Source organism: Nocardia sp. NPDC059228 (assembly GCF_042754245.1).
Lineage (GTDB): Bacteria > Actinomycetota > Actinomycetes > Mycobacteriales > Mycobacteriaceae > Nocardia.
Map to the genome: position 1 here is coordinate 113099 of NZ_JBHZAL010000010.1, position 115343 is coordinate 228441.

Genomic DNA, 115343 nt, shown 5'->3' on the forward strand with positions numbered 1-115343 from the left:
CGGGTCAAGAAGGAGGACGGCACCAATAACGACGTGGGCGCCGATTTCGCGCGAATCTTCAACGGCTACCTGGACACCAAGGGCTACCGCTCACTGTTCTGGCTGGAGAATCGCTTCCCCGCGCTGGGTGAGGCCCGCGGCCGCATCGTCCTCATCGCCCAGTTCGCCAATTCCCTCGGCTGCCTGCAATGGCCCGGCGGCGACAACGGCGTCTTCACCACCGACCGGATCCATCTCCAGGACCACTACAAGGACCACGGCCTGGCCGGCCTCGACTCCGGCTCGTCGAACTTCGGCTCCTCCGGCGGCGACAAATTCGACTATGTCAAAGCCTGCCTCGACAAGGCCGCCGCCGACCCCGCCAACACCCTCGAGTACATCAACTTCACCAGCTTCGCCGACAGTGCCTGGCCCAAGGACAACGCGGCGGCGATCATGCCCAAACTCGCCGACTACCTGACCGCCCACACCACCCAGTCCGCCCACTACGGAATCGTTCCCATGGACTTCCCCGACCAATACACCCGGGTCCTCGACCTCCTGCTCGCCAAGAACGTCGGCTAGCCCCTACCGCGGACTTCGAATGACCCGGGCGCACCGGCTCTGGAATCGAGCAGGGATCGTCCACCCGCTCGAGGAGACACGGCCGGCGACCCCGCCGGGGCGAGTCTGCCGCTGCGCACCACCTCGTTGCCGTTCCTGTCCGGTCTCGATGTCCGAGCGCCCGGAGCGGTGAGCACCATTGTCGCCCTGGGTGATTCGATCAGCGACGGCTATGTCGCCTCGAACTTCCTGGGCCTCCCGCAGGATCCCGGCGTGTCGACCGTGCCCAGCGCTACCCCGACTTCCTCCAGCGGCGGCTCGATCAGGCCGGGCTGCCGTACAGCGTCGTCAATGCCGGCATCTCCGGAAACCGGGTCACCAGAGACGGATTCATCCCCCAGTTCGGTCCCGTCGCCACCGCCCGGCTCCAGCACGATGTGCTCGACCAGCCCGGCGTCACCGACGTCATCATCCTCGAGGGCATCAACGACCTGGGCATCCCGATCGGCGCCGACTACCACCAGCTGGTTCGCCGGCAACTGAATTCCTGGATTCGCGGGCAGCAGCTCGCCGACAGCGTCATCGGCTTCGACGCCGCCCTCCGCGACCCGGTCGACCCCTCCGTCCTGGCCCCGCGCTATGCGGGTCCGGACAACCTCCACCCGAACGCGACCGGATACCAGGCCGTGGCCGATGCCATCGATCTCACCACCTTCGGCGGCCAGGGCTGATAATTCGCCGCAGTGCGTCGAGAGACAATCGCATTCGGAAATGCCACCCCGTGGATTCGTGCCCGCCAGTTCGATTGCCGCACAAATGGTCTCGGTTAGATTACGATGATCTTGTGAGTTATCCGATTCCGTCGGCGAAGGTGCTGTTGGAGAGCCGCCTGCGGATGGTGCTCGACGGCAGCCCCTACACCGTGCGCTCGGTCCACGACGGCCTGCGGGTCGAACGTCCCTACGACAAGGACCGCACCCGGACCCCCTACAGCTATTCCCTGCGGCTCAATGAAAAGCACAGCCGCGCACAGTTCTTCCGATACTACTGGCCCAACAGCGAGGGCGAGGCCCCGCACCACTGGAACCGCGATCCCGACCGGATCGGGGAATCCATCAAATCGGAACTGGCCACGATGGGCTGGCGACTCGGCCGCAGCCCCGCGGAATGGTTGTCCGCCATCCTCGGCACGGTCGTCTGGCTGGCGGTCCCGGGCACCATTGCCGCGTTCTCCGGCCAGACCTGGTTCCTCGCGGTCTTCGGTTCGGTCCTCCTCGCGGTCGGCATCGTCATCGTCGTCGGGGCAGTCGTTCTGCTGCGCCGATCACGTACCCGAGTGTGATCCCCGGGCCGGGCTGCGCCTGGCCGTCCAGAACATCCAGGATCCTGCCCCCAGCGTGAGTGCGATGAAGGTCGCCATCCCGATCAGCGCCGCGATTGCTCCCGGCCCGGTGGCCCCGCCCCCGCTGGCCTCGATCAGGAAACCCGCGGCTACCGGTCCGATAAGTACCAGACCGAGGGCCGTCAGCAGGAATGCGACATATGTCAGCACTCCCGCGGGCAATCGTGTTCGCGCTGCCGAACGCGCATGTCCTCCGCCATCAACCTGCTGCTGTAACCGCCGAGCATTCGTCATATGCCCTCGAATCCATGTCTCGTGAGATGCATTCGAACAGGGAATTACGCCAACACCGTGAACTTCTCAGCGGCCGCACCGCAATCGAACGGTCATCGCCACCTCGAATGGGTTCACGGCGTAATCCTGCCAGCAAGAGCCGCGCCGACGGATCAAGCCGCACAGGCATTTCGAAATGTCGGGTACTAACGGAGCAGGTTCACGAGTTGACGGTAGGCGGCGCGGGTGGGTGGCGCCAGGCGACGCCAGCTGATGGGGCCTCCGGAACCCAGGTGGGCGTCATAGGGGATTTCGGCGACCGCCCGGACCACGTCGCCGAGATATGTGCGGACGTGTTCGGTGACCAGCGGCCCGTCTTTCGGGTGCTGACGCGTGACGACGATGACGGCTTCGGCCAGGTGGTACTGGCTGTAGTTGTCGTCGAGCCAGATCAGGGCGGGTTTGAGCCGATTCACGGCGTCGGGACGGGCGGCGAGGGTGATCACCAGCGAGATCCGGGAGTCCGACAGCAGCGGGGCGACCATGCGGTTGGTGACGGGCGCGCCGCCGTCGTAGACGGGCAGGCAACCGGCTTCCACCAGATCGCGATGCACCGAGGAGTAGGTCTCGCGGCGGGGCAGCGCCTCGGGGCCACGGGGCAATACGCCTACGCCGGAGCTGTTTTCGCCGCAACTGTCGATCACGGTGGACGGCAGGCTGCGGTGGGTCATGCTCAGCCAGGATTGGACGGTCCCCGCGGCGTCGATGGTGTCGCAGCCGCGGGCGGCCAGGTCGCCGCCGGTGGTCGTGGCATCGACGACGATCGGCGAGTGTTCGCCGTAGTCGTAGGCGGCCGCGCCCGCGACGCCCAGGGCGGTGGTGGTCGCGCCAGAGCCGCCGGAGCTGCCCAGGACGAGGACGGGTGGCAGGTCGGCCCAGAGCAGGTAGCCGTTGCGCGGCTGCATGCGCACCATGTCGGTGGGCGCTCCGGGCGGGGCCGGACGCAACAGCAGGGAAAGGTCTGTGGGAGTGGAAGAAAGAGCGGCGGGATGATCCGGGAAATTTTCGGACACTCTAGATTCCTTTGATGCGAGCGGCAGACGATGCTGCGGAATCTTCTGGTCACCACGTCGCGGAGGACGGCTACGCCGGCGTCATCCATCGCGTGCACGATCGGTGGCGCAGCCCCCGTCATTTCGCCGTCAACACCCACACCGCGTCGACGAGCGGCCCCTGCGCCTCGACAACTTCGCTGAAGCCTCGAGCTCTGTCCCCCGGATACCCCCTACCCGCCTAGCTGTCGATCAAGAGTGCAAAAGGGTTGCCGTGCAGCCCCTTTCGATGTGGCCAGATATTACCTGATCTTGGCATGCAAGCAGCAATATCCATAGCCCCACCGAAACTCCGGCACCGAATGTCAGCGCACCGCCGACGGGTTCCGGCCGTGGTGCGGCCGGAACCCGTTGCGGTCGAGGCGATCAGCCGATGTCGGCGGTGAGGGGGAGGGCAGTCACCGAGGTGCCGACGTGCAGGGTGAAGGTCCCGGGTTCGATGGCCCAGCCCCGATCGGTCCAGTGCTCGAAGGACCGCTTGGGCACGTCGATGGTGGCGGTGACGGATTCACCCGCGTTCGCCTCCACCACCGCGAATCCGGCCAGCCAGCGCACCGGCCGGTCGACGTCGCTGTGCTCGCGCGACAGATACGCCTGCACGACCTGACGGCCCCGGCGGTCACCGGTATTGCGGACGGTGACGGTCGCCGTCCGGCCGGACACCGTCAGCTCGTCGAGCTCCCACGTGGTGTAGCCGAGGCCGTGGCCGAACGGATAGGCCGGGGCCACACCCGATTTCAGCCAGGCGCGGTAGCCGATGTGAATGCCCTCGCCGTAGGGCAGCGCATTGTCGGGTGCGGGCTTGGTGTCGAGGACGGGCACGTCGGCCATCGTTTCGGGCCAGGTGGTGGGCAGGCGGCCGCCGGGTTCGGCGGCGCCGGTGAGCACGTCGGCGAGGGCCGCGCCGAATTCCTGCCCGGGGAACCAGGCGAGCAGCACGGCCGCGACGTCGTCGCGCCACGGCATCTCCACCGGCGAACCGGAGTTCACCACCACGATGGTGCGCGGGTTCACCGCGGCGACCGCGGCGACCAGATCGTCCTGCCTGCCGGGCAGCCGCAGCGTGGTGCGGTCGAAGCCTTCGGATTCGATCCGCTCGGTCGTGCCGACGACCACCACCGCCACCTCGGATGCCCGCGCCAATTCGACTGCGGCAGCGAACTCTTCGTCATCCGATCGGCGCGGACGGCCGACCGCGCAGGTGATGCCCAGGGCGGGGAAGCCATTGTCCGGCATCATGCGCACCAGCACGTCGACCTCCTGCCCGTCGGCGAGGGTGCGGGTTACGAACCGCTGCGGCGGATTCAGCAGCATCTCGACCGGATCGGCGCCAGCGGGCACCACGGTCTCCGCGAGCACCTGCTCGCCGTCCAGCGTCAGGGTCAGCGTGCCCACACCGGCGAACCCGATGCGCCACTCCCCTGCCACATCGGCCCGCAGTCGTCCGCGCAGCTCGATAGCCTTGGCCTGCAGGGCATTCGGGTTGCCGAAGAGCATGAGGCTGCCCGCCCGCCGATGCTCGGTATCCAGCACGGCCTCGCCGTCGAGGTACCGCAGCGACAGTCCCGGCTCACCGGACTCGGGGTCGGTGACCAGGTCCAGCGGAACCGGAATCATGTTCTCGCTCAGGTGCACACCCGGTGTGTGGACCACCGGCAGCACCTCCGACAGCCCCTGCAGCGGGGAGGTGGTGTGCGCCGGAATCACGGTCGCACTGCCGCCGCCCATGAAACGCGGTTCGGCGGCGGCGGACCCGAGCAGCGCGACCTGCGCTGGCTTACCGAGCGGCAGGGTGCCGTCGTTGGCGGCGAGCACCATGGCCTTGGCCGCGGCCTCGCGCACCAGACGCTGCGACGCCTCGTCGCTGAAGGCCGGAACGGGCTTGGGCGTTCCGTTCAACGCGCCGACCCGGACGGCGAATCGCAGGATGCGCCGCACCTTCTCGTCGATCGCGGACTCGGGCACCTCGCCCTCGCGGACGGCCGCTTCCAGCGGCGCGCCCCACAGCTCCCACGGACCGGGCATGGCCAGGTCGTTGCCCTTCGCCGCGCCGAGGGTGGAGCGCACGGCGGTCCAGTCCGACACCACCACGCCGTCGAAGCCCCACTCCCCCTTCAACGGTTCGTCGAGCAGGTCGTTCTCGGTCATGGTGACGCCGTTGACCGAGTTGTAGGCGGCCATGATCATCCACGCGCCCGCCTCGACGGACCGCTCGAACGGGTACAGGTACAGCTCCCGCAGGGTCCGCTCGTCCGCGACCACATTCGCGGTGAACCGCTCGGTCTCGGAGTCATTGGCGACGTAGTGCTTCGGGCACGCGCTCACCCCGTGCGCCTGCACCGCCCGCACGTAGGCGTCGGCGATCTCGGCGGTCAGCATCGGATCCTCGGAGAAGCATTCGAAATGCCTTCCGCCCAGCGGGGATCGGTGCAGGTTGATGGTCGGCCCCAGCACCGCGTACACGTCCTTGCGGCGGGCCTCGGCGGCGATGAGCGCGCCGACCTCGGTGAGCAGGTCGCGATCCCAGGTGGCGGCCAGGGCGGTGCCCGAGGGCAGGCTGACCGAGGGGTCGCGCTCGTCCCACTGCTCGCCGCGCACGCCGGACGGGCCGTCGGAGACCGGCATCTCGGCCAGCCCGATGCCCGGTTCGCCCGCGAAGCGGAAGAAGCCCGCGCCCGAGATCAGGCGAATCTTGGCGGGAAGATCCAGTTTCCCGAGGAGGTCGTCGACGACGTCGGTCATTGCTGCTCCTTCCAGAAGGTCACCAGGTCTGTGCTGACCTGCGCGGGCACATCCTCGTTCGGCACATGGCCGGAGCCGGGATAGACGGCGGTCTTCGCGTTCAGCTGCTTCGCGAACCGCTCGTGCACCTCGGGCGCCCACAGGTCATTGGTGTCGCCGTAGGCGACCAGCAGCGGCACACCCGAATCCCGCAGCACCGCCGGATCTTTCACCGGCGGCTCGGCCATGCAGGTCAGGATGCCGATGATATTGGCCTTCTTGGTGCGCAGGATCCGCTCCCGCAGGAACTCCCGGCGCTGCGGCGCGGGCTGCTGGTCGGCCTGGGCCATGACCGCGTTCATCTGCTCCCAGATGACCGCCTGCCCACCGGCTTCCACCGCCTGCGCGACCAGCAGCGGCGGCGGGAAATTGATGTCGGCGACCGAGGACGGGCCCGACGCCAGCAGGGTGAAGCTGCGGAACCGCTGCGGCCGCTCGATCACCGCGACGCGGGCGACGTAGCCGCCGAAGGAATGCCCGACCAGGTGGATGGGCTCGGCCGGCGAAATCTGGTCGACCACGCCCTGCAGGTCGCCGACGAAATCGGCCAGGGTGTACCCCGAAACCTCCTCGGGCCCTTCGGACTCCCACTGCCCGCGCTGGTCGTAGGCGACCGCCCGGTACCCGGCCGCCGCGAGCAGCGGCAGCATCTCCTCGAAGTCCTCCTTGGAGCCGGTGAAGCCCGGCACCAGCAGCGCGGTGCCGCGACGCTCGATCCCGGCGGGCGGCTCGGCCTCCCATGCGGCCAGCTTCCCGGCCGCTCCGCGCAGCGTGATCGGCGTGATGATCGGGGCCTGACTCATCGGCAATCCCTTCCCTCGTACTGCCCTGTACGGCTGGCACGAGTGTGCCAGTGGAGATCCAGTTTACCGAGTGGTCACTAGGTACTGTTATCATTTCGTAACCGTGGTCCGGTTTTGCCTGATCAACCCGCTTGACTAGTGTCCCACCTCATGACGCCCCACCCCCGACGCCGCAGACGGGGCGACGACCGCCGCGAGCAGATCATCGACGAGGCACTGAAAGCCTTCGCCGACAACGGCTATCGCAGTGCCTCCATCGCCGAGATCGCCGACCGCTGCGGCCTGTCCCAGCCCGGGCTGCTGCACTACTTCCCGAACAAGGCCGCGCTGCTGTCGGCGGTCCTCGACTACCGCGACCGCCTCGACTACGACCGCCTCGGGTTCGACCAGCAGCTGCGCGGCAAGGACGCCCTGGTCCGCCTGACCCAGCTGGTCGAGCACAATATGCACGTGCCCGGACTGGTCCGGCTGTTCACCGTGCTCACCAGCGAGGCGGTCACCGCCGACCATCCGGCCCACGAGTGGGCGTTGAACCGCTACCGCCTGCTCCAGGACTACCTGGCCGGAGCGCTCCAGGCGGGCATCGACGACGGCAGCATCCGCAAGGACATCGACCCCGCGGCCATCGCCCGCCAGGTCTTCGCCATGATGGACGGCCTGCAGCTGCAGTGGCTGGTGGATCCCGACACGGTGGACATGGCCACCCTCTTCCGCGCCTACGTCGACGAACTCATCGCCTACATCTCCTAGCGCGTCATCCGGCATCTCGCAGCGGCTCGTCCGGCATTTCCCATCGCTTCATCCGGCCACCGCGTCGCGGAAGTGCTCGGCGAGATCGAGCCCGGCAGCCTGCTCCGCCGTGACCCAGGCATGGTCGTCATGCTCGTCCGGGTTGAGAATCACCGCGCCACTGCCGTTTTCGCGCACATCGAAGACGCGCGCGTGAATCCGCAGCGGACGTCCGGCCACATCCATCCACTCGTGCGCCGAGCGCTCACCGAGGACCTCGATGGCCAGACCCGTCTCCTCCGCGACCTCGCGCACCGCGGCCTGTTCGGGTCGCTCCCCCGGCTCGACGCCACCGCCCGGCAGCTCCCACCGTCCGGCCAGGAAAACCCCGGCGGCCCTGCGGATCAGCAGGATCGTGCCGGCGCGTTCGATCCGGCAGTACACCAAATGCTTTTCTTTCACCCGTCGATCATGCGCGAACCGACGGGGACGGATTACGCGGAGTCCACCGCGTACTGATACTTCCCGCGATCGAGTTTGCGGACATTGCTGTTGTCGCGCTGCGCCATTCGCCCCAGCGCGACCGCGACGTGGTGGCGGGCGCTGATCGGCAGCTCCACGCCGCGACTCTGGAGCGCGGCGATCACCTCCGCCGGGGTCCAGGTCTGTTCGGGGTGTTCGGCGAGGAAATCGGCCACCACCCGGGGCAGCGAGCGTCCCTGCGACGGCCCGGCCGACTCGGCGGACTCCGACACATCGGTCAGCTGCTCGTCACGGGCGGTGTCCAGCCAATTCGCGACCGTGAGCAGCTTCGAGCAGGCCGCACGCAATTCGGCTCCGGGCGAACGGATGTCACCGAGGTTGTACATGGCCTGGTAGTAGCGACCGATATTGGTCAGCAGATCGATGGCTTGCTTCTCGGTGTCGGCGACGATGGCTTCGCTGCTGCGACCCGACTGCGCGGCCGCCGCCACTGCTCCCACGTCCACGTCCGACAATCCCCTTCTCTGTTGATCGACAGATGCACGGCTCACCCGACACTAGCCAAGCCGGGTGGCCGAATTGTGAAAGACTACAAGGTCATTGCCGCCCGCGCGCCCCCAACGGCGTTTCGCGTGACCGGAATGCCGGGTTCACGCTGAAAGAAGCGCAGGTGGCCGCGGTCCCGCCCGATCGTCGCGGGTTCGCCCACCCGCACCCGACACGCTGAACGTTTCGGTGCGGGCGCGTGGCGATCTTCGCCGGTTTCACCTCCCGCCGGCCCCCAGCCCCGGAATCGCTATGTCAGTGCACCTTTCGCACCCGGGTCGTCGCGGCGGTGACCGGTGCGCCCTTCCGGTTCTCGGGACGCAGTTCGGCGATCGGGTTGTCGTCGAGGTCGCGCAGGGTGGAGTGGGGTTCGCCGGCGGCGAAGGCATGCCGCTCACCCCACTGCCGCAGCGCCAGGATGGCGGTGAACAGATCCTGTCCGGCCGCGGTGAGTTCGTAGCTGTGCCGCTTGCCGCCGGGCGCGGTGCTGGTGGTGAGGATGCCGTGGTCGACGAGCCGGCGCAGCCGATCGGTGAGGATATTGCGGGCGATGCCGAGCCGCTGCTGGAACTCGGTGAACGTCGCGGCGCCGTCCATGGCGTCGCGCACGATGAGCAGGCTCCAGCGGTCACCGACGAGGTCGACGGTGCGGGCGACAGGGCAGGCGGGGTCGGTCCAGGGGCGGCCCGAGCCGAGCGTCGCGGTCATGACACATCCTCCCTATCGGTTGCGATTCGAAACCATTATTACCTACGCTGCGATTAGTTTCATTTTGCTACTGATTCTGGGAGGCGGAATGGCCCACGGGATTTCGAGGGGGCAGCGCTGGCTGCTGGCCCTGGTCTGCGCGGTGGCGGTGTCGACGATCTATGCGATCCAGCCGGTGCTGGCCGAGGCGGGCACGGACCTGGGGCTTTCCCCCGGCGCGGTGGGCTGGCTGGTGGCCGCCGGCCAGTTCGGCTATTTCGCCGGGCTGGTCCTGCTGGTCCCGCTCGGGGATGTACTGAATCGCCGTCGCCTCATCGGTGCGCAGCTCGCGCTGACCGCGGTGGGGACCGCGCTGGTGGCCGCCGCGCCGAACGGTGCCGTCGCGGTGGCGGGGCTGGTCGTGTCTGGGGTGTTCGCGGTCGTGGTACAGGTGACGGTCGGCTATGCCGCCGCCGTGTCCGCGCCGGACGAACGCGGTCGGACCATCGGTGCGATCACCTCGGGTGTGGTGGTGGGCATCCTCGGTGTCCGGGTGCTCGCGGGTGTCCTCGGCGATGCGGCCGGCTGGCGCGCGGTCTACGCGGTGCTCGCCGTGCTCTGCGCCGGGCTCGCCGTGACCGTCGGCCAGCGGCTGCATCCGGATACCCGAACGGCCACAACCCGATACACGCGGGTGCTGGCGTCGATCGGACGCCTCGTGTCCACGGATCGGCTGTTCCTGAGCCGGGGACTGATCGCCTTCTTCCTGTTCGCGTCCTTCGGAACCCTGTGGAGCGGACTCGCGCTCCCGCTCGGCGCGGATCCCTGGAACCTCGACACGACCCGGATCGGCCTGTTCGGGCTGGCGGGCCTGGCCGGGGCGCTCGGGGCCGCCCGCGCGGGGCGGTGGGCCGATTCCGGTCGCGCACAGGCGATCACGGGCTGGTCACTGGCCCTGCTCACGGCGTCCTGGCTGCTCATCGCCCAGACCGGTACCGCGCTGTGGCTGCTCGTCGCGGGAATCGTCCTGCTGGACTTCGCTGTTCAAGCGGTGCATGTCAGCAGCCAGCATCTGCTGACGACCGCCCACCCGGCCCGGGCGAGCAGTGTCATCGGCGCGTACATGGCGTTCTACTCGCTGGGATCCGCGCTCGGAGCGGTGACGACCGCCTGGGCCTACCACCGGTGGGGATGGCAGGCGTCCTGCGCTGCGGGAGCGGCTTATTCGCTGTCCGCCCTCGTGGTCTGGGCACTGACGACTCGACGGCGACCGGCGATGCGTGATGGGCTAGGCGGACGCTCGGCCGAGATACCAGGACAGCAGGCCGGGGTCGTCGACCGCGGCAGGGTCGACGACGCGACCGGGATCTGCGCCCTGTAGCAGGCGTTTGAGCGGGACTTCGAGTTTCTTGCCGGTACGGGTGTGCGGGATGCCGGGGGCTGCGATGATCACGTCGGGGACGTGGCGGGGCGACAGCGCAGTCCGGATGCTGGCGTTGATCTGCTGCCGCAGCTCATCGGTGAGCTCGCGTCCCGGAGCGAGCACCACGAACAGGGGCATCCAATAGCCGCCGTCGGGCTGTTCGATACCCAGCACCAGGGATTCGGCGATCTCCGGCAGCGCCTCCACGACCTCGTAGATGTCAGCGCTGCCCATGCGAATACCGTTGCGGTTCAGGGTGGAATCGGACCGCCCGTGCACGATGACGCTGCCGTGCGGTGTGCGGGTGATCCAGTCGCCGTGCCGCCAGACACCGGGGTACATGTCGAAATAGGCGTCGCGGTAGCGGGCGCCGTCGGGGTCGTTCCAGAACGCGACGGGCATGGAGGGCATCGGCTGAGTGACGATCAGCTCGCCCACCGCATCGTGGACGGGGTGACCGGATTCGTCCCAGGCTTCCAGGGCCACTCCCAGATACGGGGCGGACAGCTCGCCGGGCCAGACGGGGACGGTCGGTGTGCCGCCCATGAAGGCCGAGACCACATCGGTGCCGCCGCTGATCGAGGAGACCGGAATGGCACCGACATTGTCGCGCAACCACATCGACGAGGATGCCGGAAAAGCCGCACCGGTGACGCCGATCTGCCGCAGCGCACGCAGATCGTGGGCGAGCGCCGGACAGGTGCCTGCCTTCTCACACGCCAGCACGTACCCGGGGCTGGTGCCCAGGACCGTGGCGCGGGTGCGGGCGGCCAACGCCCACAGCGCATCCGGCGCGGGATGGCCCGGGCTGCCGTCGTAACAGACGATGGTCGCGCCGGTCAGCAGTCCGGAGACCTGGAAGTTCCACATCATCCAGCTGGGGCTGGTGTACCAGAAGAAGATGTCGTCCGGCCCGATATCGGAGTGCAGGGCAAGGGCTTTCAGATGCTCCAGCAGCACGCCGCCGTGGCCGTGCACGATGCCCTTGGGCTTGCCGGTGGTGCCGGAGGAGTAGAGCACCCAGAGCGGATGCTCGAAATCGACGGGCTCGGTGGCGAGCGCGAGCGGTTGCGGCGCGAACAGATCCTCGGTGACGTGGTTCCAGTCCAGGACGTCGGGCAGGGTTCGGCCGAGCCGCGACACCAGCACGGTGCTCCGCAACGAGGGCAAACCATCACGGAGAGCGGCTATTTCGGCGATCTTGTCGTGCGCCTTGCCGCCGTAGCGGTAGCCATCGGCGGTGATGAGCACGACCGGCTCGAGCTGGCCGAGGCGGTCGAGCGCCGCCGCGGCCGTATAGTCCTGTCCGCACGCGCTCCAGACGGCGCCGATACTCGCGGTGGCCAGGAAGGCGATCACGGCTTCGGGAATGTTCGGCAGGTAGCCCGCCACCCGGTCACCGCGACCGACACCCAGTTCGCGCAGTGAGCGAGCCAGAACCGCTGTGCGCGAGAGCATTTCCGTCCAGGCGAGTTCCCGCGGTGGGCTGTCCTCGCTGAGCGCGATCATCGCGGGCCGGTCGGTGCGGGCGTGCCGGACGATCTGGTCGACGTAGTTGACCCTCGTGCCGGGGAACCACCGCGCCCCCGGCATGTCACTGGAAGCCAGGACCTCGGCGGGCTCCTCGCCGACCTCGAAGTACTCCCACACCGCCCGCCAGAATCCGGCGATGTCGTCCACCGACCAGCGCCACAGCTCCGCGTAGTTCTCGGTGTGAATCCCATAGCGCCGCTCGACGAACCGGCCGAAGTCGGTGATCCGCGCTGCCGCCATGGCGCCCTCGTCCGGCACCCACTGGGGCACCGCCGCGACCGCTGCGATCTCGGTCATCGGGCGCTCCACCCGCCGTCCATGGTGTAGGAGGCCCCGGTCACCATCCGCGCGGCATCCGATGCGAGCCAGCCCACCAGCGAGGCCACCTCCTCCGGCTCCACCAGCCGCTTGATCGCGCTGTCGGTCAGCATGATCCGCTCCACCACCTGCTGCTCGGGGATGCCGTGCGCTACGGCCTGATCAGCGATCTGCTTGTCCACCAGCGGGGTTCGCACGTAGCCCGGATTCACGCAGTTACTGGTCACCCCGTGCGGCCCGCCCTCGAGAGCCGTCACCTTCGACAGCCCCTCCAGCGCGTGCTTGGCGGTCACATAGGCCGATTTGAACGCCGAGGCCCGCAGCCCGTGCACCGACGAGAGATTGATGATCCGGCCGTACCCCTGGGCGTACATGTGCGGCAGGGCCGCGCGGGTGAGCAGGAACGGGGCCTCGACCATGAGCCTCAGCATCATGCGGAACCGTTCCGGCGGGAAGTCGGTGATCGGACTGACGGTCTGGACTCCGGCATTGTTCACCAGGATGTCGGCCTCCAGCCGGAGGTCCTCCAGCGCGGTCACATCCGACAGATCCACCTGCCATGTCCGCCCGCCGAATTCGGCGGCCACCTTTTCCGCGCCCTCACCGTCGATATCGGCGACGGTCACCTGCGCGCCGCGGGCGGCCAGCTCGCGGGCGCAGGCCGCGCCGATCCCGCTCGCCCCGCCCGTCACCAGTGCGCTGCGCCCCGCCAGTTCACCCAGGGGTCCGGTCGTCTCGGTCATGCCACCTTCACCTCTGCACTGTCGTGCGTCGAATTACGCTGCGCTGCCAGGCTTTCCGCGTCGGCCCGGTCGATGGCCGCCAGGTCCGCGCCCTTGGTCTCGCGGGCGAAGAGCACCGCCACCACGGTCACCGCCGCCGAGGCCGCCAGGTACCAGGCGATCGGCACCGAGGATTTGTAGGAATCCAGCAGCCGCACCGCGATGATCGGCGCGAGCGACCCCGCCACCAGCGAGGTCACCTGATAGCCCAGGGACACACCGGAATACCGCATGCGGGTGGGGAACATCTCGGCCATGATCGCCGGCTGTGCGGAGTACATGAAGGCGTGGAACACCAGGCCGATGATGACGGCGCACAGGATGACCGCGTTGTGCTTGCTGTCCATCATCGGGAAGGCGAAGAAACCCCAGGTCGCCGCGGCGAGCGCACCGACCAGGTAGACCGGCCGCCGCCCGATGCGATCACTGAGCCGTCCGACCAGCGGGATGACCAGGAAATGCACGGTGTGCGCCGCGAGCAGCCACCACAGGATCACCTTGGTGTTCGCTCCCACATGGACTTTCAGATACGTGATACTGAAAGTGACGACGAGATAATAGAAAACGTTCTCGCCGAACCGAAGTCCCATGGCGGTGAACACACCTCGCGGGTACCGCTTCAGCACCTCGAGCGCACTGAACGAGTTCGCCTTCTCCTGCTCGGCCAGCTGTTGCGCGGTCACGAAGATCGGCGCATCGGTGATCTTGGTGCGTACGTAGTAGCCGATCAGCACCACCACCGCCGACAGCCAGAAGGCCACCCGCCAGCCCCAGGACAAGAACGCCGCGTCCGACAGTGTCGAGGTCAGCACCAGCAGCACGATGGTGGCGAGCATATTGCCCACCGGCACCGCCGCCTGCGGCCACGACGCCCAGAACGCGCGGCTGCGGCTCGGACTGTGCTCGGCGACGAGCAGCACCGCGCCGCCCCATTCACCGCCGACCGCGAAGCCCTGGATGAACCGCAGCACCACCAGCAGCACCGGGGCCAGATAGCCGACCTGCCCGAAGGTCGGCAGGCAGCCCATCAGGAAGGTGGCCGCGCCGACCAGGATCAGGCTCAGCTGCAACAGCTTCTTGCGCCCGTACTTGTCGCCGAAGTGCCCGAAGACGATGCCACCCAAGGGCCGTGCCGCGAAGCCGACCGCGTAGGTGATGAAGGCCGCCAGGATGGCGTCCAGGTCGCTGGTGCCCTTGGCGAAGAACACCTTGTTGAACACCAGCGTCGCCGCGGTGCCGTAGAGGAAGAATTCGTACCACTCGACCACGGTCCCCGCCATGGACGCGGCGACCACACGCCGTAATCCGGCCAGGCCGCCGGCTTGCGGTTCGGTATCCGGGAGGCTCATCGCGCAACTCCTTCACGCTCGGGCCGCTTCACCCCTCATCTGTGATGCGGCCCACATACTTCGATGCCAAGGAGTATTCGTGCACATTCGGCGCGCCCGCAATAACCAGATCCGCAGCCACAATCTGCAAGAATGCAGAAATGAGCGTGACCTCCACCACAACCCGCCTCAGCCCCGATGATCTGCTGGTGCTGCTCGCGGTGGGCCGCACCGGCCGCTACGTCTCGGCGGCGGAGGAACTGGGCATCAACCACACGACCATCTCGCGGCGCATCGCGGCGCTGGAGCAGGCGCTCGGCGGCCGGGTGCTGATTCGCGGTGCGAGCGGATGGGAGCTCACCGATCTGGGCCGGGAGGCGCTCACCGCGGCCGAGGCCATCGAATCCGCGGTCCGCTCGCTGACCTCCGACACCCCGGAACTCGAAGGCGTGGTGCGCATGTCGGCCACCGACGGGTTCAGCGCCTACGTGGCCGCGCCCGCCATCGCGAGGATGCAGCGCCGTCATCCCGGGCTGTCGGTCGAGATCGTCACCGCCACCCGGCTGGCGTCGTTGCAGCGATCCGGCTTCGATATCGAAGTGGTGGTGGGCAAACCACAACTGCGCCGCGCCCGCGCCATCGCCCTGGGCGACTACACGCTCGGGCTCTACGCCTCCCACGGCTATCTCGCCGACCACCCGGCTCCGGAGGCTCTCGAAGACCTGTCCCGCCACCCGCTGGTCTACTTCATCGACTCCATGCTCCAGGTCGACGACCTCGACCTGGCCCCCACCTTCGCGCCCGCCATGCGCGAATCCATCTCCTCCACCAATGTTTTCGTGCACGTGGAGGCGACCCGGGCGGCCGCCGGCCTGGGCCTGCTCCCCTGCTTCATGGCCGACCGGCACGCCGACCTGGCCCGCGTGCTGCCGGAAATCTCTGTGCGCCTGACCTATTGGCTCGTCGCGCGCCCGGAAACCCTGCGCCGCCCCGAAGTCGCCGCCCTCGTCGAGGCGCTGCGCGAGCAGGTGGACACCCACCACGACATGCTCATGGGTTCAGCCACCTCACCGGATCACTGACGGCGAGCCGGTATCCGAACCACCGGGGCTGTTATGTTCTGCCGATGGGTGGGCAAGTCCCGGTGTGGGTACCGATAGTCGTTGCGGCGCCGGGGTTCATCGGTGTGCTCGGAGCCCAGTTGATCGCCGCGTGGCGTGAGGCCCAGATCGCCTACCGGACCTTGCGGGCACCGGCGCTCGACACGGCGGCCGATTCTCGCCAGCATGGGCGGTGAGCGTCGGTGACCATCGTGAGCATGACAGCGGAAGCGATGACCACCCTGCGGGCCTTCTATGCGGCCGAGGCCGCCTACCTCACCGAGGGGGCCGAGTTCGAGGAGATGGCTCGGCATCTGGCGCCGGATGTCGTGATGCACCAGGCCGCGAGCCTGCCCTACGGCGGGCAGTGGACCGGGCACGAGGGCATACGCGAATTCCTCGCCGCCATGGGAGACAGCTGGGACGGCCTGTGGTTCGACGAGCAGCACTTCCTCAGCGAAGGGGAACGGGTCGTCGCCTACAGCCGAGGCCGGCTGCGTGCCCGGCGCACCGGACGGGTACTGGAAACCTCTCTGCTGCAATGGATCAGCTTCCAGGACGGTCTGATCACCGAATTCCGGCCCTACTATCACGACACCTCGGCGGTCCTGGCCGCTCTGGCCGAGAACGCCTGATCACCGGGGCACAGGCCCACGATCGCGACGGCGCAGCCCGGGTCGAAGGGGGGCGACACGGCCTGGGCCGAAGGCGAAACTGGGACCGACCGGTTGGCCTCGGCGCGGCGGTGGCACAGTGGACCGGGCACGGACCCGACCGAGGAGGAGCCATCCATGAGCGGACGTACCCCCAGCCGTTGGGAGGAGCTCACCGCTGCCGACCCGGCGCATTCGAAGTGGTACGTGGAGCGGTTCCGGAGATTGGCGGCCGAGGGCGCGGATATCGTCGGGGAGGCGCGGCTGATCGACGCGATGCTCGACCGCGGTAGCCGGGTCCTGGATGCGGGGTGTGGTCCGGGGCGTGTGGGTGGCTATCTGCACGACGCGGGTCACGTCGTGGTCGGGGTCGACGTCGATCCGGTCTTGATCGCTGCCGCAGAGCACGACCATCCCGGCCCGACCTGGATTGTCGGTGATCTCGCCGAACTGGACCTGCCGGCCCGCAACATCACCGCCGACTTCGATGTCATCGTGTGCGCGGGGAACGTCATGACATTTCTGGCGCCCTCCACGCGAGAGGCGGTGCTGGCGGGTTTCGCCCGCAACCTCGCCCCGCGCGGCCGGGTGGTCACGGGTTTCGGAGCCGACCGCGGCTACGAGTTCCCGCAGTTCCTGACCGACGCCGAGAACGCCGGACTCGCAGTGGATTTGCTGCTCTCGACGTGGGACCTACGCCCATTCACCGACCAGTCCGACTTTCTGGTGGCGGTGTTCTCGCGCGCAGACTGAAACCTGCTCTGCCCCAGGAAACCCCGACCAGGCGACCGGTGGAATTCGGTCCGCTGCAACACCGAACACCCTGCAATTCGGGTCCAGGCATCCGTCTCCGGTGCAGCGGCGCGCGGACTTACGGTCGGAGATGCGGGGCATCCGAGATGGTGGCGGTGGGCGAATCCCATTCGCCCACCGCAACATTCAGCTACGCCCACTGCCCGGGCCGAAGCACGTCCAGCCAGTGAGTCGGCCATGTCGCGAGGGCCACGATCACCATGATCGCCAGGTGCACGGGTGCCGCGAAACTCTCCTTGGGTCCGTGGTGGTTGATGATGTGCGTGACCACGGCGCCGGTCAGTACCAGGATCAGCACCGCGGCGCCGAGGAATCGTGCCTCGTGGAACGGGATCACCAAGAGCAGCGCGCACACCCCCTCGATCCCGCCGACCACAAACCGGAACCAGGCGGGCCAGCCCCACTCCGCGAATTTGATCGAGTACGCAGGCCCGAAAAACGTCGGCCCGGGCCAGAACTTGGTCACCGCCCCCATCATGAACTCGAAGGCGAGGAACCACAGGAAACCGGTCGCGACCCATCCGGGCCAGGTGTGAGCGATAGTCATACCGCCATGACCACCCGCACGGCTGAAATGTGACACGCGCAGTGTGCAGGCGAGATGGGTTCGCCACCTACGCTCGAATACTCGCCGCCCACTGCGTATTTCGCCCCGATGCGGCCACCGCCCGCACGAACGGCTCTGTGCCATCAGCGACCTCGACTGCCGCGACGAACATGCCGTACGAGCGGTATTCCTCCGCACTGGAGTCGACGATCTCCTCGATGGTCGTGGCGGCCGCCGCGGAGATCCGGAACTCTTGTCCGGTCGCGGTGGCCACGTCCCACCCGTGCAGAGCGAGCTCGGCGAGCAGCATTCCCGCGACGTCGGATGCGGGCGTCGAGGCCCAGCCAAGGTCGATCTCACCCTCCCACACGGCGGGCTCGGACCAGGCCTGCACTGCTCGATCCAACTGCGCCGCATACTCTTCGGCCCAATCCGCTGTCGCCGTGAAGTCACGCGCACTCAGATCGTCGGGGATCGCCCGCCGCCGCGCCCGGCACTCCAGCCCGTAGGCCGAGTAGAGCACCCAGTGGTTGATCAGCGTCCGCACATCGAATTCGGTACACGGCGTCGGCGCCGACAACTGCTCCGGTCGAACTCCCCGAGCCACCCGCCCAGCCTCAGCGGCACACTCGGTCATCGCTGAAAGGATCTTGTTCATGCCGAGGACGCTATGCCGAGGGCGGCCGTGTGGTCTTGGAAAAATACGTCACGGCGACCGCACCCAGTGGCACAGGCGAATATCCGCAATGGCTGCACCTGCGGTCCGCGATGCCACGCGATTCGTCACCGCTTCCAGTCGCGGCGTGTCGAGGATGCCGTCGGGCACCGCGGAGAAGGACGATCGGCCGGCGCTCGACTCGTACGAGTGGAGCGAGACGATTGTGCTGGGCCGGGTAATGAACGTGGCGTGATGGCGACGGCGGGACGGTGCCGGGCATCTCGGGTTGGAACCACCATCACCGCAGATTCTGGATCTAAGGCAGGCGCACATGAGCGACGTCTTCGGAATTGCAGATAGGACAGCATTGGTCACGGGCTCGGGGCGGAATATCGGGCGGGCGATCGTGCTCGAGCCGGCCGGCTGCGGCGCGAACGTCATTGTCAACACCCGCAGCGATCAGGCGGAAGCCGACTCGGTGGCGAAGGAGGCCGCGGATCTCGGCGTCGGCTCCCTGGTGGTGATAGGTAACGCCGCCGACAAGGGACCGTGGAGCGGATGCGGACCCAGGCCGAGGCGACATTCGGCGGCGTGGATATCTACGTCAGCAACGCTGCCCGACGGCTTTACAAGGACTTCTTCGAGATCACCGATGAGGAATGGCACTACCGGCCGGCGAGGATGGCTGGCTGGACGGCTGGAACCGGGTCCCCCGCTCGGTCGGCAAGGGCGGCCTGCGCACCCTGACCAAGTCGCTGGCCTCCGGGTTGGGCCAGTACGGCATCACCGTCAACGACGTCTCTCCCGGATTCATCGACACCGCCCGCGACATGCAGACCCACCCCGAGGTCACCCCCGAAAGAACGGAGACTTTCCTCCCGACCATCCCCGTCCGACGACAGCCGACGCCCGAGGAGCTGGCATGCGCCTTCCTGGCTCGACGCGTTCCGCCGCCATCACCGGTGCGGTTATCCACGTCAATGGCGGTCAATGGATGTTCGGATAACAACGGCAATAGCGATGGTCGCGGTGGAGGGCCTCGGTGCTGGTGTTCCGCTGGTCGGGGGGTCTTACGGAACACCAGCCGAGGGCGATGCATCAGATGGGGCATTCGTCCATCCGATGCAAGCGTCGAATGCGTTGTTCTTCTCTCTTCTTACGTATCAGGTCGGCCGGAGGTTCACTCGAAGCCTGCGCGTCCGACTCGCGTATCCAGGTGTCGGCGGTAGCATCCCGTGCCGTGAGTGGCGATCCGAGGCCGGGTTCGTGACCACGGCCGGACGCGGGGACGCGTCCTTCACCGGGTCGATCGCCGAGATTTACCACAGCCTGCTGGTTCCGATGATCTTCGCGGAACCGGCTCGGCTCCTTGCGGAATCGGTGGCCACGGCGGACGCTGTCGACATTCTCGAAACGGCTGCCGGGACCGGGGCGCTGACGAGGGAACTCGTCCGGCTGGGTGGGCACAACATCGTGTCAACCGATCTGAACGAACCCATGGTGGCAGCGGCCGCAGCCAGGCTCGTTTCCGAGCGGGTGCATTGGCAGGTGGCGGACGCCCAGAGTCTGCCTTTCTCCGACCGCTCCTTCGATGTGGTCGCATGCCAATTCGGCGCAATGTTCCTGCCCGACAAGGTACGCGGATACGCCGAGGCGCTCCGGGTGCTGCGCCCGAATGGCATGTTCGCCTTCAACGTCTGGGACCGGATCGAGAACAACGCCGTACCCTTTGTCATCACCGGGGCACTGTGCGCGGCGGCACCCGACGAGCCGCTCGAATTCTTCCGCCGCACGCCCTACGGATACTTCGACATCGACCGAATCCGCGGCGAACTCGAAACGGCCGGATTCGACCGGATCACCGGTGAATACATCGAGGGCTCCAGTCACTCGACGCCGGAGAGCGGTGCGGAGGCGTTCTGCCAGGGAACCCCGCTGCGTGGCGAAATCGAACGCCACTCGTCCCTCGACGTCGAATCCGCAACCGCGATCGCAACCACGGAATTACGCCGGCGATATGGGCCAGGCGAGTTCGACGCGCCAATCCGATGGCTGCAGATCACAGCCCGGCGGCCAGCCGATTGAGCGGTATTCCGCCGCAACTTGCCCTATGCCGAAACCGACACGCCCACAGCTTCGTCACCGGCACCGCCGAGCACCATTCGCTCTGCCGCATGTCTCACCCGGCACCGAATCGATCTGATGCCCCTGTCCGACGAATTGGCCTCAGCGACAACGAAACTCGGCATCCAGGGAGCCAGGGCATACGCGATCAGCGCCGACTCGAACGACCCTGCTCACACCGTCGAGCGGGCGGGCACAAGCGAGAATTGCAGCGCCGAAGCATATCGATAGCTATCTATTCGCCACAGCTCAAGTCTTGTGACAATCCCGGCAATGAAATCCCCGAGATCGAGGTAATTGAAGGCAGAATGTCGCCATGCCGACATTTGCTCGATTGTTGCACACTGCCGTCGCAGGGGCGCTGATTGTGGCAGTCAGTCATAACGTCGCGGCCGCTCCCGCCGCGAGTGCTCCGAATGGCCTGTTGCCCTGGCCTCGTTCCGAGCCGGACGGAATACAGGCGCCGGGGGCTGAACTGGCAGACGGAATTACCGGCACGATGCTGTGGTCACGAGAGCCGGACACATCGGTCCCGATAGCCAGCATCGCAAAGGTGATGACGGCACTGGTCGTGATCAATACCGGCGACCTCGACCGGACTGTCACCGTGCCGCAGGAGGCCATGCCCTATTGCGCCCGGAACGACGGGAGCAGCGCAGGGCTGGTCCCCGGCGAAGTGTTCACCACACGACAGGCCCTGTACGCGATGATGCTGCCTTCCGGCTGCGACGCCGCTTATACCCTGGCCGATGCCTACGGGCCCGGCCAAGACGGCTTCATCGCCAGAATGAACGACACCGCAGGTCAAATGGGCCTGACGGGAACACATTTCGCCGATCCCAGCGGACTGCCCTCCCCCGACGACTACTCCACGTATTCCACACCGGCGAACCTGGTGGCCCTCGGCCTGCGCGCGATGGGCCTGCCGGCGTTCCGCGAGATCGCGGGGTCGGAGAGCTATCACCTGCCCGCCGGCCCGGCCAATCGCGAGCACCACTGGCAGACCACGAATCTGCTGCTGCACGAGTATCCCGGCACCATCGGCATCAAGACAGGATCCACCGACGCCGCGGGAGCCTGCCTGCTGTTCGAGACGGTGCGGGCTGGAATACCGCTGATCGGTGTAGTCCTGCACAGCTCACCCGGCAGCGGCCGCGCCGCGAAGGAAGACGCCGAACGCATGCTGAACTGGGCCTACCAACCCATCTTCAGCGCGCTGCCGATCCGTTAGCTCCGACTACCGCAGGCCACCCGCGAATCCCGGCCCACGAACGCCAACGGCCCGAAATCAATTCGGACCGTTGGCGTTCCACGGCATCGGGAGACACATTCGCACCGCCAGGTCACGGCAGCCCATCACCCGCGGCAAACATTCTTCAGAGGACCTCCGATACCCGGTAGGCGACTCCGTCGTCGACCAGATATCCCGATCCCGCGGCAACAATGTCGTTGAGCGCGGGAGAAGGGCTGCGCGCATCAGCGGCTGGTGCTCTGTGGGTGCTCGGGCTTGCCTTGACGCCGAGGTCAATGTTTACGGTCGAGGCATGAGGATCGGCGAGTTGGCGAAGCAGGCGGGGACAACGACACGGGCGTTGCGGTTCTACGAATCGCAGGGATTGATCACGGCAGGGCGTGAGGCCAACGGATACCGGGAGTACAGCGATGCCGATGCCCGGATGGTCGAAGAAATTCTGGCCCTGCAGGCTGTCGGATTCAGCCTGGAGGACACGCGGCCGTTCGTGGAGTGTCTGCGGGCAGGCCACGAGGCCGGAGACGCGTGTTCCGATTCGATCGACGTATACCGCCGCCGTCTCGCCGAAGTCGACGCTCTGATGGATCAGCTCACCGCCTTGCGCGCGGCCTTGACGGACAAACTCGTGGCGGCTCAGGCCAGGCAGGCCGATTCATGCTGTGGCGGTGTCGAATTGATATCGGATCTGTGTGAAGCGAAGGAATCGTGATGTTGTCGAACGATGTTGGGTCCGAGCTGAAGGTCGTGACCGACGAGACCTTCGAGCGCGAGGTACTCGAACACCCGCGACCGGTGCTGGTCGAGTTCGGGGCCGAATGGTGCCCACCCTGCCGGATGGTCGCACCCGTCGTGGCCGCCATTGCTCGTGAGCGCGCTGACCTGCTCACCATATACAAGGTCGACACTGATGAAAATCCTTCCGTCACTGCCACTTACCGGGTCATGTCGGCGCCGACCTTCATCCTCTTCCGGGGCGGTCGGCCGATCCTCACCGTGGTCGGCGCGCGCTCCAAGGCCAAGCTTCTGTCCGAGCTCGACCATGCGCTCGCTTCTGCCCCTCGGAATCCTGACGGCTGGTGAGCGCAGGCGTCCGGCACGGATTTCGACGCGCCGGACGGGTTGACTCCGCGCCGCGGCCGGGCGCACCATCAGCGCACTGCTGCCCAGGGCGGGAAGGGGTTTGCCGTGACCGACAGCCATCAGGAGTTCTTCGATCATCTCGACTGGTTCGATGAGGACCACTGCGCGCGGCTGGACGATCAGCTCACCTGGGCGCGCGGGCAATGTCCGGTCGTGCATTCGGGATTCGGTGGTGGAATGCATGTGGTGACGCGGTATCAAGACCTCGTCACCGTGGCCGCGCATCCGGATATTTTCAGTTCATCCATGCCCGGATTGACTTCTGTGCCAGTCGCTTTGCCGCCCATCGACGTGGATCCGCCGCTGCATCACGACTTCCGGGCGTTCCTCGACGGGCCGTTCTCGCGGTCGGCGTTGCGACGATACGCGCCGGTGGTGCAGCAGCTCGCCGACGAACTCATCGACCAGTTCGCCGACCACGGGGAGGTCGAGTTCGTCAGCGAGTTCGCGATCCCGTTCACCGCGGGTGCGCTGGCGAAGATCGTGCTGGACGACGACAACCAGGAGCGGCTGGCGCGCGCGGTCGATGCCGTCACCCAGGTGTCGGTGCAGAACACGCCCGAAAGTTTCGCCGCCGTCGCGGCATTGGCCGCCGAGCTCATGGCCGAACGCGAGGCCGCGCCGCGCGCGGATCTGCTGCAGTCCATCGTCGATGCCACCGTCGCCGGCGGCCGACCGCTCACCATGGAGGAACGGCTCGGCGTCGTCACCGTGCTACTGCTGGGCGGGCTCGACACCACCCGCGGCGCACTCGCCTACATCGCCGAGTTCCTGACCGAGATACCCGGCCTCGAAGCGCGCCTGCGTGAACCGGATTGGGCCGCTCGCGATCTGGACGAGCTGCTGCGCTACACCTCGACCGTGAGCGTCATGGGCAGACTCGTCATGGAGGACAACGACCTGCTCGGCGTCCCGATCGCCAAGGGCGACCGCGTCGCAGTGCACTGGCGCTCGGGCAACCGCGACAGCAACCGCTTCGACAACCCCGGCCAACTCGACTTCGACCGTAACCGCAACCCGCACTTGGCCTTCGGCATCGGCATCCATCGGTGCGTCGGCCGCCACTTCGCGCGCATGCAGCTCGACATCGGCATCACCCGCCTCCTGAACCGCCTCACCGGCTTCCGCCTCGCCCCCGGCACCGAAGTGCGCCGGTCGGTCGGCATCAGCGTCGGAGCACCTCGCGAACTACGCCTCCGCTTCGACCCCGTCACGCCCTGACCTGCCCGGAGTCTCGCCTAGGCGCGGCCGAACACCTCGTAGGTCCCGACCTCGTGGGTGACCTCTTGCCGCCAGGCCACGATCCGCCACCCGTCCGAGGTGTAGGCAGCCTCGGCGTGGTACCAGCCGAACACTTCGAACACGAGATCGGGTCGATTCGCACCGATATGGTGGACCCGCATCTTCGCCGACATCGTGGCACGTTCGCCGTCAACAGTCGCTTGCTCGTGCCCCATCAAATGCTGTGTGGGACCACACTTGTCGAGATATCCACGAATCATCCTGACGAGATTGTCTCGGCCGTCGACGATTTCAGACCCCGCGTAATCCGCCTTCACATCCGGGGCGAACACGCTGTCGAGGCCCGCCCAGTCACGCCGGTCGAGCGCATCGGCATACCTGTGGAGTAGAGCGATAACTGCATACCGTTCGCTGGTCATTGCGGGACCGTAGCGGCCAAACCCACGTCCCGACCGGTGATCGTCTCGCTGATCGGGACAATTACCTTGACCCATGACAGCACAGAAGAATCTGTATTCAGAAAATCATGAATCGCGAGAAGGCGGAACCAACGCAAGCTCATGCCGCGAGCCGCCCGGCGCGGTACGGCGATGAATGCCCAAAGATCAACGGCAGGAGCCATTTTGGGTCTATTCGTGGACCGAGTCGCATTCACCGCCGAGATGGGGGATCGAGGTATGCGGCCGTTGCCGTTTGCACGAACGATCGGATCAACGGGTTGGCGTCGCCCTCGTTCCAGACCACCACCACCCTGCTCGGCGCCATATCGATCAGCGGGACCACAGCCAGTCCCTCGGGCACGTTGTGCCCGAGCGGAGTTATGCCGACGGTGCCGTTCCACAGCACGGCTTGCACACATTCTTGAACAACCCGCACGACCGGGCCCTCCCGCGGTTCGCCACCGTTCCAGTACGTCTGCCAGAGGGGGTCGGTGCCGGCGGGAAACTGGAACCAGCGACGGTCGGCCAAGTCGGTCAGTTTCAGGTGGTCGCGGTGAGCCAGCGGGTCGTCTGCGCGCAGTACGGCTCCGACGGGGTCGGCGCGCAGTTCACGGACGGTCAGGGCGGTGTCGTTGAACGGTGCACGGGTCACGGCGACGTCGACCAGTCCGGCCTTCAGCCCGCAGGTGGGGTCGCTGAGGTCGGTGTCGCGGATACGGATGTCCACCTCGGGGTGCCTGTGGCGGTAAGCGGCAGCCAGTCTGGTGATGCCGGGGTCGGTGGCGTCACCCAGGATGCCGATGGTGAGGTTCGCGTTTCCGGCCGCAGCCGCCAGCCGCACGCTGAGCCGGTCGGCCTGCTCGAGCAGAGCACGCGCCTCGTCGAGTAGCACCGCCCCGACCTGGGTGAGACCGACACCGGTGGGCGACCGATCGAACAGGGCGGCACCGACTTCCGCCTCCAGTTGCCGGATAGCGCGGCTCAGCGGCGGTTGGCTCATGTACAGCCGGGTGGCGGCACGCCCGAAGTGGCGTTCCTCGGCGACGGCTACGAAGTAGCGCAGCGTACGTAGCTCCACGCTGGCACGATACCCGTCCGGTATCGGCATCGCGGAACGGGTCTTGGACACCTCCGGTGTCCCGGCGGTGCAATCGAAATATGACCGACGAAGCACACAGCGACGAAACGAACTCCGCCACAACGGTTTCGATAGTGCGGCCGGGCGAGGGAGAGGTGAACATGTTGGGCGCCACGCGAATGCGCGTCCTCGAGGACGGCAGCAATACCGGCCACCGTCTCGGACTCGCCGAATCCGTCGTGGCTCCCTACACCCCGGGGCCGACCCTTCGCCAACATCACCGGCCAACCGGCCGTCATGCTCAGCACCTTCACCCCCGACCTGTATGTGCAGTACTTCCGCGACCTGCAGGACATGATCGCCGACGGCGGGGAACTGACACCACAGGTGAACATCGACGTGATGAGCCACTACGCCACCGAGCCCGCCACCGACTTCACCTGAACCCCCCAGCGGACCGAGGCGCTTTCGTCACGGTCACTGATGTCACCACTGGATAGGAATTGTGAACATCGCATTCTGGATCGCCGCCGGCCTGCTCGCTCTCTTCTACCTGTATGCAGGCGCACTGAAGATCACCCGAAGCCGGGATCGACTCCGGCCCATGATGGCCTGGGTGGACCGCACACCCCTACCCGCTGTCCGCGCCATCGGCGTGCTCGAAGTACTCGGCGCGCTCGGGCTGATCCTTCCACCCCTGACCGGCGTCGCGCCCTGGCTCGCTGTGATCGCGGCCGTTGGGTTCGTACTCCTGCAATTCGGTGCGATCCCGGTCCATCTGACCGGCGGAGATCGAAAAGTCGCCCTCAACATCACCCTTCTGCTCACAGCAGCCGTGACCGTTTTGTTCGCGACCACCTGGGTGTGACTCTCGGATCCCCAAAAGAATCCGGAAGTTCTCGGGTCGTGGATGTCGAGAACGCCCGGGCGGCTCCGTCCCAGGGGTACGGAGGCGAACGGGCCTCTAGGACACCGACGAAGAGGAACGAGCATCATGCAAGCGAACGAGATCACCGCGATCCTGGACCTCCCGATCAGTCAGGAGCTGCTGGCTCGCGATCTGCTGCGGATGGCGTATGTCGCCAAGGACGGCACGCCTCGCAACATCCCGATCGCATTCACCTGGAACGGCTCGGAGATCGTCGTCTGCACCACGAAGAATGCCCCGAAGCTGCCCTTCCTGCGGCACAATCCGGAGGTCGCGCTGACGATCGATACCGAGGTGCATCCGCCGAAGATCCTGCTCATCCGCGGGCGAGCGGAAATGGATGTGGTGGATGGCATCCCGGAGGAGTACCTGCGGATGAATGGCAGCTACGAGATGACCCCGGAGCAGCGGGTCGAGTGGGAGGCCGAGGTTCGCTCGCTGTACGACGGCATGGTCCGGATTGTCATCACCCCGACGTGGGTCAAACTCATCGACTTCGAAACCACCCTCCCGACCGCGGTCGAAGAACTGATCCGGCAACGGGCCGAGCGTCAGAGCGCCTGAACCGATCGACCCGGCCAGAATGGGCCCTAGGAACCGAGGAGAACATCATGCCGAAATACCTGCTGCTCAAGCACTACCGGGGCGCGCCGGCCCCGGTCAACGACGTGCCGATGGACCAGTGGACGCCGGACGAGATCTCGGCCCACGTGCAGTACATGGAGGACTTCGCCGCGCGACTCGAGACCACCGGCGAGTACGTCGACAGTCAGGCGCTCTCGCCGAAGGGCACGTTCGTCCGCTCCGACGGCGAGGGTCGCCCGCCGGTCACCGACGGCCCGTTCGCGGAGACCAAGGATCTGATCGCCGGGTGGATGATCATCGACGTCGAGACCTACGAACGGGCGCTCGAGCTGGCCGGCGAGCTGTCCGCGGCGCCGGGCGCGGGCGGGAAGCCGATCCAGGAGTGGCTCGAGCTGCGACCGTTTCTCACCGCGTCACCCACGGTCACCGAGTGAACGAGTCGCTGCTACGCGAACTCGTGCCCGCGGTGATCGGCGTCCTCGTGCGCCGCGGAGCCGACTTCGCCGCGGCCGAGGATGCGGTGCAGGAGGCGCTGATCCGGGCACTGGAAACGTGGCCGGACGATCCACCGCGCGATGCCAAGGCGTGGCTCATCGCGGCCGCCTGGCGAAAGTTCCTCGATGCCGCCCGCGCCGAAACATCGCGGCGGGGACGGGAATTCGCCATGGAGGTCGAGCCTCCGGCAGGTCCGTTGCCCGCCACGGACGACACACTGTGGCTGTATTTCTTGTGCGCGCACCCCTCCCTGTCCCCCGGGTCGGCCGTCGCATTGACCTTGCGCGCTGTCGGCGGCCTGACGACCCGGCAGATAGCCACGGCCTATCTGGTCCCCGAAGCGACTATGGCGCAACGGATCAGCCGCGCCAAACGGCGGATCACGGGACTGACACTCGACCGGCCCGGTGACCTCACGACGGTGCTGCGCGTGCTCTACCTGGTCTTCAACGAGGGCTACAGCGGGGATATCGATCTGGCGGCCGAATCCATCCGCCTCACCCGTCAGCTCGCCGCCTCGACCGATGAACCCGAGGTCGCGGGGCTGCTCGCGCTGATGCTGCTGCATCATGCTCGCCGCGCGTCTCGCACCGGCCCGGGTGGTCGCCTGGTGCCGCTCGCAGCACAGGACCGATCGCATTGGGACACCGGCCTTATCGCCGAGGGGGTGGGGATGTTGCAGACCGCGCTGGCCCGCGACCGGCTGGGCGAATACCAGGCCCAGGCCGCGATCGCCGCCCTGCACGCCGATGCCCCGAGTACCGCCGAAACGGACTGGGTACAGATCGTGGAGTGGTACGACGAACTGCTACTCCTCACCGACAGCCCGGTAGTGCGGCTGAACCGCGCAGTGGCAGTCGGCGAGGCCGACGGACCCCGCGCCGGACTGGCCGCACTGGCCGCACTGGACCCAGAACTCCCCCGCCACACCGCAGTCCGCGCCTACCTCCACGAACGCGCCGGCAACCTCGAGCAGGCCGCCACCCTCTACGCCGAGGCATCCCGCGCAGCCACCACCGTGCCCGAGCGCGATCACCTCACCCGCGAGGCAGCCCGGATACGGCAGCTACTGCGCTCCTGAGCCCGGTTGCGGCACAACCACACTCGACCTCCCGCGTGGAAGCCAGCTACCAGCCCGGGTAGGCCGACGTACGGACCCGACTTTGGTCGAGAACGTCCTCTACTGCCGATCGTGTGATCGGGCAGGTGTCAGAATCGCTCATTGAAGATTGCGCGACGTCACACCTCGAATCTGCTGGCCATGCGGGCATTCGAAGCCACCGGTCGGGCACGACGAACACACGGCGATACGCGCTGGTGCAAATGAACTCCCGGCACAGCACTTGATTTCAGCAACACTGCTCGACCGGGAGTTCACTCGAATCTCGACCGTCACGCACCCAACACCGGAGTTCTGGACGCTTACTCAGATGCACCAGACGACACTGCCGAGGGGGATACACCACGTAGCTGATCCGAACGATCCGTCGACCGGAGTGGCGGAGGACGACGGAGGCGCCGCGGCAGTCGAAGCGGCAGTGGCCGCGGGCGCGGCGAGGACGAGCAGGGGCGCGGCAATAATAGTCGCGGCAAGGGCTTTCATGATCTTGCTAGACATTTTGCTTCCTAACAACGAGCTGTATGACGTCCGGGTACTAGGCCGAGCTACCGGACTGGGTCTGCGAGTGCGTCACGTGCCGAATCGACTTTGCGACACCCGATATCGCTCCTTGGTGAAGTTCATGTGCGTTCCGACAGGAACGCGCATTCCAGCCGGCCGACAGCTGCAGCATCGACCACACCGGACAAGACGTCATTTGGTACCGAGGAAGACGTCACTAGCAGCTTACCGCTGGCTACCAAAACACTGAAGCAGGTCACCGCTGCGACGAAAACGACGGTAATCCGGTTTGCCGTCGAACTTCTCGACCTGCACCTCCGATGAGCGGACATCATCGTCGGCTGATTTCCATGCACGCATCATTGGCGCAGCCGGTGCTCGGTGGACGGCCTTCCGATGAGTGCCTCTACTTATGGTCGATGCGGCCGATCGGATCGGTGGCCTGTGCGAGATCGGTCTGCGCCTGCTTCCATGCCATGTCATCGATTCCGAGGGCGCTGCGGAGGTAGGCCCACGAAGCCTCGCGGATCAGCGCGACGCGGTCGGGGCTTTCATCGGTGGTGTCCTTGGCGTTGTAGCCATGGATTCCGCCGAGTGAATGATCGCCTCCGAAGATGGTGAGCAAGCCTTGGGCGCCAGGGCTGTAGGCGTAGACGTCGGTGAACCAGTCGGGGCCGCGGGTCGAGAGATGGGATTGATCGTGATCGCCCGCGACCACCAGGGTCGGTGTGGTCAGGTTGCCGAAGTCGGGGTTCATGAAGGAGAAGTTCTCCGCGGCGAACGGGGTCAGGGTGTCGCCGCCGAGGCCGGTAGTAGCAAGCAGGACACCGGCTTTCACTCGCGCATCGCTCAGATCGGGTCCAGGCTGCCCGTTCGTGCCGATGACGCGTGCGCCGAGCAGCATGCCGGCGGTCTGCCCGCCCCAGGAATGCCCCGCGACGGCAATACGGTCGCGGTCGATGCGTTCGTCGAGCCCTGGAATCGCGGCAACGATCCGGTCGAGCTGGTCGAGAACCTGCGTGACGTCGCGGAGCCGGACGCGCCAGATGTCCGGGTACCGGGGATCGGCCGGAGTGAGGCCGAGGGTTCGTGAATCGAGAAATGTGGGCTGCACGACGACGAAACCGTTGCCGGCCCAGAAGTCGACCAGCGGGTCGTAGGAGGACATCGACTCGCCGTAACCGTGGGCGAGCACGACGATGGGCAGACCGGCGCCGACGGTGGGTGCGGATATGCGCACCTGCAGGTCGTCGCCGCGTTCGGGCGCCGGCAGGACGACCGGTTTGACGCTGATGATCGGGGTGGTCAGGGCGGGTACAGCGCTGCGGGCGGCAGTGTCCGGTCCGGGCATGGGGTTTCCCTTCGATAGCGATGCGCGCTGCGCCGTGGGGATCGAGAATCCACGCGAACCGCGGATATACTCAAGCGGAGCACTGTTCCGAATATACGGAGCAGTGTTCCGATTGACAACTGTCGCCGTGAAAGAAGGGAAGTCACGTGGACGCACGCGACGAGCGAGCCGCTGCCAGTTCGGCCAAACGCGCCGACGCGCGACGGAACGAGCGGGCCCTGCTCGATGCCGCGGCATCGGTGTTCGTCACCCAGGGCGTGGATGCGCCGGTCCGCCAGATCGCCGCCGCGGCCGGCGTCGGCATGGGCACGATCTACCGGCACTTCCCCGCGCGAGCAGATCTCGTCGCGGCCGTCTACCGGCATCAGATCGACGCCTGCGCCGAGGCCGGGCCCGCCCTGCTCGCGGAGGAGTCCTCACCGTTCGCCGCACTGCGTCGATGGGTGGATCTGTTCGTGGACTTCCTGGTGACCAAGCATGGACTCGCCGCCGCGATGCGCAGCGACCCCGACAGCTTCACCGCCTTGCACACACTGTTCCTGGACCGACTCGTGCCGGTGTTCGACAGTCTCCTCACCGCCGGCCGCAACGCCGGCGAGATCACCGCCGACGTCTCCGCCTATCAATTGCTGCGCGCGATCGGCGACATCTGCGCGGGCGCAGAAATGGTCGACCCGAATTACGAGGTGCATCTCACCATCGGCCTGCTGCTCGACGGGTGCCGGCGGTAACGACCGCGAAATTCGAAGGCGCACAGCCATATCCGGCCACGCATCGCCACTGCCACCCCGCCGGGACGCAACCACTCGATATGCGCGAAACCCTCTCGCCCCAAGCAATTCTGGTCTACCGGATATCCAGCACCATCGTCATGGGAACCCTGCCTTGCCGCATACCGCGCCGACCGAACCGGCCACGCGGACCGGTCGACGACGAGACCGACTGCGGCGCAGGAACATCCGCTTCTGTCGACGTGCGCGCTCGGTACGCATCAGATCGCCGAGCGCCCCGTCATAGAATGACCGTCTAACCAAGGCGAACGTCTATGGTGGCCAGACCGAAGATCTTGCGCCCAGCGGACTTCGCGGTGAGAACGACTGTGGCGGTTCTGGTTTCCGGGTCGATCGACTTGATCCGGCCGCTGAACTCCACATCCCCGGCCGAGACGGCTCCGACGACGGTGTAGTTCGACAGCCGGGCTCCGTACCGGATGATGGCACCGGGGTCGCCGAGCCAGTCGGTGACAAACCCCGCCCCGAGGCCCATGGTCAGCATGCCGTGTGCGATCACATCGGGAAGGCCGGCCAATGAAGCGACTTCCTCGTTCCAGTGGATCGGATTCACATCACCGGCGACTCCCGCATAGTTCACCAGGTCGCCCCGCGTCAGTCGGACAGTCCGGGCCGGTAGCTCGTCACCCACGGCGATGTCCTCGAAACGGATTGCCGTGTGCGGCACACGGGTTCGCGATACGTGCGAATGGCGGGAGGCTGCCTGTGCAGGCTGATCGGCCAGTGGATGTCCGGCGGGTGGCGCCGAGGCTGCGGGCGAGGGCGCGGGTTCCAAACCGCTCATGATCACACCTTCGATGGCATCGCTGATGTCGGCATCGACGTCATCGCCGGTGATGCCGACGATCGTGGTGTGCATGATCTGCACGATCTGGCCGGACTGGTCGGTAAATGTATTGGTGACGGTGAGCAGGTCCTTGCCGGCGACACGGCGAACCGAGGACAGTTCGACATCACTGATCAATCGGTCACCGGCCAGGACAGGCTTGTACATCTCGAAGACCTGGTCGGTGTGCACGAACATGTCGTAGCCGGCCAGCACGTTCTCGAGCAGAGCACGATTGGCCCGCATCGCCACGATCGAAGCGAACGTCGCCGGCGCGACCAGCCCGGCGAACCCGAGCTCGTTGGCAGCGGAATCGCTCCAGTGTGCCGGATGGGAGTCCTGGACAGCCCGCGCGTATTCGCGGATCTTCTCCCGACCAACTTCGTAGTAGTCATCGACGCGATAGCGATAACCGATCAGCGCGGCCACATCGAATGCTGCTTCCATCAAGCCTCCCCTACATCGTTCGACCAACCTCAGACCCGGATCCGCAGAGCCGAATTCATGAGCGGACACCACTCTTCCACAGGACAGCACGCTTGCTGAGGAGAACAAACGGTCTTGCCGACGAGTCGGCCGATGCCTCAGCGCAAAGTCTGAAGCACATCCGCTCATGGCGCATCCCGCGCGGTTTGATCAGCTAGAACGAGCGCGGCCGACAGCGAGAACGACTGCGGCCCAGGACATCCTCCTCTGCGGAGATTCGGGCAACCGGTGCAATCCCGACAATCCGCTGTAGAACAGCAATTTCGCACCGATTCCTCAGCTGTAGTCCACGTCCAGAACGGTCGGGTTGGCGGTTCATGCCCGGACAGCAGCGCGCTCTTCGGGCCGGGACCCGGCCCTGACACCAGTCTCGAGTAGCCGCATAGCGCGCTGACCGAACCGGCCGGCAAGGGCATCGGAAAATCAATGGGCAGAGGGCCATACGGCTGCAGGCAGTGCACGCACATGCCGAGTTGCGGGCGGCTTTCGACGTGTTTCACACGTTATCCGGTGGCACGGCAGTGGGATTGTCAGTGTTCGGAGACGGCTTCCTCGTAGGCGCGAAGCGTCGCTATCACGAGGGCGCGCTGCTCGGCCGTCAGCGGGCCCAGGGCTGCACGCCAGCCGCGGCCCGCGCCACCGAGCCATGCCGCGACCGACGTTCGATGGGAATCGGCGATGGTGACAAGGGTTCGTCTGCGGTCATTGTCGTCGGTCCGTCGATCCACGACGCCCTGGCGGCTGAGGTCCGCGACCATCAGGCTCACGGTCGTGGGCGCCACCTCCAGCCGCTGCGCCAGCTCGTTCACCGTCAGCGGCCCGTCGAACAGCACGTAGGTCAGCATCGAGAGATGGCGAGGCGCCAGATCGAATGATCGCAAGGCCGCCGGGACCGGCAGGCGTTTCGCGCGCCCGATCAGCCGTGGCATGAGCAGCACCATGGCGCGAACGCTGTCGTCCAAGGACAGACCAGGCTCCGTTGACATACCTCTCTCTCCAAAATATCTTTGCATACAAAGCAATCTTGGTGAACCGGACCTTCATCGTCCCATGCGAACACGCCGGTCCTGCACTCCACAGAGGAGAACCAATGTCCGAACCGATTGCGCGGCCCAGGGCACTGACCATCGGTCTGCACCCCCGAGCCATGGACTACAACCGCATCCCCGATCTGGACGAGGCACAGCTGACCGCCAGGGTCGACGCCGCCAACGACGCCCTGCGCGACACCGAATTCGATGTCACCCCATACCTTGTCGGCGCATCACCCGAGGAAGCCGAAACCGAAATACGAACCCTGCTCGCCCACCAGCGGTTCGACCTCGTCATGATCGGCGGTGCGATACGAGCCTTCCCCGACCACACCCCGCTGTTCGAGCGCATCATCAACACCCTGGCCGAGGCCGCCCCGGGAATTCGATTCTGCTTCAACACTTCCCCCGAAACCACCCTCGACGCCCTCCGCCGAGCATCCACAGCCATCTGAACCCCGACACGCACCAATCGCACCGGCCAACGGGGCCACCAGAGAGATCAACCGGCAGAGCGCCGTAAGGGCCTGCGACGATGGTGAGTGTCGTTACGATCGCGGCATGGAGAATCGCAGAGCCGATCGAACGTCCGGTGAGGCCGTTCGGCGTTCGGTGGTTTTGGGTGGGGGCGGCGTCGCCGGGTCGGCGTGGATGGCGGGTTTGGCCGCTGAATTGCGCCGCCGTGGAATCGATTTGGGTTCGGCCGACTCGATAGTCGGCACGTCCGCAGGCGCGGTCGTCGGGGCGGCACTGGTAGCGGGGCGGGATCTGGACTCGTTTGCCAACGATCCACGTCCCCCAGGCAGCACGGAACCACCGTCGGTGGTGAAGCGCGAGTTGGTTGCCACCGTTTTCTCGGTGTTGTTCGACCGGACGTTGGATCGTGATACGGCGCGGCGCAAGGTGGGTCGAATGGCGATGGCCGAGGAGCCGGCGCAACCGGCCCATATCGCACCGATGGAGTGGCTGGTCGGCGGCAACGACTGGCCGGATCGCAGGTTGCGGATCGTCGTCGTGGACGCCGCCAGTGGTGAGCGCCAGGTCTGGGACAGCGGCAGCGGTGTACCCCTGGCTACCGCTGTCGCCGCGAGCCGTTCCTTTCCGGGACTCCGCCCGCCTGTTGTGGTCGGAGACCGCTACTACATTGATGGCGGGGTTTGGTCGCCCACCAACGCGGACCTCGCCGCGGACTCGGACGTCGTTCTGGTGGTTGAGCCATTGGCGCACATGTTCCCGCCCGAACAAGTTCAAGCCGAACTCGCGACGACGGCAGCCGATACCGTCGTGCGGTTCCGCCCCGACGCGGCCACGATCGACGTGTTCAACGCGTTCGCGACCGACTCGGATGTGCTCGCGAGCTGGCCGGTAGCGTTCCAAGCGGGCATTCGCCAAGCAGACAGCCTGGCACAGCAGTTGATCGACGCGGGCTGGTTGTCGCTGGAGCGATGATACGCACCCAGGCCGCGCATGCGACGGATAACCGCGGGGCGCGCTGACCGAACCGGCCAGCGGGGATCGGCCGGAACCCGGTGCGGCGCAGAGCATCCGCTATCGCCAAGTTTCGGGCGACCGGTGCAATCCCGCACAATCCGCTGTAGAACAGCGATTTCGCGCCAATTCCTCAGCTGTAGTCCACGTTTAAAACGGCTGGGTTGGCCGTTCATGCCCGGACAGCAGCGCGCTCTTCTGCCGCATCGTGCGCGGGTCCGAAACGGCCGCGGCTGGAATTGGCAAGTTGGGTTTGTGGGCGTCGGTTTCGATGCTTCGGAGGAGATGGGCCGGGTGCGCGAAGCCCGGCGCGGGCCGCCCGCAAGTCCTAAGCTGACCGCGGCCAAAAGCACCCAATGACATCAGGAGTCAGACAATGGCTACACCTCGCGACGCCCTCCTGGACCTGCGCCGGGCCGCCTCGGCGGGACTGCTCGATCTCGACGGGTCCGGCCCCGCCTCGCGCGAGGCGGTGCGGGTGCGAGAAACCCTCCTGGCGCCGCACTTCGGTACCGTCGCCTGGTCGGTTCCGCCGAGCTACCGGGAGCTGCTGGCGGAGCACAATCGGCTGCGCTGCCATCGGGAGGAGGACGATCGCGAGCGCGAGTTCGTTCTCGTCGACGAGCGGGAACTCGTCGGGTTGAACGCCGAGCTGGTGCACATGCCCGAGGGGGTCAGTCGCGAGCCGGGGCGGTACCTGTCGACCAATCACCTGGTCGGGTTCGCCGAAGCCGGTTACGAGGCGGTGTGGTGTTTCGATGTCGCGCAGCCGGGCGGAGACGGCGAGTACCCGGTCTACTACCACCATCAAGACGAGCCGCGGGCACGCTACCTCGCGGACGGTGCATGGGAAGAGCAGGCCGACGCCGTGCCCGACTTCCCGTCGTTCGCAGCCTGGTTCGAGGCGATGGCCGCGGCCTTCACCTCCGCGCAGCCCCCGGCCTGGTTCGACGAGATGGGCTCCCCGGCCCTGGTGTGGCTCGCCCGTGACGGGATCTTCCAGGCCGGTGTCCGGTACTGATCGGGTGCGGCTGGCGGGGCCCGCCGCGGACGGGGTGCGGATCTCGGCGGGAGTGCGGGTGTTCCGGATCCGTCCGCGTGTCCCGGGCGATTGGTGGCTGTATGTGACGTCTGGGTGTCGCGCTGATCGAATCGTCGAGTGGCGAGCAGGCAAAGATCAGCTGGCCGTGGCGATCTGAGGCCGAATGGAACGCACGCTCTCACTAGCCGATGCCGCCCTGGCCGAAACGGCCAGCGCGAGCGCTCCGAAGATCAACGGGCTGAGATCATCTCACCCGACTGTGCCCGCCAGCAGTGCACGAAAATGCCGAATTTCGTGTGCTTGGCTAGAGCCGAATGATCTTCTGGGAGTCCATGAAACGTGTTCTAATCGATGCGTTTTGACGAGTCGGAACAGAGGGGGTCGATCTCGGTGGTTTCGTTCTTCGTGGCGCGGGACGGGCGGTACCAAGCGCATGGATACGGGGTCAGCCAGTGGTCGTCGAAGCAGGTGAACGGGCCGGCGGTGTGTGGACTGTTGGCACGTCAGGTTGAAACGCATTGCCCCGCGGAGGGCTTCATACCTGCGCGGCTGACAGTCGATTTGCTGCGGCCGGTACTCAATGAACCGATCGCGGTGCACAGCGTCGTCGTCCGTGAGGGTGCGCGGGTGATCGTGGCCGATGCCTCCATCGTGCAGGAGGGCGAGGTTCGCGCACGGGCGAGTGCGGTCTTCCTCGCTTCAGCTTCGGCGGCACCGGGTGAGATGTGGCAGCCGCGGGCGTCATTGCCCGCTCCGCAGGTTCTGCTGACATCGCCGGATGGTGAGCCGCCGTTGCTCAAGTGTGGCGAGTCCGAGTGGACCGACAACTTGGCCGCAGGCCGGAACGCCGACCGTAAAGTGCTGTGGCAGAACCTCATTCCCTTGATCGAGGGCGAAGCGATCTCCCCGTTTCAGCGAGCAGCTGCCATGGGGGACGCCACGAACTTCGTCTGCCATTGGGGATCTGCGGGGATCGGCTACATCAATACCGACATGACGTTGACGCTGTCGCGGTTGCCCGAAGGTCCCGAGCTCGGGCTTCAGGCTCAGGATCAGGTCACCGGCGACGGTATCGCGGTGGGAACCGCAACGCTCTACGATCGCGTCGGCCGGTTGGGCACCTGTGTGGTGACTGCCGTCGCGGACGCCCGGCGGCCAGTGCCGGCAGCACGCCACGCGGCGGCCGCACGCTGATCAAACCTCCTCATCTGCCGCTTCCCGCGCTGACCGAACCGGCCACGGGTGAGCTGACATTGCGACGGCGCTGACACAGCGCGGAACCGGCTGCCCTACGAAAGTTCGGAATCCGCCACTGCCGGAGCATCGGTGTGGACCAGGTCGTAAACGTACGACCGATCGCCCTTGAAGCTCACCCACACTCCTTCGGGCGGGAGGTCACCCCGCCCGGCATCGTCGAACGGACGACTCGACACCGCAGCCTCCGCAGTGCACACCACCCACCCGAAATCGGGAAGCCGCCGACACCAGATGTCGAGGTCGACCCGCTTGTACGACGGAAAACCGTGCGCGTCCCCGTCGCGGACGAACTCGTAGGTCAACCCGTCCAGCCGCCGCACGAAGCGCATACCCGGCATCAAGCCATCCTCGACGACGAACTTTGCCAAGATCAACCGGATATCGGGAGCGGACGTAACCCCCCGAACGCACTCATCTGCCGCATCGAGCGCGGTTCGAAACGGCCACACCGCGACCGAACACGTCGGCACGGGAAAGGTTCAAAGGCCGTCGGTGGCGCTCGGCCGGATGCTGACGACGGCGCCGGAGGCGCGAAGGGAGCGCGCCAAGAGTTCTATTTCCACGAGAGTTCCTCGAAGCCCGGCGCGCAGGAGTTCGTTGGCCATGGGCCGGGCCTGCGATAGCGGCAGCGGTCGGAGCCGAACCTAGACCGGGAACCGATCTACGCCAACCATCCGGAAATGCCGCGACCCGCGGGCTCCGAAGCGGCCGACGCGGACCTGGAAGATCAACCGGCAGAAGGCCTCACGGCCGAGAGCGGTGTGCGCTCACGCCGAATGTCGCGTGTTTCGGGGGCAGTTGATCGGTGTCGGTCAGTCTGTCAGCAGGAGGGTGAGCAGGGTGCGGAGTTGGTGTTGCTGCTCGGTGGTCAGCCGGGCCAAGGGTCGGCTGGCGAAGGGCATGCGGGCTTGTAGGTCCTCGGCGACGCGTCTGCCCTGATCGGTTGCCGCGACCAGGCGCACTCGACGGTCGTTCGGATTCTCCCGGCGCTCGATCAGGCCACGGGTCTGCAATTTGTCGACGAGGGCGGTGACATTCGACGGCTCGGCGTGCAGATGCTCGGCGATCCGCCGGGTCACGACCGGTTCCTGTGCCGCCAGCAGCGCTTTGGCCTGCATGGGCGTCAACTCATGGGCGTCGGCGGCCGCCTCCGCCTCGGAGGCGTAGCGGCGATTGATCGCTGCGAAAAGCCCTACCACCTCGGCTGTCAGTTCCCGCTGCTCCTGCTCGCTCGACATGCCCCCACTATAGCGATACCCCATCATAATTATGATGTATGATAATTATTGTTCATAACCAATAGCCAGGAGGAAACCCATGAGCCCGTCCATCGACCGGAAAACCGTCCTGATCACCGGCACCTCGACCGGCATCGGACTGCACACGGCCCTCCACGCCGCCCGCTCCGGCTGGCAAGTCATCGCCACCATGCGCGACACCGCCCGCTCGACCGCACTCGTCGAGCTCGCCCGCCACGACGGCGTCGCCGACCACGTCGAGGTCCGACAGCTCGACGTCACCGATCCGGCCTCCGTCCATCGCTGCGTCTCCGGCGTCGTCGACGATCACGGCCACCTCGACGCGCTGATCAACAACGCGGGGGCCGGCCACCTGGGCACCCTCGAACTGGAGGACATCGGCGAGATCCGCGCCGTCATGGAGGTCAACTTCTTCGGCGTCCTCGAAGTCACCCGCGCCGCGCTCCCGCAACTGCGCGCCGCACACGGACGAGTTCTGACCGTCAGCAGCGTCGGCGGGGTCATCGGACAGCCGTTCAACGAGGCATACTGCGCCGCGAAGTTCGCCGTCGAGGGCTTCATGGAAGCGTTGGCCCCGGTAGCCGCGCAGACCGGCGTCGCGGTCAGCGTCATCGAACCTGGCGCCGTCGCAAGCGAATTCGTCGCCAACGTCGGCGGACGTGAAATGCTGGCCACGAATGCGACCGGACCGTACGCTTCCGCGCTGGCCGCCTACCGCAAGCGCACCGAGGGCGCCTTCGCCAACGCCCAATCGCCCGAATCCGCCGCCCAGGCCATCGTCGAAGCGCTCGACGCCACCGACCTCCCGTTCCGAGTCCAGACTTCGGACACCGCCCGAAACTTCGTCGCCGTCAAACTCTCCGACCTCGACGGCGCGAAAGTGCAGGACATGACCAGCGCCTGGATCGGGTGAACCACCCGACCACAACCAGGTGATGGCGCGCTCACTGAACTCCCCCGCTGACGCTCACCGAAATTCCCCATTTGTCCCGTGTAGCTCCGCTGTGAAGGGCGGGCCCCTCCGATGCTGGCGTTACCACACCTGACCAGCACTTTCATTCGGAGGGGGCCCGCTTTTCCATGTCGATACGTGAGGAAGACGTGGAAATCAGTGCCCGCCTCGTTTGTCTGACGAAAGTGCCCAATCTTCTACTGTCCGCTTTGCGCGCGTTCATTGCCCGGCCACTTTCAGCAGGATCTTGCCGCCCCGGAGGAGATGCTGCACCGCGTCCTGGATGTGCTCCAGGGGGTACACGCCCGCCACGGGGACAACGAGGGTGCCGTCGGCCACCAGCGGTGCCGCCTCACGAATGACAGGCACCACCTTGTCGCGGTAGTCGAAGTCGCCGACAAAGAATCCGCGGACGGTGAGGTGCTTGCCGACCAGTGTCGAGGTATCGACCCACATGGGCTCGTCCCTGGCCCAGGCATAGCTGACCAACCATCCACCGTCGGACAGTAATTCGAGCAGCCGCCCCACCACTGGACCACCGACGGCTTCCACTGCCAGCGCCACTCGCGCGTCGCCGATCACTGCTCGAACATCGCCGACCGCATCGGGGTCGTCGACGTGGACCACGTCGGCCCCGGCTGCTGTGAGCTCGGCGAACGTTGAGTCGTCACGGACCAGGTTGATCGTCTTCAGCCCACGTAGTTTGGCTAACGCAATCAATGACCGTCCCACACCGGAATTCGCGGCGTTCTGAACCACCCAGTCACCGGGCTGCAGGGGGGTGCATTCGCTGAGCATCAACCCTGCCGCCGGGGGGTTGCTGCCCAGCATCGAGTACTGCTCGATGTTGCCGCCGGCGGGGAGTGCGAACAGGCCGTCGGCGGGCACGACGAGCCGCTCACGCCACGCACCGGCATACAGGGGTAGCACGACCAGATCGCCGGCTTGAAGTCCATCGACCTCGGCGCCAGTGGCAAGAACGCGTGCGACGCCCTCTGCGCCTGGTATGTGGGGCAGGGGTGGTCGCGCCAGCATGCCGGTGACAACCAGTAGGTCGTGCTTGTTCAACGGCGAGACCTCGACGCTCAACAGAACCTCGTGCGGACCCGGTGGCGGCGGCTCCTCGATGTCGACGACGCGGAGCACCTGCGCGGGGTCGCCGAACTGCTCAATCTGGATGGCGCGCATATCAATCCCTCTCCATCGAAGTACTGAGTGGTCCGGGTGCGGCTCTACGCACAGCCTCAGGCCCCGGAAGCCGGCAGCCCCGATAATCGGAGCCGCCCACGGGCGGAGAATTTCCGCGAGCACAGGCGGGGAACTTCGGCGAGCGCCGTCACAGTGGCGCCGGTCGGCGCAGGTGCTGTAGATCAGTCCTTACTTGGCCGGTAACTGAGTAGGGATCTGCGTAGACCGCTGAATGCATAGCCGGCCGCCCACACTGAAATCACAATGAGGACAACGAACATCGGTAGCCAGCTGCTCTTCTGGTGATCGACGCTCCACCAGACCGCCGTGAACAGAATCGCGCAGATGAACAGCAGGATGTCGCGCAAGCTGCCGCGATAGGAGGCGGCCGCTCTGCGCAGCAGCTGGTATCGGTTGACGGTCGCGACCAGGTCGTCGATGCGACTGTCGATGCTCCCTTGGAGTTCGGCTCGCCGCTCCACCTCCTGCGCAGGTAAGCGTTCCAGCAGTTCCATATCCTGCTTGATCGTCTTGCGGACATCCGGGCCCTTCAGATATCCCGCCGCTGCGCCCAGAGCCAATCCACCTGCAATGGGCGCGATCCCCACGGCAAGGTCAACCAAAGCGGCCATGCTTTCGTCTCCTCGGCCAACCCATCAATATCGCGGCGAAAGTACCGCCCAGATCATATGCCCGGTCGTGTACCGCTGTGTCGATCGAAACGCCGACCTCGAGGCCTCTGGTCATGCTCGACTGACCAGAGGTTTGCTCGGCATTGCGACCAGAACAGCGAAAGTACCGGTATCGGGGTGAGGGGATCGTCGTCCTGACAGCGCTCGTACGAATCGCGGCATCCTGTGTCCGCTGCCGACGTCGATTCAGCGGCGGACGCCGCAGAGGTTGGCTGTGATACGGAATAATCGGAGGCTTTCCGATGGGCAATTCTGTTGATCGCCTGGAGGAAAGTCACCGACCCTACGGCAACCCCACTGTCTCGACGGACTCACTGACAATGCTCACCACCCGTGGCGGTCCGAATTCATCGGGCCGCTACCGAGTGCGAAGGCGCGGCGGTACCTGCCGCACGGATGATGAAGGCAATCGCGGGAATCCGGGATGAGCGATGCCGAGCTGGTGCGAACGGGATTGCGAAGTGAAGACCGTCCCGGCCACACCGGCCCGGCGATCACCAGATGTTCCAGGTTCCCCTGAGCTGCTTGGCCTCCCGGTCTGCGCGCTCCAGATTCGGAACCAGGTCGGTGAAGTAACGCCGGGCGTCGCAGTTGTCGTCGCAGTTCTGATGCTGTTTCAGACCATGCTGTGCCGCTTGCAGATTCATGACCGGATAGTCCGGTGCGTCGTGCGAGATGATGGTCATGGCCTGCTCCCTGTCGTCCGGTCGCCCGCACGGATCACGGCGATGGCCTGACGCTTCTTGCCGCACACGGACATCGGGCACGACTCGTGGACTCGGAGGACATCGCGCGCGTAACCGATCGACATCGTGCTGATCGCCTCGTGGTTTTCGATGGGTATGCCGTACATGGCTGGCGCTCCGTTTGTCGGCGTTGATGTTTGGTGGCCCCGACCGCCGGTACGACCTGGACGTGCGACCCGCTCTCGAAGGGCACATGATCGGAACTTGTTGACCAGGATCGCTGTTCAGGTTCCCGGCGGCCAGGGCCAACTACTGGTCTACGCCGTTCGGTCACTCCATGGAACGTTCCAGAGAGCAATGTGCTTGAAAATGTTTCCGCCATCCAAAGTTGGCGGGAGAATCATTCCAAAATTGCATGAGACCGGTAGAGAGGCTAAGCGTATGGCTGTTGGCTCCACCGTTCCGCGCCGCCTGATCGGGCGGACACTGAAGCAGCTGCGCGAGCAATCGGGCGTCCCGGCGGTGAAGGCGTACAGGCTGATAGATGTTTCGCCCCAAACACTCTGGAGACTCGAAACGGGACAACCGGGCACGAAGGTCCGGGAAGTGGACGTGCACGCCCTCTGCCGTCTCTATGGCGCCGACGACGACACGACTGCCGCCCTCATCGGTCTGATTGCCGAAACGAAGAGTCCGGGGTGGTGGCACGACTACGGGTCCGCGGTGCCGTCGTATTTCGATTTGTACCTGGGCATGGAGGAATCCGCCCGGCAACTCACCACGCTCCACCTGAATCTCCTGCCCGGACTGCTCCAGACACCGAGCTATCGGCGCGCGGTGATCTGGGCCGCCTACCCAGGTATGCCGACAGCGGAAGTCGAACAGCGCATCGAGATTTCGGCGAAACGCCAGCAGCGGTTGAACGAGCCCCCAGTCGACTTCAGCGTCGTCATGTACATCTGTGAATCCGCCCTGCGCTGGTCGGTCGGCAGTCCGGCCGTCATGGCCGAGCAGCTTCGGCACATCGTGAGCGTGTCGAAGCTGCCCACAGTGTCGATCCGGGTGGTGCCGCTCGGCGTGGCAACTCCATTGCCGCTGATCGTTGGTACGTTCACACTGATGGAGTTCCCCGCGTACGCGGACTCCCGCCTGACGGAACCACCCTTGGTATACGTGGAGGGCTTCACGGGCGCGCTGTACCTGGACAAGCCTGGAGAGCTGGACCTCTACAAGGCGGCGGTGAGAACCCTCCGCACGGTAGCGAAAAGCGAGCAGGACACCAGGGAACTGGTACTGAACATTGCAAAGGAGTGCGAGTGAACGCCGACCTGTCCAAGGCGGATTGGTACAAGAGCAGCCGAAGCGGCCCGAACCAGGACTGCGTCGAGGTTGCGCATCTGGACGGGGGCACCGTGGGCGTACGGGACTCGAAGGACGTAGCCGGCCCGGCACTGGTCTTCGCTCCGGGCGATTGGGACGCCTTCAACGCGGCCGTGAAGGACGGAAAGTTCGACCGGTCCTGACCGACCATGACGACTGTGGGAGTCTGGGCGTGGTGTCCGGGCTCCCCTTCTTCATGCGTGACAAGATCTCCCACCAGCCTCGACACGTATACGACATGATCCGTTGAACATCCATCAAAGGAGATGTGCGATGCAGGTTAGGTCAGCAGTGGTCACCGGCGGCGCAGTGGTCGCTGGGTTGTTCGCAAGCCTGGTTCCGGGTGTGGCCCACGCCGATTTCATCGATCCGGCGCCCTACGTGGACGCCAATGGGGTGGCGTGGTTCAGCATGGCGGGAAACAACTGTTCGATCACTCCGAATGGTGTTGTGGGATGCGATCTTCCGACTCCGGCGTCGATCATGTCGATGACGATCGCGGGTATGACGATCCCGGTGCCCTACGTGCCGGCCGTTGCCATCGACACGGCGTACTTTCCCTCGCACCCGCAGTGGAGCTCCAATGGCAGCCACACTCAGCAGGGCGGCAATCCCGCGATCGTGCCGGGGGTCGATCAGTACACGACGTCGGTCTACTACGCCGGAGCCACGTGCACGGTTTCGGTCCGCAACGACGTGGTGTGCTCGGGGATGAGTCACGAATTCCGCGTCGCGGGGTTGCAGGCGTACGGAAACTGAACCAGGGAAATCGGATCGGTCGCCCGCCTCACTGATAGGAAGTGTCTCGAAGTGTGTGATGGGGTGGCATCGCGGTGCGGTGCCACCCCATCAGCATTTTGGTGAAAGCTGTTGCCCACGTTCGCATATTCACGGATGTGTCGGGGAAGAACGCCTGACCGGAGCGTTCGTCACACCCTCAGTGATCGTGTGGAGCAGCCGTTCCGCCGGACCGCGACGGAACCGGCTGCGCCACAGAGTCGCCAGCACCAGGGAACCGATGGCGAGTAGTGCCAGTAGTTCCCAGCCCGGGCCGTGGATGCCGCCCGGCGGTGCGCTCGCGTTCTCGTCGGGTATCGGCACCAGGACGCTGACCGCCACCACCTGCAGGATGTAGAGGCTCAACGCGCAGGAGCCCGCGGCGATCAAGGGCCGCAAGGCGAGACCGGCACGCGGGACCAGTGCCATCAGGACACCGATCACCAGGAAGGCGACACCGATCGCGCCGAACACCTCGAACGGGGTGCCGCTGTGCGGGGTGGCGACGGTCAGCCACCACCAGCTCGTTGTCGCCACCGCGCCGAAACCCGTCATGTCGATGATCCGGCCCGGATCGAAGTCGGTGACCCCGGCCTGAGTCAAACCCGCGGTGAGCAGGTCGACCAGGTGCGCGCGTCCGCCCAGCGGGCGCTGCGCCAGCCACGAACCGCCGTATCCGAGCAGCACCAGCAGCACACCGACACCGATCACCGGCAGCGGCCGGAGTGCGCGAATCCCCCAGCGGCCCAGGGCCATACCGGCGAAGACGAACGGCATCCAGGTGAGCGCCGGGTACCCGCCGGTGAGCACCAGCAGCCGGCCAACCTGCCGCAGACCCGACCACGAGGTGAACATCTCGAAGACGGGGTCGCCGCCGGAAGCGTTCTGGTGCATGTGGCTTCGGATGACGAAGGACAGGATCGGTCCGGCGATCGCCCACACCGCCGCGAGTATCGCGAGCGACCGGGCATCCAGCCGCAGGGCGGGCAGGGCCAGCAGGAAGAACAGGCCGTAGTAGGTCAGGATGATCATGATTCCGATGCCGGAATGCAGTTGCGCCAGCGCCAGACCCAGCAGCGCGACCAGCACGGCTCGGGAGCCGATGCGAATCAGGCTGCGGCGGGCCGCGATCCCGGTGGCAGGGTGCGCCCCGCCGGACATGAGCGCCAGCGACACGCCCGCCAATACCGCGAACAGCGCGGCCGACCGGCCCTCGAAGACCGTCAGCCAGGACGCGCCCGGCTGGCGCCGCGCCGGCCCGACATGCACCGCGAACATGCCCAGCACCGCGATGCCCCGCGCCGCGTCGAGCGCGAGGACGCGCGGCAGCGAATTCAAAGCATCCGATTCTTGCGGCACGGTGACCGATGCCGGCGATCTCATAACCTTGCCCACCTCCAGGATTTCGACTGCTAGTGACAGCGAGGCTAATTCGGCACACACGAGAAATTCGAGCCCAATGCCCGCTTCGCGGAAGAAATAGCCGAAAGAGTTAGTTCCCAGCTAACCAGAAGGGTTAGGCGAGAACTCGCGAGCTACGCCTCGAGGATGGCATCCAGCTCGATGATGTCGATCAACCAATGGCTCCGGCAGTGGTGAGGGCGGGCCACGGGCTCGCCCTCACCGCTTCGAGAAAGAACCTAGTCGCGCAGGAGAAGCGCGAGGTAGAGGCGGGTGGCCACGGCGTCGAATTGTTCTGCGGCGGGATCGGAGTAGGTGCGTGCGCCGGGGATGTCGGCGGCGTACGCACGAGCGGCCTCGGCCAGCGCACCCATGATGCCTGCCGATCGCTGGATGGCGGACTTCTCGGCCCACGCCAGGGAGCGGGCCGATTCGGGCAGCAGCCGTTCGCAGGCGATGCGGACGCACAGCTTGTCGGCGGGGGCTCCATCGTGCGGGCCGAACAGTGCTGGGGGCGCGAGGGTTTGGGCGAATTCCCAGAAGCGGACGGTTTGGAAGACGTGCACGATATGGTCGGCGCGGTCACCCAGGATGCGGGAATAGAAGTCCGGGACGAGCCGGTCGACGGTGAAGTTGTGGGCGGATTCCGTGCGGGTGATGCGGTCGAGTTCCGCGGTGGCCTCGGGTGAATCGATCGGATACGCAAGGGTTTTGCCGCCCGCGAAAATGGCGTCCGCGCCGCTGCCGGTCAGGATCGGGCCGGTGACGCCGAGACGATCCAGGACCGGCTGGATGGCGAGCATCGGGACGGCGTACGAAACCTCCCACAGCTCGGGCACTTTCAGGCGCTCCAGCGATTCCCGCGCCAACGCCGCCACGGCGGGGCCGTCCAGTTCGACGAGGTCGTGCGGCAGGCCGAGGGCGGTGGCGGCGGCCGTGGCGTTGGCGCGGTCGGTGCCGTCGGGGGTCAGCACGGTGAGAGCGTGCGGGCGATGGCCCAGGGCGACGGCGGTGGCGGCCAGGAAGATCGAGTCGACGCCGCCGGACAGCAGGATGACCGGGTCGGCGGGCATGGCCTCGAACACCGCGCGCAGCCGGTCCCGGGTCTCGGCCGCCACCAGTTCGGCGGCGTGCCCGGGATCGGTGAGACGGCGTGAATCCGGGTCGGGGGTGGCGATATCGCGCAGGTCCGCGACGAATTGCATGGGTGCGCCGCTCTGGGCGGCGGGGGCGGTGTGTGCTGCGTCCGGTCGTCCCACGCGGCTCAGCCTACTGTGGCGCGGCACCGGCTCGGATTCCCAGCTGGCACATAGGTCGGACCCATGGCCCGCCCACATAGGGGCTTTTGGATAGGAGTCACGGCAGGCCGGTCGGCCCGCCGTCCCTCCGAGAAAGGTTCTGCGCGTTGAAATCCTCGTCTGTGACCCCGTCCCGCCTGCGCCGCGTGACCGCCCGCATCGCCGTGGCCGGTGCGCTCGCCGCGGTGCCGGTGGCCGCGCTGGCCATCCCCGCTTCGGCCGCCACCACCGACTCCGGGATTCCGGTGGTCAGCCAGATCGCCGACCCGGATTGGAATCACGATCGCGGCGGCGACAACCAGGACCGCCACGACCGCCCCGGCGACCAGGATCGGCACGACCGGCCCGGCGACCAGGATCGCGGCCCGGATCAGCCGCAGCCCCAGCCCGAGCCGCAGGCCCAGCCGCAGCCGCCGACCGGCTCGTTCGGCTGACCGTCACCGCCGCGGGCAGACCGCCGCCGTGCGCTCAGCCCGCGGCGGGCAGGCGCACGGTGAATTCGGTACGGCCGGGGCGGCTTTCGACCGCGATGGCGCCGCCGTGCGCCTTCACCACCGCCGCCACGATGGACAGGCCGAGCCCGGTGCTGCCGGCGCGCCGCGAGCGCGACGAATCACCGCGCGCGAAGCGTTCGAAGACCTCCGGCTGCAGTTCCGTGGGAATGCCCGGTCCATCGTCGGTGACCCGCCAGATCGCCCCGCCCCGGCCGTCCCCGGCCAGGGCGGTGGTGACCCGGGTGCCGGGTCCGGTGTGCACGCGCGCATTGGCGAGCAGGTTGGCCAGCACCTGGTGCAGGCGGGCCGTGTCGCCGGTGACCACGATCGGCTCGGGCGGTAGTTCCAGCGCCCACTGCAGATCCGGGCCGGCGATGTGGGCGTCGCTGACCGCGTCCACGGTGAGCCGGGTCAGGTCCACCGGCGCGCGCTCGATCCCCCGCCCGGCGTCCAGGCGAGCCAGCAGCAGCATGTCCTCCACCAGGGTCGTCATGCGCCGCGACTCGGAGTCGACGCGGCTCATGGCGTGCGCGACCACCGGCGGCAGCGTATCCCGTTCCCGCAGCGCCAGTTCCGCGTAACCGCGGATGGAGGACAGCGGGGTGCGCAGTTCGTGGCTGGCGTCGGCCAGGAACCGCCGGATCCGGGTCTCGCTGGCGTGCCGGGCCTCGAGCGCACCGGCGATGTGGTCGAGCATGCGGTTGATGGCCATACCGAGCTGACCGACCTCGGTACGAGCGTCGGCGTCGGCGACCGGAACCCGCACGGGCAGCGTCACTTCCCCGCGATCCAGCCGCAGGTCCGCGACCCGCGCGGCGGTGGCGGCGACCCGATCCAGCGGGGTCAGGGCGCGCCGGATGAGCCAGATGCCCGCGGAGGTCGCCACCACCAGGACCACGGCGGTGGCGATCAACAGGATCAGCAGCACCCGCATGAGGGTGGCGTCGACCGAGTCCAGCGGCAGGCCGGTGATCACCGTCTTGCCCGACCAGGTGGTCTCGGCGAGCACGCGATAGTGGCCCTGGCCCTCGATATCCATCGAGACGGGCTTGCCGGGAGTGACGGCGGCCAGCTGCTTGCGGGCCGACTCCGACAGGGCGGACTGCACGCCGTCGTTGCCGACGCGGCCCGCGCTCACCGAGTGGTCGCGGTCCACGAGCGCGCCGACCGTATCCGGTTGGATGCTGCGGCGATTCAGGAATTCCGGTCCCGGACCGGACGATTCGCCTGTCGAGGGCAGCGGGCCGGGGGCATTGTGCTGGTCCGGCGGCGGGCCGAGGCTGGGACCGCCACCCACGTCGCCGAGAGCATGCTCGGTCGTCTCGGTGAGGTCGACGTCCACCTGGTGCACCAGGAACTGTTGCAGCGCAAGCTCGGTCGCGATGCCGATGCCCGCGACCACGGCCACCAGCAGCACCACCTGTCCGACCAGCAGCCGCCTGCGCAGCGACCAGCGGCGGCGGGCCCTCGGCTCGGCGGGCCGGCCCGAGGGTACGGGGAGCTCGTTCACGGGCTCTTCGCGTCGATTCATGGACTCACCCCGCCCGTTCGTGGAGGGACCGAGCTCGGATTCGCCGAGCTCACGGGTGGACTCACTGAGCCGGCTTGAGGACATAGCCCGCACCTCGCAGTGTGTGGATCATCGGCGCGCGGCCGCTGTCGATCTTCTTACGCAGATAGGAGACATACAGTTCGACGATGTTGGAGCGGCCGCCGAAGTCGTAGCTCCAGACCCGGTCCAGGATCTGCGCCTTGCTCAGTACCCGGCGCGGGTTGCGCATGAACAGCCGCAGCAGCTCGAATTCCGTTGAGGTCAGCACGATGTCGACGCCGTCGCGGGTGACCTCGTGACTGTCCTCGTCGAGCATCAGATCGCCGACCACCAGCCGCGAGCCGCTGTCCTCGCTCGCGATGCCCGCGCGCCGCAGCAGCGCCCGCAGCCGCAGCACCACCTCGTCGATGCTGAAGGGCTTGGTGACGTAGTCGTCGCCGCCCGCGGTGAGGCCGGCGATCCGGTCCTCGACCGAATCCTTGGCGGTCAGCAGCAGGACCGGCAGATCCGGGAGCAGGTGGCGCAGCCGGTCGAGCACCTCGAGACCGGTCATATCGGGCAGCATCACATCGAGCACGACCACATCGGGCCGCAGCTCGCGCGCCTTGGCGACGGCCGTGCGCCCATCCCCGGCGGTGCCGACGGTCCAGCCCTCGTAACGCAGTGCCAGGGCGAGCAATTCGGCCAGCGCCGGTTCGTCGTCCACCACGAGCACGCTGACGGGACTGCCGTCGGCACGACGCATGGCGGAGCGCTCGATCGGGGTGTTTCCCGAGGTCAGAACTGACATTGTTACAGCGTCGGGGAGATCGCTGGGCCGAAGCTGTACCGAAGCTATGGGTCAGCTGTGAGACCTGTGCGCCGGCTGTGCGCGCCGGTTCAGTGTTCGGGCAGGACCGCACCGTGCGGATGCGGATGCTCGACGCGGCGAGTCGGACCTCGGCAGACCTGCGGTGCCGCCGCAATCTGCGTGCGGACCGCAGGAAATCGAGCCGAGGTCGGTACGGCGCGTCCGGAGGCGAGGTCAAATCGCTTGCCCCACATCGGTGGCCACCAAATGATCCAGGGCGCGTTCGGCCAGGGCCGCGATGGTCATCGACGGGTTGCAGGCGGCGGTGTTGCCGGGCATGAGCGCGCCGTCGAGGACGTACAGGCCGGGTTGGCCGTGCACGCGGCCGTCCAGGTCGCACACCGTGCCCATGCTCGCACCGCCCAGCGGATGCCAGGTGGAGGGGAACGCGAGATTGGTGTCGAGCAGCACGCTCGACGGTCCGGCGATGCGTTGCACCGCGGGGCCGATGTGGTTGTCCTGGATGGCGGCATCGCCGTCTGCGGGCCAGTGCAGGGTGGCGGCATCGGTCGCCGAGTCGTAGCGAAACTCGCCGCGGCCGGTGCTGAGGCCGTAGCCGACCATCATGGTGCTGTGCGCGTCCATCGACAGCGGCGGAATGGACGCCTGGATGACGGTGTGCGCATTGTCCGGGTCATCCCAGTTCAGGCTGCCGTAGACGACCGGACCGCCCTGGGCGGGGCCGAATTCCTCGGTGGGAGCGGACCAGACGTAGATGCGGTCGGCATTGGTGCCCCACCCGCGGCCGAGATCGTCAGGGAGATCGGGGATCTGGCCCCTGGCCCCCGCACGCACCAGCAGACGGGTGGTATTGAGGCTGCCCGCGGCCATGACCAGGGCATTGGTGGTGAGGATCTTGTTCTCCAGCACCGTGCCCGCGGTATCGGTGCGGTTCACGTGCACGATCCAGCGGCCGTCCGGCGCGCGCTCGATGTCGGTGACCTCGTGCAGGGTCTCGACGGTGACGCGGCCGGTGGCCTCGGCGGCGGCGATATAGGTGACGTCGACCGAGTGCTTGCCGCCATTGTTGACGCCCATGGCCCCGTCACCGTTGGTGTAGGAGGGGGCCATCTCGCCGCGGAGTTCGGCGAGTGCGAAGTTCCAGTCGATGGGCATGGGAATCTTCGACAACGGCAGGCCGGCGCGGCGGACGTGATCGGCGAAAACCCTTGCGGCGGTGTAGTTCGGCGTGTTGATCAGTTCGTCGGGGGCCACGGCCAGACCGAGCATGCGGGCGACCCGGGGGTAGTAGACGGAATTCAGGGATGCCCAGTCGAGTCCGTCCGGGAAGTGAGCGCTGAAGACCGCCTCCGTGGGCTGCAGCGACATGCCCTGGTAGACAAGCGATCCGCCGCCCAGACCCGCCGCGCACAGGGCGGTCATGTTCTGCCCCGCCACTGCCTCGACGAGACCGGTGTACTTGTCGAAAGCCACCGGCTTGCCGAACAATTCGGGACTCGAGCGATGCCACAGCATACGTTTGTCCGGTGCGGTGGCATGCGGGAAGGTCCGCGCGTTCGGTCCGGTGGGCCAGCGCAGTCCGCGCTCGAGCAGCAGCACCTGGACGCCGGCTTCGGCCAGGCGCAGGGCGGTGACACCGCCGCCGAAACCCGAGCCGATGACGATGACCCGATGGTCTTCTCGGGTGAGCTCCACCCGCTGGACCCGGGCGGCGATTCCTGCGCGGGCGACCGGCGCGGTCGCGAGCAGAGCAGCGGTGACGGCCGCTCCGGACAGCAGGGAGCGACGCGAGATATCTGGCATTGGACACCTTGGAAGGTTCGTGCGGACTCGACGAGTAACCCGGTTACTCAAGTAACGGCGTTACTGTAACTGCATGGCCAAGGAGACGGAAGAGGCATTACGGGCACGGATCCTGCTCGAGGTCCGCACCCTGCTCGAATCCGACGGCTACGACGCCGTCCAGCTGCGCGAAGTCGCGCGCCGCGCCCGCGTCTCGCTCACCACCATCTACAAGCTCTTCCCCACGCGCGACGAGTTGCTCGTCTCCGCCATCGAAGCCTGGATGGAGGACAACACCTACATCCCGATGGAATCCCCGCCCCCCGGCGAATCCATCCGCGACGGCCTGCTCCGCGTCATCCGCCACGTCTTCGATCCCTGGGAACGCCACCCGATCATGCTCGAGGCCTATCACCGGGCCCGCATCGGTCCGGCCAACCAACGCCTCGACAATCACGGCCTGGACGCCGTCCTCCCCATCGCCGCCGCCGTACTCGCCGGCGCCGAGCCCCGCTACCTCGAGGACATCGCCGTCGTCCTCTCCAACATGACCTTCTCCCTGCTCGGCCAATGCGCCGACGGCACCCTTCAGGTCTCCGAAGTCCTTCCGATCCTCGAACGCGCCGTCTACCGCCTGACGGCCAACAACGAGCCCGAGGCTTCCGAGGCCCTCCGTCGCCGCGAATCGGCCACCGCGCTCCCCCTGCGCCCCGACGTGGCCGCGCCGTTCCGTCGCGCCCCTACGGATTCCCCTGCGCCACAACAGCCCTGACGCTCCCCCGCACCCGGCTCGAGCCCTTTGCACGGTAGCGTTCGGATGTCGAATCCGAGGAAAGGCTCTCCACCCTATGGGCAATAGCTGGCTGCGTCACCTGTCCCCTTCACCGAGGAATGGCTCCCACAAGTTGGTCTGCTTTCCCCACGCCGGCGGATCCGCCCTCGCTTTCGGACCATTGGCCGAGTCCGTCGGTTCGGAGTTCGACGTTCTCGCCGTTCAATATCCGGGACGGCAGGACAGAAGGCACGAACGACTCGTGGGCGATATCTCAGGGCTCGTCGACGGCCTGCTTCCCGAGGTGATCGAGGCGGTCGGGGATGCCGAGAATTTTTCCGTGTTCGGCCACAGCATGGGATCCGTCGTGGCCTTCGAGGCGTGCAGGCGGCTCGAGGATGAGGTAGGGGCAACGGCGACAGTGCTGTTCGCTTCCGGCCGCTGCGCTCCGTCGGCGACACAAACCGGGCGGGTGCATCTGCTCGGCGATCGAGAACTGTGTGAACAGTTGCTTCAGATCGGCGGTACGCCCGCGGTATTGCTCGAGGATCCCGACTTTCGGGAATTGATCCTGTCGATCGTCAGGAACGACTACCGAGCCATCGAGACCTACACGTGCACGACGGACGCAACAGTCAAGTCCCCCATCGTCGCACTGATCGGCGACCGCGACCCCGACGCGAGTTTCGCGGACATCCAGGCGTGGAGCGCACACACCTCCGGAAGCTTTGCCGCGCAATCGTTTCCGGGCGGTCACTTCTTCATAGATGCGAACAGCCGAGCGGTCGGGCAGCTGATCCGCGAGCACACCTCGGCAGCGTGAACTGACCTGCCGGGGACACGACCCAGCAGATCACTGGTGTGAGCGTGCTGCTGCTTCCCGGTATCGGGCGAGCAATTCCGGCGACGGGTCTGCAGTAAAGGTGCGGGTGGTGGCCAATGGCCAGGCAGGGGGCTGCGGGGCCGACGACATCACCCACGCGGCTTGGCGAGCGGCTCCTGCGGCGACGTATTCACCTGGAACGGGAACATCGACGGGCACCCCGAACACCGCCGGCGCGATGGCGCACACGGCTGCCGAGCGTGCACCGCCACCGGTCAGCGTGACCCGGTCGACGGGCACCGAACCACGACGGAACACGTCGGCAGCGGCGGCGGTCAGGCACAGCAGCGACTCCACCGCCGCCCGGGCGATATTCTCCCGGGTCATCGACTCCATCGTCATGCCGTACAAAGAGCCGGTGGCGTGGGGAAGATTCGGCGTCCGTTCGCCTTCCAGGTAGGGCACCTGCACCAGCCCGCCCGCGCCGGGTGCCGCCGCCAGCGCCAACGCCGACAGCTCGTCGAGATCCACACCGAGGACGGTGGCAGTCGCCTCGAGGATCCTGGCGGCGTTGAGCGTGCACACCAGTGGAAGAAAACGACCGGTAGCGTCGGCGAAGCCCGCCACCGTGCCCGACGGGTCCCGGACCGGCGTGGTCGTGACGGCGGCGATCACGCCCGAGGTACCCAGCGAGAGCATCACCTCACCGGCCTGCAGTCCCAAACCCAGCGCTGCGCCGGCGTTGTCGCCGCACCCGGGCCCGACGATCATCTCCGACCGGCCCAGCGCAGGGTCGGAGGTGCCCGCCGGCGCCGTCGGCGCCGCGACGGCCGGCAACACGATGCCCTGCGCGTGGGTCTGGCTGTACCGCAAGGCCATTGCCAGCAGCTCACGCCGGTAGACACCGGACACCGGATCGAAATAGCCGGTGCCCGACGCTTCGCTGCGGTCGGTGACCAGGTCGTCGAGCGATTTCGCACCGCGCAACCGCCAGGTCAGCCAATCATGGGGCAATGCGATCGCCGCGATACGGGCGGCGTTGGCGGGCTCGTGGTCGGCGAGCCAGCGCAGTTTCGTGATGGTCACCGACGCGACCGGTGCGGTGCCGACCGCGTCGACCCAGCGCCGCACACCTGCGTCGTGATCGCCGTCGCCCATTTCGTGAACGAGGTCGCGTGCGGCAGCAGCGGATCGGGTGTCGTTCCACAGCAACGCCGGACGGATCACCGCACCGCGGGCGTCGAGGCAGACGAGTCCGTGCTGCTGCCCGCCGACCGAGACCGCGGCCACGTCGTCGAGGCCGCCGGCCTGCTGTATCGCCGATTGCAGTGCCTGCCACCAATATTCGGGATCGACCTCGGTGCCGGGCGGGTGCGGGGCGGCGCCCGAGCGCACCGGCCGGCCGCTGTCGGCGTCGCGGATGACAACCTTGCAGGATTGGGTCGAGGAATCGATCCCGGCTACGAGTGTCATGGCCTCATCCGATCACATGCTCGACGGCGAGCTGGTGCAAGCGCACGAAACCGTAGTCGCGCGTCGCGGCGGTGTCGGGGTTGAACAGTCGGTCTCGGGCCGCCGCGAACGCCTGTACCGATTCACCCGCGCCCAGTGTCGGCTGGGCGAGATCGAACACCCCGGCGTGTGTCATCGCCTCCTGCACGCGAGAGTCGGCCCGGAATGCGCGGGCCTTGTCGGCCAGCATCAGGTACGTCGACATGTTCGCGCGTGCCGATTCCCACACCCCGGGCATGTGTTCGGTGCGTGAGGGTTTGTAGTCGAAGTGCCGGGCCCCGGTGTAGCGCGGACCGTCGGGGTAGCCGGGGAACCCGTTCTCGAGCAGGTCCACGGTGAAGAACGCCGACATCAGATCGCCGTGGCCGAAGACCAGGTCCTGGTCGTATTTCGCGCCGCGCTGCCCGTTGAGGTCGATGTGGAACAGCTTGCCGCTCCACAACGCCTGCCCGATCGCGTGGGTGTAGTTGAGTCCCGCCATCTGCTCGTGCCCGGTCTCGGGGTTGACCCCGACGAGATCGGCATGGTCGAGCTCCGCGATCAGCGCGAGGGCGTGTCCCACGGTCGGCAGCAGGATGTCGCCGCGCGGTTCGTTGGGTTTGGGCTCCAACGCTATTCGCAGGTCGTATCCCTGCGCCTCGATGTAGGCCGCGACGGTGTCGATGCCCTCCTTGTACCGTTCGAGCGCGGCGTAGAGGTCCTTGGATCCGTCGTATTCACTGCCCTCACGGCCGCCCCACATGACGAAGGTGGTGGCATCGACCTGTCCGGCCAGATCGACCGCGTGCAGGATCTTCCGCAACGCGAAGCGCCGGACCGCCCGGTCGTTGGCGCACAGTCCGCCCTCCTTGAAGACCGGATGGGTGAAGGTGTTGGTGGTGACCATCTCGATTGCCAGCCCAGCGCGATCGGCCGCGTCCTTCACCCGGGCGACCCGCCGCTGCTGAATGGCCTCGTCGGCATCGAATGGGTAGATGTCGTTGTCGTGGAAGCTGATTGCCCAGGACCCGAGCTGGGCCAGCCCGTCGACGTAGTCCCACGGAGCCAGTGTCGGACGGGTCGCGGCACCGAACGGATCGGCGCCGCTCCAGCCGACTGTCCACAGTCCGAACGAGAACCTGTCCTGCGGGGTGGGTTGGCGGGACATCGCACGATCCTCTCATTTGTTTATCCGCTGAACTTAATCGGCCGATGGGTTACGGTCAATATGTGAATCGAGGTTCTTCGCTGGCTGAACGCACAGCACCGACCAGCGCCCGCCAGAGATCGCTCCGCGCGGCGAACTTGGCGTTGGTGCTGACCACGGTGCTGCAGAACCCGGCGGGTGTGTCGCGCGCGAGTATCGCCTCGGCGACCGGCATGACCCGAGCCACAGCGTCTCGCCTGGTCGACGAGCTGGTCGCCGGTGGCATCCTCGCCGAGCTGCCGCGCGCGGCCGCACCGAGCCGCGGGCGGCCGGCGACGCCGGTCATCGCCGGGAGTCGCCTCATCGCCCTAGGGCTGCAGGTGGATACGAATCGTTTGACCGCTCGAGCGATCACGTTGTCCGGGGAGATCGCCGGCGAACGCAGCGAGATCGGCGACTGGCGGAACAGCCGACCCGCCGCCTGCTTGGCCCGACTCGGCGAGCTCAGCACAGAATTGATTACAGCGCTGGCCGAGGACGTGCGAGTCGTCGGGGTCGGCTTGGCGCTGCCCGGGATCGCGCGCGCCGACACCGCCACGCTCATGACCGCACCGAACCTGGGGTGGCCGGAACTGCGTCCCGAGGAGTTCATCGCTGCCGGGGCACGCGCCGGGCTGTCGGTGCGCGTCGGCAACGAGGCGGATCTGGCCGCCCGGGCAGCGGCCGAATACGCACCCGGCCGCCCGGGCGCGGTCCGGAACTTCTTCTACGTGTCCGGCGATACCGGTATCGGCGGGGCGGCGGTGATCGACGGCAAGGTGATGGCCGGACCATACGGGGGCAGCGGCGAAATCGGGCATGTCACCGTCGATCCCGGCGGCGGTGCCTGCGCGTGTGGTTCCACGGGCTGTCTCGAGTTGTATGCCGGCAGGCAGGCACTCGTTGCCGCCGCCGGATTGCCGGCCGGCACCGGCACAGCCGAGCTCGCCGCTCACGCGGTCGCGGGGAACGCCGCAGTTCTGCACTCCCTCGAGCGTGCCGCGTGGGCCCTCGGTATCGCGCTGGCGGCGGCGATCAATATTCTCGGCATACCGGTCATCGTGCTCGGAGGGCATTTGGCAGCGCTGGCCGATTTCCTACTGCCCCCGCTCATCTCACACCTCCACAGCCGGGTGGTGGCAGCACGGTGGATTGCCCCGCGAGTCGAGGTCGCCCGACCGGATACGGCGCCCGGCGCCACCGGTGCCGCGTATCTGGCCTTGGAGGAACTGATCCACGACCCGGCAGGCTGGATCCCCCAGCGAGCAACCGACGGCACCGGCTAGTTCGATCAGCTGCATGCCGGGGAAGTCTGCTGGACCAGCGACAGCGTGGTGCAGGTCCAGTCCTTCTGGACCTTCCATTTCCCATCTTCGGCCACGACCGGTACCAGCACCTGGTTCGGCGCTCCGCCGTTGATGGACACCTGGGCGTCGGCGGTGAGTGCGCCGTTGCCCAAATCGGTCACCTTGGTGACCGTGATGGTGACGTTCATCTGTTTGAAGGCATCGGTCAACCGTTGCGGCAGCATCGGATCGGACTTGATGCCCTGAATCAGGTCCAGCTTCTGCTCGTTGGCGATATTGGGATCCATGAGCTTCTGCAACTCGGCATTGAGATCCGTCGCACCTGGCACGGCCGGATAGCTGCTCTGGGCTGCAGCCACTTTCGACGTGGTCGCCTTGTCCGGCTTGGCTTCGTCCTTATTGCCACTGCCGCAGGCGGAAACCCCAAGAGCTGTCGCAATTGCCAACGTGGCGATCACGATGCGGCCGATCTTCGGAACCATCAACTGATTCTCCTTCATGTTCGAGATGAATTGTCTGACTATGCCGACGCTTCCAGGCGGTTGCGCTGCTGAAGCCGCAGACGCATTCGGGTTGCGCCGGAACGAGATTCGGAGGCTGGATACGGCCGTCATGTTGACGATCGCGACACTGATGCGTTGACTGCGCCTGCGCGGCAGCCGGTGTGACGCGGTCCGGTGCCGCGGGAACTTCATCGAACTCATGCGACGGCATTCAGTGACGCACAGGTCAATTCACGCTGCCCGCCGACTCTTCTCCCTGCGGGAGCCGGGCAGCGTGTACGGCCAGCGCATCATCGGCCATCTGCCCCATTTGCTCGACCTGGGAGCGGAATTGATCCAGGCCGAAGTCGGGCAGCGCGAAGACAAGTTCGTCCTGGCGTGCGATGCCGTCGACGGCGGCACGAGCGACCTCGTCCGGTTCGATCGCCAGTGGGATCACCCCGGTCCCGAACGGCTCCGCTGCATGCTGGCCGAAGACTTCTGGCCGGCTTCGCTGGGAGTCGAGGATCCGGGTGGCCACTTGCCCCGGGCACAGCGTCGTGACGCCGATACCGTCGGGGGTCAACTCGGCTCGCAGTCCTAAGGAGAGGCCGAGAATGGCGTGCTTCGTTGCGCTGTACAGGGCGGTGTGGCTCGTGTCCGGCAGGAAGGCGTGGGCGGACGAAGTGTTCATCACATGTCTCCACCCGCTCGCGCGGCGCATCGCGGGAAGGAATGCGTGCAGGCAGTTCAGCGTGCCTTCCACGTTCACCGACGAGAGCCACCGCCAATCACCGATCGAGGAGTCCGCGACTGCGCCGAACAGTAGGACCCCGGCGTTGTTGCACAGCAGCTCCACCGACCCGAACTCCGCGTAGCTGGCGACCGCGAGCGCGGCGACCGACTCCGGATCGGACACGTCGACGCCGACCCCGATGGCGCGCGCCCCGTGCGAACGGAGCTCCTCGGCCACGCGTTGCGCGCCGGCCTCATCGATGTCGGCAACGACGACCGCCATGCCGCGTGAGGCAAGTTCCGCGACAAGCGCCGCGCCGATTCCACTTGCGGCGCCGGTGACCACCGCAGTACGACCGGCGAAAGGCTCTGATTCGGACATGAAGCTCCCAAGCACTGCTTATTCCCCGCCGAAGCGGGCGTACTGACTGTTTAGTCGGTTAGCTTAGCGCTCGATATCGGTCGCGTCGAGTTCATGGCCGATCCGCCGACGCGTCGCCGGATCGGCAACTTTCCCGGACAGGGCGCCAGGCGAGAACGACCGGGTGAGCCTGGGCTCACCCGGTCGTCGCCGCTAACCCGCGAGCCAGCCCTCGATCACGTCCGCGGCATCCGCCGAGCCGTCCTCGAGGATCGTGAAGTGATCAGCCTGGACGGGCACGACGGAATGCGTTGCGTCCCAGGGCTGGGCCTGCCAGTCCGCGCGCTCTTCCGAACTTCCCAGGAACGACCGGGCGCACTGGACGAACAAGGTCGGTGTGACAACGGGGCCGGGCGCCATCTCCTGGAGCAGCCGGACATACCAGCCCATACCGGACAAGCGGGCCTGGTCGAAGCGGCCGAAGGTCGCCTCGTTGGACACCATGTGCTCGGCCATCGCCCGCAGCAGCCATTCGCCGCCGCCATCGTCCACCCGGTAGGTATCGAGCATGACCACGCCCGCGGGCGCGGGTCCGCCCACCGCCTCCAGGTGTTCGGTGAGGAGGTAGGCCAGCAGGCCGCCCGAGGAGTACCCGAGCAACACGAACGGATCTCCTTGCGCCGCTTCGAGAACATTGCGCGCCAGGGCCTCCAAGGCCGCCGTCGGCGTCGCCGGCAGGGGTTCTCCCGTCCGGCAGCCGATCGGCGACAGCGCCACGACCTCACGGGCGGTGCGCAGGTGCGAGGCGATCCTGGCGTACTGATGCGCGCCGCCGGTGGCCAGTGGCGGTGTGAGGCAGATGATCCGCGGCAGAGCCGAACCCGCGGCGACTCGCGCCGGCACCGATAGCTGGTCCAGTTCGGACGCCGACGCGAACTGCTCGCGCAGCTCCGCCGCCAGATTCAACAGTGCGAAGCCGGTGCCGACCCGCCCGGATTCCACTGCGCCGCGGAACATTCCGTACAGCGAGTCGTCTTCGCTCACCCGCTCGCTGTCGCTTCGGGTGGCTGTGGTGAGCTCCTTCCGCAGGTATCGGGCCAGTGCCGCAGGCGTTTTGTGATCGAAGATCGCGGCGGTCGGCAGGGTCAGGCCGGTGGAGGCGTTCAGCGCGGTCCGCAACTCCATGGCGGCCAGTGAGTCGAACCCGGCCTCGAGGAAGTCGCGCTCGGGGTCGAGAGCATCGGCGCTCTCGTGCCCGAGCAGCCTGGCGGCGTTCTCGAGGATGTGGGTCCGGAGCCACTGTTCCTGCTCGGACTCCGAGAGCTGTGCCAGCTGCCTGCGCAGCGCTCCCGCGTCCTGTGTTCCGCTGCTGTGCCGGCGCCCGGCCCGCTTGGCCAGGTCGCCGAGCAGTGCGGGCACCGCATCCCGGGCGCGCAGCGCGGCCAGGTCGATCTCGACCGGCACGTGCACCGGACGCGTCGTGGACACTGCCGCGTCGAACAATTCGAGCGCCTTGTCCGCGGCCAGCGGCGGCATGCCCTGTCGACGCATGCGCAGCCGGTCGGCCTGGCTGAGCCATTGCGACAGTCCGGTTTCGATGTCCCACAGACCGTAGGCGAGCGAGGTGGCCGGTAGGCCCTCGGCGCGCCGGAAGAGGGCGAGGGCATCGAGGAACACGTTGGCCGCCGCGTAACCACCCTGCCCGGCAGGCAGGATCGAACCTGCCACCGAGGAGATCATCACGAACGCGGACAGTCCGGCGTCGTGAGTGAGCTCGTGCAGATACCACGCCGCGTCGGCCTTGGCACCGAGGCAGTAGTCGATCTGCTCCGGCGTCAAGGTGTCGACCAGACCGTTGTGGGCGACGCCCGCCACGTGGACGACCGCACCCAGCGGATGCTCCGGGGGTATCGAAGCGAGCAGGTCCCGCAACGCATTTCGGTCGGTGACATCGCAGGCGGCCACGCGGACCCGGGCGCCGAGAGCGCCGAGCTCGTCGATCAGATCCGCGACGGCGTCCGGTCCACGACGACCGGCCAGCAGCAGGTGCCGCACACCGTGTTCGGTCACCAGATGCTCGGCGAGGTGGCGACCGATCCCGCCGGTGCCACCGGTAATCAGCACCGTCCGTTCGGGATCCCACGGTGCCCGCGGCTCCGGTTCGGGCGATGCGGCGCGAACCAGGCGCGGCACCCGCGCCCCGTCGGCGTCGACGGCCAGTTCCGGCTCGCCCGAGATCGCCGCGGCGACAGAGTGATCCGCCGCTGTCTCCGCACGCGCCTCGATGAGCACGATCCGCCCGGGGTTCTCCGCCTGCGCCGCGCGCACCAGACCCCACACCGCGGCCGCGGCCAGGTCGGTGTCGGAGCCGCTGATCACCGCCAAAGTTGTTGCGGCGTATCGCTCTTCGCTCAGGAACTGCTGGATGACGCCCAGCGTGCGGTGCAGCGCGGTGCGCAACCGGGCCGGCACGTCGTCGCCGTCGACCGGGGGTCGGAAGAACAGGACCGACGCCGGCTCCGCCGCGCCCCATTCGGCCCACGAGACTCCCGCCGCCGAACGCAGTTCCGGACCGGGCCGCCAGGTGAGCTCGTACAGCGCGTCCTGCGAGGATCGGGCCGCCCCCGAGAGCAGTTCGACCGACAGCGGCCGCAAGGCGAGCGAACGCACCGAAAGCAGTGGCGCGCCACCGGAATCGGCCATCGCCAGGGTGACTTCTCCCTGATTCAGCCAGGTCAACCGGACCCGCACCCGCCGGGCGCCGTCCGCGTGCACACGCACCGAAGACCACGCGAACGGCACCAGGGTCGGCCGCTCGGCGTGCTCGTCCACGCCCTCGGGAAGGCCGAAGGACAGTGCGTGCATGGCCGAGTCGAGCAGCGCGGGATGCACGCCGTAGCCCTGGGTCGAGGTCTGCTCGGGGAGAGCGACTTCGGCGAAGAGATCCGCCCCGCGACGCCACAGGGCCGACAGCCCTTGGAAGGCGGGCCCGTAGTGGTACCCGTTCTCCGCGAGGTCGTCATAAGCCCCGTCCAACGGGACGGCGGTGGCACCGGCCGGTGGCCACTGCACGAAGTCGGTCCAGCCGTCGCCGCCGGCCTCCTGCCCCGGGCTCACCGTGCCGTGCGCGTGGTGGGTCCACGAGAGCGACGGATCGTCCTCGTCCTTGCGCGAGTAGATGTCGAGCCCTCGGCGACCGGTCTCATCGCTGTCACCGACGATCACCTGGATCTGTACTCCGCCATGCCCGTGCAACACCAGCGGGGCCAGCAGTGTGAGTTCCTCGAGTTCCGGGCAGTCGACCTGGTCTCCGGCGTGCACGGCGAGCTCGACGAATCCGGTGCCGGGGAGCAGCACCGTGCCGAGCACGTCGTGATCGGCCAGCCAGGGATGGGTGGCCGTGGACAGGCGGCCGGTGAACCTGACTCCGCCGCTCTCCGGCTGTGCCACCATCGCGCCGAGCATGGGGTGCTCGGTGGACCGCAGGCCGAGCGCGTGCGCCTCGCCGGTGTGCAGTGGGCCGGTGGCCCAGAAGCGGCGGTGCTGGAAGCTGTAGGTCGGGAGGTCGGTCTTCGTGCCACCGACTCCGGCGTAGTAGCTGGTCCAATCCACCGTCGCACCGGTGACGTGCAGACGGGCGAGGCCCGTCAGCAGGGTCACGGGGGTCGCGTTGTCTCGTCTGGTGAGAGCGATTGTGGTTGCGGTATCGAGGGTTTGGGCGATCATCGGGGTCAGCACCGCGTCGGGACCGACCTCGGCGAACCTGGACGCGCCGAGCTCGGCGGCCGTGGCGACCGCGTCGGCGAACCGGACGGTCTCCCGGACCTGACGCACCCAGTACGACGGATCCGACATCTCGTCGGCCACCCGCAGACCGGTCACCGTCGACACCAGCGGGATCCGAGGGCGGGCGAACGCCAAACCTCGTATCGCTGTGGCGAATTCGGCCAGCATCGGTTCCATGGACGCCGAATGGAAGGCATGCGAAACACGCAACCGATGCGTCCGCCAACCCTTGTGCGCACACCGCTCAGCGACAGCGACGACATCGTCCTCGACGCCGGACAACACCACCGACGCAGGGCCATTCACCGCCGCGATCGACACCTCACCGGCCAGCAACGGCAACACATCGGACTCGGACACACCGACCGCGACCATCGCCCCACCGGCGGGCAATGCCTGCATCAACCGGCCACGCGCCGCTACCAGCACACACGCATCCGCCAGAGACAACACCCCGGCCACATGAGCGGCAGCCACCTCACCAATCGAATGACCCGCCACCACATCCGAACGCACGCCCCACGACTCGAGCAGACGGAACAACGCCACCTCGAACGCGAACAAACCCGCCTGCGCAAACACCGTCCGATCAACCAGATCGGCGTCCGCCAACGCCTCGCTCAGCGAAACCGACTGCCCCAGCAACAGATCCAGCTCAGCGACAATCGCATCGAACACCTCGGCGAACACCGGATACGCCGCACGCAGTTCGGCAGCCATACCGACCCACTGCGCACCCTGACCCGAGAACACCGCAGCGGTCGAACCCGACGTCACGCGTCCGGTCACCACACCGGGGACCTGCTCACCGGCAGCCAACGACCGCACGCCCGCGAGCAGACCATCGCGACTCTCGGCCACCACAACCGCGCGATGCTCGAAAACGGCGCGCGTGGACGCCAGGGAGAAGCCGACATCCACCGGATTCAGGTTGCGATCAGCCACATGGGACGCCAGGCGAGCAGCCTGACCGCCGAGCGCTTCACCGCTTCGTGCCGAAACCACCCAGGGCAGCAGCCCATCAGCACGGTCGGCCGTCACCGGCGCCTGATCCACCACCGGAGCCTGCTCGACGATGACGTGGGCATTCGTGCCACTGATACCGAACGAGGACACACCGGCACGACGCGGACGATCCACCTCCGGCCACGCCACCGCCTCGGTCAGCAACCGGATATGGCCTTCACTCCAATCGACTTTGGTGCTGGGCGCATCGACGTGCAGCGTCTTGGGCAGCACGCCGTGGCGCATGGCCATCACCATCTTGATCACACCACCCACACCGGCCGCAGCCTGAGAGTGACCGATGTTGGACTTCAACGACCCCAGCCACAGCGGACGGTCCGCCGCACGGTCTTGGCCGTAGGTGGCCAGAAGCGCCTGGGCTTCAATGGGATCCCCCAACGTCGTACCGGTGCCGTGGGCCTCCACGACATCGACCTCGACCGGCGAGATCCCGGCATTGGCCAAAGCTTGGCGAATCACTCGGCGCTGCGACGGACCGTTCGGAGCGGTCAAACCATTCGACGCGCCATCCTGATTCACCGCCGAACCAGCGATCACCGCGAGCACCTGATGGCCGTTGCGGCGAGCATCGGACAGTCGCTCCAGCACCAGTACACCGGCACCTTCGGACCACCCGACACCATCGGCGGTGTCGGAGAAGGACTTACACCGACCATCCGGAGACAAGCCCCGCTGACGGCTGAACTCCACGAAGGTCTCCGGCGTGGCCATCACCGCCACACCACCGGCCAGCGCCAGGTCACATTCACCCGACCGCAGCGACTGCGCCGCCAGATGCATGGCCACCAGGGACGACGAGCAGGCCGTGTCGACCGAGACGGCCGGGCCCTCCAATCCAAGCGTGTAGGCGATGCGACCGGAGACGAGACTGCCGGTCGCGCTGTTCCCGCTGCCCTGGGCATAGTCGTGGTACATGACGCCGGTGAACACCCCGGTCGAGCTGCCGCGCAACACCGCCGGATCCACACCGGCGCGTTCCAGCGCCTCCCAGGTCGTTTCCAGGAGTTGCCGCTGTTGCGGATCCATCATCGTGGCTTCGTTGGGGCCGATGCCGAAGAAGTCCGCGTCGAATTCCGCAGCGGTGTGCAGGAATCCGCCTTCCCGGGTGTAGGACTTGCCCGCGCGGCCCGGTTCCGGATCGTAGAGGCCGGTGATGTCCCAGCCTCGATCGGTCGGGAGGGTCGACACCGCGTCCCCGCCGACCCGGACCAGTTCCCACAGTTCCTCGGGGGACGTGACGCCTCCGGGGTAGCGGCAGGCCATGCCGACGACGGCGATCGGGTCCGTGTCGACGGCCCTGCTGGCGGTCACCTCGACGTCGCGGCTGGTGCCGGCGAACTCGTCGGCCAGATATTTCGCCAGGGCCTGAGGTGTCGGGTAGTCGAACACCAAGGTCGCGGGCAACGGCAATCCCGTGACAGCTTTGAGAGCGTTGCGGAACTCGATAGCGGTGATCGAATCGAAGCCCAACTCGCCGAAGGCTTTGTCCGCCGCGACCGCGTTCACGTTCTGATGCCCCAGAATAGTGGCGACCTGCGCACGCACGATCTCCACGAGCACATCGAAACGTTCGCTCTCGGCAGTGTTCGCCAGCCGAGCCCGCAGCGCCGTGAAGGCACCCGAAGCCGCTTTGCGGCGCGCCGGGATGAGGCCCGCGAAGAGCGCCGGCGCGGCGCTGCCCGCGCTGCGGATGCTCTCGAAATCGAGACGGGCGAGGATCGGAGCCGCCACGTCTATCTCGAGAGCGGCATCGAACAGTGCGAGGCCCTGGTCCTCCGACAGCGGCAGCATGCCAGAACGCGAAAGGCGTTGACGGTCAACGTCACTGAGTTGTCCGGCCATGCCACCGTCCCACAGGCCCCAGGCCATCGAACTACCGGTTCCACCCGAAGCCCTGCGGTGTGCCGCCAGCGCATCCAGGCATGCGTTGGCCGCGGCGTAGTTGCCCTGACCGGGGTTGCCGAAGGCACCGGCGACCGAGCTGAACAACACGAACGCGTGCAATGGGAGTCCGGCGGTGAGTTCGTGCAGGTGCAGCGCGGCATCGACCTTGGGCCCCAGCACCGTATCCATGCGTGCCGGGGTCAGCGACGCGATCGCACCGTCATCGAGGACACCGGCCATGTGGAACACGCCCGTGAGCGGACGATCGGCGGGCACGCCCCCCAGCACCTCGGCGAGGGCGTCACGATCGGCGACATCACAGGCGGCGAACTCGACCTCGGCACCCAGCTGCCGCAGCTCCGCCCCGAGTTCCGCGGCGCCAGGCGCGGATTCGCCGCGCCTGCTCAACAGCAGCAAGCGACGAACACCGCGGGCCGCGACCAGATGCCGGGCGAACATCCCGGCGAGCAACCCGCCCGCGCCGGTGATCAGAACGGTGTCGTCCGGATCGAAGCCGGGAGCGGCGGTCGCCGTGGTGCCGGCCGCGCGGCCCAACCGCGCGATGTGCACCTGCCCGTCACGCACGGCCAGCTGCGGTTCGGCCGCGGCCACGATCCCGCCGAGCAGCCCGTCGAGTGCGGAGTCACTGTCGATCAAGACGATCCGGCCGGGATTCTCCGCCTGCGCGGAACGGACCAGACCGCCCACCGCGGCGCCGGCCAGGTTCGTAATGTCTTCCCCGGCAACAGAAACCGCGCCGCTGGTCCGAACCACCAGCACCGATTCGGTGAATCGCCGTTCTGCGATCCAGGACTGGAGGATCTCCAGAACGTCGTGCGTCGCCGCATGGATGGCGGCCGGATCGTTGCCGGCGGGGCACTCCAGCACGACCACCGGCGGGACCTGCTCACCGAGATCCGGCCACGCCACCGCGGTGACCTCGGCAGGACGCACCGCGATCGGCGTCCAGTCGATGTGGAACAGCCCATTGCCGGCGACGGAAGCGCCCGTGGTCAGTTGCGCGGGATCGATCGGCCGGGAGGCCAAGTGCCGCACGGTGGCCACCGCAGCACCGGTCGAGTCCGCCAGATCGATGGCAACGCCGTGCTCACCGGCACGGGTGAGCCGGACACGCAGGGCGTCGGCGCCGGCCGCGTGGACGGTGACACCGGACCATTCGAACGGCAGCGCCAGCCCGGCGCCCTCCGCCGATGTGTCCTCGGCAAAACGCAACGCGTGCAACGCCGCATCCAGCAGCGCCGGATGCAGACCGAACCGCTCCGCCTCGGCACGGGCCGCCTCGGGCAGTTCGACCTGGGCGTAGAGCAGCCCGTCCGCGGCGCGCCACACCGACTTCAGCGCCTGGAACACCGGTCCGTAGTGGTAGCCCTGCGCATCGAGCGAGTCGTAGGCACCGTCGATGTCCACGGCGACCGCACCGACCGGCGGCCATTGCACCAGATCGACAGGCGCACTGCCGATTCCGGGGGCGAGCACGCCTTCGGCGTGCAAGGTCCACGCCGGCGCCGCATCGACACCGTCCTCGGGGCGGGAGAAGATCCGCACCGCGCGACGGCCGGTCTCGTCCGGAGCACCGGCCACCACGCGCACCGCGAGTCCCGCGGACTCCGGGAGTGCCAGCGGGACCTGGAGGACCAGTTCCTCGAGGGTCGAGCAGCCGACCTGTTCGCCGGCGTGCAGGGCGAGTTCGACCAGACCGGTACCGGGGAACAGCACGGTGTCCATGACGGTGTGGTCGGCGAGCCAGGGGTGCGCCTGCACCGACAGCCGGCCGGTCAGGGTCACCGCGTCGGAATCCGGTTGGGACACCACCACCGAGGCCAGGGGGTGTCCGGTGGCGGCGAGACCCATGGACCGGGCGTCACCGCCGGCGGCGGAGCCGTCGAGCATCCAGTAGCGGCTGCGCTGGAAAGCGTAGGTGGGCAGGTCGATTCGCTCGGCTCCGGTACCGGCGTAGAGGCCGGCCCAGTCGACGTGAGCGCCGGTCACGAACAGCCCGGCCACTCCAGCCAGCACGGCCGACGCGTCCGCCTGACCACGACGCGCCAGCGCCACCACCGCGGCAGCACCGTCATCGAGAGTCTGGGCGACCATCGGGGTCAGCACCGCGTCGGGTCCGACCTCGGCGAATCTGGACACACCCATACCCGCCATCGCGGTCACCGCATCGGCGAACCGCACGGTGTCCCGGACCTGACCGACCCAGTACGACGGATCCGACATCTCGTCACCGATCCGGGCGCCGGTCACCGTCGACACCAACGGAATGCTCGGGCTAGCGAACGCCAAACCCTCGATCGCCGAAGCGAACTCGGCCAGCATCGGCTCCATCAACGCCGAATGGAAAGCATGCGAGACCCGCAACCGGTGCGTCCGCCAACCCTGCTGGGCACACTGCTCGGCGACAGCCACGACGGCAGCTTCCACGCCGGAGAGCACCACCGACGACGGGCCGTTGACCGCCGCGATCGACACCTCACCGGCGGACACGTCACCGGCCGCCAGCAGCGCCCGAACGTCGGTCTCGGAGGCACCGACAGCGACCATCGCCCCACCGGTGGGCAAAGCCTGCATCAACCGGCCACGCGCGGCCACCAGCACACACGCATCCGTCAGAGACAACACCCCGGCCACATGAGCGGCAGCCACCTCACCAATCGAATGACCCGCCACCACATCCGCACGCACGCCCCACGACTCGAGCAGACGGAACAACGCCACCTCGAACGCGAACAATCCCGCCTGCGCGAACACCGTCTGGTCGACCAGGTCGGCACCGGCCAAGGCTTCAGTCAACGAAACCTGCTGCCCCAGCAGCGGATCCAGCCCGGCGACAATCGCATCGAACACCTCGGCGAACACCGGATACGCCGCACGCAGTTCGGCAGCCATACCGACCCACTGCGCACCCTGACCCGAGAACACCACACCGGTCGAACCCGACACCACACGACCGGATACCACACCCGGAGCCGTTTCGCCGCGCCCCACCGCTCGAGTGCCGGCCCGCAGGCCGTCGTGCTCGGGGGACAACACCACAGCGCGATGGTCGAACAGCACCCTCGAAGTCACGAGCGAGAAGCCGATGTCGATCGGGTCGTGATCGTGCTCGTCCGTATGGGACGTCAGGCGGGCAGCCTGGTCGGCGAGAGCCTCGGCGGTACGTGCCGAGAGCACCCACGGCAGCACTGCACCGGCCGGGACGGTCTTGGTCGCCGGAGCCGGGGCCGCTGCCGGAGCCTGTTCGACGATGAGGTGGGCGTTGGTGCCGCTGATACCGAAGGAGGACACTCCGGCGCGACGCGGACGATCAACGTCCGGCCACGCGACGGCCTCGGTCAGCAACCGGATATGACCTTCGCTCCAATCGACTTTGGTACTGGGCTGATCCACGTGCAGCGTTCGCGGCAGCAGGCCATGGCGCATCGCCATGACCATCTTGATGACACCACCCACACCGGCCGCAGCCTGAGCGTGACCGATATTGGACTTCAACGAACCCAACCACAGCGGACGATCCGCCTCGCGGTCCTGTCCGTAGGTCGCGAGTAGCGCCTGGGCTTCGATCGGATCGCCCAAAGTCGTTCCCGTGCCATGAGCTTCGACCACATCCACGTCGGCCGAAGTCACCCGGGCATTGGCCAGCGCTTGGCGGATGACCCGCCGCTGCGAGGGACCATTCGGCGCGGTCAGACCATTCGACGCGCCATCCTGGTTCACCGCCGAACCGGCGATCACCGCGAGAATCTGGTGACCGTTGCGCCGGGCGTCGGAGAGTCGCTCCAGCACCAGCATTCCGGCGCCTTCGGACCAGGCGACACCGTCGGCGGCGTCGGCGAAGGACTTGCATCGTCCATCCGGTGCGAGCCCGCGCTGACGACTGAACTCGAGGAACATGTCCGGGGTGGCCATCACAGCGACACCACCGGCCAATGCCAGATCGCACTCCCCCGACCGCAGCGACTGCGACGCCAGATGCAGCGCCACCAGCGACGACGAACACGCCGTGTCGACCGAGACGGCCGGGCCCTCCAATCCCAGCGTGTAAGCGATCCGGCCCGAGACCAGACTGCCGCCGGTGCTGGCTCCGGTCCCGGTTCCCTGGGCGTAGTCGTGGTACATCACGCCGGTGAACACACCGGTCGAGCTGCCGCGCAGCACTGCCGGATCCACACCGGCGCGCTCCAATGCCTCCCACGAGACCTCCAGCAGCAATCGCTGCTGGGAGTCCATCATCGTGGCTTCGTTGGGGCTGATACCGAAGAATTCGGCATCGAATTCCGCTGCGGAGTAGAGGAATCCGCCCCGGCGCGTGTAGGTCCTGCCTACCTTGCCGGGCTCGGGATCGTAGATGCCGTCGATGTCCCAGCCACGATCCACCGGCAGCTCACCGGTGGTGTCGGCACCCGAGACGACGAGGCTCCACAGATCCTCCGGCGACATGACGCCACCCGGATAGCGACATCCCATCGCCACCACGGCAATCGGCTCGTCGTCGGCCCGAACTCGACTGGTCGCGAGTTCTTCGACGGCTCCGGCGCCGGTGAGCTGCGAACCGATGAACTCCGCGACGACCTGCGGATTGGGGTAGTCGAAGACGAGGGTGGCCGGTAGTTGCAGGCCGGTCGCGGTATTGAGTTTGTTGCGGAACTCGACCGCGCTGAGCGAGTCGAAACCGAGCTGCTGGAAGGCCTGCTGGGGTTCGACAGCTGCCATGGAGGCGTGCCCGAGAATGTCGGCGGCAGTGGACCGGACGAGTTCGAGCAGCGCGCTGTCGCGCTCGCTGTCGGAGAGACCGGCCAGCTTCCGCAGGAAGGCCTGGCCTGCCGCGCTGCGAGTGTGGCGGCGCACGGGCGTCGGGACGACCGCGCGCAGGAGCGCCGGGATCCGCTCGCCCTGGGCTCGCAGGATGGCCGGATCGACTCGCAGCGCGACCAGTTGGGCCTGGTCGGTGGCGATCGCCGAGTCGAACAGTGCCAGGCCCTCGGCCTCGGTCAGTGGCGGGTAGCCCTGCCGCCGCATCCGGTCGAAGTCGCTCTCGGACAGCTCGGCGCCGAGCGCGGTGGACCGCGCCCACAACCCGTAATCGATGGATGTCGCGGGCAATCCCAGGCCGCGACGGTGGGCGGCGAGGGCGTCCAGGAAGACATTCGCGGCGGCGTAGTTCGCTTGGCCGGCGGCCAGTACCAGGCCACCCGCCGACGACAGCAGCACGAACAACTCCAGCGACCGGTCGCGGGTGAGTTCGTGCAGATGCCACGCGGCGTCGACCTTGGGCCGGAACACCTGCTCGATGCGGTCGGGCGTGATCGATTCGATCAGGCCGTTGTCGGCGGTTCCGGCCGCGTGGATCACTCCGGCCAGGGGGTGCTGGCCGGAGATGGTCTCGAGCAGGGCGGCCAGCGCGTCTCGATCGGACACGTCACACGCGGCGATGGTGACCTCGGCGCCGAGCTCGACGAGTTCGTCCCGAAGCTCGGTGGCTCCCGGCGCATCCGGGCCACGGCGACCGGTCAGAAGCAGTTGGCGCACACCGTGTTCGGTCACCAGATGGCGGGCGATCACCGCACCGAGACCACCGGTGCCGCCGGTGATCAGCACCGTGCCCGACGCTGCCGATCGAACAATCGTGCCCGAAGCGTGGCGACTCAAACGCGGCACGAGCACGCTCGTGCCGCGCAGTGCGACCTCGGGTTCCGACGCGACAGCGGCGACCGCGGTCGCGGCGGCGAGCAGTTCACCGTTGTCATCCAGATCGAGAAGCTGGAAACGACCCGGGTGCTCCGCCTGCGCTGCCCGCACCAACCCCCACACCGGGGCCTGATCCAGCCGCACCTGATCCACGTCCGCGACGGTCACCGCCTGCCTGGTGAGCACCACCAAACGGGAACCGGCGAAACGAGATTCGGCCAGCCAGCGCTGAACGGTATCCAGGACGCCGGTGACAACCTCCCGTGCGGCCTCCGGCTCGGGGCCGTCACCGCGGGGGCAGTCCAGCAAGACGATCTCAGGGACAACCGCATCGGGATTCGCATCCAGATCGGCGATCAACGCCGCGAGATCACGGTGGCCGGGCACCTCGTCAGCGCCCCGATCAGAACCGAGGAACGCCATCCGATCCGGTTCGACCGTCACCCCGTCCGACAACCCGGCGGCGACCCAGTCCACACCGAACAGGGCTTCCGACGCTGGCCGGCCGCCGAGCCGCTCGGCCGACACCGGCCGGGAGACCAGGGCATCCACCGACAACACCGGTTGCCCTTGCTCGTCGGCAAGCTGGACGGCAAACCTATTGTCCTGCAGCGCGATACGCACCCGCACTGCGGCAGCGCCGACCGCGTGCAGCGCCACCCGGTTCCAGGTGAAGGGCAGCACCGGCGAATCACCGCCGCCGTTGCGACGGCCGTGCACGATTCCGGCATGGAGAGCGGCGTCGAACAATGCGGGATGGATGCCGAAACCGTTGGCTTCCTGCGGATCCGGTAGCGCGACCTCGGCGAACAATTCTCCGTCGCGCTGCCATGCGGCCTGCAAACCCTGGAACAGGGGGCCGTAGCCGTATCCGAGATCGAACAGCTCGTCGTAGACGCCGTCGATATCCATCGGCTGCGCGCCGATCGGCGGCCATGCGGCGAGATCGAAATCCGCCGCCGCCTCGTCCGGCGCGAGCACACCTTCGGCGTTCAATGTCCACGACGACGCGGAATCCACGCCACTGTCGGGGCAGGAGAAGATCCGCACGCCGCGCCGACCCGCGCCGTCCGGGGCAGCGACCACCACGCGCACCGCGACCCCGGCCGACTCCGGAAGCACCAGCGGCGCTTGCAGGACCAGCTCGTCCAGGGTCGGGCAGCCGACGTGTTCTCCGGCCTGCAGGGCGAGTTCGACCAGTCCGGTGCCGGGCAGCAGGACAGTGTCCATGACCTTGTGATCGGCCAGCCATGGCTGGGTCTGGGCCGACAAACGGCCGCTGAGCGTGACCACCTCGGAATCCGGCTGCGCGACCACGGCCGAAACCAGCGGATGCCCGCTGGCCACGAAACCCATCGACCGGGCGTCGCCGCTACCGGTGGACGTCGGGGCCATCCAATAGCGCCGACGCTGGAAAGCGTAGGTGGGCAGGTCGATTCGCCGAGCACCGGAACCGGTGTACAGAGCGGCCCAATCGACCTGGGCGCCGGTCACGAACAACGCGGCCACTCCGGCCAGCAGTGTCGGCGCATCGGCCCGATCGCGACGGGCCAACGCGACCGCGGCGGCGGCGCCGTCATCGAGGGTCTGGGCGATCATGGGGGTCAGTACCGCATCGGGACCGACCTCGGCGAACCTGGACACGCCCGAATCAGCCATCGCCACAACGGCATCCGCGAAGCGCACCGATTCTCGGACCTGCTCCACCCAGTACGAGGGAGCACGCATCTCGTCGACGATCCGAGCGCCGGTCACGGTCGACACCAGCGGGATGCTCGGGCTGGAGAAGGCCAAACCCTCGATCGCCGAGGCGAATTCGGCCAGCATGGGCTCCATCAACGCCGAATGGAAAGCATGCGAGACACGTAGCCGGTGAGTGCGCCAACCCTGCTCGGCGCAACGATCGGCAACAGCCACGACGTCGTCCTCGACACCGGACAACACGACCGACGACGGGCCGTTGACCGCCGCGATCGACACCTCACCGGCCAGCAACGGCAACACATCGGACTCGGAAGCACCAACCGCGACCATCGCCCCACCGGCGGGCAAAGCCTGCATCAACCGGCCACGCGCAGCCACCAGCACACACGCATCCGCCAGAGACAACGCACCCGCCACATGAGCGGCAGCCACCTCACCAATCGAATGACCCGCCACCACATCCGCACGCACGCCCCACGATTCGAGCAGCCTGAACAACGCCACCTCGAACGCGAACAAACCCGCCTGCGCGAACACCGTCCGATCAACCAGATCGGCGTCCGCCAACGCCCCGCTCAATGAAACCCGCTGCCCCAGCAACGGATCCAGCTCGGCGGCAATCGCATCGAACACCTCGGCGAACACCGGATACGCCGCACGCAACTCGGCAGACATACCGACCCACTGCGCACCCTGACCCGAGAACACCACACCCGTCGAACCCGACACCACACGACCGGTCACCACACCGGGGACCTGCACACCCGCAGCCAACGACCGGAGTCCCGCGAGGAGACCTTCCCGGCCCTCGGCCACCACGACAGCACGATGCTCGAGCACAGTGCGCGTGGACGCCAGCGAGAAACCGATATCGATCGGATCGTGTTCGCCCACGGACGATGCCAAACGGGCAGCCTGGCCGGCGAGAGCGTCACTACCGCGCGCCGAAACCACCCACGGCAGCGCCGCCGGAACGGTCTCGACCACCGGCACCGACTCCGCCACCGGAGCTACCGGGGCCTGCTCGACGATGAGGTGCGCGTTGGTGCCGCTGATACCGAAGGACGACACACCCGCACGACGCGGACGATCTGCCTCCGGCCACGCCACCGCCTCGGTCAGCAACCGCACATGGCCCTCGGACCAGTCGACCTTGGTGCTGGGCTGATCAGCATGCAGCGTCCGGGGTAGGACCCCGTGCTGCATCGCCATCACCATCTTGATCACACCACCGACACCCGCCGCAGCCTGAGAGTGACCGATATTGGACTTCAACGACCCCAGCCACAGCGGACGGTCCGCCGCACGGTCTTGGCCGTAGGTGGCCAGAAGCGCCTGGGCTTCAATGGGATCCCCCAACGTCGTACCGGTGCCGTGGGCCTCCACGACATCGACCTCGACCGGCGAGATCCCGGCATTGGCCAAAGCTTGGCGAATCACTCGGCGCTGCGACGGACCGTTCGGAGCGGTCAAACCATTCGACGCGCCATCCTGATTCACCGCCGAACCAGCGATCACCGCGAGCACCTGATGGCCGTTGCGCCGGGCATCGGACAGTCGCTCCAGCACCAGTACACCGGCACCTTCGGACCACCCGACACCATCGGCGGTGTCGGAGAAGGACTTACACCGACCATCCGGAGACAAGCCCCGCTGACGGCTGAACTCCACGAAGGTCTCCGGCGTGGCCATCACCGCCACACCACCGGCCAGCGCCAGGTCACATTCACCCGACCGCAGCGACTGCGCCGCCAGATGCATGGCCACCAGGGACGACGAGCAGGCCGTGTCCACGGTGACCGCGGGGCCTTCGAGGCCGAACACGTACGAGACCCGGCCCGAGACCAAGCTCCCGGTTGCGTTGTTCCCGGTACCTTGCGCGTAGTCGTGGTACATCATGCCGGTGAAGACACCGGTCGAACTGCCGCGCAGCACCACCGGATCCACACCGGCGCGCTCCAATGCCTCCCACGAGACCTCCAGCAGCAACCGCTGCTGAGGATCCATCATCGCGGCTTCGTTGGGGCTGATACCGAAGAATTCCGCGTCGAATTCAGCTGCGGAGTACAGGAATCCGCCCTGACGGGTGTACGTCTTGCCCGCGTGACCGGGTTCGGGATCGTAGATGCCCTCGATATCCCAGCCGCGATCCGTCGGCATCTCGCCGGTGGCATCGATGCCGGAGGTGACCAGATTCCACAGGTCTTCCGGTGAGGCGACGCCGCCCGGATAGCGGCAGCTCATCGCTACCACCGCAATCGGCTCGTCGTCGACGGCCGCGCTGGCGGTCACCTCGGCCTCCCGGCCGGTGCCGGTGAATTCGTCGGCCAGATATCTCGCCAGCGCCTGCGGTGTCGGGTAGTCGAATACCAGTGTCGCGGGCAGCGATAGGCCGGTGACGGCTTTGAGGGCGTTGCGGAACTCGACAGCGGTGATCGAGTCGAAGCCCAGCTCGCCGAAGGCCTTGTCCGCCGCGATCGCGTTCGTGTTCTGATGACCGAGAATCGCCGCGACCTGACCGCGCACGATCTCCACGAGCACACCGAAACGCTCGCTGTCGGGAGTGCCGGCCAGACGAGCACGCAATGGCGTCGCCGCACCAGAGGCCGCTCTGCGGCGAGCCGGGATCAAGCCGGAAAACAGTGCGGGCACGGCGAATTCGGTGCCCCGCAGGCTATCCAGGTCCAGGCGGGCGAGGACCGGGGCGGTCACGTCGCTCGCGGTGGCGGCGTCGAACAGCGCCAGGCCCTGGTCCTGCGACAGCGGCAGCAGGCCCGAACGCGAAATGCGGTGCAGGTCAGCGTCGCTGAGCTGCCCGGCCATGCCTCCGTCCCACAGACCCCAGGCCAGGGACTGCCCGTGGCTGCCCGAGGTCCTGCGCAGTGCCGCGAGCGCATCCAGGCACGCATTGGCCGCGGCATAGTTGCCCTGTCCGGCATTGCCGAACGCACCGGCGACCGAGCTGAACAGCACGAACGCTTTCAGCGGCAGATCGGCGGCGAGTTCGTGCAGGTGCAGGGCGGCATCGACCTTGGGGCCCAGCACCGCATCCATCCGGGCCGGGGTCAACGAGGCGACAGCGCCGTCGTCGAGGGCGCCGGCCATATGGAACACGCCGGTGAGCGGGTGTGCGGCAGGCACAGTCGCGATCGCCTGCGCGAGCGCGTCGCGATCGGCGACATCACACGCGACGAACTCGACCTCCGCGCCGAGCCGCTGTAGCTCCGTGCGCAACTCCGCGGCGCCGGGAGCGGCCTCGCCGCGTCGGCTCAGCAGCAACAGGCGACGCACGCCATGGGTATCGACCAGGTGCCGGGCGAACAGTCCGCCGAGCAGACCACTCGCACCGGTGATCAGAACAGTGTCGTCCGGATCGAAGGGATCGGTCGCCGAGGCGGTCGCCGCGGTGGCCCGGCTCAGTCGCGCACCGTGTACCTGCCCGGCACGCACGGCCACCTGTGGTTCCTGCGCGGCGAGAATCCCGCCCAGCAGCCCGTCGAGCACGGAGTCGGTGTCCACCAATACGATCCGGCCGGGGTTCTCCGCCTGCGCGGAGCGAACCAGGCCGCCGACTGCAGCACCGGCCAGGTTCGTAATACCCTCCCCGGCAACCGATACCGCTCCACTGGTCCGAACCACCAGCGTCGACTCGGCGAACCGAGAATCGGCGATCCAGGACTGAACCACCGCGAGAGCTGCATGGGTCGCGGCGTGGATGACCGCGGGGTCGTTGCCCTCCGGGCAATCGAACACGACCGCGGCCGGAACCTCGTCAGCGAGATCCGCCCAGGACACCGCGCCGACTTCGGCCGCGCCGATCGAGATCGGCGCCCAGCCGATCTGGAACAGCGCAGTGCCGACCGCGGATGCGCCGCCCGTGAGCTGCGCGGGATCGATGGGCCGGGAAGCCAGCTGCCGCACCGTCGCCACCGGGGTGCCGGTCGGGTCCGCCAGATCCAGGGTGACCGCGTGCTCGCCGACGCGGGTGAGCCGGACGCGCAGCGCGCCCGCTCCCGTCGCGTGCACGGCGACGCCGGACCACTCGAACGGCAAGGCCAGCCCGGCGCCCTCCGCGGGCATGCCATCGGCGAAGCGCAGGGCGTGCAGGGCGGCATCGAGCAGCGCCGGATGCACGCCGAACCGCTTGGCGTCCGGACGGGCCTGCTCCGGCAGCTCGACCTCGGCGTAGAGCACGCCGTCGGTGCCGCGCCACACCGAGGTCAGTGCCTGGAACACCGGACCGTAGTGGTAGCCCTGCGCATCGAGGGAGTCGTAGACACCGTCGATTTCGACGGCGGTGGCGCCGGCGGGCGGCCACTGCGCCAAATCCGCTGGCGCGCTGTCGAATCCCGATGCGAGCACGCCTTCGGCGTTCAATGTCCACAACGGCACCGCATCGACGCCGTCATCGGGGCAGGAGTAGACCCGCACTCCGCGTCGGCCTGCGGCGTCCTGGGCACCGACCACCACGCGCACCGCGACGCCTGCCGACTCCGGCAGCACCAGCGGCACCCGCAGGACCAACTCCTCGAGGGTCGAGCAGCCGGCCTGCTCACCGGCCTGCAGGGCGAGTTCGACCAAACCGGTGCCGGGGAACAGCACGGTGTCCATCACCCGGTGATCGGTCAGCCATGGATGCGTCTGCGCCGACAGTCGGCCGGTGAGGGTGACCGCGTCGGAGTCCGGTTGCGACACCATCACCGGGACCAGGGGATGTCCGGTGGCCGCCAGACCCATCGCCCGGGCATCGCCACCGACGGCGCCTGCCGCAATCCAGAAGCGCCGATGCTGGAATGCGTAGGTGGGCAGGTCGATTCGCTGAGCTCCGGAGTCGGCATAGAAGCCGGCCCAGTCGACGTCGGCTCCGGATACGAACAGCCCGGCCACGCTGGACAGCACGGAGAACGAATCTGCGCGATCTCGGCGCGCCAAGGCCACCACCGTGGCGGCGTCGTCGAGCGTCTGGGCGATCATGGGGGTGAGCACGGCGTCGGGTCCGACCTCGGCGAACCGGGACACGCCCGAATTCGCCATCGCGGCAACCGCATCGGCGAACCGCACGGTGTCGCGGACCTGACCGACCCAATACGACGGATCGATCATTTCGTCGGTGATCCGGGCGCCGGTGACCGTGGACACCAACGGGACGGTGGGACGAGCGAACGCCAAACCCGCTATCGCCGTGGCGAACTCGGCCAGCATCGGTTCCATCAGGGCCGAATGGAATGCATGCGACACCCGCAGCTTGTGTGTACGCCAACCACGCTCGGCGCACGCCTCGACAACGGCGGCGACGGCGTCTTCGACACCGGAGAGCACCACCGACGCAGGACCATTCACCGCCGCGACCGACACAGCACCGGACACCAGCAGGGGCAGCACATCGGCCTCGGAGGCACCGACAGCGACCATCGCGCCGCCAGTGGGCAGCGCCTGCATCAACCGGCCACGCGCCGCTACCAGCACACACGCATCCGCCAGAGACAACACCCCGGCCACATGCGCGGCAGCCACCTCACCGATCGAATGACCCGCCACCACATCCGCACGCACGCCCCAGGATTCGAGCAGACGGAACAACGCCACCTCGAACGCGAACAAACCCGCCTGCGTAAACACTGTCCGATCAACCAGATCGGCGCTCGCCAACGCCTCGCTCAACGAAACCGACTGCCCCAGCAGCGGATCCAGCTCAGTGACGATCGCGTCGTACGCCTCGGCGAACACCCGGTACGCCGCACGCAGTTCGGTAGCCATACCGGCCCACTGCGCACCCTGACCCGAGAACACCACACCGGTCGAACCCGCCCCCACGCGACCGGTCACGACGCCGGGAGTGGTTTCGGTGCGGCCCAGCGCCCCGACTCCTGCGAGGAGACCATCGCGGTCCTCGGCCATCACAACTGCGCGATGCTCGAAAACAGTACGTGTGGACGCCAGCGAGAAACCGAGATCGATCGGATCATGGTCGGCCGCATGCGATGTCAGGCGAACAGCCTGACCGGCGAGAGCCTCGCCGGTGCGTGCCGAAACCACCCACGGGAGCAGACCACCGGCCGGGACGGTCTGCACCGCCGGCACCTGATCCACCACAGGCTCGGTCACCGGGGCCTGCTCCACGATGACGTGTGCGTTGGTGCCGCTGATACCGAAAGAGGACACACCGGCACGACGCGGACGATCCACCTCCGGCCACGCCACCGCCTCGGTCAGCAGACGCACATGGCCCTCGGACCAATCCACCTTCGTGGAGGGCTGATCCACATGCAGGGTCTTGGGCAGCACGCCGTGGCGCATCGCCATGACCATCTTGATCACACCACCGACACCCGCCGCGGCCTGGGCGTGACCGATATTGGACTTCAGCGAGCCCAACCACAACGGACGGTCCGCGTCACGCTCCTGCCCGTATGTCGCCAGCAGCGCCTGGGCTTCGATCGGATCACCCAGCGTCGTACCGGTGCCGTGGGCTTCGACGACATCCACCTCCGCCGGGGACACCCCCGCATTGGTCAGAGCTTGGCGGATGACCCGTCGCTGCGAGGGACCGTTGGGTGCGGTCAAACCATTCGACGCGCCATCCTGATTCACCGCCGAACCAGCGATCACCGCGAGAATCTGATGGCCGTTGCGCTGGGCGTCGGAGAGTCGCTCCAACACCAGCACACCGACGCCCTCGGACCAGCCGACCCCATCGGCCGTGTCGGAGAAGGACTTACACCGACCATCCGGGGACAAACCCCGCTGACGGCTGAACTCCACGAAGGTCTCCGGCGTGGCCATCACTGCCACACCACCGGCCAGCGCCAGATCGCACTCCCCCGACCGCAGCGAGGCCGCCGCGGAATGCATTGCCACCAATGAGGACGAGCACGCCGTGTCCACGGTGACCGACGGCCCTTCCAGGCCGAACACATACGAGACCCGGCCGGAGGCAATGGATCCCGAATTCGCATTGGCCGGATAGTCGTGGTACATCATGCCGACCCACACGCCGGTCCGGCTGCCCTTCAGTGAGCCGGGGTCGACACCGGCCCGTTCGAACGCCTCCCATGAGGTCTCCAGCAGCAGAAACTGCTGCGGATCCATGAGCGCGGCTTCATTGGGACTGATGTTGAAGAACGCGGGGTCGAATTCACCTGCGGAATGCAGGAATCCGCCCGCGCGGGTATAGGTGCTGTTCGGTGTCTCCCCGGTCGCGTCGTAGAGGCGATCGATATCCCAGCCACGATTGCCGGGGAACTCCGAGGTCGCGTCCGTCCCCTCCGCGACCAGATTCCACAGCTCCTCAGGCGAACTGACCCCACCCGGATACCGGCAGGCCATACCCACAATCGCGATCGGTTCGCGAAGAGCCGCATCGAGCTTGCGATTGCGGGCGCGCAACCGCTCCGTCTCCTTGAGCGAGACGCGCAATGCCTGAGCGAGCTTCTGAGTATTGTCTTCGGGCTTCGTCATTAGTGTGCTAGCTCTTCCTAAGGTCAGCGTGACTCGTCGGCGAATTGCGCCGTCAGTCTTCTGAGGAGTTGTTGTAAGCCAGGTCGATCAGGTCGTCGATATCGAGCTCGTCGATCGATTCCTCGGTGATGCTCTGCTCGATCTCGCCGGGGCTTTCCTGCCCGCCGGCGAGTTTCATGAGGGCATCCAACAGGCCCGCGTCGCGCAGGCGGGTGAGCGGAATCGTTTGAAGAGCCCGGCGAATATCGTTCTCCGACAGATCTGTCGATGGGCCGGTGTGATGCTCGTCGCTGAACTCGTCGGCCAGGTATTCGGCCAGCGCCTGCGGCGTCGGGTAGTCGAATACCAGCGTGGCCGGCAACCGCAGGCCCGTCACGGCTTTGAGGGCATTGCGGAACTCGACCGCGGTGATCGAATCGAAGCCCAGCTCGCTGAAGGCCCGGTCGGCCGCGATCGCGTTAGCGTTCTGATGACCGAGCACCGCGGCGACCTGACCGCGAACGATTTCGGCGAGCACACCGAGGCGTTCGCTCTCGGGAGTATTCGCCAAACGAGTCCGCAGTGCCGCCGGCGCGTCCGAGGCGGCTTTGCGGCGCGCGGGGGCCAGGCCGGACAGCAGCGCCGCGGCGAACCCCGCGTTGCGGAGGCTCTCCAGATCGAGGCGGGCGAGGATCGGAGCCGCCGTATCGATTCCGGTGGCCGCGGCGAACAATGCCAGGCCCTGTTCCTCCGACAGCGGCAGCATGCCGGAACGGGACATGCGCTGCCGGTCGACCTCGCTGAGCTCCGTGGCCATACCGCCGTCGGTGCCCCACAGACCCCACGCCAGCGACTGTCCGCTACGCCCGGATGCCCTGCGGTGCAATGCCAAGGCGTCCAGGCAGGCGTTGGCCGCGGCATAGTTGCCCTGACCGGGGTTGCCGAACGCACCGGCCGCCGAACTGAACAGCACGAACGCCTTCAAGGGCAGATCGGCGGTCAGCTCGTGCAGGTGCAGGGCGGCGTCGACCTTGGGCCGCAGGACCGTGTCCATGCGATCCGCGGTGAGTGAACCGATGGCGCCGTCGTCGAGCACAGCGGCCGTATGGAACACACCCGTGAGCGGGCGGTTCGCCGGGAGGGCGGCCAATACCTGCGCGAGCGCGTCACGGTCGGTGACATCGCAGGCGACGAACTCGACCTCGGCACCGAGATGCTCCAGTTCCGCGCGCAACTCGGCTGCGCCCGGAGCGGATTCACCGCGGCGGCTGAGCATCAGCAGGTGACGGACACCCTGGGTGCCGACCAGATGCCGGGCGAACAGTCCGCCGAGGAAGCCGCTGGCGCCGGTGATCAGAACGGTTTCGTCCGGACCGAGAGCGGAACTCGGCGCCGAGGCGGTCGACGCGGCGGCTCGGGCGAGTCGCGCGACATGCACCTGACCGCCACGGACGGCGGCCTGGGGCTCCCCGGAGGCCAGGATTCCGCCGAGCAGCCCGTGCAGGTCGGAATCGGCGTCCACCAACACGATCCGGCCCGGGTTCTCCGCCTGCGCGGAACGCACCAGACCACCGACGGCGGCACCGGCCAGGTTCGTAATGTCCTCTCCAGCAACCGAGACCGCGCCGCTGGTCCGAACCACCAGCACCGACTCGGTGTACCGGTGATCGGTAATCCAGGACTGAAGTGCTTGCAGCACACTGTGAGTCGCGGCACGAACGCCGGCGGGATCATTACCCGCCGGGCAATCCAGCACTACCGCGGCCGGGACCTCGTCACCGAGATCCGCCCAGGACACGACGCTGACCTCGGCCTCGGATATCGAGAGCGGTGTCCAATCGACCCGGAACAGCGCGTTGCCGACGGTGGATGCGCCGGTGGTCAGCTGCGCGGGATCGATTGGCCGGGAGGCCAGATGCCGCACCGTCGCCACCGGAGCACCGGTCGGATCCGCCAGATCCATGGCCACCGCATGCTCGCCGACGCGGGTCAGCCGGACGCGCAACGCGCCCGGTTCCGCCGCGTGCAGGGTGACACCGGACCACTCGAATGGCAATGCCGGTCCGGTTCCCTCCGCGGACAGGTAGCCCGCCAGGCGCAGGGCGTGCAGCGCGGCATCGAGCAGCGCGGGATGCAGACCGAAACCCTTGGCTGCCTGTGGATCCGGAAGCGCGACCTCGGCGAACACGTCATCGCCGCGCTGCCATACCGCCTGCAATCCCTGGAAGAAGGGACCGTAGCCGTACCCGGCATCGAGCAGCTCGTCGTAGACACCGTCGATGGGCAGGGGCTGCGCACCGACCGGAGGCCATGAGGTGAGGGCGACAGGGGTCTCCACCTCTTCCGGCGCAAGTGCGCCTTCGGCATTCAGCGTCCACGGCGTGGCGGAATCGACGTCGCCATCGGGGCAGGAGTAGATCCGCACCGCGCGACGGCCGGTTTCGTCCTCGGCCGCCACCACGATGCGCACCGCGACGCCGCCGGACTCCGGCAGCACCAGCGGAGCCTGGAGCACCAGATCCTCCAGGCTGGTGTGGCCCACTCGCTCCCCGGCATGCAGGGCGAGTTCGACCAAACCGGTGCCGGGGAACAACACGGTGCCCAGGACCCGGTGATCGGCCAGCCACGGATGGGTCTCCACCGAGAGGCGACCGGTCAGGATCACCGCGCCGGAGTCCGGTTGTGACACCATCGCCGAAATCAGAGGGTGTCCGGTAGCCGCCAGACCCATGGACCGGGCGTCACCAGCACCCGCGGACCCCTCGCGCATCCAGTAGCGGCGGCGCTGGAAAGCATAGGTGGGCAGGTCGATTCGCTGGGCTGCCGTCCCGGCGTACACACCGGACCAGTCGACGGGAGCGCCGGCCACGAACAGCCCGGCGACCGCGTTCCACACGGCCGACGCATCGGCATGGTCTCGACGTGCCAGCGCCACCACCGTTGCGGCCGAGCCATCCCCGTCATCGAGGGTCTGGGCGACCATCGGGGTCAGCACCGCGTCGGGTCCGACCTCGGCGAATCTGGACACACCCATACCCGCCATCGCGGTCACCGCATCGGCGAAACGCACGGTCTCTCGAACCTGATCCACCCAGTACGACGGATCCGACATCTCGTCACCGATCCGGGCACCGGTCACGGTCGACACCAACGGGATACTCGGGCGGGCGAAGGTCAAACCCTCGATCGCCGTGGCGAATTCGGCCAGCATCGGCTCCATCGAGACCGAATGGAAGGCATGCGAGACGCGCAACCGGTGCGTCCGCCAACCCTGCTCGGCACACCGCTCAGCGATAGCAAGGACATCATTCTCGACGCCGGAGAGCACGACCGACGACGGACCATTCACCGCCGCGATCGACACTTCACCGGCCACCAGCAGTGGCAGCACATCGATCTCGGAGGCGCCGACGGCCACCATGGCCCCACCGGCCGGCAGCGCCTGCATCAAACGGCCACGCGCGGCCACCAATACGCACGCATCCGTCAGAGACAACACCCCGGCCACATGAGCGGCAGCGACCTCACCGATCGAATGACCGGCCACCACATCGGCACGCACGCCCCAGGATTCGAGCAGACGGAACAACGCCACCTCGAACGCGAACAATCCCGCCTGCGCGAACACCGTCCGATCAACCAGATCAGCGCTCGCCAACGCCTCGCTCAACGAAACCGACTGCCCCAGCAGCGGATCCAGCCCGGCGACAATCGCATCGAACGCCTCGGCGAACACCGGATACGCGGCATGTAGCTCGGCAGCCATACCGGCCCACTGCGCACCCTGACCCGAGAACACCACACCCGTCGAACCCGACACCACACGACCGGTCACCACACCGGGTGCCTGCACACCCGCAGCCAGTGCCCGCGCTCCCGCGAGGAGACCATCACGGTCCTCGGCCACGACCACCGCGCGATGCTCGAACACGGCGCGCGTCGATGCCAGCGAGAAGCCGATATCGATCGGATCATGTTCGGCCACAGCCGATGTCAGGCGAACAGCCTGACCGGCGAGAGCCTCGTCGCTGCGTGCCGAGAGCATCCACGGCACTACCGTCGGCACCGAGTCCGCCAGGGGACCCTGTTCCACCGTGGCGGTCGCCGGGGCCTGCTCGACGATGACGTGTGCGTTGGTGCCACTGATCCCGAACGAGGACACACCCGCACGACGCGGACGATCCACCTCCGGCCACGCCACCGCCTCGGTCAACAACCGCACATGGCCCTCGGACCAGTCGACCTTCGTGGAGGGCTGATCCACATGCAGGGTTCGGGGCAGCACCCCGTGCTGCATCGCCATGATCATCTTGATCACACCACCCACACCGGCCGCGGCCTGAGCGTGACCGATGTTGGACTTCAGCGAACCCAACCACAACGGACGGTCTGCCTCACGATCCTGGCCGTAAGTCGCCAAAAGCGCTTGAGCCTCGATCGGATCGCCCAGCGTCGTACCGGTGCCGTGGGCCTCCACCGCGTCCACCTCGACCGGCGAGACACCGGCATTGGCCAGCGCTTGGCGAATGACCCGTCGCTGCGAAGGACCATTCGGCGCGGTCAGACCATTCGACGCGCCATCCTGATTCACCGCCGAACCAGCGATCACCGCGAGCACCTGATGCCCGTTGCGCTGCGCGTCGGACAACCGCTCCAGCACCAGAACGCCAGCGCCCTCGGACCAGCCCACGCCATCGGCCGCGTCAGCGAAGGACTTGCACCGTCCATCCGGGGACAGACCCCGCTGACGACCGAACTCGAGGAACATGTCCGGGGTGGCCATCACAGCGACACCACCGGCCAATGCCAGATCGCACTCCCCCGACCGCAGCGACTGCGACGCCAGATGCAGCGCCACCAGCGACGACGAACACGCTGTATCCACGGTGACCGCAGGGCCTTCCAGGCCGAACACGTAGGACACCCGGCCCGAGACCAAACTGCCCGCGGCGCCGCTGCCGGTACCGGTCGCCTGGGCGTAGTCGTGGTACATCACACCGGTGAAGACACCGGTCGAACTGCCGCGCAGCACCGCCGGATCCACACCGGCGCGCTCCAATGCCTCCCACGAGACCTCCAGCAGCAACCGCTGCTGAGGATCCATCACCGTGGCCTCATTGGGACTGATCCCGAAGAAGTCCGCATCGAATTCCGCTGCGGAGTACAGGAATCCACCTTGGCGGGTATAGGTCTTGCCCGCCTTGCCAGGTTCGGGATCGTAGATGCCGTCGATGTCCCAGCCGCGGTCCATCGGCATGTCGCCGGTGGTGTCGATACCCGAGGTGACCAGACCCCACAGGTCTTCGGGCGAGGCGACGCCACCGGGGTAGCGGCAGCTCATCGCCACCACCGCGATCGGGTCATCGCCGGTTCGGACCCGGCTGACCACGACCTCCTCGACGGCTGCGCTGCCGGTGAGCTGAGAGTCGATGAACTCGGCGACGATCTGCGCGTTGGGGTAGTCGAAGACGAGCGTCGCGGGCAGTTGCAGACCGGTCGCGGCATTGAGCTTGTTGCGGAACTCGATGGCGCTCAACGAATCGAAACCGAGCTGCTGGAAAGCCTGCTGGGGTTCGACAGCTGCCATGGAGGCGTGCCCGAGGATCTCGGCGGCCACCGAACGGACCAGGTCGAGCTGAGCGGTCTTGCGATCGGCGTCCGACAGTCCGGCCAGCGTGCGCAGGAAGGCCTGGCCCGCCGCCGGCGTCCGGCGCCGGACCGGGGCTGGTACGAGCGCGCGGACCAGAGCGGGAATCTGCTCGCCCCGCGTCCGTAGCACGGCCTTGTCGACCCGCAGCGCCACCAGCTGGGCGGCATCGGTCGATATCGCCGCATCGAACAGCGCCAGGCCCTCGGCCTCGGAGAGCGGCGGGAAACCCTGCCGGCGCATCCGGTCGAAGTCGTCCTCGGACAGTTCGGTCCCGAGTCCGCTCGAGCGCGCCCACATTCCGTAATCCAGGGATGTGGCAGGCAATCCCAGGCCGCGGCGATGAGCCGCCAGCGCATCCAGGAAGACATTCGCCGCGGCGTAGTTCGCTTGGCCGGCGGCCAGCACCAGGCCGCCCGCGGACGAGACCAGCACGAACAACGACAGCGAGAGGTCGTGAGTGAGCTCGTGCAGATGCCAGGCCGCGTCGACCTTGGGCCGGAAGACGCCGTCGATGCGATCCGCGGTGATCGACTCGATCACGCCGTTGTCGGCGGTTCCCGCCGCGTGCACCACACCCGTCAGCGGATGCTGATCCGACATGCTGTCGAGCAGTGCCGCGAGCGCGTTTCGATCGGAGACGTCGCACGCGGCGATGGTGACCTCGGCACCGAGCTCGGCCAGCTCCCGACGAAGCTCGGCAGCGCCGGGAGCATCCAGGCCACGCCGAGAGGTCAGAAGCAGATGGCGCACACCGTGTTCGGTCACGAGGTGCCGGGCGATCACCGCGCCCAGACCACCCGTGCCACCGGTGATCAGGACAGTGCCCGGTGTGGTCGATCGATCGATCGTGCCGGGTGCGTGAGCGGTCAGACGCGGCACGAACACGCTCGCGCCCCGGAGCGCCAGCTCGGGCTCCGACGCGACAGCGGCGGCCACGGCCGCCACGACGGACGGATCACCGTATTCATCCAGATCGAGAAGCTGGAAACGACCGGGGTTTTCCGCTTGCGCGGCACGCAGCAAGCCCCAGACCGGCGCCTGCGCCAGATCCACGGACTCGGAATCATCCACGGACACTGCGTGTTTGGTGAGCACCACCAAACGGGAACCGGCGAAACGAGTGTCGGACAACCAACCCTTGACGGCGTCGAGGACGCTGGTCGCGACCTGCCGTGCGGCTCGAGGCGGCACATCGTCGAAGTGCGGGCACTCGAACAAGACGATCTCGGGAACAACCGAATCGGGATCGGCATCCAGATCGGCGATCAATCCCGCGAGATCACGATGATCGACGGTCGCCGGCGACGGCGCGACAGCGACCCAATCCACCCCGAAGAGGGCTTCCGACACCCGGTCCGCGCCCAGGCGTTCAGCCGACACCGGCCGAGAGACCAAGGCCCCCACCGACATCACCGGCCGGCCCTGCGCATCGGCGAGCTGCACAGCGAACCGGCCCTCTTCACGCACGATGCGCACCCGCAGCGCGGGAGCAGCTGCCGAGTGCAACACGACCCGGTTCCAGGTGAACGGCAGCACGGCGGCATCACCGTCACGGCCATGCACGATCCCGACATGCAGGGCCGAGTCGAACAGTGCCGGATGGATCCCGAAACCCTTGGCGTCCTTCGGGTCCGGCAGCGCGACCTCGGCGAACAACTCATTGTCGCGCTGCCAGGCCGCCCGCAATCCTTGGAAGAACGGGCCGTAGCCATAGCCGATGTCGAGCAGCTCGTCGTACACGCCATCGACGGGCAAGGGCCGCGCACCGGCCGGAGGCCAGGCGGTGAGGTCGAAGTCGGCCACCACCTCGCCCGGCGCGAGAACACCTTCGGCGTGGAGCGCCCACGGGCCCTGTGCCGTCTGCTGTGAATGGACGGTCAGCCGACGACGACCGCCGTCGTCGGCCGCGGCCGCCACCACCTGCACCGCGACACTGCCGTCGGCCGGCAGCGTCAGCGGGGTGTGCAGCACGAGCTCCTCCACCACCGCGCAACCCAGCAGACCGCCGACGTGGCCGGCCAGCTCGACGAAACCGGTGCCCGGCAGCAGCACGGTGCCGAGCACGCTGTGGTCGGCCAGCCATTCGACCGAGTCCAGCGACCAGCGGCCGGTGAAGCTCACCGCGCCCGAATCCGGGTGCGGCACAACCGCACCGAGCAGGGGATGGTCCACCGCGTCGAGACCGACCGAGGTGACTCCGCCCAGTTCGGCGCCGAGCCACGACTGGGCCAGCATCTGCCGGGCATCGAGCCAGAAGCGCTCGTGCTGGAAGGCGTAGGTGGGCAGGTCGATTCGCCGAGCCCCGGTACCGGTGTAGAAGCCGGCCCAGTCCACCTCCGCGCCGGAGACGAACAGCCCGGCCACCGCACTGACGACGGTCGTGGCGTTCGCGTTGTCACGCCTGGTCAGCGCGAGTGTGGTTGCGGTATCCAGAGTTTGGGCGACCATCGGGGTCAGCACCGCATCGGGACCGACCTCGGCGAACCTGCTTACGCCCAGGCTGGCCATTGCGGTGACCGCGTCGGCGAAACGCACCGTGTCCCGGACCTGACCGACCCAATACGACGGGGCCGACATCTCGTCGCCGCCCTCGGCGCCGGTCACGGTCGACACCAACGGAATACGCGGGCTGGCGAAGGTCAAACCCGCTATGGCCGTGGCGAATTCGGCCAGCATCGGCTCCATCAGGGTCGAATGGAAGGCATGCGAGACACGTAGTCGATGTGTCCGCCAGCCCTGCTCGCTACAGCGCTCGACGACAGCGGCGACGTCGTCCTCGACACCGGACAACACGACCGACGACGGGCCATTCACCGCCGCGATCGACACCTCACCGGCCAGCAACGGCAACACATCGGACTCGGAAGCACCAACCGCGACCATCGCCCCACCGGCGGGCAAAGCCTGCATCAACCGGCCACGCGCCGCTACCAACACACACGCATCCGACAGAGACAACACACCCGCCACATGCGCGGCAGCCACCTCACCAATCGAATGACCCGCCACCACATCCGCACGCACGCCCCACGACTCGAGCAGACGGAACAACGCCACCTCGAACGCGAACAAACCCGCCTGCGCAAACACCGTCCGATCAACCAGATCGGCGTCCGCCAACGCCTCGCTCAGCGAAACCGACTGCCCCAGCAACAGATCCAGCTCAGCGACAATCGCATCGAACACCTCGGCGAACACCGGATACGCCGCACGCAGCTCGGTAGCCATACCGGCCCACTGCGCACCCTGACCCGAGAACACCACACCGGTCGAACCCGACACCACACGACCGGACACCACACCGGTAGCCGATGCACCCGCGGCCAATGCCCGCACACCTGCCAGCAGACCATCGCGGCCCGCGGCCACGACCACCGCACGGTGCTCGAAAACGCTGCGCGTCGATGCCAGCGAGAAGCCGATATCCGCCGGATCCTGGTCGCCCGCAAGCGATGTCAGACGCTCGGCCTGAGCGGCGAGGGCCGCGCTACCGCGCGCCGAGACCACCCACGGCAGCACTCCACCGGCCGGGACGGTCACGTCCACGGCCGGAGCCGGGTCCGCCGCCGGAGCCTGCTCGACGATGATGTGCGCATTCGTGCCGCTGATACCGAACGAGGACACACCCGCACGACGCGGACGATCCACCTCCGGCCACGCCACCGCCTCGGTCAGCAACCGGACATGGCCCTGGGTCCAATCGACTTTGGTGCTGGGCGCATCGACGTGCAGCGTCTTGGGCAGCACGCCGTGGCGCATCGCCATCACCATCTTGATCACACCACCCACGCCCGCGGCGGCCTGGGCATGACCGATGTTGGACTTCAACGACCCCAACCACAGCGGACGATCGGCATCCCGGTCCTGCCCATACGTGGCCAGCAGCGCTTCGGCCTCGATCGGATCACCCAGTGTCGTGCCGGTGCCGTGGGCCTCCACCGCATCGACGTCGGCCGAGGACACCCCGGCATTCGCCAGCGCTTGGCGGATCACCCGCCGCTGCGACGGACCGTTCGGCGCGGTCAGGCCATTCGACGCGCCATCCTGATTCACCGCCGAACCGGAAACCACCGCGAGCACGTCATGACCATTGCGGCGGGCGTCGGACAGCCGCTCCAGCACCAGCACACCGGCGCCTTCGGACCACGCCACACCGTCGGCGGTGTCGGAGAACGACTTGCTCCGCCCGTCCGGGGCCAACCCGCGCTGGCGGCTGAACTCCACGAACGTTTCCGGCGTCGCCATCACCGCGACACCACCGGCCAATGCCAGATCACACTCCCCCGACCGCAGCGACTGCGACGCCAGGTGCATCGCCACCAGCGAGGACGAGCACGCCGTATCCACGGTGACCGCCGGGCCCTCCAGCCCGAACACATACGAAACCCGGCCGGAGGCAATGGATCCCGCGTTCGCGTTGACCGGATAGTCGTGATACATCATGCCGGTGAACACCCCGGTCGAACTGCCGCGCAGTTCCGCCGGATCGACTCCGGCCCGCTCCAACGCCTCCCAGGAGGTTTCCAGCAGCAGGAACTGCTGCGGATCCATCACCGCGGCTTCATTGGGGCTGATGCCGAAGAACGCGGGATCGAATTCACCTGCGGAGTGCAGGAATCCACCCTCGCGCGTGTAGGTGGTGTGCGGCGTCTCGCCGGTGGGGTCGTACAGACGGTCGGTATCCCAGCCTCGGTTCACCGGGAACTCCGACGTCGCGTCGGTCCCGTTCGCGACCAGACTCCACAGCTGCTCGGGAGAACTGACGCCGCCCGGGTACCGGCACGCCATGCCGACGATCGCAATCGGTTCGTCGTCGGCGGCCTTGGTGGCCGTAACGGCGATGTCGCGCCCGGTGCCGGTGAGCTCGCCGGCCAGATAGGCGGCCAGACTCCGTGGTGTCGGGTAGTCGAAAACGACTGCGGCCGACAGTGACAGGCCGGTGGCGGTCTTGAGCCGGTTGCGCAACTCGACCGCGCTCAGGGAATCGAATCCCAGGTCCTGGAAGGCGGAATCAGGTTCGATCGCGGAGGCACCGTCGTGACCGAGCACGGCCGCGATGTGGGTGCGCACGGTCGCGAGTACCGCCTGCCGCTGCTGGTCGGCATCCAGACCGGTGAGTCGTTGCCGGAGACCGGATGCCGCCGCCGAGGTCGTCGCCGCCGGACGCCGGGCAACGGCCGGCGCCAGTTCCCGCAGCAGCGGCGGCAGGAGTCCCGACTCGGCGCGAGCGCGAATCGCGGCGGTGTCCACCGCCGCGATCACCGCCAGCGTCGTGTCCTGAGCGAGGGCCGCATCCCATCCGGCCAGTGCCTGCTCGTCCGGCATCGCGGTGAAGCCGCCGCGGCTCATCCGGGCCACATCGGTCTCACCCAGGTGTCCGGTCATGCTGCTCGAGCGTGCCCACGGACCCCAGGCCAGCGATTGCCCGGCCAGTCCCCGTGCACGCCGGTGCGCCACCAGGGCGTCGAGGAAGGTGTTCGCGGCGGCGTAGTTGGCCTGCCCGGGTCCGCCGATGGTGCCGGACACCGAGGAGAACACCACGAACGCAGCCAGATTCAGATCCGCGGTCGCCTCGTGCAGGCGCCAGGCGGCGTCCGCCTTCGGCGCCAGGACCGCGTCCAGCCGCTGCGGGGTCAGGGACGCGATGATCCCGTCGTCGAGCACACCCGCGGCGTGGATCACGGCGGTCAGCGGCTCGGGTGCGTCGGCCAGGAGGCGGGCCACCGCGTCGGGGGCGGTGACGTCACAGGCCGCGACTCGCACCTGTGCGCCCAGGTCCGTCAACTCGTCATAGAGGGCTGTCACGCCCTCGGCCTGCGGACCGCTGCGGCTGACCAGCAGCAGCGACCGGACGCCGTGCTCGACGACCACGTGCCGGGCCACCACGGCGCCCAAACCGCCTGTGCCGCCGGTGATCAGCACCATTCCCGCGCCGAAGGCGGATTCCTCGCCACGTGTGGATGACACGGGTGCAGGCCGGGTCAGTCGAGCGGTGTGGGTGACGCCGGCGCGCACGACCACCTGGGGTTCGTCCACGGCCAGGACGGTGGCCGCGAGTCGCTCGTCGAGGCCGGTGTCCGCGTCCACCAGGACAATTCGGCCCGGGTCCTCCGTCTGCGCGGTACGGACCAGGCCCCACACGGCGGCACCCGCGAGGTCGGTGAGGTCTTCACCGGGCAGGGCGACCGCGCCGCGCGTGGCGACCAGCAGGGCGCTCGAGGCGAACCGGTCCTGATCCAGCCAGACCTGCACCACCTCGAGGATTCGTGCGACCTCGGTGTGGGTGGTGGTCACCACGTCGGTGCCGGTGTGTTCGTTCCAGCCGGACCCGGCCTCGACGATCACCACCGGGGGTACCGGTGACTGCGGATCCAGCCGATCCCACCGGCCCACAACGACATCCGCCACCACGGGCTCGGACGCGGTCGGCGACCACACCAGTTCCAGCAGCGGATCGGCCGCGCCGCTCGCACCGGCGGCGGCCAGCTGCGCCAATGGCATCGGGCGGGGCGTCACCGAACCCGCCAGCACGGGTTGCCCCTGCTCGTCGCTCGCCCGCACCGTTACCGACGATCCGGTCGTGGTCAGACGCACGCGCAGCACCGACGCTTCGGCCGCGTACAGCGACACCGACTCCCAGGAGAACGGCAGCACCACCCGGCCGGCCGCCACCGCGAACGGTGAATCCGGCTGTCCCGCAGACTCTTCGGACACTCCGGCCAGCAGTCCCGCCTGCAAGGCCGCGTCCAGCAGAGCCGGATGGATGCCGAAACCCTCGGCTCGCATACCGGTATCGGTATCGACGGCGACCTCGGCGAACACCTCGTCGCCGCGCCGCCACAGCGCCCGCACGCCCTGGAACGCCGGGCCGTAGTCGTAACCGCGTGTCAGCAGGGCCGTGTACGCGGCCGAGACGTCGAGACCGGTCGCCTCGGCAGGCGGCCAGGTCTGCGATCCGGGTTCGGCGGCGTCGTCGCGGGTGGTCAGCAGACCCCGCGCGTTGAGTACCCACTCTCCATCGCGATCGTGTTCGGCGCGAGAGTAGATCGATACCGGCCGTTGCGTGAGTTCGTGTTCCGGCCCGCCGACGACGACCTGGATCTGCACACCGCCGGACGCGGGCAGGACCAGGGGCGCGCGCAGCGTCAGTTCCTCGATCGCCGGGCACCCGGCTTCGGCGCCGGCGCGCAGCGCCAGCTCCACGAAACCGGTCCCGGGCAGCAGGACCGACCCGGCCACCGCATGGTCGGCCAGCCAGGGATGGGTGGCCACCGACAACCGGCCGGTCAACAACACGCCACCGGATTCGGGTTCCGAGACCACCGCGCCCAGCAGCGGATGCTGCACCGCACCCAAACCTGCGGACTCGACACCGGCGGCGCCGTGTGCAGGTTCGAGCCAGTAGCGGCGGCGCTGGAAAGCGTAGGTGGGCAACGACACTCGCGAGACGGGCCGATCGGCGAAGAACGCGGTCCAGTCCACCTCGAGGCCGACCGTGTGCGCGTGGGCCAGGCAGGTGACGAACTGCTCGACCTCGGCCCGGCCCCGGCGGGCTCCGGCGATCACCGACGACTGGGGTTCGAGGTCCTCCGGCAGGCATTGCCGGGTCATGGCCGTCAGGACCGCATCGGGACCGATCTCCAGGAATCGCCGCACACCCGAGGCCGCGAGGGTCTCGACGCCCCGGGCGAACTGAACACCCACCCGCACCTGCTGGACCCAGTAGGCGGGCTCGAGTACCTCATCACCGGCGATCCGGCCGGAGAGATTCGAGACCAGGGGAATCTGCGGGCGGCGATAGGTCACCTCCCGTGCGACGGTGGCGAACTCGGCCAGCATCGGGTCCATGCGGTGGGAATGGAACGCGTGCGACACCCGTAGCCGCGAGGTCTTGCGGCCACGGTCGGTGAACCACTGCTCGAGCGCCGTCACCGCGTCCTCGTCACCGGAGACCACCACGGCCGCAGGCGAATTCACGGCGGCGATGGACGCGCGGTCCGCATGGTCGGCGAGCGCCTCGGACACCTCGCGCTCGGTGGCCGCGACGGCCAGCATCGCGCCGCCCTCGGGCAGCCGGCCCATGAGGCGGCCGCGCGCCGCGACCAGCCGGCACGCGTCCGGGAGCGACCACACACCGGCGACGTACGCGGCGGCCAGCTCACCGATCGAATGGCCGATCAGGAAATCCGGTGTCACGCCGAAGGATTCCAGGAGCCGGCACAGTGCGACCTCGTAGGCGAACAGTGCGGGCTGGGTGAACTCCGTCCGATCCAGCACGGCGGCATCGGCAGCGCCGGCCTGCCCCCCGGTGAACATCACCTGCTTCAGCGAACCGCCCAAGAGTGGGTCGAACTGCGCGCACACCTCGTCCAACGCGGCGGCGAATGCCGGGAACGCCTCGGCCAGTTCACGTCCCATCCCGGCCCGCTGTGCGCCCTGCCCGGTGAACAGGAAGGCTGCCTTGCGCGTGACCGCCTGCGCCGCCGTCACGCCCGCGGCAGTGCTCGCCGATCCGTGTTCCGCGAGCGCTGCCAGTCCGGCGAGCATGGCATCCCGATCGCCGGCGACCACCGTGCCCCGCCAGTCCAGCCGGGCGCGGGTCGTCGACAGCGAATAGGCGATCTCGTCGATGGTCAGGTCGGGGTGTTCGGTCACCCACTGCCGCAGTTTGCCCGCCTGCGCGCGCAGGCCGTCCTCGGTCTTCGCCGAGACCAGCCAGGCAGAGACATCGGACGCCACGGCCCGCGCACCCTGATCGGGGGCCTCGTCCGCGGGTTCGGCGGGGGCCTCCTCCAGAGCGGGGGCCTCTTCCAGGATCAGGTGTGCGTTCGTGCCGCTGGCGCCGAAGGAGGACACGCCGGCGCGACGCACCCGCTCCCCCGCCGGCCACGGTTCGGCCGCGGTGAGCAGCCGCACCGAGCCCGCCGACCAGTCCACGTGCGGGGTCGGAGCGTCGACATGCAGTGTGGCGGGTAGCGTTTCGTGCCGCAGCGCCTGCACCATCTTGATCACGCCGCCGACACCGGCCGCGGCCGAGGTGTGCCCGATGTTCGACTTGAGCGAGCCGAGGCGCAGCGGAGCTCCGACGCGACCGCGACCGTAGGCGGCGATCAGGGCCTGCGCCTCGATCGGGTCGCCGAGAGTGGTGCCGGTGCCGTGCGCTTCGACCACATCGACGTCGGCGGGCGTGAGGCCGGCACTGGCGAGAGCCTGCGCGATCACCTTTTCCTGCGACGGACCGTTCGGTGCGGTCAGGCGATTGCTGGCGCCGTCCTGGTTGATCGCGCTGCCGCGGATGACCGCGAGGACGGGGTGGCCGAGACGGCGGGCATCCGAGAGTCGCTCGATCGCTAGCATGCCGAGGCCCTCGGAGAACCCGGTCCCGTTCGCCGCCGCCGCGAAGGCCTTGCACCGCGCGTCCGGGGACAGCGCGCGCTGGCGGCCGAAGGCGATCAGCAGGGCCGGATCGGACATCACGGTGACGCCGCCGACCAGGGCGAGCGAGGTGTCGCCCTGCCGCAGCGCCTGGCACGCGAGGTGCAGGGCGACCAGCGACGACGAGCACGCGGTGTCCACCGAGAGCGCCGGACCCTTGAAACCGAAGGTGAAGGCGACCCGGCCGGAGAGGATGCTGGAGGAAACACCCAGGTAGGCATGACCTTCCGCCTCGGCGGTCAGGCCCGGCGAACCCACGCGGGGGCCGTAGTCCTGATGGATCACACCGGCGAACACACCGGTGTCGCTGCCGCGCAACGACACCGGATCGATGCCCGCATCCTCCAGGGCCTCCCAGGCCGCTTCCAGGAACAGGCGCTGCTGCGGATCCATCGCCTGGGCCGCGCGCGGGCCGATCCCGAAGAATCCGGCGTCGAAATCGCCTGCCGCATCCAGGAATCCGCCTTCGCGGGTGTAGATGGTGCCCGGCGTATCGGGATCGGTGTCGAACAGCCGCTCGAGGTCCCAGCCGCGGTCGGCCGGGAAGGGCCCGATGGCGTCGGTGCCCGAGGCGACCAGATCCCACAGCTGCGCCGGGGTTTCGACCCCGCCCGGATAGCGGCAGCTCATGCCGACGATCGCGATCGGTTCGCCGGCCCGGTCCTCCAGGTCCTGGATGTGCTTCTTGGCGGCGCGGAGGTCTCCGGTGAGCTTGCGCAGATACCGGCTGAGCCGTTCCTCGTTGCTGGTGCCGGGGTTGCTCATGCTGGGCCAAACTCCTCGTCGATCAGATCCAAGAGCTCACTGTCGGATAGCGCAGTGTCGGAATCGAATTCGAGATCGTCGTAGCCGCTGCGCGACCACGTGCCGCCCAGGTGGGCGACGAGGCGCTCGTTGACGCCCCGCAATCCGGTGACGATCTCGTCGTTGTCGCTGCTGTTGGCGATGATTCGCTCGAGCAGTGCCTCGAGCCGCGCCAGGTCGTCGGCCGTCGCCGACGGCGGTTGCGCCGGCGCGGTCACCACGGTCTGCGCCAGCAGGTAGTCGGCGACATCACCCGCCGTCGGGTAGTCGAATACCAGGGTCGAGGGCAGCGACAGCCCCGTCACCTTCGCCAGCCGGTTTCGGAATTCCACGCCGCCGAGGGAATCGAAACCGAGTTCGTTGAAGCCCCGATCGGGTCCGATGTCGTCGGCCGAGCCGTAGCCCAGCACCGCCGCCACATGTTCCCGCACCAGGTCCAGGACGAACCCGCGGCGCTTCGCCTCCGCCACACCGTGCAGACGGTCCCCGAGCGACTGCGCACTGCTCGGCGCCGTGACCGACCGGGTGCGAGTACGAACGAATCCGCGCAGCACCGCGGGCACCGGGCCGGAATGCGATTCCATACGCAGTTTGTCGGTGTCCAGCCGCGCCGGCACCGACACCGCTTCCGCCGTGGTCAGCGATTCGTCGAACAGGCGCAGGCCCTCGGCACGATCCAGCGGGGCCAGGCCCAGTCGCTCCAACCGGTTCATGGCGGCACGATCCAGAACGCCGGTCATACCGATGTCCTGCTGCCACGGCCCCCAGGCGAGCGCGAGCGCCGGCAGCCCCGCGGCGCGGCGCTGCACCGCGAGGGCGTCCAGGAAGCTGTTCGCGGCAGCGTAATTCGCCTGCCCGGCCGAACCGATCATGCCGGCGATCGACGAGAACATCACGAACGCCGACAGCTTCATGTCGCGGGTGAGCTCGTGCAGAGTCCACGCCGCATCGGCCTTGGGGGCGAACACCCGGTCGATCCGGTCGCCGGTGAGCGTGTGGAAGGCGCTGTCGTCGAGCACGCCCGCGGTGTGGACGACACCGGTCAGCGGATGCTCCGCGGGCACGGCGGCCAGCAGGTCCCGAAGCGCGTCGCGGTCGGTGACGTCGCAGGCGGCGATCCGCACTTCGGCACCGGATCGCGCCAGTTCCGCCGCGAGTTCCGTTGCGCCGTCCGCACTCTCGCCGCGGCGTGAGACCAGAAGCAGGTGCCGCACCCCGTGTTCGGCGACCAGGTGGCGGGCCAGCAGCGCACCCAGTCCCCCGGTACCGCCGGTGATCAGCACCGTCCCGGAACCGAAGGACACCCGCTCGGCCGCCGAGGCTGCCAGCGCCTGTAGTCGCGGCACCAGGACACCATTGCCCCGTATCGCGGCCTGCGGTTCTCCGGTCGCGATCACGGCTCGGATCGAGTCGGCCGAAAGGTGCTGCACACCAGCGGATTCCTCGGCGTCGAGCAGGACGATCCGCCCCGGATACTCGGTCTGGGCGCTTCGTATCAGCCCCCACACCGCGGCCGAACCGGTGTCCGGTATCTCTTCGGGCAGCGCAGCCGCCCGGTCGGTCACCACGACCAGCTGCGACCGCGCGAATCGCTCGTCGGCCAACCAGTCCCGCACCGTACGCCGGGCGGTATCGACCCGATCGCGTACGGATAGCTGCGAATCATCGTGCAGCGCTGCGGCTTCGGACCACACCACGACGCCCGGAACGATCGGAGCCGAGGCGAGTGTCGCCAGATCCGGGTACTGCTCATCGATTCCGGCCACGTGCCCGGGCCCGAGCACGGCCGTGCTCCCGGCCGGGGCGTCGGCGTCCACCTCCGCCGGCACCCAGCGCAACCCGTACCGTGCCGCGCGGCCGCCGGGCAGCGCGGCCCGGAATTGCTGGACGTCGTAGGAGCGCATGAGTACTTCGTCGATGCTGACGACCGGGTTGCCGTCCTGATCGACGGCCACGACGGAGATCGCCTCACCGCTGCGCTGGATGGCCATCACCCGCAGCCTCGTCACCGTGGACGCGGTGTGGAATTGCGTTCCGCCCCAACGGAACAGCAGCTTGCCCTCGGACGCGTCGCCCTGGTGGCCGGGCCAGATCAGGCAGGCGAGTCCGGCATGCATCACCATGTCGAACAGCGCCGGGTGCAGCTGGAACCGGTCGGCCGGGGTGTCCTCGGTCAGGGCGACCTCGGAGAAGACCGTGTCGCCGCTGCGCCAGGCGGCCTCGATACCGAAGAACGCGGGTCCCCATTCCAGTCCGGCGGCACGCGCCACCTGGGCCGGAATCCATTCGGGGTCCACCGGTTCGGCATCGGCGGGCGGCCAGGAAGCGGCGCGCACCATGTCCACCAGCCCGATGTCGATCAACTGCCGGGCGCTGAGGACGCCGCTGGCATTGCGGGTCCATTCGCCGTCGGCGGCATCGCCGGTCAGGCGGTAGTGGAAGGTGAACGACCGGCGGCCCTCGGCGTCCGGTTCCCGCACCAGGACCTGGAGTTCGACCTCGCCCTCCGCCGGCGGCAGGATCGGCGCTTCGAGGGTGAGCTCCTCCACGGCGTCGCAGCCGATCCGCCTACCGGCGACCAGCAGCATCTCCATGAGCGCGGCGCTCGGGACAAGCACCACGCCGTAGGTGGTGTGGTCGGCGATCCAGGGCTGGGCGCGCAGCGACAGCCGTCCCGTGAACAGCCACTCGTCCCGGTCGGCCACCCGCACCACCTCGGTGAGCAGCGGGTGTTCCGAGGCCGCGCCGCGGTGCTCCTCGCGACCGGGTTCGAGCCAGTACCGCCGGTGGTCGAAGGCATAGGTGGGCAGGGCGATTCGCGCCATCGGACGGGCGGTGAACAGCTGGTTCCAGTCGACCGCCACCCCGGCGTTGTGCGCCTGGGCGAGCATCGTCAGGAACTGTTCGACCTCGTCGTGGTCCCGGCGGGCGGCCGCGGCGACCACCGATCGGGCCTCGGCCTCCGCGGGAAGCGTCTGCCGGGTCATCGCCGCCAGCACCGCGTCGGGACCGATCTCGAGGAACCGGCGTACGCCCGACGCCGTCAGCGTCTCGACACCGTCGGCGTAACGCACCGCGGCGCGCACCTGGGACACCCAGTACTCGGGAGCCAGGATCTCGTCGCCCGCGATCCGGCCGGAGACGTTCGACACCAACGGAATTCGCGGTGCATTGAACGTTACGCGCGCGGCGAGGGTCTCGAACTCGGCCAGCATCGGCTCCATCCGAGGCGAATGGAACGCGTGCGACACCCGCAAGCGGTTCGTCTTGCGTCCCTGCGCGGTGAACCGACGGTCGATCTCGTCGACTGCGTTCTCGTCACCCGAGACCACCACGGCCGCAGGCGCATTCACCGCGGCCACCGATACCCGGTCACCGAATCCGGCGATCATGGCAGCGACTTCGGTCTCGGTCGCGGCGACGGCGAGCATCGCACCGCCCGCGGGCAGCGCCTCCATCAATCGTCCGCGGGCCGCGACCAGCTCGCAGGCGTCGTCCAGGGACCACACACCGGCGACGTACGCTGCCGCCAGCTCGCCGATCGAGTGCCCGACCACCAGGTCCGGGGCGAGGCCGAACGACTCCAGGAGCCGGTACATCGCCACTTCGAAGGCGAACAGCGCGGGCTGGGTCAGCCGGGTCCGATCCAAGGCGCCGGTCTCGGCAGCGACTCCGTGATCGTCGATCAGATGTCCGGTGAACATCACTTGCTTCAGGGAGCATCCGAGCAAGGGATCGAACCGGGCACATACCTCGTCCAAGGCCGCGGCGAACACCGGGAAAGCGCCGGAGAGACCCGCGCCCATGCCGACCCGCTGCGCGCCCTGACCGGTGAAGAGGAAGGCGGTCTTCCCGGAGCCCACCGTGCCGGAAACCACTCCGGCGGAGGCGGATCCGGCGGCCAGCTTCGCCAGCCGCGCCACCAGTTCGTCGCGATCACCGCCGAGGACCGCTGCCCGCCACTCGTGCCGGGCACGTGTGGTGACGAGCGAGTAGGCCACGTCCGCCGCGTCGGCGTCGGGATGATCGGTCAGCCACCGGTGCAGTTTCGCCGCCTGCGCGCGCAGGGCATTCTCGCTCTTGGCCGACACCAGCCACGGCAGCACCGTGCGCGGCCCGTCGGCGGCGGGTGACGAGACGACCGGTGCGGTGGGCGCTTCCTCCAGGATCAGGTGGGCATTGGTGCCGCTGACTCCGAACGACGACACACCGGCCCGCCGGGCCGTTCCCCCGGCGGGCCAGGGTTCCGGGCGGGTCAGCAGGCGCACCGCCCCGGCCGACCAATCCACGTGCGGGGACGGAGTTTCCGCGTGCAGGGTCGGGGGCAGGGTCTCGTGTCGTAGCGCCTGCACCATCTTGATCACGCCGCCGACACCGGCGGCCGCGACGGTGTGACCGATATTCGATTTGATCGATCCCAGGCGCAGCGGCTCGCGGTCGCCGCGATCCTGACCGTAGGCGGCGATCAATGCGTTGGCTTCGATCGGATCACCCAGCGGGGTGCCGGTTCCGTGCGCTTCCACCGCATCCACGTCGGCGGGTGCGAGCCCCGCATTGGCGAGGGCCTGCGCGATCACTCGCTCCTGCGACGGGCCGTTCGGTGCGGTCAGGCCATTGCTGGCACCATCCTGATTGACCGCGCTGCCGCGAATGACGGCCAGAATGTCGTGGCCCAGTCGCCGCGCGTCCGACAGCCGCTCCAGGACCAGGACGCCCACGCCCTCGGCGAAGGCCACGCCGTCGGCCGCGGCGGAGAACGCCTTGCAGCGGCCGTCCGGCGACAAGCCGCGCTGCCGCGCGAAATCCACGGAGAGATAAGGGGTTGCGGCCACCGTGACGCCACCCGCCAATGCCAGCGAGGTCTCGCCCTGACGCAATGCCTGACACGCCAGGTGCAGCGCGACCAGTGAGGACGAGCAGGCGGTATCGATGGTGACCGCCGGTCCCTCCAGACCGAAGACGTAGGCCACGCGGCCGGAGACGACGGAGTGGGTGGTGCCGGTCAGCCGGAATCCCTCCAGGTCGCCGGTGACATTGTCGACGTAGCCCGAGGCGCACGCGCCCGCGAACACGCCGGTATCGCTGCCGCGCAACGTGATCGGGTCGATGCCGGATTCCTCCAGAGCCTCCCAGGAGGCTTCCAGCAGCAGCCGCTGCTGCGGGTCCATCGCCAGGGCCTCGCGCGGGCTGATTCCGAAGAAGCCGGCGTCGAAATCGGCTGCGTCGTCGAGGAATCCGCCGCCGCGGCTGTAGACCGTTCCGGGCTTTTCCGGGTCCTGGTCGATCAGGCGCTCGAGATCCCAGCCGCGATCGTCCGGGAATTCCGTGGTGGCATCGGTCCCGGACCGGACCAGATCCCACAACTGCTCGGGGGTGCGGACGCCGCCGGGGAATCGGCAGCTCATGCCGACGATCGCGATGGGCTCGTCCATGCGTGCGCGGCGCGAGACGCGGGCCGGTTTGGAACCGGATTCGGTTCCCTCGATCTTGCTGTGCAGCAGGGTGGCGACCGCCGCGGCGGTGGGGTGGTCGAAGACCAGGGTGGACGGCAGTTGGACACCGGTGGCCTTCGCCAGCCGGTTGCGGAATTCGACGCCGCCGAGCGAGTCGAATCCCAGGGCGTCGAATCGTTCGGTGGGACTGATGTCTTCGGCGGAACCGTGTCCGAGCACGGCTGCCGCGTGCTCGCGGACCAGGTCGAGCACCACCTCGGCACGGTCGGCCTCGGGCACCCGGCTCAGGCGCGCGCCCAGCGAACTCGACGGGGCCGCAGCCTGTGTCGTGGGGCGGGGCAGGAAACCGCGGAGTACCGACGGCACGGCACCGGTGCCCGCTTCGCGGCGCAGTTCGGCCGGGTCGAACCGGATCGCCGCCAGGTGGGCGGCGGCGCGGCCGGTGGCCGCATCGAACAGCCGCAGGCCTTCGTCGTGCGCGAGCGGGTGCAGGCCGAGCCTCTCCCAGCGGGCGAGGGCACTGCGGTCCAAGCCACCGGTCATCCCACCGGTGGAGTTCCAGGGCCCCCAGGCCAGGGAAATCGCCGACAGCCCTTCGGCGCGGCGGCGGTGCGCCAGGGCGTCGAGGAAGGCGTTGGCCGCCGCGTAGTTGCCCTGTCCCGCCGAACCGATCGTTGCGGCGACCGACGAGAACAGCACGAAGGCGGACAGGTTCCGGTCACGGGTGAGATCGTGCAGGTGCCAGGCGGCGGCGGCCTTCGCGGTGAACACGCGCCGCAATTGCTCGGCGGTCAGGCCCGCGAGGGTGCCGTCGTCGAGGACGCCCGCCGCGTGGATCACGGCGGTCAGCGGATGATCGGCGTCGAGGGAATCCAGCAGCGAGCCGATGGCCTGCCGATCGCCCACATCGCAGGCCGCCACCCGGACGGCAGCACCGGCTTCCGACAGCTCGCGCACCAATTCCGTCGCGCCGTCGGCGGTTTCGCCGCGCCTGGACACCAGCATCAGATGGCGGACGCCGTGCGTGGTGACCAGATGCCGAGCCAGCAGTGCACCGAGGCCACCGGTACCGCCGGTGATCAGGACGGTGCCGGTGCCGAACGAGGATCCGGGCTCGGCGTCGTGGCCGGCTCGTGTCCTCGCCAGCCGGGGCACGAGCAAGGCTCCGGAGCGCACCGCGACCTGCGGTTCGCCGGTCGCGATCACTGCGGCGACCATCGCTCGGTCGACAGCGGGCGCGTCGGCCGACGGGTCGGTATCGAGGAGAACGAATCGGCCCGGGTATTCGGTTTGGGCGCTGCGCATCAGACCCCAGACTGCTGCCGCGGCGAGATCCGGTGTCTCGCCGGCCAGCGCGGCGCCGTTCGAGGTCACCACGACCAGTCGGGTGTCGGCCAGACGTGGTTCCGCGAGCCAGGACTGTACCGTCGCCAGTACCGATTCCAGATAGCCACCGACGGCCGTGGGATCGCCGACCGCGGTGAAGTCTTGCGGAAGCCAGGTCACGATATCTGGAATCGGTTGTGCTGCAGCGAGTTCCGATGGGGTCGGCGCGTGGGTGTCGAGTCCGGCGACCGGGGCGGAACCGAGCACGGCCATCCGGCCCGCGGCGGGATCCGGTGTCGTTGCCGCCGTCGGCGTCCACTGGATGTCGTAGAGGTCGGCGTCATCCGCGGCGAGGGTGCCGCGCATCTGTTGCACGTCATAGGGCCGCATGACGACGGCATCGACGGAGACCACGGGCCGCCCCGAATCGTCCACGGTCGCAACGGAGATGGTCTCCGGGCCGCTCTCGACGGCGATCACCCGCAGCGTCGTCGCCTTGACCAGCGGCTGATGTAGTCGCGCGCCGCCCCAGCGGAACAGCAATCGGCCGGTGTCGGGGTCGCTGTCCTGATCGCGCCAGATGAGCCCGGCCAGCCCGGCATGCATCACCAGGTCGAGCAGGGCCGGATGCAGATCGAATCGCTCCGGTTCGGGCGCGGCGGCGGTGTTCAGGGTGATCTCGGAGAAGACGGCCCCGTCCCGCTGCCAGGCGGCCTCGACGCCGAGGAATGCCGGGCCGTATTCGAGTCCGGATCCCTTCGCGATTCGCTCGGGAATCCATGCGGTGTCGAGGGTTTCGGCGTCGGCGGGCGGCCATGCCTCGTCGCGCAGCTGGTCCAGCAGGGCGTCATCGCCGTCCCAGGCGGGGGCGAGGACACCGCTGGCGTTGCGCACCCATTCGCCCGCGCGGCCGGCCTTGCGGAAGTAGAAGCTGAACTGGCGCCGGCCGGTCGGGTCCGGCTCCTGCACCGATACCTGGAGTTCGACCTCGTCGGTTTCCGACGGGAGGATCGGAGCCTCCAGGGTCAGCTCCTCGACGACGCCGCAATCGATTCGGCTGCCCGCGACGAGCAGGAATTCGATCAGGGTCGCGCTGGGCAGCACCACGGTGCCGTAGGTCATGTGGTCGGCGACCCACGGGTCGGTGGGCAGCGAGAACCGGCCGGTGAAGACGAACTCGTCCTTACCGGCCACCGGGAACACACCGGTGAGCAAGGGGTGGGCCTGGGGGTCGCCGGTGGCTTCGCGACGCGGCGGCAGCCAGAATCGCTGATGCTGGAAGGCATAGGTGGGCAGGGGAATTCGCCGGGTCGACCGGCGACCGAGCAGGGGTGTCCAGTCCACCCGCACACCGGCGGTGTGAGCTTGTGCCAGCATCGTCGAGAACTGTTGGGGCTCATCGTGATCCCGGCGCGCGGCCGCGGCCACCACCGAAGCGGACTCGACGTCCCCGGGAAGGGTCTGCCGGGTCAGCGCCGCCAGCACCGCGTCGGGGCCCACCTCCAGGAATCGGCGCACCCCCGAGGCGGTCAGCGTCTGGATACCCGGCGCGAATCGGACCGCGCCCCGCACCTGGCGAACCCAGTAGGCGGGCTCCATGATCTCGTCCCCGGCCAGCTGACCGGAGACGTTCGACACCACGGGGAGCCGGAGCGGGTTGTAGGTCAAATCCTGTGCGACAGACTCGAATTCGGCCAGAATCGGCTCCATTCGATGCGAGTGGAAGGCGTGGCTGACCCGCAGCCGGGACGTCTTCGCGCCTCGCTCGGCGAAACGGGCCTCGATCTCGGCGACGGCGTCCTCGTCACCCGAGACCACCAGGGCCTGCGGCGCATTCACCGCGGCGACCGAGACGCGGCCCGGATAGCCGGCGACGACCTCGTTCACCTCGGATTCGGGCGCTCCGATGGCCAGCATCGCACCGCCCTCGGGCAGCGCGCCCATGAGACGGCCGCGCGCCGCCACCAATCGGCAGGCGTCCTCGAGCGACCACAGACCCGCGACGTACGCGGCCGCGATCTCGCCGATCGAATGACCGATCACCACATCCGGGGTGACGCCGAACGACTCCAGCAGGCGGTACAGCGCCACCTCGAAGGCGAACAGGGCGGGCTGGGTGAACTCCGTGCGATCCAGGACGGCCGTAGCGCCACCGGCGGAACCGTTGAACATGACGTCCCGGAGCGAGCACTCCAGCATCGGATCGAACTGGGCGCACACCGAGTCCAGCGCGTCGGCGAACACCGGGAATGCCCCGTACAGCCCAGCTCCCATGCCGATCCGCTGTGCGCCCTGCCCCGTGAACAGGAAGGCCGTCGTCCCCGTGCCGATGGCACCCGTGACGACACCGGCGCCGGTCCCCGATTCGGCAAGATTCGCCAGCTGCTCGCGCAACTCCGCGCGATCGCGACCGAGGACCACGCCGCGCGAGTCCAGCTGCGCCCGCGAATTCGCCAGCGCCTGGGCCGCATCCGCGATGTCGATCTCTGGGTGCTCGGACAGCCAGGCAGCCAGTCGGGCGGCCTGCGCGCGCAGACCCGCCTCGCCCTTACCCGACACCAGCACTGGGATGAGCGGTGCCGCGCTGTCCGGCCGCGTCTCCGCACTGGCACTCTCGGCGGGCGCCACCGGTGCGGCGCTGCCTGGCTGCGCCTTCCGACTGTCGCCCGCGGCAATCGGTGCGGCAGGCGCTTCCTCGAGGATCACGTGCGCGTTGGTGCCGCTGATCCCGAACGACGACACACCCGCCCGGCGCACCCGATCGCCCGCGGTCCACGGTTCGGCGTCGGTCAGCAGGCGCACCGCGCCCGCGGCCCAATCCACGTGCGGCGACGGCGTTTCGGCGTGCAGTGTCCGGGGCAGGCGCTCGTGCCGCAGCGCCTGCACCATCTTGATCACGCCGGCCACACCGGCGGCGGCCACGGCGTGGCCGATGTTGGATTTCAAGGAGCCGATCCGCAGCGGTTCCCGCTCGTCGCGATCCTGGCCGTAGGCCGCGATCAACGCCTGGGCCTCGATCGGATCGCCCAGGGCCGTGCCGGTTCCGTGCGCCTCCACGGCGTCCACGTCGACCGCGGTGATGCCCGCATTGGCGAGGGCCTGGGCGATCACCCGCTGCTGCGACGGACCGTTCGGCGCGGTCAGGCCATTGCTCGCGCCGTCCTGGTTCACGGCGCTACCGCGAACCACGGCCAGGACGTGGTGGCCGAGCCGCTGTGCGTCCGAGAGTCGCTCGAGGACGAGCACACCCGAGCCCTCCGACCACGCCACACCATCGGCGGCCGCCGAGAACGCCTTGCACCGGCCGTCCGGCGACAGGCCGCGCTGGCGCGCGAAGTCCACGTACAGGTACGGGCTGGCCGCGACGGTCACGCCACCGGCGAGCACCAGCGAGCTGTCGCCCTGGCGCAGTGCCTGGCAGGCCAGATGCAAGGCCACCAGCGAGGACGAGCACGCCGTATCCACCGTCACCGCCGGGCCCTCCAGGCCGAACGCGTACGCGACGCGGCCGGAGATGACGCTGTGCGAGGTGCCGGTCAGGCGGAAGCCCTCCAGGTCGCCGGTCACCCGGCCGGCGTATCCGGACGAGCACGCGCCGGCGAAGACACCGGTGTCGCTGCCCCGCAACGACACCGGGTCGATGCCCGCGTCTTCGAGTGCTTCCCAAGAGGTTTCGAGCAACAGCCGCTGCTGCGGGTCCATCGCCAAGGCTTCGCGCGGGCTGATGCCGAAGAATCCGGGATCGAAATCGCCTGCGCTGCTGAGGAATCCACCGTGACGGGTGTAGACCTTGCCCGGCTTGTCGGGGTCGGGGTCGAACAGCCGGTCCAGGTCCCAGCCGCGATCGGCGGGGAATTCACCGATCGCGTCCCGGCCCGCCGCGAGCAGGTCCCACAGGTCCTCGGCGGAACGCACACCGCCGGGGAAACGCGCGGCCATGCCGACGATCGCGATCGGTTCGTCCGTATTCGCACGCCGCGAGACCCGCCGCTCCCCCCGATCGGTCCCGGTGACCCGGGCCCGCAGCAGCGCCGCCACCGCATTCGCGGTCGGGTGGTCGAAGATGAGCGACGACGGCAGGGGCACACCGGTGGCGCGCGTCAAGCGGTTCTGCAACTCCACACCGCTGACGGAATCGAAGCCGAACTCGGTGAAGGGCAGATCGGGGTGAATGGATCGGGCCGACTCGTGGCCGAGGATGGCGGCGGCCTGCTCACGGACCAGGTCGAGAACGACTGTGCCGCACTGATATTCGGGGGTCGCCTGCAAAGTGCGTGCCAGCGGGCTGTCATCCCACGCCTGCTCACTGGCCTCGGGCGTGCGGTCCTCGGGTACCTCGATGATGTCGGTCGTGCTGCCGGACATGGCCGGTGCACCGGCCCAGAAGTTGCGGCGCTGGAATGCGTACGGCGGCAAGTCGATTCGCGTTCCGCCGGAGACCAGCGCACGCGTATCCACCTGCACGCCGGCGCAGTGCGCCTGTGCCAGCGATGCCAGGAAGCGGTCCGGGCCGCCCTCACCACGCCGCAACGAGCCGACAACGGCGACGGTCTCGGCCGCACCGGCGGCCTCGGCGGTCACGCCGATGCCCATCGTGAGCACCGGATGCGGACTCGACTCGATGAATCCGTTGACACCGTCGGCGATCAGCGCCGTGACGGCATCGGCGAATCGGACCGGTTCCCGCAGGGATCGATACCAGTATTCGGCGTCCAGTTCCACGGTATCCAGCCGGTCGGCGGAGACCGTGGAGAAGAACGACACCGACCCGGATTGCGGGCGGATGGGCGCCAGTTCCGCGAGCAGGCGATCACGCAGCCGCTCGACCGCCTTCGAATGCGAGGCGTAATCCACCGGAATCGGGCGGGCCCACACGCCGTCGCGGGCGCAGGCGGCGAGGAAGTCCGCCATCGCGGCGACATCGCCGGCGATCACGGTCTGCGCCGGACCGTTCACGGCCGCGAGCGACAGCCGATCCCCGTACGCCGACAATCGTTCCCGGACCGCATCGGCGCCGAGTCCGATCGAGGCCATACCGCCCTGACCGGCCAGTTCCTCGGCGACCGCGCGCGAGCGAAGCGCGACCACGCGCGCCGCGTCGGGCAGCGAGAGTCCGCCGGCGATATACGCGGCGGCGATCTCGCCCTGGGAGTGGCCGATCACCACGTCCGGCTCCACGCCGGCCGCTCGCCACATCCGGGCCAGGGAGACCATCACCGCGAACAGGACCGGCTGGACCACGTCCACGCGATCCAGCGGGGGCGCGCCGGCCTCGCGACGCAGCACCGCGGTCAGCGACCAGTCCACATACGGCGCAAGCGCCGCTTCACATTCCGCGATCGACTCCGTGAACGCGCCGCCCGCGTCCAGCAGACCCAGCGCCATCCCCTCCCACTGGCTGCCCTGCCCGGGGAAGACGAACGCGATGCGGCGCTGCTCGGCCCGCCCGGTGGCGGGCTCGATCGCCACGGCGGGCGCGGTCGGGTCGGCCAGGGCCGCCAGTCCGGCCATCAGCTCGGAGCGATCCCGCCCGACAACGCTTCCGCGCCACGCCATTTGGGCGCGCGTGGCCAGCAGTGAGTACGCCACGTCGACCGCGGTCGAATCGGGATGGCGGAGCAGCCACTCCCGCAGCCGGGCCGCCTGCGCACGCACACCGGCCTCGCTGCGGGACGACACCACCCACGGCACCGCACCGGCCTCGCCGGCTGATGCGGCGGACGCGACAGCGGGCGCCTCCTCCACGATCACGTGGGCATTCGATCCACCCATGCCGAACGACGACACGGCCGCCCTGCGCACATCGGTCACGGGCCAGTCCTCGGTGCCCGTCACCACGCGTAAACCCAGGTCCGCGAGCGGAATTCGCGGATTCGGCGTCTCGAAGTTCAGGCTGGCCACCAGTTCCTGATGGCTCAGGCAGAGCACCGTCTTGATCAGGCCCGCGATACCGGAAGCACCTTCCAGATGCCCGATATTCGTCTTGACCGATCCGACAGCCAGCGGGGCGTCCTGCGCCCGGCCCGCACCGTAGGTCTCGCCGAGCGCGGCGGCCTCCACCGGATCACCGGCGGGTGTGCCGGTGCCGTGCAATTCGACGTACTGCACCGACGGCGCCTCGACGCCCGCCGCGGTCAGGGCATCGCGAATCGCCGCGGCCTGCGCATCCCGGCTCGGGGCGCTCAGCACTCGGCGTTCATTGCCGGTGTTGATCGCGCTGCCGCGGATGACGCCGTGAATCCGGTCGCCGTCGGCGATTGCCTGCGCGAGGGGCTTCAGCAGCACCATGCCGCCGCCCTCGCCGCGCACGAACCCGTCGGCCCGGGCATCGAAGGTGTAGCAGGCGCCGAGCGCCGACTGCGCGCCGAAGTGCTCGATCCGCTCACCGCTCGTCGGCGACAGAATCAGGTTCAGGCCGCCGGCCAGGGCCACATCGCTCTCGCCGCTGCGCAGGCTCTCACAGGCCAGATGCACCGCGACCAGCGATGATGCCTGGGCGCTGTCGACCACGATGCTCGGGCCGCTGAAACCGAAATAGTTCGAGATGCGGTTGGCGATAATGCCCCGCCCGACACCCCACAGCGAGTGGCGGCTGACCCCCGGGCCGCCCCGCGAGGCCAGAATCTCGGCGAAATCGCTTCCGGTGCAGCCGAGGAACACACCGCAGCGCCGGGCCTCGCGCGCCGTGGCGGCCAGGCCCGCGTCCTCGAGCGCCTCCCAGCTCAGCTCCAGCGCCAGCAGCTGCTGCGGATCGAGTGCCCGCGCCTCATTCGGCGAAACCCCGAAGAAATCCGCGTCGAACTCCCCTGCGGGGCCGACGAATCCGGCCCGCTCGGTAATACTCCCCCGGCTCTCGGGAGCCGCGCCGATCGCGGCGCGCCCCTCCGTGAGCAACTGCCAAAAACTGTCGAGATCGGCCGCCCCCGGCATCCTGCAAGACATACCCACGATAGCGACGGCAAACGCCGATCCGGTCACCTCTGAAAATCCTTCCTCATGGCACGCACCCACTTCGCGCCCTCATCCACCGCCGGACAGTCGAAGACGACCGCGGCCAACAAGTTCCGTTCTTCTACCCTGGCCAACCCGCGGCCAAACACCATCGCACCGAGCGCTCAGCGTCCGGATCCAGTCGACAGCATGCCGACGACACAGATGATTCCTCTTTCGACACAACGGATTTCGATGCGACTGCGACCTAGAGAAGAGCCCGCATGATATGGGGTGCTTCCGCAGGGACCCTGGCCGAGGAGATGTTTCAGACCAGGTCAACTGACCCAGCTGTGCCGCCAGGCTCAGTGCAACAATTGATCAGCAACGGATGCTGAAGACTGCCACGCTACGTGGCCATGCCAACCCAATGAGGCATGTGTACCAGGGGTTTTCGAGCGGCGGGGGTCATCGTACTGAACAGTAGTTCTAACAATCTTGACTTGTCAATCGTCCAACTGCCCCCGAAACCACCGGCAGCACAGCCGAGGCAACCCACCCCACCCAGACCCTGCGAGCGGCAATGAAAACCGCACCCTTTTGCACTTTATTACCCTGTCGCACAAACGATTTCGAACATATGTCGAAACTATTGCCGTCCCATGACTCCCGCCGCCGGCACGCAGGTCCCGGCCGACACGTCGAGTACCCACGCCGCACCCCTCCGGCACATGGAACCGACATCGCTCGCGGGGCTTCCGATCACCTCGCCAGCGAGGGATCGTGCGCCACACCGAAGCCTCGGATCACCCTCGGCTCGGTATGCCCGCCCAACACCGAGGCCATCCAGGACGAGGGACCAGGCGCTGCGTGCAGTCCGAGCGCCAGATGACCCAACCCCGCGACGCACTCGACCCCAGCCAAGTGCGTCCGCTTTACCCCCTGCCACACGCCGAGTACCAGCCGATTTGGATGTTCAGGGGGGTCCTGGGGTAATCTCATCGAGCACGAGCGAGAGCGAATGCAACGGGCTGTGGCGCAGCTTGGTAGCGCACTTGACTGGGGGTCAAGTGGTCGCAGGTTCAAATCCTGTCAGCCCGACCAAGAAATCCCCTCCGACCTGGGTCGGAGGGGATTTTTTGTGTCACCGAACTCGTCCAAAATCGGCCGTTTCTCACAGAAATCTCACGTTTTCGGCCGCTCTCCCCGCGCCCACCGCTCGAGAACCTCGCGGTTGTCCGGTGCCGTTTCGTCGATGTAGTGAGCCTTCGCCACCGCTTTGTTGTTGCCGAGTTGTCGCGCGGCCCGCTCGGGATCGCCGTAGGCGTTGTCGACCGCTGTGCCGCCCCCGCGCCGGAACGTCCTCGGAGTGACCCACGAGTAGTTCTCCCCACGTGCGGCGCGCCAGCTGCGCCCGAAGTTGTGCCACGACACGATCGAACCGGCACCGGACGAGGGCACCCACTCGAGATCCTCGGACGCGCAGGCCGAACACGCGGGGGTCAGCGGCGCGAAGAGCTTGTTGCAGGCCGCACAACGCCGGATCGTCAACGTGTCTTCGACACAACGGGCGCTGTCGTCGCTGACACCGTCTGGGGGCTGGGCATTCGGTGGGAACATGAAAGCCTCCGCGGAATGGTGCTGGTGGATTTCGTGTCAGCATCGTCTGTCCGCGGTACTCCCACGAGGGTAGAACGGCTGGGCATACCTGTTTTCCCGAGCGGGCCTTCGTCGGCGCAGGCGTAACAACAGGTCAGTAGCGAATCGTCATACGGGGCTCTTGGACGCGGCCCTCGACATCGTCGGCACGCAGGGGCTGGCCGCACTCACGGTGCGCGGGGTGTGCGAGCAGGCGAAGTTGCGGCCGCGCTTCTTCTACGAACCTCACAGACCTGGCCGAGGCACTGCTGGACGAGGTGCAGGGCGGCGGCGCTCATCGAGCAGACCCGCGTGCTGCTCGATATTCCGGAGGGCGACGACACGGCGCTGACCGCCCTTGGCCCGGTTGACCACCGGAGGTGCAGCGGAGCTGATTCTGGTGTACCTGGACGGCGGGCTGAAGGTGAAGCGACCGGTGCTGATCGGAATCGTCGCGAATTATGTTGTGGCAATGGTGGATCGGCTGCCCGGATCGACCGAGCAGCTGGACTGCGGGCAGTCCACGCCCAGCTGCTGTTGCATGACCCGCGAGGTGAGGCCGCTCGAACACTTCGACCAGGGCCAGACTCCCACCCGGATAGCCCGGGAGATCCGACGCTGCCGATCCACCATCAGCAGGATCATCAGCGACGCCGCACAACGGATTCTTCCGGTCGACGCCTGCCCAACCACGATGAAGCCGGTCGCGATCTGGCCGATCGCGACAACGCCGGTGGCCTGCTGGCCCATCGCCACCACTCCGACCGCCATCGGCCCCGAAGCGAGAAACCCATACGCACCAGGACCAACCGCGAACAATTGCACCACCGGAGCATACGAGGCTGGACGCGCCGCCGTGCGTCGTCGCCCATCGGCTTTGCTTGCGGGCGTTCAGGTTCGGATGACCGAAAGAGCTTGGAGGTAAATCTCTTCGAGAGTGCGCGGCGCCGGTGCGCTCGGCCCAGACTTCCACGGCAGTGTCGAAGCAGGCGAGGCACGCACCGAGCGTGGCACGGGCACGGGCTCCGGGTGCACCTCGTGTCGATCAGCTCAAACGCTTTCCCGCCGTGCGTGCCGCGATGGCGTCTTCCACCCTCTGACCCGCGATCGAAGCGAGGTCTCGACCCGGGGCGGATTGGACCGAGTTGGCCGAGTGCTACGGCAGTTGGTTCGATGCCGAGTGCGGCGGCCAACCGCGCTCCGTATCGCCGTTACTCAGCGATCTCCCGGGCCCCGATGGCGCTGGAGAGGGCATCGTGGGCACGTTCGCTGCGATCTCCTCGCACGAACTCACTCATCGGCGAGTTCCGGAACGATCATCGCGGAGACGGGAACTGTGGCAGCAAGGCGCTGCTCGAGGAGCTCTTGATAGCGGGCTGAGGTGTAGACGGCGTAGGCGTGCTCGGCGTCGCGGAATCGTAGTACGACCGTGTGGCTGCCACCTGGCGTAGGACCAACTTCGGGCAGGTGAACTGTTCGGTCCGTACTGGCAAGAAGTTCGCCGGCATCGGGCCCCAGCAGCACGGGAGTCGCCGCCGCACGGTAGGTGTCCAGGCGCTCAGGGTCCGTCACGTCATAGTTCAAGATCAGCAAGGCGGTCATGAGAACATCATCCCCCCGACGAGAACAAGGATTCGCATCAGTGTCACGCTGGCCCCGCGTGGGTATCGAGTGCTCGCCGACGCACGCGAGATGATCTCGCTCGCAACACGTATCGGCCTTGCGCCGAGACGGGGCGATCTGGCAATCCACCACCGAGCCTCCGATCTTCATCAACGGAAACGGCTTCAACGCTGCGCCGACCAGCGCGGACCCGATGACCGGGCAGTCCGGCCCCGCATCACCGAAATCGGCATGGGTACCGCCGCGCAATGAAGAACCCGCACCCATCGACGTGCGGCTACTCCGCCGGGATCTGGTATTCGAACTAGAGCTATCGCCCTGATACAGCGCCAGCGACTCAGGTCTCCGGCGTGGCTGTATGTATGTGAGAGCTGCGGCGATGTCGATTCAGTCGTCGCCGCCGCTACTGCGGACGTTGCGGCTGGTGCTTCCACTGCGCCAATACCTTTCAACACCGCGACTGCGACCGACGCCTGAGCCGACCTGCTATGGCGTTGCGCCGCAGCGACATCCTTTAGGCCACACTTCGCCAGTCTGGCCGAGTGCGCCGGTTCAGGCGGCCACGCCGATCGTCTCGCGGCTCGTTGCACGAGCGTGAGTAGAGGGGACTACACGAGCTGCTCTATGAACCCGGCGTCGAGCGTGAGCGCCTGTTCCAGGCGTTCCTGTCGTCGCCACCGACGGTCAAACCGTAGTCGGAAAGCTGGCGTGCAAGCCCGCGGTGGTCGGGCTTCCTTCGGCGGGCTGCTGACCCAGATCGTCGCGGGCCGTGGTCTGTCGGCGGTCTCGGTCGCGATCGACGCGCCCCCTTCCGCAGCATGCTGCCGCTGCCGATCTCAACCTGTGGTCGGAAGCCAAGGTGGACACCGAGAATCCCGAGCGCGGCCACGCCCTCACCATCGACAGCGGCTGGCAAGAGATAGACGAGTGAGCGCTGACGATCTCGCCGATGCGCACCTGGTCGAACGTGCGCGATCGGACGACTTTGAATCGAGAGGGGTCAAAGAGTCTCTCGTGTGTCCTCATCGCAGTGAACGTGATTCACAAGCGTCCAGTGATACTCGACACGAATCCATGGCCGAAAATGCGGTTTTCATGGCGCGCAAAGCGGGGCGCAACTCTCCCGAAGTCACGCACAGTGATCCGGCACCGATCATTCCGAAGCGTTGTCGCCCAGCCAGCTCCAGTTGTCTCAACGAGGCCCTTGGGCAGCGCATCGACTACGCGATCACAAGGAGTCCCACATGCCTTTCATTACAACGTCGGACGGCGTCGACATCTACTACAAGGATTGGGGCAGCGGACAGCCCATCGTCTTCAGTCACGGCTGGCCTCTGTCCTCGGATGACTGGGACGCACAGCTGATGTTCTTCGTGTCCCACGGTTTCCGGGTGGTCGCTCACGACCGGCGTGGCCATGGCCGTTCCGCTCAGGTTGCCGAAGGGCACGATATGGACCACTACGCCGATGACCTGGCCGCCGTCGTCACCCATCTCGACCTGTCGGATGCGGTTCATGTCGGTCATTCCACCGGCGGTGGGGAGGTCGTGCGCTACCTGACGCGGCACGGACAGGATCGGGCGGCCAAAGCCGTTCTGATCAGTGCGGTGCCGCCGATCATGGTGAAGACCGCCGACAATCCGGGCGGATTGGACAAGTCGGTCTTCGATGGCATCCAGGAGCAGGTCGCCACCCGCCGGTCGGACTTCTTCCGCACGTTCGCCGAAGGACCGTTCTACGGCTACAACCGGCCCGGCACAGACCCCTCCGAAGGAGTGATCGCCAACTGGTGGCGCCAAGGCATGGCGGGCGGCGCCAAGGCCCACTACGACGGCGTCGTCGCGTTCTCTCAGACCGACTTCACCGAAGAGCTCA

Annotated in this window: 69 protein-coding genes, 1 tRNA gene and 1 pseudogene (2 of these 71 running past the window's edge); 35 read left to right on the forward strand and 36 right to left on the reverse strand. The window is 67.8% G+C overall.

Annotated features, from left to right (window positions below; translation table 11 throughout):
• From ACFXKA_RS17995 to ACFXKA_RS18005, 3 genes are all read left to right on the forward strand, one after another.
• A protein-coding gene (locus ACFXKA_RS17995) for a phosphatidylinositol-specific phospholipase C (RefSeq protein ID WP_379428084.1) crosses the window boundary here: on the forward strand, positions 1–564 show its 3' portion. Its footprint begins 435 nt before the window's first position; the window shows 564 of its 999 coding nt (coding positions 436–999); its start codon lies off the left edge, out of view; it ends in the stop codon at positions 562–564.
• A gap of 311 nt (positions 565–875) precedes the next feature.
• Entirely contained in the window at positions 876–1274 is a 399-nt protein-coding gene (locus ACFXKA_RS18000; protein ID WP_379428158.1) for an SGNH/GDSL hydrolase family protein, read from the forward strand.
• A gap of 113 nt (positions 1275–1387) precedes the next feature.
• A complete protein-coding gene (locus ACFXKA_RS18005) occupies positions 1388–1885 on the forward strand; it encodes a hypothetical protein (RefSeq protein ID WP_379428085.1) in 498 nt (165 codons plus the stop codon).
• A gap of 479 nt (positions 1886–2364) precedes the next feature.
• Here ACFXKA_RS18005 and ACFXKA_RS18010 read toward each other — a convergent pair whose 3' ends face one another.
• From ACFXKA_RS18010 to ACFXKA_RS18020, 3 genes are all read right to left on the reverse strand, one after another.
• Positions 2365–3231, reverse strand: coding sequence for a MinD/ParA family protein (locus ACFXKA_RS18010; protein WP_379428086.1), 867 nt, complete (start codon positions 3229–3231; stop codon positions 2365–2367).
• Between the two features lie 405 nt (positions 3232–3636).
• Positions 3637–6012: a beta-glucosidase gene (locus ACFXKA_RS18015; protein WP_379428087.1), complete on the reverse strand. Its 2376-nt coding sequence runs from the start codon at positions 6010–6012 to the stop codon at positions 3637–3639.
• Positions 6009–6854 carry an alpha/beta fold hydrolase gene (locus ACFXKA_RS18020; protein ID WP_379428088.1) on the reverse strand — a complete coding sequence of 282 codons (846 nt, stop codon included), beginning with the start codon at positions 6852–6854 and terminating at the stop codon, positions 6009–6011. The genes ACFXKA_RS18015 and ACFXKA_RS18020 overlap by 4 nt, the downstream gene beginning before the upstream one ends.
• 150 nt (positions 6855–7004) lie before the next feature.
• On the opposite strand from ACFXKA_RS18020, the gene ACFXKA_RS18025 reads away from it, so the two are divergent.
• Positions 7005–7604, forward strand: a complete 600-nt coding sequence (locus ACFXKA_RS18025; protein ID WP_379428089.1) for a TetR/AcrR family transcriptional regulator — start codon at positions 7005–7007, stop codon at positions 7602–7604.
• 48 nt (positions 7605–7652) lie between these two features.
• On the opposite strand, the gene ACFXKA_RS18030 is transcribed toward ACFXKA_RS18025, so the two are convergent.
• The 3 genes from ACFXKA_RS18030 to ACFXKA_RS18040 all read right to left on the reverse strand — a co-directional run bounded on the left by ACFXKA_RS18030 (position 7653) and on the right by ACFXKA_RS18040 (position 9320).
• The gene (locus ACFXKA_RS18030; protein ID WP_379428090.1) at positions 7653–8045 is read right to left on the reverse strand and encodes an NUDIX domain-containing protein; all 393 of its coding nucleotides are present in this window, start codon (positions 8043–8045) and stop codon (positions 7653–7655) included.
• Positions 8046–8077: 32 nt separating this feature from the next.
• The gene (locus ACFXKA_RS18035) at positions 8078–8572 is read right to left on the reverse strand and encodes a hypothetical protein (RefSeq protein WP_379428091.1); all 495 of its coding nucleotides are present in this window, start codon (positions 8570–8572) and stop codon (positions 8078–8080) included.
• A 295-nt stretch (positions 8573–8867) separates the two neighbouring features.
• Positions 8868–9320: a winged helix-turn-helix transcriptional regulator gene (locus ACFXKA_RS18040; RefSeq protein WP_379428092.1), complete on the reverse strand. Its 453-nt coding sequence runs from the start codon at positions 9318–9320 to the stop codon at positions 8868–8870.
• Between the two features lie 88 nt (positions 9321–9408).
• Between ACFXKA_RS18040 and ACFXKA_RS18045 the strand changes: the two genes are divergently transcribed.
• Positions 9409–10680, forward strand: coding sequence for an MFS transporter (locus ACFXKA_RS18045; RefSeq protein WP_379428093.1), 1272 nt, complete (start codon positions 9409–9411; stop codon positions 10678–10680).
• Here the strand turns inward: ACFXKA_RS18045 and ACFXKA_RS18050 are convergent.
• Genes ACFXKA_RS18050 through ACFXKA_RS18060 form a run of 3 tightly spaced genes read right to left on the reverse strand, consistent with a single transcriptional unit; the run spans position 10588 to position 14704 of the window.
• Positions 10588–12552 carry an acetoacetate--CoA ligase gene (locus tag ACFXKA_RS18050; RefSeq protein WP_379428094.1) on the reverse strand — a complete coding sequence of 655 codons (1965 nt, stop codon included), beginning with the start codon at positions 12550–12552 and terminating at the stop codon, positions 10588–10590. The two genes, ACFXKA_RS18045 and ACFXKA_RS18050, sit on opposite strands and share 93 nt — an antisense overlap.
• Entirely contained in the window at positions 12549–13295 is a 747-nt protein-coding gene (locus ACFXKA_RS18055) for a 3-hydroxybutyrate dehydrogenase (protein WP_354844006.1), read from the reverse strand. Before ACFXKA_RS18055 ends, ACFXKA_RS18050 begins: the two co-directional genes overlap by 4 nt.
• Positions 13296–13312: 17 nt before the next feature.
• Positions 13313–14704, reverse strand: coding sequence for an MFS transporter (locus ACFXKA_RS18060; protein ID WP_354843691.1), 1392 nt, complete (start codon positions 14702–14704; stop codon positions 13313–13315).
• 140 nt (positions 14705–14844) lie between these two features.
• On the opposite strand from ACFXKA_RS18060, the gene ACFXKA_RS18065 reads away from it, so the two are divergent.
• The 4 genes from ACFXKA_RS18065 to ACFXKA_RS18080 all read left to right on the forward strand — a co-directional run bounded on the left by ACFXKA_RS18065 (position 14845) and on the right by ACFXKA_RS18080 (position 17189).
• Positions 14845–15765, forward strand: a complete 921-nt coding sequence (locus ACFXKA_RS18065) for a LysR family transcriptional regulator (protein ID WP_354843694.1) — start codon at positions 14845–14847, stop codon at positions 15763–15765.
• Between the two features lie 44 nt (positions 15766–15809).
• Positions 15810–15980 carry a hypothetical protein gene (locus ACFXKA_RS18070; RefSeq protein WP_379428095.1) on the forward strand — a complete coding sequence of 57 codons (171 nt, stop codon included), beginning with the start codon at positions 15810–15812 and terminating at the stop codon, positions 15978–15980.
• A 21-nt stretch (positions 15981–16001) separates the two neighbouring features.
• Complete coding sequence (locus ACFXKA_RS18075; RefSeq protein ID WP_379428096.1) at positions 16002–16418, forward strand: nuclear transport factor 2 family protein; 417 nt, start codon at positions 16002–16004, stop codon at positions 16416–16418.
• A gap of 156 nt (positions 16419–16574) precedes the next feature.
• Positions 16575–17189 carry a class I SAM-dependent methyltransferase gene (locus ACFXKA_RS18080; protein WP_379428097.1) on the forward strand — a complete coding sequence of 205 codons (615 nt, stop codon included), beginning with the start codon at positions 16575–16577 and terminating at the stop codon, positions 17187–17189.
• Between the two features lie 190 nt (positions 17190–17379).
• Here the strand turns inward: ACFXKA_RS18080 and ACFXKA_RS18085 are convergent, their stop codons facing one another.
• On the reverse strand, positions 17380–17796 hold the full coding sequence (locus tag ACFXKA_RS18085) for a DoxX family protein (RefSeq protein WP_379428098.1): 417 nt from the start codon (positions 17794–17796) through the stop codon (positions 17380–17382).
• A 67-nt stretch (positions 17797–17863) separates the two neighbouring features.
• Complete coding sequence (locus ACFXKA_RS18090; protein WP_379428099.1) at positions 17864–18454, reverse strand: TIGR03086 family metal-binding protein; 591 nt, start codon at positions 18452–18454, stop codon at positions 17864–17866.
• Positions 18455–19113: 659 nt separating this feature from the next.
• Here ACFXKA_RS18090 and ACFXKA_RS18095 point away from each other — a divergent pair.
• The 6 genes and pseudogenes from ACFXKA_RS18095 to ACFXKA_RS18120 form a co-directional block, all read left to right on the forward strand.
• Positions 19114–19377 (forward strand): annotated as a pseudogene (locus ACFXKA_RS18095) (SDR family oxidoreductase); the annotation flags it as partial.
• A 97-nt stretch (positions 19378–19474) separates the two neighbouring features.
• Positions 19475–20539 carry a class I SAM-dependent methyltransferase gene (locus tag ACFXKA_RS18100; protein WP_379428100.1) on the forward strand — a complete coding sequence of 355 codons (1065 nt, stop codon included), beginning with the start codon at positions 19475–19477 and terminating at the stop codon, positions 20537–20539.
• A gap of 355 nt (positions 20540–20894) precedes the next feature.
• Positions 20895–21809, forward strand: a complete 915-nt coding sequence (locus tag ACFXKA_RS18105; protein WP_379428101.1) for a D-alanyl-D-alanine carboxypeptidase family protein — start codon at positions 20895–20897, stop codon at positions 21807–21809.
• Positions 21810–22122: 313 nt separating this feature from the next.
• Positions 22123–22539: a MerR family transcriptional regulator gene (locus ACFXKA_RS18110; RefSeq protein ID WP_379428102.1), complete on the forward strand. Its 417-nt coding sequence runs from the start codon at positions 22123–22125 to the stop codon at positions 22537–22539.
• On the forward strand, positions 22539–22910 hold the full coding sequence (locus ACFXKA_RS18115; RefSeq protein WP_379428103.1) for a thioredoxin family protein: 372 nt from the start codon (positions 22539–22541) through the stop codon (positions 22908–22910). Before ACFXKA_RS18110 ends, ACFXKA_RS18115 begins: the two co-directional genes overlap by 1 nt.
• Positions 22911–23015: 105 nt before the next feature.
• Positions 23016–24191 carry a cytochrome P450 gene (locus ACFXKA_RS18120; RefSeq protein ID WP_379428104.1) on the forward strand — a complete coding sequence of 392 codons (1176 nt, stop codon included), beginning with the start codon at positions 23016–23018 and terminating at the stop codon, positions 24189–24191.
• A gap of 17 nt (positions 24192–24208) precedes the next feature.
• On the opposite strand, the gene ACFXKA_RS18125 is transcribed toward ACFXKA_RS18120, so the two are convergent.
• Together ACFXKA_RS18125 and ACFXKA_RS18130 are read right to left on the reverse strand one after the other, a co-directional pair.
• Positions 24209–24631: a nuclear transport factor 2 family protein gene (locus ACFXKA_RS18125; RefSeq protein WP_379428105.1), complete on the reverse strand. Its 423-nt coding sequence runs from the start codon at positions 24629–24631 to the stop codon at positions 24209–24211.
• 232 nt (positions 24632–24863) lie between these two features.
• A complete protein-coding gene (locus ACFXKA_RS18130; protein WP_379428106.1) occupies positions 24864–25730 on the reverse strand; it encodes a LysR substrate-binding domain-containing protein in 867 nt (288 codons plus the stop codon).
• Positions 25731–26027: 297 nt separating this feature from the next.
• On the opposite strand from ACFXKA_RS18130, the gene ACFXKA_RS18135 reads away from it, so the two are divergent.
• From ACFXKA_RS18135 to ACFXKA_RS18155, 5 genes are all read left to right on the forward strand, one after another.
• The gene (locus ACFXKA_RS18135; RefSeq protein ID WP_379428107.1) at positions 26028–26174 is read left to right on the forward strand and encodes a hypothetical protein; all 147 of its coding nucleotides are present in this window, start codon (positions 26028–26030) and stop codon (positions 26172–26174) included.
• Between the two features lie 61 nt (positions 26175–26235).
• Positions 26236–26598, forward strand: coding sequence for a DoxX family protein (locus ACFXKA_RS18140; protein ID WP_379428108.1), 363 nt, complete (start codon positions 26236–26238; stop codon positions 26596–26598).
• Positions 26599–26724: 126 nt separating this feature from the next.
• The gene (locus ACFXKA_RS18145; RefSeq protein ID WP_354843742.1) at positions 26725–27222 is read left to right on the forward strand and encodes a pyridoxamine 5'-phosphate oxidase family protein; all 498 of its coding nucleotides are present in this window, start codon (positions 26725–26727) and stop codon (positions 27220–27222) included.
• A 47-nt stretch (positions 27223–27269) separates the two neighbouring features.
• Positions 27270–27677, forward strand: coding sequence for a YciI family protein (locus ACFXKA_RS18150; RefSeq protein ID WP_354843745.1), 408 nt, complete (start codon positions 27270–27272; stop codon positions 27675–27677).
• Positions 27674–28819 carry an RNA polymerase sigma factor gene (locus ACFXKA_RS18155; RefSeq protein WP_379428109.1) on the forward strand — a complete coding sequence of 382 codons (1146 nt, stop codon included), beginning with the start codon at positions 27674–27676 and terminating at the stop codon, positions 28817–28819. Before ACFXKA_RS18150 ends, ACFXKA_RS18155 begins: the two co-directional genes overlap by 4 nt.
• Positions 28820–29765: 946 nt before the next feature.
• Here the strand turns inward: ACFXKA_RS18155 and ACFXKA_RS18160 are convergent.
• Positions 29766–30710 (reverse strand): alpha/beta hydrolase family protein, encoded by a 945-nt coding sequence (locus tag ACFXKA_RS18160; RefSeq protein ID WP_379428110.1) that lies wholly within the window; start codon positions 30708–30710, stop codon positions 29766–29768.
• 146 nt (positions 30711–30856) lie between these two features.
• On the opposite strand from ACFXKA_RS18160, the gene ACFXKA_RS18165 reads away from it, so the two are divergent.
• Positions 30857–31441, forward strand: a complete 585-nt coding sequence (locus ACFXKA_RS18165; protein ID WP_379428111.1) for a TetR/AcrR family transcriptional regulator — start codon at positions 30857–30859, stop codon at positions 31439–31441.
• A gap of 295 nt (positions 31442–31736) precedes the next feature.
• Here the strand turns inward: ACFXKA_RS18165 and ACFXKA_RS18170 are convergent, their stop codons facing one another.
• Both ACFXKA_RS18170 and ACFXKA_RS18175 read right to left on the reverse strand, forming a co-directional pair.
• Positions 31737–32774 (reverse strand): fused (3R)-hydroxyacyl-ACP dehydratase subunits HadA/HadB, encoded by a 1038-nt coding sequence (locus ACFXKA_RS18170; RefSeq protein ID WP_354844009.1) that lies wholly within the window; start codon positions 32772–32774, stop codon positions 31737–31739.
• Positions 32775–33343: 569 nt separating this feature from the next.
• Positions 33344–33754, reverse strand: coding sequence for a MarR family transcriptional regulator (locus ACFXKA_RS18175; protein ID WP_379428112.1), 411 nt, complete (start codon positions 33752–33754; stop codon positions 33344–33346).
• A 149-nt stretch (positions 33755–33903) separates the two neighbouring features.
• Here ACFXKA_RS18175 and ACFXKA_RS18180 point away from each other — a divergent pair, with 149 nt between their 5' ends.
• From ACFXKA_RS18180 to ACFXKA_RS18195, 4 genes are all read left to right on the forward strand, one after another.
• Entirely contained in the window at positions 33904–34299 is a 396-nt protein-coding gene (locus ACFXKA_RS18180; RefSeq protein WP_379428113.1) for a hypothetical protein, read from the forward strand.
• A 106-nt stretch (positions 34300–34405) separates the two neighbouring features.
• Positions 34406–35293 carry a patatin-like phospholipase family protein gene (locus tag ACFXKA_RS18185; RefSeq protein ID WP_379428114.1) on the forward strand — a complete coding sequence of 296 codons (888 nt, stop codon included), beginning with the start codon at positions 34406–34408 and terminating at the stop codon, positions 35291–35293.
• A gap of 415 nt (positions 35294–35708) precedes the next feature.
• Positions 35709–36353 carry an SMI1/KNR4 family protein gene (locus ACFXKA_RS18190; protein WP_379428115.1) on the forward strand — a complete coding sequence of 215 codons (645 nt, stop codon included), beginning with the start codon at positions 35709–35711 and terminating at the stop codon, positions 36351–36353.
• A 372-nt stretch (positions 36354–36725) separates the two neighbouring features.
• On the forward strand, positions 36726–37568 hold the full coding sequence (locus ACFXKA_RS18195) for a thioesterase family protein (protein WP_379428116.1): 843 nt from the start codon (positions 36726–36728) through the stop codon (positions 37566–37568).
• 95 nt (positions 37569–37663) lie between these two features.
• Here ACFXKA_RS18195 and ACFXKA_RS18200 read toward each other — a convergent pair whose 3' ends face one another.
• Complete coding sequence (locus ACFXKA_RS18200; protein ID WP_379428117.1) at positions 37664–37969, reverse strand: hypothetical protein; 306 nt, start codon at positions 37967–37969, stop codon at positions 37664–37666.
• A gap of 474 nt (positions 37970–38443) precedes the next feature.
• A complete protein-coding gene (locus tag ACFXKA_RS18205; RefSeq protein WP_379428118.1) occupies positions 38444–38869 on the reverse strand; it encodes a MarR family winged helix-turn-helix transcriptional regulator in 426 nt (141 codons plus the stop codon).
• Between the two features lie 79 nt (positions 38870–38948).
• Between ACFXKA_RS18205 and ACFXKA_RS18210 the strand changes: the two genes are divergently transcribed.
• Positions 38949–39803, forward strand: coding sequence for an SDR family oxidoreductase (locus ACFXKA_RS18210; protein ID WP_379428119.1), 855 nt, complete (start codon positions 38949–38951; stop codon positions 39801–39803).
• A 258-nt stretch (positions 39804–40061) separates the two neighbouring features.
• Here ACFXKA_RS18210 and ACFXKA_RS18215 read toward each other — a convergent pair whose 3' ends face one another.
• From ACFXKA_RS18215 to ACFXKA_RS18225, 3 genes are all read right to left on the reverse strand, one after another.
• The gene (locus tag ACFXKA_RS18215; protein WP_379428120.1) at positions 40062–41030 is read right to left on the reverse strand and encodes a zinc-dependent alcohol dehydrogenase family protein; all 969 of its coding nucleotides are present in this window, start codon (positions 41028–41030) and stop codon (positions 40062–40064) included.
• 182 nt (positions 41031–41212) lie between these two features.
• Positions 41213–41662, reverse strand: a complete 450-nt coding sequence (locus tag ACFXKA_RS18220) for a hypothetical protein (protein ID WP_354843781.1) — start codon at positions 41660–41662, stop codon at positions 41213–41215.
• A gap of 554 nt (positions 41663–42216) precedes the next feature.
• Positions 42217–42408, reverse strand: coding sequence for a hypothetical protein (locus tag ACFXKA_RS18225; RefSeq protein WP_379428121.1), 192 nt, complete (start codon positions 42406–42408; stop codon positions 42217–42219).
• 411 nt (positions 42409–42819) lie between these two features.
• Here ACFXKA_RS18225 and ACFXKA_RS18230 point away from each other — a divergent pair, with 411 nt between their 5' ends.
• The 3 genes from ACFXKA_RS18230 to ACFXKA_RS18240 all read left to right on the forward strand — a co-directional run bounded on the left by ACFXKA_RS18230 (position 42820) and on the right by ACFXKA_RS18240 (position 44547).
• Positions 42820–43728, forward strand: a complete 909-nt coding sequence (locus ACFXKA_RS18230) for a helix-turn-helix domain-containing protein (protein ID WP_379428122.1) — start codon at positions 42820–42822, stop codon at positions 43726–43728.
• On the forward strand, positions 43725–43931 hold the full coding sequence (locus tag ACFXKA_RS18235; RefSeq protein WP_379428123.1) for a DUF397 domain-containing protein: 207 nt from the start codon (positions 43725–43727) through the stop codon (positions 43929–43931). Before ACFXKA_RS18230 ends, ACFXKA_RS18235 begins: the two co-directional genes overlap by 4 nt.
• 130 nt (positions 43932–44061) lie before the next feature.
• Positions 44062–44547 carry a hypothetical protein gene (locus ACFXKA_RS18240; protein ID WP_379428124.1) on the forward strand — a complete coding sequence of 162 codons (486 nt, stop codon included), beginning with the start codon at positions 44062–44064 and terminating at the stop codon, positions 44545–44547.
• Between the two features lie 129 nt (positions 44548–44676).
• On the opposite strand, the gene ACFXKA_RS18245 is transcribed toward ACFXKA_RS18240, so the two are convergent.
• Positions 44677–45948, reverse strand: a complete 1272-nt coding sequence (locus ACFXKA_RS18245) for a DUF418 domain-containing protein (protein ID WP_379428125.1) — start codon at positions 45946–45948, stop codon at positions 44677–44679.
• A 257-nt stretch (positions 45949–46205) separates the two neighbouring features.
• Positions 46206–47225 (reverse strand): asparagine synthase-related protein, encoded by a 1020-nt coding sequence (locus ACFXKA_RS18250; protein ID WP_379428126.1) that lies wholly within the window; start codon positions 47223–47225, stop codon positions 46206–46208.
• A 146-nt stretch (positions 47226–47371) separates the two neighbouring features.
• On the opposite strand from ACFXKA_RS18250, the gene ACFXKA_RS18255 reads away from it, so the two are divergent.
• Positions 47372–47698, forward strand: coding sequence for a hypothetical protein (locus ACFXKA_RS18255; protein WP_354843797.1), 327 nt, complete (start codon positions 47372–47374; stop codon positions 47696–47698).
• A gap of 34 nt (positions 47699–47732) precedes the next feature.
• Here the strand turns inward: ACFXKA_RS18255 and ACFXKA_RS18260 are convergent, their stop codons facing one another.
• The 3 genes from ACFXKA_RS18260 to ACFXKA_RS18270 form a co-directional block, all read right to left on the reverse strand.
• On the reverse strand, positions 47733–49289 hold the full coding sequence (locus tag ACFXKA_RS18260) for a sensor histidine kinase (RefSeq protein WP_379428127.1): 1557 nt from the start codon (positions 49287–49289) through the stop codon (positions 47733–47735).
• 61 nt (positions 49290–49350) lie between these two features.
• Positions 49351–50100 (reverse strand): response regulator transcription factor, encoded by a 750-nt coding sequence (locus ACFXKA_RS18265; protein ID WP_354843801.1) that lies wholly within the window; start codon positions 50098–50100, stop codon positions 49351–49353.
• Positions 50101–50334: 234 nt separating this feature from the next.
• Positions 50335–51924 (reverse strand): GMC oxidoreductase, encoded by a 1590-nt coding sequence (locus ACFXKA_RS18270; RefSeq protein ID WP_379428128.1) that lies wholly within the window; start codon positions 51922–51924, stop codon positions 50335–50337.
• A 73-nt stretch (positions 51925–51997) separates the two neighbouring features.
• On the opposite strand from ACFXKA_RS18270, the gene ACFXKA_RS18275 reads away from it, so the two are divergent.
• Together ACFXKA_RS18275 and ACFXKA_RS18280 are read left to right on the forward strand one after the other, a co-directional pair.
• Positions 51998–52675: a TetR family transcriptional regulator gene (locus tag ACFXKA_RS18275; RefSeq protein WP_379428129.1), complete on the forward strand. Its 678-nt coding sequence runs from the start codon at positions 51998–52000 to the stop codon at positions 52673–52675.
• Between the two features lie 76 nt (positions 52676–52751).
• Complete coding sequence (locus ACFXKA_RS18280) at positions 52752–53498, forward strand: thioesterase II family protein (RefSeq protein ID WP_379428130.1); 747 nt, start codon at positions 52752–52754, stop codon at positions 53496–53498.
• Between the two features lie 30 nt (positions 53499–53528).
• On the opposite strand, the gene ACFXKA_RS18285 is transcribed toward ACFXKA_RS18280, so the two are convergent.
• Both ACFXKA_RS18285 and xylA read right to left on the reverse strand, forming a co-directional pair.
• The gene (locus ACFXKA_RS18285) at positions 53529–54971 is read right to left on the reverse strand and encodes an FGGY family carbohydrate kinase (RefSeq protein WP_379428131.1); all 1443 of its coding nucleotides are present in this window, start codon (positions 54969–54971) and stop codon (positions 53529–53531) included.
• Positions 54972–54975: 4 nt separating this feature from the next.
• Entirely contained in the window at positions 54976–56157 is a 1182-nt protein-coding gene (xylA, locus tag ACFXKA_RS18290) for a xylose isomerase (protein ID WP_379428132.1), read from the reverse strand.
• A 146-nt stretch (positions 56158–56303) separates the two neighbouring features.
• On the opposite strand from xylA, the gene ACFXKA_RS18295 reads away from it, so the two are divergent.
• On the forward strand, positions 56304–57461 hold the full coding sequence (locus ACFXKA_RS18295) for an ROK family protein (RefSeq protein WP_379428133.1): 1158 nt from the start codon (positions 56304–56306) through the stop codon (positions 57459–57461).
• A gap of 5 nt (positions 57462–57466) precedes the next feature.
• Here ACFXKA_RS18295 and ACFXKA_RS18300 read toward each other — a convergent pair whose 3' ends face one another.
• The 5 genes from ACFXKA_RS18300 to ACFXKA_RS18320 form a co-directional block, all read right to left on the reverse strand.
• Complete coding sequence (locus ACFXKA_RS18300) at positions 57467–58186, reverse strand: hypothetical protein (RefSeq protein ID WP_379428134.1); 720 nt, start codon at positions 58184–58186, stop codon at positions 57467–57469.
• Positions 58187–58211: 25 nt separating this feature from the next.
• Entirely contained in the window at positions 58212–59045 is an 834-nt protein-coding gene (locus ACFXKA_RS18305) for an SDR family NAD(P)-dependent oxidoreductase (RefSeq protein ID WP_379428135.1), read from the reverse strand.
• 228 nt (positions 59046–59273) lie between these two features.
• Complete coding sequence (locus ACFXKA_RS18310) at positions 59274–80630, reverse strand: SDR family NAD(P)-dependent oxidoreductase (RefSeq protein WP_379428136.1); 21357 nt, start codon at positions 80628–80630, stop codon at positions 59274–59276.
• A 52-nt stretch (positions 80631–80682) separates the two neighbouring features.
• Positions 80683–96459, reverse strand: coding sequence for an SDR family NAD(P)-dependent oxidoreductase (locus ACFXKA_RS18315; protein ID WP_379428137.1), 15777 nt, complete (start codon positions 96457–96459; stop codon positions 80683–80685).
• Positions 96456–110225, reverse strand: coding sequence for a type I polyketide synthase (locus ACFXKA_RS18320; RefSeq protein ID WP_379428159.1), 13770 nt, complete (start codon positions 110223–110225; stop codon positions 96456–96458). The genes ACFXKA_RS18315 and ACFXKA_RS18320 overlap by 4 nt, the downstream gene beginning before the upstream one ends.
• Before the next feature lie 1009 nt (positions 110226–111234).
• Between ACFXKA_RS18320 and ACFXKA_RS18325 the strand changes: the two genes are divergently transcribed.
• Positions 111235–111311, forward strand: a tRNA-Pro gene (locus ACFXKA_RS18325).
• An 81-nt stretch (positions 111312–111392) separates the two neighbouring features.
• Here the strand turns inward: ACFXKA_RS18325 and ACFXKA_RS18330 are convergent.
• The 3 genes from ACFXKA_RS18330 to ACFXKA_RS18340 all read right to left on the reverse strand — a co-directional run bounded on the left by ACFXKA_RS18330 (position 111393) and on the right by ACFXKA_RS18340 (position 113447).
• Entirely contained in the window at positions 111393–111827 is a 435-nt protein-coding gene (locus tag ACFXKA_RS18330; protein ID WP_379428138.1) for a Zn-ribbon domain-containing OB-fold protein, read from the reverse strand.
• 477 nt (positions 111828–112304) lie between these two features.
• Positions 112305–112616 (reverse strand): hypothetical protein, encoded by a 312-nt coding sequence (locus ACFXKA_RS18335; protein WP_379428139.1) that lies wholly within the window; start codon positions 112614–112616, stop codon positions 112305–112307.
• Positions 112617–113135: 519 nt separating this feature from the next.
• Positions 113136–113447, reverse strand: coding sequence for a DUF1330 domain-containing protein (locus ACFXKA_RS18340; protein ID WP_379428140.1), 312 nt, complete (start codon positions 113445–113447; stop codon positions 113136–113138).
• Positions 113448–114712: 1265 nt separating this feature from the next.
• Between ACFXKA_RS18340 and ACFXKA_RS18345 the strand changes: the two genes are divergently transcribed.
• Positions 114713–115343 carry the 5' portion of an alpha/beta fold hydrolase gene (locus ACFXKA_RS18345; RefSeq protein WP_379428141.1) on the forward strand. 194 nt of this gene lie beyond the right edge of the window, so 631 of the gene's 825 nt are visible here — the first part of the coding sequence; the start codon lies at positions 114713–114715; its stop codon lies off the right edge, out of view.

Excerpts from the sequence above, each read along its gene's own strand:
- ACFXKA_RS18015 (WP_379428087.1), bottom strand. The coding sequence starts at position 6,012 with ATGACCGACGTCGTCGACGACCTCCTCGGGAAACTGGATCTTCCCGCC.
- ACFXKA_RS18020 (WP_379428088.1), bottom strand. The coding sequence starts at position 6,854 with ATGAGTCAGGCCCCGATCATCACGCCGATCACGCTGCGCGGAGCGGCC.
- ACFXKA_RS18025 (WP_379428089.1), top strand. The coding sequence starts at position 7,005 with ATGACGCCCCACCCCCGACGCCGCAGACGGGGCGACGACCGCCGCGAG.
- ACFXKA_RS18040 (WP_379428092.1), bottom strand. The coding sequence starts at position 9,320 with ATGACCGCGACGCTCGGCTCGGGCCGCCCCTGGACCGACCCCGCCTGC.
- ACFXKA_RS18045 (WP_379428093.1), top strand. The coding sequence starts at position 9,409 with ATGGCCCACGGGATTTCGAGGGGGCAGCGCTGGCTGCTGGCCCTGGTC.
- ACFXKA_RS18050 (WP_379428094.1), bottom strand. The coding sequence starts at position 12,552 with ATGACCGAGATCGCAGCGGTCGCGGCGGTGCCCCAGTGGGTGCCGGAC.
- ACFXKA_RS18060 (WP_354843691.1), bottom strand. The coding sequence starts at position 14,704 with ATGAGCCTCCCGGATACCGAACCGCAAGCCGGCGGCCTGGCCGGATTA.
- ACFXKA_RS18065 (WP_354843694.1), top strand. The coding sequence starts at position 14,845 with ATGAGCGTGACCTCCACCACAACCCGCCTCAGCCCCGATGATCTGCTG.
- ACFXKA_RS18070 (WP_379428095.1), top strand. The coding sequence starts at position 15,810 with ATGGGTGGGCAAGTCCCGGTGTGGGTACCGATAGTCGTTGCGGCGCCG.
- ACFXKA_RS18075 (WP_379428096.1), top strand. The coding sequence starts at position 16,002 with ATGACAGCGGAAGCGATGACCACCCTGCGGGCCTTCTATGCGGCCGAG.
- ACFXKA_RS18080 (WP_379428097.1), top strand. The coding sequence starts at position 16,575 with ATGAGCGGACGTACCCCCAGCCGTTGGGAGGAGCTCACCGCTGCCGAC.
- ACFXKA_RS18085 (WP_379428098.1), bottom strand. The coding sequence starts at position 17,796 with ATGACTATCGCTCACACCTGGCCCGGATGGGTCGCGACCGGTTTCCTG.
- ACFXKA_RS18090 (WP_379428099.1), bottom strand. The coding sequence starts at position 18,454 with ATGAACAAGATCCTTTCAGCGATGACCGAGTGTGCCGCTGAGGCTGGG.
- ACFXKA_RS18100 (WP_379428100.1), top strand. The coding sequence starts at position 19,475 with ATGGTCGCGGTGGAGGGCCTCGGTGCTGGTGTTCCGCTGGTCGGGGGG.
- ACFXKA_RS18105 (WP_379428101.1), top strand. The coding sequence starts at position 20,895 with ATGCCGACATTTGCTCGATTGTTGCACACTGCCGTCGCAGGGGCGCTG.
- ACFXKA_RS18110 (WP_379428102.1), top strand. The coding sequence starts at position 22,123 with ATGAGGATCGGCGAGTTGGCGAAGCAGGCGGGGACAACGACACGGGCG.
- ACFXKA_RS18115 (WP_379428103.1), top strand. The coding sequence starts at position 22,539 with ATGTTGTCGAACGATGTTGGGTCCGAGCTGAAGGTCGTGACCGACGAG.
- ACFXKA_RS18125 (WP_379428105.1), bottom strand. The coding sequence starts at position 24,631 with ATGACCAGCGAACGGTATGCAGTTATCGCTCTACTCCACAGGTATGCC.
- ACFXKA_RS18135 (WP_379428107.1), top strand. The coding sequence starts at position 26,028 with ATGCTCAGCACCTTCACCCCCGACCTGTATGTGCAGTACTTCCGCGAC.
- ACFXKA_RS18145 (WP_354843742.1), top strand. The coding sequence starts at position 26,725 with ATGCAAGCGAACGAGATCACCGCGATCCTGGACCTCCCGATCAGTCAG.
- ACFXKA_RS18150 (WP_354843745.1), top strand. The coding sequence starts at position 27,270 with ATGCCGAAATACCTGCTGCTCAAGCACTACCGGGGCGCGCCGGCCCCG.
- ACFXKA_RS18160 (WP_379428110.1), bottom strand. The coding sequence starts at position 30,710 with ATGCCCGGACCGGACACTGCCGCCCGCAGCGCTGTACCCGCCCTGACC.
- ACFXKA_RS18170 (WP_354844009.1), bottom strand. The coding sequence starts at position 32,774 with ATGGAAGCAGCATTCGATGTGGCCGCGCTGATCGGTTATCGCTATCGC.
- ACFXKA_RS18175 (WP_379428112.1), bottom strand. The coding sequence starts at position 33,754 with ATGGTGCTGCTCATGCCACGGCTGATCGGGCGCGCGAAACGCCTGCCG.
- ACFXKA_RS18180 (WP_379428113.1), top strand. The coding sequence starts at position 33,904 with ATGTCCGAACCGATTGCGCGGCCCAGGGCACTGACCATCGGTCTGCAC.
- ACFXKA_RS18185 (WP_379428114.1), top strand. The coding sequence starts at position 34,406 with ATGGAGAATCGCAGAGCCGATCGAACGTCCGGTGAGGCCGTTCGGCGT.
- ACFXKA_RS18190 (WP_379428115.1), top strand. The coding sequence starts at position 35,709 with ATGGCTACACCTCGCGACGCCCTCCTGGACCTGCGCCGGGCCGCCTCG.
- ACFXKA_RS18195 (WP_379428116.1), top strand. The coding sequence starts at position 36,726 with ATGCGTTTTGACGAGTCGGAACAGAGGGGGTCGATCTCGGTGGTTTCG.
- ACFXKA_RS18200 (WP_379428117.1), bottom strand. The coding sequence starts at position 37,969 with ATGCCGGGTATGCGCTTCGTGCGGCGGCTGGACGGGTTGACCTACGAG.
- ACFXKA_RS18205 (WP_379428118.1), bottom strand. The coding sequence starts at position 38,869 with ATGTCGAGCGAGCAGGAGCAGCGGGAACTGACAGCCGAGGTGGTAGGG.
- ACFXKA_RS18210 (WP_379428119.1), top strand. The coding sequence starts at position 38,949 with ATGAGCCCGTCCATCGACCGGAAAACCGTCCTGATCACCGGCACCTCG.
- ACFXKA_RS18215 (WP_379428120.1), bottom strand. The coding sequence starts at position 41,030 with ATGCGCGCCATCCAGATTGAGCAGTTCGGCGACCCCGCGCAGGTGCTC.
- ACFXKA_RS18220 (WP_354843781.1), bottom strand. The coding sequence starts at position 41,662 with ATGGCCGCTTTGGTTGACCTTGCCGTGGGGATCGCGCCCATTGCAGGT.
- ACFXKA_RS18225 (WP_379428121.1), bottom strand. The coding sequence starts at position 42,408 with ATGACCATCATCTCGCACGACGCACCGGACTATCCGGTCATGAATCTG.
- ACFXKA_RS18240 (WP_379428124.1), top strand. The coding sequence starts at position 44,062 with ATGCAGGTTAGGTCAGCAGTGGTCACCGGCGGCGCAGTGGTCGCTGGG.
- ACFXKA_RS18245 (WP_379428125.1), bottom strand. The coding sequence starts at position 45,948 with ATGAGATCGCCGGCATCGGTCACCGTGCCGCAAGAATCGGATGCTTTG.
- ACFXKA_RS18260 (WP_379428127.1), bottom strand. The coding sequence starts at position 49,289 with ATGAATCGACGCGAAGAGCCCGTGAACGAGCTCCCCGTACCCTCGGGC.
- ACFXKA_RS18265 (WP_354843801.1), bottom strand. The coding sequence starts at position 50,100 with ATGTCAGTTCTGACCTCGGGAAACACCCCGATCGAGCGCTCCGCCATG.
- ACFXKA_RS18270 (WP_379428128.1), bottom strand. The coding sequence starts at position 51,924 with ATGCCAGATATCTCGCGTCGCTCCCTGCTGTCCGGAGCGGCCGTCACC.
- ACFXKA_RS18275 (WP_379428129.1), top strand. The coding sequence starts at position 51,998 with ATGGCCAAGGAGACGGAAGAGGCATTACGGGCACGGATCCTGCTCGAG.
- ACFXKA_RS18280 (WP_379428130.1), top strand. The coding sequence starts at position 52,752 with ATGGGCAATAGCTGGCTGCGTCACCTGTCCCCTTCACCGAGGAATGGC.
- ACFXKA_RS18285 (WP_379428131.1), bottom strand. The coding sequence starts at position 54,971 with ATGACACTCGTAGCCGGGATCGATTCCTCGACCCAATCCTGCAAGGTT.
- xylA (WP_379428132.1), bottom strand. The coding sequence starts at position 56,157 with ATGTCCCGCCAACCCACCCCGCAGGACAGGTTCTCGTTCGGACTGTGG.
- ACFXKA_RS18300 (WP_379428134.1), bottom strand. The coding sequence starts at position 58,186 with ATGAGTTCGATGAAGTTCCCGCGGCACCGGACCGCGTCACACCGGCTG.
- ACFXKA_RS18310 (WP_379428136.1), bottom strand. The coding sequence starts at position 80,630 with ATGACGAAGCCCGAAGACAATACTCAGAAGCTCGCTCAGGCATTGCGC.
- ACFXKA_RS18315 (WP_379428137.1), bottom strand. The coding sequence starts at position 96,459 with ATGAGCAACCCCGGCACCAGCAACGAGGAACGGCTCAGCCGGTATCTG.
- ACFXKA_RS18330 (WP_379428138.1), bottom strand. The coding sequence starts at position 111,827 with ATGTTCCCACCGAATGCCCAGCCCCCAGACGGTGTCAGCGACGACAGC.
- ACFXKA_RS18335 (WP_379428139.1), bottom strand. The coding sequence starts at position 112,616 with ATGGCGGTCGGAGTGGTGGCGATGGGCCAGCAGGCCACCGGCGTTGTC.
- ACFXKA_RS18340 (WP_379428140.1), bottom strand. The coding sequence starts at position 113,447 with ATGACCGCCTTGCTGATCTTGAACTATGACGTGACGGACCCTGAGCGC.